This is a genomic window from Actinoplanes sp. NPDC051405, from assembly GCF_055586185.1.
Genome location: NZ_JBVJIR010000013.1, coordinates 221313 through 308447, shown reverse-complemented (window position 1 = coordinate 308447; position 87135 = coordinate 221313). Strand labels below are relative to the sequence as shown.

At 69.0% G+C, this 87135-nt stretch carries 99 protein-coding genes and 4 tRNA genes (1 of these 103 cut by a window edge); 18 read left to right on the top strand and 85 right to left on the bottom strand.

From position 1 onward, the window contains the following. Positions 1 to 129: 129 nt before the first annotated feature. The 54 genes from rpsD to ACZ6S4_RS27480 all read right to left on the bottom strand — a co-directional run bounded on the left by rpsD (position 130) and on the right by ACZ6S4_RS27480 (position 39861). On the bottom strand, positions 130 to 756 hold the full coding sequence (gene rpsD / locus ACZ6S4_RS27745; RefSeq protein ID WP_465477686.1) for a 30S ribosomal protein S4: 627 nt from the start codon (positions 754 to 756) through the stop codon (positions 130 to 132). Between the two features lie 15 nt (positions 757 to 771). Further along, a complete protein-coding gene (gene rpsK, locus ACZ6S4_RS27740; RefSeq protein ID WP_015619020.1) occupies positions 772 to 1179 on the bottom strand; it encodes a 30S ribosomal protein S11 in 408 nt (135 codons plus the stop codon). 17 nt (positions 1180 to 1196) lie between these two features. Then, positions 1197 to 1577, bottom strand: a complete 381-nt coding sequence (rpsM, locus tag ACZ6S4_RS27735; protein ID WP_023358218.1) for a 30S ribosomal protein S13 — start codon at positions 1575 to 1577, stop codon at positions 1197 to 1199. 185 nt (positions 1578 to 1762) lie between these two features. Further along, a complete protein-coding gene (rpmJ, locus tag ACZ6S4_RS27730; RefSeq protein WP_015619018.1) occupies positions 1763 to 1879 on the bottom strand; it encodes a 50S ribosomal protein L36 in 117 nt (38 codons plus the stop codon). Positions 1880 to 1931: 52 nt separating this feature from the next. Then, positions 1932 to 2153, bottom strand: a complete 222-nt coding sequence (gene infA, locus ACZ6S4_RS27725; RefSeq protein ID WP_007073013.1) for a translation initiation factor IF-1 — start codon at positions 2151 to 2153, stop codon at positions 1932 to 1934. Positions 2154 to 2370: 217 nt separating this feature from the next. After that, on the bottom strand, positions 2371 to 2922 hold the full coding sequence (locus ACZ6S4_RS27720) for a DUF1707 SHOCT-like domain-containing protein (protein ID WP_465477697.1): 552 nt from the start codon (positions 2920 to 2922) through the stop codon (positions 2371 to 2373). A 51-nt stretch (positions 2923 to 2973) separates the two neighbouring features. Then, positions 2974 to 3408 (bottom strand): DUF1707 SHOCT-like domain-containing protein, encoded by a 435-nt coding sequence (locus ACZ6S4_RS27715; protein ID WP_465477685.1) that lies wholly within the window; start codon positions 3406 to 3408, stop codon positions 2974 to 2976. Positions 3409 to 3415: 7 nt separating this feature from the next. Then, positions 3416 to 4267: a type I methionyl aminopeptidase gene (gene map / locus ACZ6S4_RS27710; RefSeq protein ID WP_465477684.1), complete on the bottom strand. Its 852-nt coding sequence runs from the start codon at positions 4265 to 4267 to the stop codon at positions 3416 to 3418. A 2-nt stretch (positions 4268 to 4269) separates the two neighbouring features. Further along, positions 4270 to 4923, bottom strand: coding sequence for an adenylate kinase (locus ACZ6S4_RS27705; protein ID WP_125804098.1), 654 nt, complete (start codon positions 4921 to 4923; stop codon positions 4270 to 4272). Between the two features lie 74 nt (positions 4924 to 4997). Further along, on the bottom strand, positions 4998 to 6344 hold the full coding sequence (gene secY / locus ACZ6S4_RS27700) for a preprotein translocase subunit SecY (protein WP_465477683.1): 1347 nt from the start codon (positions 6342 to 6344) through the stop codon (positions 4998 to 5000). Positions 6345 to 6619: 275 nt separating this feature from the next. Continuing rightward, entirely contained in the window at positions 6620 to 7069 is a 450-nt protein-coding gene (gene rplO, locus ACZ6S4_RS27695; protein ID WP_465477682.1) for a 50S ribosomal protein L15, read from the bottom strand. Beyond that, positions 7069 to 7251, bottom strand: a complete 183-nt coding sequence (rpmD, locus tag ACZ6S4_RS27690) for a 50S ribosomal protein L30 (protein ID WP_203776584.1) — start codon at positions 7249 to 7251, stop codon at positions 7069 to 7071. The genes rplO and rpmD overlap by 1 nt, the downstream gene beginning before the upstream one ends. Continuing rightward, positions 7251 to 7871 (bottom strand): 30S ribosomal protein S5, encoded by a 621-nt coding sequence (rpsE, locus tag ACZ6S4_RS27685; RefSeq protein ID WP_125811511.1) that lies wholly within the window; start codon positions 7869 to 7871, stop codon positions 7251 to 7253. Before rpsE ends, rpmD begins: the two co-directional genes overlap by 1 nt. Positions 7872 to 7883: 12 nt before the next feature. Beyond that, complete coding sequence (gene rplR, locus ACZ6S4_RS27680) at positions 7884 to 8279, bottom strand: 50S ribosomal protein L18 (RefSeq protein ID WP_433724864.1); 396 nt, start codon at positions 8277 to 8279, stop codon at positions 7884 to 7886. Next, positions 8276 to 8818 (bottom strand): 50S ribosomal protein L6, encoded by a 543-nt coding sequence (gene rplF / locus ACZ6S4_RS27675; RefSeq protein WP_212987321.1) that lies wholly within the window; start codon positions 8816 to 8818, stop codon positions 8276 to 8278. The genes rplR and rplF overlap by 4 nt, the downstream gene beginning before the upstream one ends. Before the next feature lie 13 nt (positions 8819 to 8831). Continuing rightward, positions 8832 to 9239, bottom strand: a complete 408-nt coding sequence (gene rpsH / locus ACZ6S4_RS27670) for a 30S ribosomal protein S8 (RefSeq protein ID WP_203776587.1) — start codon at positions 9237 to 9239, stop codon at positions 8832 to 8834. A 74-nt stretch (positions 9240 to 9313) separates the two neighbouring features. Then, complete coding sequence (locus ACZ6S4_RS27665; RefSeq protein WP_014440734.1) at positions 9314 to 9499, bottom strand: type Z 30S ribosomal protein S14; 186 nt, start codon at positions 9497 to 9499, stop codon at positions 9314 to 9316. Between the two features lie 2 nt (positions 9500 to 9501). Further along, complete coding sequence (gene rplE / locus ACZ6S4_RS27660) at positions 9502 to 10071, bottom strand: 50S ribosomal protein L5 (RefSeq protein WP_465477681.1); 570 nt, start codon at positions 10069 to 10071, stop codon at positions 9502 to 9504. Continuing rightward, entirely contained in the window at positions 10071 to 10391 is a 321-nt protein-coding gene (gene rplX, locus ACZ6S4_RS27655) for a 50S ribosomal protein L24 (protein WP_465477696.1), read from the bottom strand. Before rplX ends, rplE begins: the two co-directional genes overlap by 1 nt. Next, a complete protein-coding gene (rplN, locus tag ACZ6S4_RS27650; protein ID WP_360551818.1) occupies positions 10388 to 10756 on the bottom strand; it encodes a 50S ribosomal protein L14 in 369 nt (122 codons plus the stop codon). Before rplN ends, rplX begins: the two co-directional genes overlap by 4 nt. A 105-nt stretch (positions 10757 to 10861) precedes the next feature. Further along, entirely contained in the window at positions 10862 to 11137 is a 276-nt protein-coding gene (gene rpsQ / locus ACZ6S4_RS27645; protein ID WP_212987324.1) for a 30S ribosomal protein S17, read from the bottom strand. Then, on the bottom strand, positions 11134 to 11370 hold the full coding sequence (gene rpmC / locus ACZ6S4_RS27640) for a 50S ribosomal protein L29 (protein ID WP_203776590.1): 237 nt from the start codon (positions 11368 to 11370) through the stop codon (positions 11134 to 11136). Before rpmC ends, rpsQ begins: the two co-directional genes overlap by 4 nt. Continuing rightward, positions 11370 to 11795 (bottom strand): 50S ribosomal protein L16, encoded by a 426-nt coding sequence (gene rplP, locus ACZ6S4_RS27635; protein ID WP_465477680.1) that lies wholly within the window; start codon positions 11793 to 11795, stop codon positions 11370 to 11372. Before rplP ends, rpmC begins: the two co-directional genes overlap by 1 nt. Positions 11796 to 11798: 3 nt before the next feature. Then, entirely contained in the window at positions 11799 to 12653 is an 855-nt protein-coding gene (gene rpsC, locus ACZ6S4_RS27630) for a 30S ribosomal protein S3 (protein WP_360813686.1), read from the bottom strand. Next, the gene (gene rplV, locus ACZ6S4_RS27625; RefSeq protein WP_465477679.1) at positions 12653 to 13165 is read right to left on the bottom strand and encodes a 50S ribosomal protein L22; all 513 of its coding nucleotides are present in this window, start codon (positions 13163 to 13165) and stop codon (positions 12653 to 12655) included. Before rplV ends, rpsC begins: the two co-directional genes overlap by 1 nt. 31 nt (positions 13166 to 13196) lie before the next feature. Beyond that, on the bottom strand, positions 13197 to 13478 hold the full coding sequence (rpsS, locus tag ACZ6S4_RS27620; protein WP_020513590.1) for a 30S ribosomal protein S19: 282 nt from the start codon (positions 13476 to 13478) through the stop codon (positions 13197 to 13199). Positions 13479 to 13491: 13 nt separating this feature from the next. Next, complete coding sequence (gene rplB, locus ACZ6S4_RS27615; RefSeq protein ID WP_212987329.1) at positions 13492 to 14331, bottom strand: 50S ribosomal protein L2; 840 nt, start codon at positions 14329 to 14331, stop codon at positions 13492 to 13494. Between the two features lie 14 nt (positions 14332 to 14345). Beyond that, complete coding sequence (rplW, locus tag ACZ6S4_RS27610; protein ID WP_203776595.1) at positions 14346 to 14648, bottom strand: 50S ribosomal protein L23; 303 nt, start codon at positions 14646 to 14648, stop codon at positions 14346 to 14348. Beyond that, positions 14645 to 15295, bottom strand: a complete 651-nt coding sequence (gene rplD, locus ACZ6S4_RS27605) for a 50S ribosomal protein L4 (protein ID WP_465477678.1) — start codon at positions 15293 to 15295, stop codon at positions 14645 to 14647. Before rplD ends, rplW begins: the two co-directional genes overlap by 4 nt. Continuing rightward, the gene (rplC, locus tag ACZ6S4_RS27600) at positions 15292 to 15945 is read right to left on the bottom strand and encodes a 50S ribosomal protein L3 (RefSeq protein ID WP_360551803.1); all 654 of its coding nucleotides are present in this window, start codon (positions 15943 to 15945) and stop codon (positions 15292 to 15294) included. Before rplC ends, rplD begins: the two co-directional genes overlap by 4 nt. An 11-nt stretch (positions 15946 to 15956) precedes the next feature. Next, positions 15957 to 16265, bottom strand: a complete 309-nt coding sequence (gene rpsJ, locus ACZ6S4_RS27595; RefSeq protein ID WP_097322778.1) for a 30S ribosomal protein S10 — start codon at positions 16263 to 16265, stop codon at positions 15957 to 15959. Between the two features lie 369 nt (positions 16266 to 16634). Further along, a complete protein-coding gene (tuf, locus tag ACZ6S4_RS27590) occupies positions 16635 to 17828 on the bottom strand; it encodes an elongation factor Tu (RefSeq protein ID WP_212987332.1) in 1194 nt (397 codons plus the stop codon). A gap of 127 nt (positions 17829 to 17955) precedes the next feature. Further along, positions 17956 to 20052: an elongation factor G gene (gene fusA / locus ACZ6S4_RS27585; protein ID WP_360813680.1), complete on the bottom strand. Its 2097-nt coding sequence runs from the start codon at positions 20050 to 20052 to the stop codon at positions 17956 to 17958. A gap of 90 nt (positions 20053 to 20142) precedes the next feature. Next, on the bottom strand, positions 20143 to 20613 hold the full coding sequence (gene rpsG, locus ACZ6S4_RS27580; RefSeq protein ID WP_125812313.1) for a 30S ribosomal protein S7: 471 nt from the start codon (positions 20611 to 20613) through the stop codon (positions 20143 to 20145). Between the two features lies 1 nt (position 20614). Beyond that, a complete protein-coding gene (gene rpsL, locus ACZ6S4_RS27575) occupies positions 20615 to 20989 on the bottom strand; it encodes a 30S ribosomal protein S12 (protein WP_014440718.1) in 375 nt (124 codons plus the stop codon). Between the two features lie 389 nt (positions 20990 to 21378). Continuing rightward, entirely contained in the window at positions 21379 to 21873 is a 495-nt protein-coding gene (locus ACZ6S4_RS27570) for a hypothetical protein (protein ID WP_465477677.1), read from the bottom strand. Positions 21874 to 21962: 89 nt separating this feature from the next. Beyond that, on the bottom strand, positions 21963 to 22277 hold the full coding sequence (locus tag ACZ6S4_RS27565; protein WP_433731742.1) for a hypothetical protein: 315 nt from the start codon (positions 22275 to 22277) through the stop codon (positions 21963 to 21965). Positions 22278 to 22388: 111 nt separating this feature from the next. Further along, positions 22389 to 26279, bottom strand: a complete 3891-nt coding sequence (locus ACZ6S4_RS27560) for a DNA-directed RNA polymerase subunit beta' (protein ID WP_433724845.1) — start codon at positions 26277 to 26279, stop codon at positions 22389 to 22391. Between the two features lie 108 nt (positions 26280 to 26387). Beyond that, positions 26388 to 29828 (bottom strand): DNA-directed RNA polymerase subunit beta, encoded by a 3441-nt coding sequence (gene rpoB / locus ACZ6S4_RS27555; protein ID WP_465477676.1) that lies wholly within the window; start codon positions 29826 to 29828, stop codon positions 26388 to 26390. 612 nt (positions 29829 to 30440) lie between these two features. Further along, positions 30441 to 30824 carry a 50S ribosomal protein L7/L12 gene (rplL, locus tag ACZ6S4_RS27550; protein WP_465477675.1) on the bottom strand — a complete coding sequence of 128 codons (384 nt, stop codon included), beginning with the start codon at positions 30822 to 30824 and terminating at the stop codon, positions 30441 to 30443. A gap of 54 nt (positions 30825 to 30878) precedes the next feature. Further along, positions 30879 to 31424 (bottom strand): 50S ribosomal protein L10, encoded by a 546-nt coding sequence (rplJ, locus tag ACZ6S4_RS27545; RefSeq protein ID WP_465477674.1) that lies wholly within the window; start codon positions 31422 to 31424, stop codon positions 30879 to 30881. A 274-nt stretch (positions 31425 to 31698) separates the two neighbouring features. Then, the gene (locus ACZ6S4_RS27540; RefSeq protein ID WP_465477673.1) at positions 31699 to 32400 is read right to left on the bottom strand and encodes a hypothetical protein; all 702 of its coding nucleotides are present in this window, start codon (positions 32398 to 32400) and stop codon (positions 31699 to 31701) included. Next, positions 32397 to 33296 (bottom strand): ATP-binding cassette domain-containing protein, encoded by a 900-nt coding sequence (locus ACZ6S4_RS27535; RefSeq protein WP_465477672.1) that lies wholly within the window; start codon positions 33294 to 33296, stop codon positions 32397 to 32399. The genes ACZ6S4_RS27540 and ACZ6S4_RS27535 overlap by 4 nt, the downstream gene beginning before the upstream one ends. Before the next feature lie 67 nt (positions 33297 to 33363). Beyond that, positions 33364 to 34080 (bottom strand): 50S ribosomal protein L1, encoded by a 717-nt coding sequence (gene rplA, locus ACZ6S4_RS27530; protein WP_465477671.1) that lies wholly within the window; start codon positions 34078 to 34080, stop codon positions 33364 to 33366. 70 nt (positions 34081 to 34150) lie between these two features. After that, positions 34151 to 34879, bottom strand: a complete 729-nt coding sequence (nusG, locus tag ACZ6S4_RS27525) for a transcription termination/antitermination protein NusG (RefSeq protein WP_465477670.1) — start codon at positions 34877 to 34879, stop codon at positions 34151 to 34153. Between the two features lie 27 nt (positions 34880 to 34906). After that, entirely contained in the window at positions 34907 to 35269 is a 363-nt protein-coding gene (gene secE / locus ACZ6S4_RS27520) for a preprotein translocase subunit SecE (RefSeq protein ID WP_465477669.1), read from the bottom strand. A gap of 126 nt (positions 35270 to 35395) precedes the next feature. Then, a tRNA-Trp gene (locus ACZ6S4_RS27515) sits at positions 35396 to 35468 on the bottom strand. 97 nt (positions 35469 to 35565) lie between these two features. After that, entirely contained in the window at positions 35566 to 35961 is a 396-nt protein-coding gene (locus tag ACZ6S4_RS27510) for a MaoC family dehydratase (RefSeq protein ID WP_360813664.1), read from the bottom strand. 2 nt (positions 35962 to 35963) lie between these two features. After that, entirely contained in the window at positions 35964 to 36410 is a 447-nt protein-coding gene (locus ACZ6S4_RS27505) for a MaoC family dehydratase N-terminal domain-containing protein (RefSeq protein ID WP_360551777.1), read from the bottom strand. Positions 36411 to 36497: 87 nt separating this feature from the next. Then, positions 36498 to 36665, bottom strand: coding sequence for a 50S ribosomal protein L33 (gene rpmG, locus ACZ6S4_RS27500; RefSeq protein WP_067495822.1), 168 nt, complete (start codon positions 36663 to 36665; stop codon positions 36498 to 36500). A 128-nt stretch (positions 36666 to 36793) separates the two neighbouring features. Beyond that, a tRNA-Met gene (locus ACZ6S4_RS27495) sits at positions 36794 to 36866 on the bottom strand. A 61-nt stretch (positions 36867 to 36927) separates the two neighbouring features. Then, a tRNA-Thr gene (locus ACZ6S4_RS27490) sits at positions 36928 to 37003 on the bottom strand. A 102-nt stretch (positions 37004 to 37105) separates the two neighbouring features. Next, a complete protein-coding gene (locus ACZ6S4_RS27485; protein WP_465477668.1) occupies positions 37106 to 39634 on the bottom strand; it encodes a putative bifunctional diguanylate cyclase/phosphodiesterase in 2529 nt (842 codons plus the stop codon). A 68-nt stretch (positions 39635 to 39702) separates the two neighbouring features. Further along, positions 39703 to 39861 carry a hypothetical protein gene (locus tag ACZ6S4_RS27480; RefSeq protein WP_465477667.1) on the bottom strand — a complete coding sequence of 53 codons (159 nt, stop codon included), beginning with the start codon at positions 39859 to 39861 and terminating at the stop codon, positions 39703 to 39705. A gap of 259 nt (positions 39862 to 40120) precedes the next feature. On the opposite strand from ACZ6S4_RS27480, the gene ACZ6S4_RS27475 reads away from it, so the two are divergent. Continuing rightward, positions 40121 to 40516, top strand: coding sequence for a hypothetical protein (locus tag ACZ6S4_RS27475; protein WP_465477666.1), 396 nt, complete (start codon positions 40121 to 40123; stop codon positions 40514 to 40516). Positions 40517 to 40552: 36 nt separating this feature from the next. Here ACZ6S4_RS27475 and ACZ6S4_RS27470 read toward each other — a convergent pair whose 3' ends face one another. The 3 genes from ACZ6S4_RS27470 to ACZ6S4_RS27460 are packed head-to-tail and all read right to left on the bottom strand — an operon-like array spanning position 40553 to position 42235. Then, the gene (locus ACZ6S4_RS27470; protein ID WP_465477665.1) at positions 40553 to 41368 is read right to left on the bottom strand and encodes a sulfurtransferase; all 816 of its coding nucleotides are present in this window, start codon (positions 41366 to 41368) and stop codon (positions 40553 to 40555) included. A 33-nt stretch (positions 41369 to 41401) separates the two neighbouring features. Next, on the bottom strand, positions 41402 to 41710 hold the full coding sequence (locus ACZ6S4_RS27465) for a hypothetical protein (protein ID WP_465477664.1): 309 nt from the start codon (positions 41708 to 41710) through the stop codon (positions 41402 to 41404). A gap of 30 nt (positions 41711 to 41740) precedes the next feature. Then, positions 41741 to 42235: a YajQ family cyclic di-GMP-binding protein gene (locus ACZ6S4_RS27460; protein ID WP_465477663.1), complete on the bottom strand. Its 495-nt coding sequence runs from the start codon at positions 42233 to 42235 to the stop codon at positions 41741 to 41743. Positions 42236 to 42384: 149 nt separating this feature from the next. Between ACZ6S4_RS27460 and ACZ6S4_RS27455 the strand changes: the two genes are divergently transcribed. From ACZ6S4_RS27455 to ACZ6S4_RS27445, 3 genes are all read left to right on the top strand, one after another. Continuing rightward, positions 42385 to 42465: transfer RNA gene (locus ACZ6S4_RS27455), tRNA-Tyr, on the top strand. Between the two features lie 518 nt (positions 42466 to 42983). Next, complete coding sequence (locus ACZ6S4_RS27450) at positions 42984 to 45398, top strand: P-loop ATPase, Sll1717 family (RefSeq protein WP_465477662.1); 2415 nt, start codon at positions 42984 to 42986, stop codon at positions 45396 to 45398. Further along, on the top strand, positions 45395 to 45958 hold the full coding sequence (locus tag ACZ6S4_RS27445; RefSeq protein ID WP_465477661.1) for a RipA family octameric membrane protein: 564 nt from the start codon (positions 45395 to 45397) through the stop codon (positions 45956 to 45958). The genes ACZ6S4_RS27450 and ACZ6S4_RS27445 overlap by 4 nt, the downstream gene beginning before the upstream one ends. Positions 45959 to 45992: 34 nt before the next feature. Here the strand turns inward: ACZ6S4_RS27445 and ACZ6S4_RS27440 are convergent, their stop codons facing one another. From ACZ6S4_RS27440 to ACZ6S4_RS27430, 3 genes are read right to left on the bottom strand one after another with little or no spacing between them, the layout of a single operon-like run. Further along, positions 45993 to 46754 (bottom strand): phosphotransferase, encoded by a 762-nt coding sequence (locus tag ACZ6S4_RS27440; RefSeq protein WP_465477660.1) that lies wholly within the window; start codon positions 46752 to 46754, stop codon positions 45993 to 45995. A gap of 59 nt (positions 46755 to 46813) precedes the next feature. Next, on the bottom strand, positions 46814 to 47521 hold the full coding sequence (locus tag ACZ6S4_RS27435) for an HAD family hydrolase (protein WP_465477659.1): 708 nt from the start codon (positions 47519 to 47521) through the stop codon (positions 46814 to 46816). Further along, on the bottom strand, positions 47518 to 48384 hold the full coding sequence (locus tag ACZ6S4_RS27430; protein ID WP_465477658.1) for a winged helix-turn-helix domain-containing protein: 867 nt from the start codon (positions 48382 to 48384) through the stop codon (positions 47518 to 47520). The genes ACZ6S4_RS27435 and ACZ6S4_RS27430 overlap by 4 nt, the downstream gene beginning before the upstream one ends. A gap of 250 nt (positions 48385 to 48634) precedes the next feature. Between ACZ6S4_RS27430 and ACZ6S4_RS27425 the strand changes: the two genes are divergently transcribed. The 8 genes from ACZ6S4_RS27425 (at position 48635) to ACZ6S4_RS27390 (ending at position 56912) form a co-directional block, all read left to right on the top strand. Then, complete coding sequence (locus ACZ6S4_RS27425) at positions 48635 to 48904, top strand: hypothetical protein (RefSeq protein ID WP_465477657.1); 270 nt, start codon at positions 48635 to 48637, stop codon at positions 48902 to 48904. A gap of 494 nt (positions 48905 to 49398) precedes the next feature. Beyond that, positions 49399 to 50832, top strand: a complete 1434-nt coding sequence (locus ACZ6S4_RS27420) for an FtsK/SpoIIIE domain-containing protein (RefSeq protein WP_465477656.1) — start codon at positions 49399 to 49401, stop codon at positions 50830 to 50832. A gap of 76 nt (positions 50833 to 50908) precedes the next feature. Continuing rightward, positions 50909 to 51382, top strand: a complete 474-nt coding sequence (locus ACZ6S4_RS27415) for a DUF2637 domain-containing protein (RefSeq protein WP_465477655.1) — start codon at positions 50909 to 50911, stop codon at positions 51380 to 51382. Then, positions 51379 to 53178 carry a replication initiator gene (locus ACZ6S4_RS27410; protein WP_465477654.1) on the top strand — a complete coding sequence of 600 codons (1800 nt, stop codon included), beginning with the start codon at positions 51379 to 51381 and terminating at the stop codon, positions 53176 to 53178. Before ACZ6S4_RS27415 ends, ACZ6S4_RS27410 begins: the two co-directional genes overlap by 4 nt. Further along, positions 53175 to 53357: a helix-turn-helix transcriptional regulator gene (locus ACZ6S4_RS27405; protein WP_465477653.1), complete on the top strand. Its 183-nt coding sequence runs from the start codon at positions 53175 to 53177 to the stop codon at positions 53355 to 53357. Before ACZ6S4_RS27410 ends, ACZ6S4_RS27405 begins: the two co-directional genes overlap by 4 nt. Before the next feature lie 847 nt (positions 53358 to 54204). Further along, a complete protein-coding gene (locus ACZ6S4_RS27400; protein WP_465477652.1) occupies positions 54205 to 54783 on the top strand; it encodes a tyrosine-type recombinase/integrase in 579 nt (192 codons plus the stop codon). A 953-nt stretch (positions 54784 to 55736) separates the two neighbouring features. Continuing rightward, entirely contained in the window at positions 55737 to 56069 is a 333-nt protein-coding gene (locus ACZ6S4_RS27395; protein ID WP_465477651.1) for a hypothetical protein, read from the top strand. A gap of 45 nt (positions 56070 to 56114) precedes the next feature. Further along, the gene (locus ACZ6S4_RS27390; RefSeq protein WP_465477650.1) at positions 56115 to 56912 is read left to right on the top strand and encodes a rhamnogalacturonan acetylesterase; all 798 of its coding nucleotides are present in this window, start codon (positions 56115 to 56117) and stop codon (positions 56910 to 56912) included. A gap of 7 nt (positions 56913 to 56919) precedes the next feature. On the opposite strand, the gene ACZ6S4_RS27385 is transcribed toward ACZ6S4_RS27390, so the two are convergent. Continuing rightward, positions 56920 to 57255 carry a cupin domain-containing protein gene (locus ACZ6S4_RS27385; RefSeq protein ID WP_465477649.1) on the bottom strand — a complete coding sequence of 112 codons (336 nt, stop codon included), beginning with the start codon at positions 57253 to 57255 and terminating at the stop codon, positions 56920 to 56922. Positions 57256 to 57493: 238 nt separating this feature from the next. Here ACZ6S4_RS27385 and ACZ6S4_RS27380 point away from each other — a divergent pair, with 238 nt between their 5' ends. The 3 genes from ACZ6S4_RS27380 to ACZ6S4_RS27370 all read left to right on the top strand — a co-directional run bounded on the left by ACZ6S4_RS27380 (position 57494) and on the right by ACZ6S4_RS27370 (position 59236). After that, positions 57494 to 58225 carry an ATP-binding protein gene (locus tag ACZ6S4_RS27380; RefSeq protein WP_465477648.1) on the top strand — a complete coding sequence of 244 codons (732 nt, stop codon included), beginning with the start codon at positions 57494 to 57496 and terminating at the stop codon, positions 58223 to 58225. After that, positions 58218 to 58811, top strand: coding sequence for an STAS domain-containing protein (locus ACZ6S4_RS27375; protein ID WP_465477647.1), 594 nt, complete (start codon positions 58218 to 58220; stop codon positions 58809 to 58811). Before ACZ6S4_RS27380 ends, ACZ6S4_RS27375 begins: the two co-directional genes overlap by 8 nt. A 74-nt stretch (positions 58812 to 58885) precedes the next feature. Next, complete coding sequence (locus ACZ6S4_RS27370; protein ID WP_465477646.1) at positions 58886 to 59236, top strand: YciI family protein; 351 nt, start codon at positions 58886 to 58888, stop codon at positions 59234 to 59236. Here ACZ6S4_RS27370 and ACZ6S4_RS27365 read toward each other — a convergent pair. The 18 genes from ACZ6S4_RS27365 to ACZ6S4_RS27280 all read right to left on the bottom strand — a co-directional run bounded on the left by ACZ6S4_RS27365 (position 59190) and on the right by ACZ6S4_RS27280 (position 77884). After that, entirely contained in the window at positions 59190 to 60452 is a 1263-nt protein-coding gene (locus tag ACZ6S4_RS27365; protein WP_465477645.1) for an RNA polymerase sigma factor, read from the bottom strand. The genes ACZ6S4_RS27370 and ACZ6S4_RS27365 overlap by 47 nt on opposite strands. A gap of 82 nt (positions 60453 to 60534) precedes the next feature. Beyond that, positions 60535 to 61197, bottom strand: coding sequence for an MOSC domain-containing protein (locus tag ACZ6S4_RS27360; RefSeq protein WP_465477644.1), 663 nt, complete (start codon positions 61195 to 61197; stop codon positions 60535 to 60537). Further along, positions 61194 to 62018, bottom strand: a complete 825-nt coding sequence (locus ACZ6S4_RS27355; protein ID WP_465477643.1) for a GNAT family N-acetyltransferase — start codon at positions 62016 to 62018, stop codon at positions 61194 to 61196. Before ACZ6S4_RS27355 ends, ACZ6S4_RS27360 begins: the two co-directional genes overlap by 4 nt. A gap of 37 nt (positions 62019 to 62055) precedes the next feature. Then, positions 62056 to 63072: an LLM class flavin-dependent oxidoreductase gene (locus ACZ6S4_RS27350; protein ID WP_465477642.1), complete on the bottom strand. Its 1017-nt coding sequence runs from the start codon at positions 63070 to 63072 to the stop codon at positions 62056 to 62058. Then, positions 63069 to 63659, bottom strand: coding sequence for a TetR family transcriptional regulator (locus tag ACZ6S4_RS27345; protein ID WP_465477641.1), 591 nt, complete (start codon positions 63657 to 63659; stop codon positions 63069 to 63071). The genes ACZ6S4_RS27350 and ACZ6S4_RS27345 overlap by 4 nt, the downstream gene beginning before the upstream one ends. A 72-nt stretch (positions 63660 to 63731) precedes the next feature. After that, positions 63732 to 64196 (bottom strand): DUF1707 SHOCT-like domain-containing protein, encoded by a 465-nt coding sequence (locus tag ACZ6S4_RS27340; protein ID WP_465477640.1) that lies wholly within the window; start codon positions 64194 to 64196, stop codon positions 63732 to 63734. 59 nt (positions 64197 to 64255) lie between these two features. After that, positions 64256 to 65587 (bottom strand): MFS transporter, encoded by a 1332-nt coding sequence (locus ACZ6S4_RS27335; RefSeq protein ID WP_465477639.1) that lies wholly within the window; start codon positions 65585 to 65587, stop codon positions 64256 to 64258. A 78-nt stretch (positions 65588 to 65665) separates the two neighbouring features. Continuing rightward, positions 65666 to 66931, bottom strand: coding sequence for an MFS transporter (locus tag ACZ6S4_RS27330; RefSeq protein ID WP_465477638.1), 1266 nt, complete (start codon positions 66929 to 66931; stop codon positions 65666 to 65668). A 131-nt stretch (positions 66932 to 67062) separates the two neighbouring features. Next, positions 67063 to 68001 carry a zinc metalloprotease HtpX gene (htpX, locus tag ACZ6S4_RS27325; RefSeq protein ID WP_465477637.1) on the bottom strand — a complete coding sequence of 313 codons (939 nt, stop codon included), beginning with the start codon at positions 67999 to 68001 and terminating at the stop codon, positions 67063 to 67065. A 67-nt stretch (positions 68002 to 68068) separates the two neighbouring features. Then, positions 68069 to 69577 (bottom strand): NADH-quinone oxidoreductase subunit N, encoded by a 1509-nt coding sequence (locus ACZ6S4_RS27320; RefSeq protein ID WP_465477636.1) that lies wholly within the window; start codon positions 69575 to 69577, stop codon positions 68069 to 68071. Beyond that, positions 69574 to 71091, bottom strand: a complete 1518-nt coding sequence (locus tag ACZ6S4_RS27315; protein ID WP_465477635.1) for a complex I subunit 4 family protein — start codon at positions 71089 to 71091, stop codon at positions 69574 to 69576. Before ACZ6S4_RS27315 ends, ACZ6S4_RS27320 begins: the two co-directional genes overlap by 4 nt. Further along, positions 71088 to 72989 carry an NADH-quinone oxidoreductase subunit 5 family protein gene (locus ACZ6S4_RS27310; RefSeq protein WP_465477634.1) on the bottom strand — a complete coding sequence of 634 codons (1902 nt, stop codon included), beginning with the start codon at positions 72987 to 72989 and terminating at the stop codon, positions 71088 to 71090. Before ACZ6S4_RS27310 ends, ACZ6S4_RS27315 begins: the two co-directional genes overlap by 4 nt. Next, positions 72986 to 73357 (bottom strand): NADH-quinone oxidoreductase subunit NuoK, encoded by a 372-nt coding sequence (gene nuoK, locus ACZ6S4_RS27305; protein ID WP_465477633.1) that lies wholly within the window; start codon positions 73355 to 73357, stop codon positions 72986 to 72988. The genes ACZ6S4_RS27310 and nuoK overlap by 4 nt, the downstream gene beginning before the upstream one ends. After that, on the bottom strand, positions 73357 to 73872 hold the full coding sequence (locus tag ACZ6S4_RS27300; RefSeq protein ID WP_360830215.1) for an NADH-quinone oxidoreductase subunit J family protein: 516 nt from the start codon (positions 73870 to 73872) through the stop codon (positions 73357 to 73359). The genes nuoK and ACZ6S4_RS27300 overlap by 1 nt, the downstream gene beginning before the upstream one ends. Then, the gene (locus ACZ6S4_RS27295) at positions 73869 to 74453 is read right to left on the bottom strand and encodes a NuoI/complex I 23 kDa subunit family protein (RefSeq protein WP_451911217.1); all 585 of its coding nucleotides are present in this window, start codon (positions 74451 to 74453) and stop codon (positions 73869 to 73871) included. Before ACZ6S4_RS27295 ends, ACZ6S4_RS27300 begins: the two co-directional genes overlap by 4 nt. 107 nt (positions 74454 to 74560) lie before the next feature. Then, positions 74561 to 75676 (bottom strand): serine hydrolase domain-containing protein, encoded by a 1116-nt coding sequence (locus ACZ6S4_RS27290; RefSeq protein ID WP_465477632.1) that lies wholly within the window; start codon positions 75674 to 75676, stop codon positions 74561 to 74563. Between the two features lie 109 nt (positions 75677 to 75785). Next, positions 75786 to 76745, bottom strand: a complete 960-nt coding sequence (gene nuoH, locus ACZ6S4_RS27285) for an NADH-quinone oxidoreductase subunit NuoH (protein WP_465477631.1) — start codon at positions 76743 to 76745, stop codon at positions 75786 to 75788. Beyond that, the gene (locus ACZ6S4_RS27280) at positions 76745 to 77884 is read right to left on the bottom strand and encodes an NADH-quinone oxidoreductase subunit C (protein WP_465477630.1); all 1140 of its coding nucleotides are present in this window, start codon (positions 77882 to 77884) and stop codon (positions 76745 to 76747) included. The genes nuoH and ACZ6S4_RS27280 overlap by 1 nt, the downstream gene beginning before the upstream one ends. A gap of 206 nt (positions 77885 to 78090) precedes the next feature. Between ACZ6S4_RS27280 and ACZ6S4_RS27275 the strand changes: the two genes are divergently transcribed. Both ACZ6S4_RS27275 and ACZ6S4_RS27270 read left to right on the top strand, forming a co-directional pair. Then, positions 78091 to 78594: an RNA polymerase sigma factor gene (locus ACZ6S4_RS27275; protein WP_465477695.1), complete on the top strand. Its 504-nt coding sequence runs from the start codon at positions 78091 to 78093 to the stop codon at positions 78592 to 78594. After that, the gene (locus tag ACZ6S4_RS27270) at positions 78587 to 79579 is read left to right on the top strand and encodes a hypothetical protein (RefSeq protein ID WP_465477629.1); all 993 of its coding nucleotides are present in this window, start codon (positions 78587 to 78589) and stop codon (positions 79577 to 79579) included. Before ACZ6S4_RS27275 ends, ACZ6S4_RS27270 begins: the two co-directional genes overlap by 8 nt. A 1-nt stretch (position 79580) precedes the next feature. Here ACZ6S4_RS27270 and ACZ6S4_RS27265 read toward each other — a convergent pair whose 3' ends face one another. The 5 genes from ACZ6S4_RS27265 to ACZ6S4_RS27245 all read right to left on the bottom strand — a co-directional run bounded on the left by ACZ6S4_RS27265 (position 79581) and on the right by ACZ6S4_RS27245 (position 85068). Continuing rightward, positions 79581 to 80882 carry a DUF2252 domain-containing protein gene (locus ACZ6S4_RS27265; RefSeq protein ID WP_465477628.1) on the bottom strand — a complete coding sequence of 434 codons (1302 nt, stop codon included), beginning with the start codon at positions 80880 to 80882 and terminating at the stop codon, positions 79581 to 79583. 27 nt (positions 80883 to 80909) lie between these two features. After that, positions 80910 to 81473, bottom strand: a complete 564-nt coding sequence (locus ACZ6S4_RS27260; protein WP_360826892.1) for an NADH-quinone oxidoreductase subunit B — start codon at positions 81471 to 81473, stop codon at positions 80910 to 80912. Positions 81474 to 81490: 17 nt separating this feature from the next. Then, positions 81491 to 82942 (bottom strand): pyridoxal phosphate-dependent decarboxylase family protein, encoded by a 1452-nt coding sequence (locus tag ACZ6S4_RS27255; RefSeq protein WP_465477627.1) that lies wholly within the window; start codon positions 82940 to 82942, stop codon positions 81491 to 81493. Positions 82943 to 83040: 98 nt separating this feature from the next. Next, the gene (locus tag ACZ6S4_RS27250; protein ID WP_465477626.1) at positions 83041 to 83724 is read right to left on the bottom strand and encodes a ZIP family metal transporter; all 684 of its coding nucleotides are present in this window, start codon (positions 83722 to 83724) and stop codon (positions 83041 to 83043) included. A gap of 36 nt (positions 83725 to 83760) precedes the next feature. Continuing rightward, positions 83761 to 85068, bottom strand: a complete 1308-nt coding sequence (locus ACZ6S4_RS27245) for an MFS transporter (RefSeq protein ID WP_465477625.1) — start codon at positions 85066 to 85068, stop codon at positions 83761 to 83763. 49 nt (positions 85069 to 85117) lie between these two features. On the opposite strand from ACZ6S4_RS27245, the gene ACZ6S4_RS27240 reads away from it, so the two are divergent. Beyond that, on the top strand, positions 85118 to 86536 hold the full coding sequence (locus tag ACZ6S4_RS27240; RefSeq protein WP_465477624.1) for a gamma-glutamyltransferase: 1419 nt from the start codon (positions 85118 to 85120) through the stop codon (positions 86534 to 86536). A gap of 6 nt (positions 86537 to 86542) precedes the next feature. Here the strand turns inward: ACZ6S4_RS27240 and ACZ6S4_RS27235 are convergent, their stop codons facing one another. Then, on the bottom strand, positions 86543 to 87135 hold the 3' portion of the coding sequence (locus ACZ6S4_RS27235) for an NAD-dependent epimerase/dehydratase family protein (RefSeq protein ID WP_465477623.1). It continues 337 nt past the right edge of the window; the window shows 593 of its 930 coding nt (coding positions 338-930); its start codon lies beyond the right edge, outside the window; the stop codon is at positions 86543 to 86545.

Genomic DNA, 87135 nt, shown 5'->3' with positions numbered 1-87135 from the left:
TTCGGAGGGGTGCGGGCGGTGGTGGAGAACCGCTCTTTTCTTTTTTTGTTGGGCGCTCCCACGATATAACCCCTTTCTTGTGGGGGCCCCCCCCCCCCCCCCTCCGGGGGGGTCCCCGGGACCAGAGCGCTACTTGGAGTAGAGCTCGACGATCAGCTGCTCCTGGACCTGGGTGTCGATCACCTGGCGGGCCGGGAGCGAGTGGATCAGGATCTTCATGTCGCTCGGGATCGGCTCCAGCCACGCCGGCACCGGGCGGGAACCCGCCTGGGCCTGCGCGATCACGAACGGCGTCATCTCGCGCGACTTCTCCCGGACCTGCACGATGTCGTGGTCCTTCACCCGGTACGACGGGATGTCGACCTTGACACCGTTGACCAGCAGGTGGCCGTGCTTGACCAGCTGACGGGCCATGTCGCGGGACGCGGCGTAGCCGGCCCGGTAGACGACGTTGTCCAGACGCGACTCGAGGATCTGCAGCAGCACCTCACCGGTCTTGCCGGGCTTGGTGACAGCCTCCTCGTAGTAACCGCGGAACTGCTTCTCGAGCACGCCGTAGGTGCGGCGGGCCTTCTGCTTCTCGCGGTGCTGGAGCAGGTACTCGGTCTCCTTGGTCCGACCGCGGCCGTGCTGGCCGGGCGGGAAGGGACGCGACTCGAACGGGCACTTCGGCCCGTCGCACTTGCTGCCCTTGAGGAACAGCTTCATCTTCTCGCGGCGGCAGCGCTTGCAGTCCGCCCCTGTGTAACGAGCCATGCTTCGATCTCTCCCTTAGACCCGGCGACGCTTAGGCGGACGGCAACCGTTGTGCGGCTGCGGCGTGACGTCGGAGATCTGACCGACCTCGAGGCCCGCGGCCTGCAACGAACGGATGGCGGTCTCCCGGCCGGAACCGGGGCCCTTGACGAACACGTCGACCTTGCGCATGCCGTGCTCCATGGCCCGGCGCGCGGCGGCCTCGGCGGCCAGCTGCGCGGCGAACGGAGTCGACTTGCGGGAGCCCTTGAAGCCCACCTGGCCGGACGAGGCCCAGGAGATCACAGCACCGGTCGGGTCGGTGATCGACACGATGGTGTTGTTGAAGGTGCTCTTGATGTGCGCCTGCCCGTGGGCGACGTTCTTGCGTTCCTTGCGCCGGACCTTCTTGACGGGTGCTCCGGCGCGTGCCTTCGGTGGCATAAGTCAGTGCGCTCCTATTACTTCCGACCGGGCTTCTTCTTGCCAGCGACCGTGCGCTTCGGACCCTTGCGGGTACGAGCGTTGGTCCGCGTCCGCTGTCCGCGGACGGGGAGACCCCGGCGGTGGCGGATGCCGGCGTAGCAGCCGATCTCGACCTTGCGGCGGATGTCGGCGGCGACCTCGCGGCGCAGGTCGCCTTCAACCTTGAAATTGCCCTCGATGTAGTCGCGGAGCTGGACCAGCTCCTCGTCCGTGAGGTCCTTGGCGCGCTTGTTCAGGTCAATGCCGGTCGAGGTGAGCGCCTCCACGGCGCGGGTCCGACCGACCCCGAAGATGTAGGTGAGCGCGATCTCCATCCGCTTCTCGCGGGGAAGATCGACGCCGACGAGTCGAGCCATAAGTGGGCTTACTCCTCAGATGTCTCACGGAGGTCTGTGCCCGGCCCATCCCGCCTGCCCGGGCGGGCCCCGGCCTCCGACCGGGGGTGAAGCCGCGCTTCATCGTGAGACGAATCCGCGGCTGGGACGAGCTTGTTCGGTGGTACGGATCTGGCAGCAGACAGAGCGGAATCAGACTGAGCTGATTAACCCTGGCGCTGCTTGTGGCGCGCGTCGGTCTTGCAGATGACCATGACGCGGCCGTGCCGCCGGATGACCCGGCAGTTGTTGCAGATCCGCTTGACGCTCGGCTTGACCTTCACGGTTGTGCCTTGACTCTCTGTCAGACGGGACTAGGCAAAGCCCCCGCGACCCTTACTTGTAGCGGTAGACGATTCGCCCGCGGGTCAGGTCGTACGGCGAAAGCTCGACGACGACCCTGTCCTCCGGGAGGATGCGGATGTAGTGCTGCCGCATCTTGCCGCTGATATGAGCCAGTACCTTGTGACCATTGGCAAGCTCCACACGGAACATGGCGTTCGGCAGAGGCTCGATCACTCGGCCTTCGATCTCGATGGCTCCGTCTTTCTTTGGCATGTCCTCCGCTACCTGACATCGGGTTCTGGGGCGGGCTCACAACGTTCATCCCGGGTTGAGGGTTCGCACCGGGACCAGCCGCGGCTCCTCCGCCACCGAAGCGCTGGTGGACATGGAAGAGTGGACGCTGCGCGCCAGCTAGCCAGTGTACGCGCGAGGAGCATTGACACCAAACCGAGGTCCCCGTAACCCGGGGTCGGGTGTGTCGGAGGGCCGGTCAGCCCGCCGTTTTGTCGTTCTTCGGACGCTCCTGGAGCGTTTCGTCCGGTCGAATCGGGTCGGCCTCCAGGGCCCGACGCTCCCGTTTGAGCTCCTTCGCCTGGCGCTTGCGAGCCCTCTTCTCCGCCTGTCGGCGCGGCTCACCCGTGGCCAGGCCGGAGACAGTGACGAAGGCCAGCACCGCTCCCCAGGGACCGGCCACCCAGACGGGCCAGAAGTAGATCAGCTCGGCGGAGGCGAGGCTGGCTGTCAGCCACACGACGGTGTTGATGCCCACCACGACGATCCAGCTGGACCACACCGTGAGCAGCCAGTGCCGCCGCAGTTCCGCGTCGGAGGAATTCACCGAGACCGCGGGCCGGCGCTGGGTGGGCACCACCAGGGCGGCGGAGGGCAGATCGCTGAGCAGGGGATGCAGGTCGCCGTACGTCTTGGCCGCGTACGCCTGCTGCAACCGCTCGTCGTACTCGTGCAGATCCAGCCGGCCCTCGTCGAGCGCGGCCTTCAACTGATCCGCCACGGCCTGCCGATCGGCGTCGGCCGCTCTCATCTCGTCCCGGCCCATACCCTCCAGCATGCCAGCAGCGGGCCAGGACCGGCATCAGCGATCGCGCTTGCCCCACCGGCCGAGCACGCCCAGGACCAGCGGGATCAGCATCCAGAGCGGCCAGGGGTAGATGAAGTCACGCGAGGCGATGCAGGAAATGGCCCAGATGACGAAGCAGAGCAGCACGACGCCGCCGTACGAGGCCAGGAACGGCGGACCGCCCGGCTGGGGCACACTGCCCGCCCCGGGCGCCGGCGTGGGCGCAGCGGGCGGCTGATAGGGCTGCACGCGTGACTGCTGGGCCGGGACGGTGCCGGGCAGATCGGTCACCAGGGAATCGAGTTCGCCGAAGGTCTTGGCGGCGTACGTCTGTTGCAACCGCTCGTCGTACTCGTGCAGATCCAACCGACCCTCGTCGAGCGCGGTCTTGAGCTTGTCGGCGATCGCCTGGCGGTCGCTGTCCCCGGCCCGCATCTCGTCCCGGCTCATCGGCCTTTTACTCCGCTACGGAGTCAACCGGCTGGCGGGCGGTGACCAGCTCGCCGAGCCGGGCCCGGCCGCCGTCAGGTGCCGTGGTGACCCAGACGCCGTCGTCGAGCAGGCACATCGTGTGCTCCACGTGCGCGGCCATCGAGCCGTCCCGGGTGACCACGGTCCAGCCGTCGTCGAGCTCCACCGTGCGGGGCGAGCCCATGGTGATCATCGGCTCGATCGCCAGGCACAGGCCGGGCACCAGGCGCGGGCCCTTGCCGGGCTTGCCGTGGTTGAGCACGTGCGGGTCCTGGTGCATCTCGGTGCCGATGCCATGGCCGCCGTAGCCGTCCACGATGCCGTAGCGGCTCGCCTTGCGGACGGCCTTCTCGACGTTGAACGAGATATCGGTCAGCCGGCCCCGGCCGTTGGCGGCACCGCGGGCGGCGGCGGCGATGCCGGCCCACATGGCGTCCTCGGCCACCTGGGCCATGGTCAGCAGCGCCGGGTCGGTCTCACCGACGCCGACGGTGATCGCGGAGTCACCGTGCCAGCCGTGCAGGATGGCGCCGCAGTCGAGCGAGAGCAGGTCGCCCTCCTTGAGCACCTGCTCGGCGGCCGGGATGCCGTGCACGACCTGCTCGTTGACCGAGGCGCAGATCGAGGCGGGGAAGCCGTGGTAGCCCTTGAACGACGGGACCGCGCCGGCGTCCCGGATGACCTTCTCGGCGATCGCGTCCAGGTCGGCGGTGGAGACGCCCGGGGCGACCGCTTCGCGCATCGCCGCCAGGGCGGCGGCGACGACGAGGCCGGCACCGCGCATCAGCTCGATCTGCTCCGGGGTCTTCAGCTGAATGTCCAGCTGCGGACGGCGCATCGTTATCCCCCGTACGACCGCAGGGCGTCGATGGCGCGCACCGTGACGTCCTCGACCGGCCCGGTGGCGTCGATGCCCACCAGCTTGCCCTGGGCGCCGTAGAAGTCGACCAGCGGCGCGGTCTTGTCCGCGTACTCGACGAGGCGGTTGGCGATCGTCTCCGCCTTGTCGTCGTCACGCTGGAACAGCTCGGAGCCACACCGGTCGCAGATGTTCTCCTTGCTGGTCGGGTCGAACTCGACGTGCCAGATCTTGCCGCAACCACGGCAGGTCCGGCGGCCCGAGAGCCGCCGGATCACCTCGTCGTCGTCGACAACCAGCTCCATCACCAGATCGAGCGCGATGCCGAGGTCGGCCAGCAGCTTGTCGAGCGCCGACGCCTGCGGGACGGTCCTCGGGAAACCGTCCAGCAGGAAGCCGTCGCCGGCGTCGGGCTCGGCGAGCCGGTCGCGGACCATGTTGATGGTCACCTCGTCAGGGACGAGATTGCCCGCGTCCATGTAACGCTTCGCCTCGACGCCGAGCGGCGTCCCCTGCGAGACGTTGGCCCGGAAGATGTCACCGGTCGAGATCTTCGGTACGGCGAGATGGGCAGCGATGAACTCAGCCTGGGTCCCCTTGCCGGCCCCCGGGGGGCCCACCAGTACCAGCCGCACCTACATCGCCTCGCTTCGGTGAGAACGAGCCTCGCAAACCACAGACGCAAGAGCCCCCCGGCTCCGCGCCCCCACTACCGGAGGAACCCTTCGTAGTTGCGCTGCATCAGCTGGCTCTCGATCTGCTTGACCGTCTCCAGGCCCACACCCACCATGATCAGCACCGCCGTACCACCGAACGGGAAGTTCTGGTATTGCGCGCTGTTCAGCCAGATGAAGAAGAAGTTCGGCAGGACCGAGATCAAGCCGAGGTAGAGCGCACCCGGCAGGGTGATCCGGCTGAGGATGAAGTCCAGGTAGTCGGCGGTCGGCTTACCGGGCCGGATGCCCGGGACGAAACCACCGTACTTCTTCATGTTCTCCGCGACCTCGGTCGGGTTGAACGTGATCGAGACGTAGAAGTACGTGAAGAAGATGATCAGCAGGAAGTACGTGGTGATGTAGATCCAGTGGCTCGGGTTGGCCAGGTTGTTCTGGATCCACTGCTGATAACCCTTGAGGTTGTTCTGGTCGAAGAACTGCAGGTACAGCTGCGGCAGGTAGAGCAGCGAGGACGCGAAGATCACCGGGACGACACCGGCCTGGTTGACCTTCAGCGGGATGTACGTCGAGGTGCCGCCGTACATGCGCCGGCCGATCATGCGCTTGGCGTACTGCACGGGGATGCGGCGCTGGGCCTGCTCGATGAAGACGACCGCACAGATGACGATCAGCACGAGCGCGATCACCAGGAGGAACTTGGCGACGCCGCTGCTCTCCTTGATCGTCCAGCCCTCGCCGGGAAGGCGGGCGGCGATCGAGGTGAAGATCAGGACGGACATGCCGTTGCCGACGCCGCGGTCGGTGATGAGCTCACCGAGCCACATGACCACGCCCGTGCCGGCCGTCATCGTGACGACGAGCATGACGAGGGTCAGCCAGACCGGGATGCCGGTGTTCTCCGGCACGATCTGGAAGTTCGACTGGTCCTGCGGGCACGCGTTGGCGAAGAGCTGGCCGGAGCGGGCCAGCGCGACGAACGCCGCGGACTGCAGGACCGCGAGGCCCAGGGTGAGGTAACGGGTGTACTGGGTGATCTTGGCCTGGCCGGACTGGCCTTCCTTGCGGAGCTGCTCGAGGCGGGGAATCACCACGGTCAGCAGCTGCAGGATGATCGATGCCGTGATGTACGGCATGATGCCCAGCGCGAAGACGGACAGCTGGAGCAGCGCGCCACCGGAGAAGAGGTTCAGCAGGTTCAACACCCCGCCGCCGGCGTTGGTGCTGTTCACCACGTCCAGACAGTTACGGACGTTGGTGTAGGACACGCCTGGGCTGGGCAGAGTGGCGCCGAGCCGATAGACCGCGATGATCGCTACTGTGAACAGCAACTTCTTGCGCAGGTCAGGCGTCCGGAACGCACTGGAAAAGGCGGAGAGCAACTTCTTCCTCCTGCGCGAGGTGACCGCCAAGTATCCGGCGGATGGGGGGAGGCATCGGTCCGGACGACCGATATCCCTAGCTGGGAACGGACTTTAACAGTCTGACGTGCCTGTTGTGAGGCACGGTCGCCCTATGTGCAACACCCTGGGACGAAGGGCAACCGGACGACCTGCGGAGCGGCGGCTTCCGGCCCGGCGAAATGCCAGGTCAGACGCCACAACGGGGATGCCGCCCGAGCATCTCGCGATGCCCGGGCCAGCATCCCCGGAAAACCTCACAGCTCGGTGACGGAACCGCCGGCGGCTGCGATCTTCTCTTTGGCGGACTCGCTGAAGGCGTGCGCCGAGACCTGCAGCGCCACGCTACCCAGCTCACCCGAGCCGAGAACCTTCACCGGCTGGCCCCGACGGACCGCGCCGGCGTCGGCCAGCTCCAGCGGACCGATCTCGCCACCGTTCGGGAACAGCTCGGCGAGCCGGTCCAGGTTGACAACCTGGAAGACGACCTTGTTGCGCGGGCGGTTGCCCAGGCCCTTGATCTTCGGCAGGCGCATGTGGAGGGGCATCTGCCCGCCCTCGAACGCCGCCGAGACCTGGTAGCGGGCGCCGGTGCCCTTGGTACCGCGGCCCGCGGTCTTGCCCTTGGAGCCCTCGCCACGACCCACGCGGGTCTTGGCCTTCTTGGCACCGGGCGCCGGGCGCAGGTGGTGAACCTTGATCGCCATTACTCGACCTCCTCGACACTGACGAGGTGGCTCACGGCGAAGATCATGCCCCGAATCTCGGGACGGTCTTCCTTGACCACCACATCGTTGATCCGCTTCAGCCCGAGCGACCGCAGGGAGTCCCGCTGGTTCTGCTTACGGCCGATACCGGACCGGAGCTGCGTGACCTTCAAGCGTGCCATCAGCGCACCGCCGCTTCCGCGCGCGACGCCAGCATGGCCGCAGGGGCGACGTCCTCGACCGGGAGGCCACGGCGGGCCGCAACGGCCTCCGGGGACTCCAGGCCCTTCAGGGCCGCCACCGTCGCGTGCACGATGTTGATCGGGTTCGACGAGCCGAGGCTCTTCGAGAGCACGTCGTGGATGCCGGCGCACTCCAGGACGGCGCGCACCGGGCCACCGGCGATGACGCCGGTACCGGCGGACGCCGGCTTGAGGAGCACGACACCGGCGGCGGCCTCACCCAGGATCGGGTGCGGGATCGTCGCGGCGATGCGCGGCACCTTGAAGAAGTGCTTCTTGGCCTCCTCGACGCCCTTGGCGATCGCCGCGGGCACCTCCTTGGCCTTTCCGTAGCCGATGCCGACGGTGCCGTCGCCGTCGCCCACGATCACCAGGGCGGTGAAGCTGAAGCGACGACCACCCTTGACGACCTTGGCGACACGGTTGATCGCTACGACCCGCTCAAGATGCGGGGTCTTCTCGACGGGCGCGTTACCGCGACCGCCCTCACGGCGGTTGTCGCGGCGGCCACCTTCGTTGTTACCGCCGGACCCGCCGCCTCGGCGCTGCTGACCAGGCATAGGTCTTCCCTCCTAGAACTCGAGTCCGGCTTCGCGGGCGGCTGCGGCAAGCGCGGCGATCCGCCCCGCGTACCGGTTACCGCCGCGGTCGAAGACGACCTTGGAAATGCCCGCGGCCTGGGCCCGCTCGGCGAGGAGAGCTCCGACCTTGGCGGCCTGCGAGCTCTTGTCACCCTCTCCGCCCCGCAGGGACGGGTCGAGGGTGGAGGCCGACGCGAGCGTGTGGCCCTTGAGGTCGTCGACGATCTGCGCGGTGATGTTCCGCGTGGACCGGGTGACGACCAGACGGGGGCGCTCGGCGGAGCCGCGGACGTTCTTGCGGACCCGGAAGTGCCGACGTGCCTTGCCGACGGCGCGCTTGTACGACGCACCGCCGCCATTGCGGCGCTTGAGCAGCGTGGCGGTCACTTCTTACCTGCCTTTCCAGCCTTGCGGCGGATGACCTCGCCCTGGTACTTGACGCCCTTGCCCTTGTACGGCTCCGGCGGGCGGATCTTCCGGATGTTCGCAGCGACCTCGCCGACGAGCTGCTTGTCGATACCGGCGACCGTGAACTGCGTCGGCCGCTCCACCGTGAAGGTGATGCCGGCCGGCGGGACCACGTTGACCGGGTGCGAGAAGCCCAGGGCGAACTCGAGGTCCTTGCCCTTGGCGGTCACGCGGTAACCGGTGCCGTTGATCTCCAGCGTCTTCTTGTAGCCCTCGGTGACGCCGACGATCATGTTGGCGACCAGGGTACGCGAGAGGCCGTGCAGCTCCTTGGCCCGACGTTCGTCGTTGGGCCGGTTGACCGCCAGCTCGCCGTTCTCCGCCTTCTCGACGGTGATCGGCTCGGCGACGGTGTGCGACAGCTCGCCCTTGGGGCCCTTGACCTTGACGGTCTGGCCCGTGATGGTGACGTCGACGCCGGCCGGGACCGGGATCGACTTACGTCCGATTCGCGACATGTCTAAGTCTCCGTTACCAAACGAAGGCGAGGATTTCCCCGCCAACGCTCCGCTTGCGGGCCTGCCGGTCGGTCAGCAGCCCCTGGGACGTCGAAACGATCGCGACGCCCAGGCCGCCGAGCACGCGCGGGAGCTCGTCGGACTTGGCGTACACCCGGAGGCCGGGCTTGGACACGCGCTTGATACCAGCGAGGCTGCGCTCGCGGTTCTGGCCGTACTTCAGCTCAACCACCAGGCGCTTGCCGACTTCGCCTTCTGCGGGCTCCTCGGCCGACCAGGAAGCGATGTAGCCCTCTGCCTTGAGGACCTCGGCGATACTCGCCTTGATCTTCGAGAAGGGCATGGTCACCTTGTCGTGGTACGCCTGGTTGGCGTTACGCAGACGCGTGAGCATGTCTGCGATCGGGTCCGTCATCGTCATGGGTATTCGTCAACCTTTCTCGCCGGGGTTCCCAGGGAAGTCCCCAGGCCTACGGCGAAGCGGTATTACAAGGATTACCAGGAAGCCTTCGACACGCCGGGCAGCTCACCGCGGTGGGCCATGTCCCGGACACACACCCGGCACAGACCGAACTTGCGGTAGACCGAGTGCGGACGTCCGCACTTCTGGCAGCGGGTGTACGCCCGTACGGCGAACTTGGGCTTCGCGGCCGCCTTGATGATCAGCGCCTTCTTAGCCATGCTCAGTTCTCCTTGAACGGGAAGCCCAGAAGCTTGAGCAGCTGCCGGCCCTCCTCGTCGGTCGTGGCGGTGGTGACCACCGTGATGTCCATGCCCCGGGTCCGATCGATCCGGTCCTGGTCGATCTCGTGGAACACCGACTGCTCGGTCAGACCGAACGTGTAGTTGCCGTGGCCGTCGAGCTTGCGCCCGTCCAGGCCGCGGAAGTCACGGATACGCGGCAGCGCGATCGACAGCAGCCGGTCCAGGAACTCCCACATCCGGTCGTTGCGCAGGGTGACCTTCGCGCCGATCGGCATGCCCTCACGCAGCTTGAACTGCGCGATGGACTTGGTCGCCCGCCGCACCAGCGGCTTCTGACCGGTGATGGTGGTCAGGTCACGCACGGCGCCGTCGATCAGCTTGGCGTCGCGAGCAGCCTCGCCGACACCCATGTTCACGACGACCTTCACCAGGCCGGGGATCTGCATGGGGTTGCCGTACTTGTACTGCTCCTGAAGCGCGGCAGCGACCTCGCTGCGGTACTTCTGCTTCAGGCGGGGCAGCGTCTTGGTCTCGGTAGCGGCAGTCATCACAGGTCCTTACCGGTGCTACGCGCGATACGAACCTTCTGGCCGTTCTCGTCCCGCCGGAAGCCGACGCGAGTCGGCTTGCCCTCGGAGTCCACGATCTGCACGTTCGAGATGTGGATCGGGGCTTCCTGCGTGACGATGCCGCCGGTCTTGGAACCGCGCTGCGTCGTGCGGATCTTCTCGTGCTTCTTCATACGGTTGACGCCCTCGACCAGGACCTTGTCCTGCCGCGGGAAGGCGGCGATGACCTTGCCCTTGGCGCCCTTGTCCTTGCCGGCGATGACGACGACCGTGTCGCCCTTCTTGATCTTCACGGTCAGAGCACCTCCGGCGCCAGGCTGATGATCTTCATGAACCGCTTGTCGCGCAGCTCGCGGCCGACCGGGCCGAAGATGCGGGTACCGCGGGGGTCGCCACCGTCCTTGATGATGACGGCGGCGTTCTCGTCGAAGCGGATGTACGAGCCGTCGGGACGGCGCCGCTCCTTGGCGGTGCGGACGATGACGGCCTTGACGACGTCACCCTTCTTCACACCGGCACCCGGAATGGCGTCCTTGACCGTGCACACGATGACGTCACCGATGCTCGCGTAACGGCGACCGGAGCCGCCCAGAACGCGGATGCACAGCACTTCCTTGGCACCCGTGTTGTCGGCGACGCGCAGTCGCGACTCCTGCTGGATCACGTCTGTCTCCTATGTCTGCCAGTTCTCCGGCACGGGGACGTACCAGAGCTTGGCGGAACGATGGTCCGCTGGGCCGGCCGGGATGTCCCGGCCGGCCCAGCAAACTCACTTGGCCTTTTCGAGGATCTCCACGACACGCCACCGCTTGGTACGCGACAGCGGACGGGTCTCCATCAGGGTGACCCGGTCACCGACGCCGCACGCGTTCTGCTCGTCGTGCGCCTGGAGCTTGCGGGTGCGCCGTAGGACCTTGCCGTAAAGGGCGTGCTTGACGCGGTCCTCGACCTCGACAATGACGGTCTTGTCCATCTTGTCGCTGACCACCAGACCCTCGCGCACCTTGCGCTGGGTCCGGGGCGCAGCTGCTGCGTTCTCGCTCATGCTGTAGTCACCTCAGTCGGCGCGGCCGAGAGCCCCAGCTCACGCTCACGCATGATCGTGTAGATCTTCGCGATGTCCTTGCGGACGACCTGCAGACGACGGTGGTTGTCGAGCTGACCGGTCGCACCCTGTACGCGGAGGTTGAACAGCTCCGCCTTGGACTCCCGCAGCCGCGAGACCAGCTCCTCTTCGGAGAGCTCTCGCAGCTCGGAAGCCTTAACGCCGGCTGCCATCAGCTGTCACCACCTTCGCGCGTCACGATGCGGCACTTCATCGGAAGCTTGTGGATCGCGCGACGCATCGCTTCGCGCGCGATCGTCTCGTTCGGGAACGACATCTCGAAGAGAATGCGTCCCGGCTTGACGTTCGCCACCCACCACTCCGGCGAGCCCTTGCCGGAACCCATGCGGGTCTCGGCGGGCTTCTTGGTCAGTGCCTGGTCCGGGAAGATCGAGATCCACACCTTGCCGCCACGCTTGATGTGGCGGGTCATGGCGATACGAGCCGACTCGATCTGCCGGTTGGTCACGTACGCCGGCTCCAGGGCCTGGATACCGAACTCACCGAAGACCACCCGGTTGCCGCCCTTGGACGCGCCGTGGCGGTCCGGGTGGTGCGGCTTGCGGAAGCCCTTCGGGGGCTTACGCGGCATCAGCATGTGTCAGCCCTCCTGCTGCGTTTCGGCCGCAGCCGGAGCAACGGCGGTGTCGGTCGTGGGCGCAGCCTCCGCCGGAGCGGGGGTAGCAGCCGCGGCCTGAGCGGCGCGACCGGCCTCGGTGCCACCCGCGGTCGTACCGGACGAGCCGGAACGGCCACGACGCGGACGGTCGGGACGCTCGGCGCGGTCACGGCGCGGACGCGCGGGCGCCTCGGGGGCGACCTCACGTCCGGGCACGAAGTCGCCCTTGTAGATCCAGACCTTCACGCCGATGCGGCCGAAGGTCGTACGGGCCTCGAAGAAGCCGTACTCGATGTTGGCGCGCAGCGTGTGCAGCGGAACGCGACCCTCACGGTAGAACTCCGTGCGGCTCATCTCCGCGCCACCGAGGCGGCCGGAGACCTGCACGCGGATGCCCTTGCAGATCGGGTTCTTCATCGCCGACTGCATCGCCTTGCGCATGGCCCGCCGGAAGCTGACCCGGCTGGACAGCTGCTCAGCGACGCCCTGCGCCACGAGCTGCGCGTCCGACTCGGGGCTCTTCACCTCGAGGATGTTCAGCTGGACCTGCTTGCCGGTGAGCTTCTCGAGCTCGCCGCGGATCCGGTCGGCCTCCGCACCCTTACGGCCGATGACGATGCCCGGCCGGGCGGTGTGGATGTCCACGCGGACCCGGTCGCGGGTGCGCTCGATGTCCACCTTGGAGATGCCGGCGCGCTCGAGGCCCTTGGACATCATGCGGCGGATCTTGACGTCCTCGCCGATGTAGTCCTTGTAGAGCTTGTCCGCGAACCAGCGGCTCTTCCAGTCGGTGGAGATGCCGAGGCGGAACCCGGTGGGGTGAACTTTCTGACCCATTACTCGGCACCCTTCGTGCTGCTCTGAGACGCGGCGTCAGCCGCCTGCGGCTCCGTGCTGCTCTGGGACTCGGCCGGCTGGGCCGCCGGAGCAGCCTTCTTGGCCGGCGCGGCCTTCTTGGCCGTGGCCTTGCGGGCCGGCGTGGTCACCTGAACCGCCTCGACCGCCACGGTGATGTGGCAGGTCCGCTTGCGGATCCGGTACGCCCGGCCCTGCGCCCGCGGCCGGAACCGCTTGAGCGTCGGGCCCTCGTCCACGAAAGCTGCGCTGACCAGGAGCGCGTCCGGGTCGAGCCGTTCGTTGTTCTCTGCGTTCGCAATCGCGCTCGCGAGCACCTTGTAAACCTGCTCACTCGCAGCCTGCGGCGCGAACTGCAGGACCGTGAGAGCCTCCTTCGCGGGCAGACCGCGGACGAGGTTGATCACACGGCGCGCCTTGTTCGGCGAGATGCGCACGTGACGCGCAACTGCCCGAGCGCCCGGAAGTACCGGAGCATCGCTCTTGACTGGCATCGCTGTAACCCCTTTCTGATCCGTGGACTGATTAGCGGCGACGGCTCTTGCGGTCGTCCTTCTCGTGACCCTTGAACGTGCGGGTCAGAGCGAACTCGCCGAGCTTGTGACCGACCATGGCCTCGGTGATGAACACCGGGACGTGCTTGCGCCCGTCGTGCACGGCGATCGTGTGCCCGAGCATGTCGGGAATGATCGTCGAGCGTCGCGACCAGGTCTTGATGACGTTCTTCGAGTTCTTCTCGTTCTGGACTTCCACCTTCTTGAGCAGGTGGTCGTCGACGAACGGGCCCTTCTTCAGGCTGCGAGGCATCTTTTAACTCCCGTTACCCGCGCTTGCGGGTGGCGTAGCGGCGGCGAACGATCATGCGGTCGCTCTCCTGGCCCTTGCGGCGGGTACGGCCCTCCGGCTTACCGGCGGGGTTGACCGGGTGGCGACCACCTGAGGTCTTACCCTCACCACCACCGTGCGGGTGGTCCACCGGGTTCATGGCGACACCACGGACGGTCGGGCGCTTGCCCTTCCATCGCATGCGGCCGGCCTTGCCCCAGTTGATGTTCGACTGCTCGGCGTTGCCGATCTCGCCGACCGTCGCGCGGCAGCGGATGTCGACGCGACGGATCTCACCGGAGGGCATACGCAGCGTGGCGTACACACCCTCACGACCGAGCAGCTGGATGCCCACGCCGGCCGAACGGGCCAGCTTGGCGCCACCGCCGGGACGAAGCTCCACACCGTGGATCGTCGTACCGACCGGGATGTTGCGCAGGGGCAGGTTGTTGCCCGGCTTGATGTCCGCGCCCACGCCGGACTCGACGCGGTCGCCCTGCTTGAGGTCCTTCGGCGCGAGGATGTAGCGCTTCTCGCCGTCGGCGTAGTGCAGCAGTGCGATGCGGGACGTGCGGTTCGGGTCGTACTCGATGTGAGCGACCTTGGCCGGCACGCCGTCCTTGTCGTTGCGCCGGAAGTCGATCAGCCGGTACTGCCGCTTGTGACCGCCGCCCTGGTGCCGCGTGGTGATGCGGCCGTGGACGTTGCGACCACCCTTCTTGGGCAGCGGAACCAGCAGAGACTTCTCCGGCGTCGACCGGGTGATCTCAGCGAAGTCGGCGACGCTGGAGCCGCGACGGCCCGGCGTGGTCGGCTTGTACTTACGGATAGCCATGATTTACAAACCCCTTAGCTGACCGGGCCGCCGAAGGCCTCGATACGGTCACCGTCAGCCAGCTTCACGAGGGCACGCTTGGTCGCCTTGCGCTGACCGAAGCCCGTCCTGGTGCGCTTGCGCTTGCCCTGGCGGTTGATGGTGTTCACCGTCAGCACACGGACATCGAAGATCTGCTGGATCGCGATCTTGATCTCGGTCTTGTTCGCGTCCGGGTGGACCAGGAACGTGTACCAGTTCTGGTCGAGAACGCTGTAGCTCTTCTCGGAGACCACGGGCGCGACGATGATGTCGCGCGGGTCGGCGATCGTGCTCACTTGTCCCCCTCCTCGGCAGCCTCGGCCGGCACGCCCAGGAACTCGTCGAGAGCTTCCTTGGTGAAGACGACCTCGTCGGCGACCAGCACGTCGTAGGTGTTCAGCTGGCCGGCCTCGATGAGGTGCACGGTCGGCTCGTTGCGCAGCGAGATCCAGTTCAGCTCGTCGTAGCTGCTGAGCACGACCAGGACCTTGGTGGACTGGGTCGCCTTGCGCAGCGTCGCGATCGCGGCCTTGGTCGACGGCTTGTCGCCGGCGATGAACGCCTCGATCACGTGGACGCGGCCGTCGCGGGCCCGGTCCGAGAGGGCGCCCCGCAGAGCGGCGGCCTTCATCTTCTTCGGGGTCCGCTGGCTGTAGTCGCGCGGCACGGGGCCGTGCACCACGCCACCACCGGTGAACTGCGGCGCGCGGATCGAGCCCTGACGGGCGCGACCGGTGCCCTTCTGCTTGTACGGCTTCTTGCCGCCACCGGCGACCTCACCGCGCGTCTTGGCCTTGGCCGTGCCCTGACGGGCGGCGGCGAGCTGGGCCACGACGACCTGGTGCATCAGCGGGATGTTCGCCTGCACGTCGAAGATGTCGTCGGGCAGCTCGACCGAGCCGGCCTTCGTGCCCTCGGCGTTGATCACGTCAACCGAGCTCACTTGGCACCACCCTTCTTCTTCGCCGCCGTGCGGACCAGGATCAGCGCGCCCTTGGGTCCGGGCACAGCGCCCTTGACCAGCAGCAGGTTGTTCTCGAGGTCGACTGCCTGCACCGTCAGGTTCTGCACGGTGAAGCGCTTGTTACCCATGCGACCCGCCATCCGGGTGCCCCGGAAGACACGGCCGGGGGTCGCGCAGGCGCCGATCGAACCGGGCGAGCGGTGCTTGCGCTCGACACCGTGGCTGGCCTTGAGGCCGTGGAAGCCGTGCCGCTTCATGACGCCGGCGTAGCCCTTGCCCTTGGTCTTACCGGTGACGTCGATCGGCGTGCCGACCGGGAACGTCTCGACGGTGACCTCCTGGCCGAGCTCGTACTCGGTGGCGTCGGTGGTGCGCAGCTCCACGATGTGGCGCCGCGGCGACACACCCGCCTTCGCGTAGTGGCCGCCCTCCGGCTTGTTGACCTTGCGCGGGTCGATGGCGCCGTACGCCAGCTGAACCGCGGTGTAGCCGTCAGTCTCGGAGGTGCGGACCTGGGTCACGACGCACGGGCCGGCCTGCACCACGGTTACCGGGACGACCTTGTTGTTGTCCCAGACCTGGGTCATGCCGAGCTTGGCGCCCAGGATGCCCTTCACTTGCCTGTCCATTGTCCGGATCCCTACAGCTTGATCTCGATGTCGACGCCAGCCGGCAGGTCGAGGCGCATCAGCGAGTCGACCGTCTTCGGAGTCGGGTCGATGATGTCGATCAGACGCTTGTGCGTGCGCATCTCGAAGTGCTCGCGCGAGTCCTTGTACTTGTGCGGCGAACGGATGACGCAGAAACGGTTGATCTCCGTGGGCAGCGGCACCGGGCCCGCGACCGAAGCTCCGGTGCGCGTGACCGTCTCGACGATCTTGCGTGCCGACGAGTCAACGACCTCGTGGTCATAGGCCTTGAGCCGGATGCGGATCTTCTGTCCCGCCATGGTGGCTTCTGTTTCCTTCTCTCGATGCCGCTACGTGCGAAAGCTGTGGCCCTCGCATGCCCGCAGGACCGTTGGTCCTGCGATGTCCGACCCCCGCGGTCGGGCGTGTCGCGCTCTGGAATCAAGCTCCGCCCCAGGTCTCTGGAGCGATCTTGCCCGCAAGGATTCCCCCGGAGGGAAGCCCTTGATCCGTCGGGATCGGGGATGCCGGCGGCCAGTCAAAACACGCCGGACACCCGGCGAGGGTGGCTGACCGCCCTCTCTCAAGAGCGAGAGCAGCCAACCACCCTGCGCGGACGCAACCTGACTAGTATGCCGTATCGATCGCGGCAATGCTAATCGGGGTCACCATTGAGGCGGAGGCCTCAATCAGACGTTGATCTTCGTGACCGTACCGGCGCCGACGGTGCGGCCACCCTCACGGATCGCGAACTTCAGGCCCTGCTCCATGGCGATCGGCTGGATCAGCTTGACCGACATCGAGGTGGAGTCGCCCGGCATGACCATCTCGGTGCCCTCGGGCAGCGTGACGACGCCGGTGACGTCCGTGGTGCGGAAGTAGAACTGCGGGCGGTAGTTCTGGAAGAACGGCGTGTGCCGGCCGCCCTCCTCCTTCGAGAGGATGTAGACCTGGCCCTCGAACTCCGTGTGCGGAGTGCTGGAGCCCGGCTTCACCACGACCATGCCGCGCTCGACGTCCTCGCGCTTGATACCACGCAGCAGGAGGCCGACGTTCTCACCCGCGCGGGCCTCGTCGAGCAGCTTGCGGAACATCTCGATGCCGGTGCAAACGGTCTTGGTCGACTTCTCGCGGATACCCACGATCTCGACCTCCTCGTTCGGCTTGAGGATGCCGCGCTCGGCCCGGCCGGTGACGACCGTACCGCGACCGGTGATCGTGAAGACGTCCTCGATCGGCATGAGGAACGGCTTGTCGGTGTCGCGCTCGGGCTGCGGGATCGCGGTGTCGACCGCGTTCATCAGCTCGAGCAGCTTGCCGGTCCACTCCGCGTCGCCCTCGAGCGCCTTGAGCGCCGAGACGCGCACGACCGGAAGGTCGTCGCCCGGGAACTCGTAGGTGCTGAGCAGCTCGCGGACCTCGAGCTCGACGAGCTCCAGGAGCTCCTCGTCGTCCACCATGTCGCTCTTGTTCAGGGCGACGACGATGTACGGCACGCCGACCTGGCGGGCCAGGAGCACGTGCTCCTTGGTCTGCGGCATCGGGCCGTCGGTCGCGGCGACCACCAGGATCGCGCCGTCCATCTGGGCGGCACCGGTGATCATGTTCTTGATGTAGTCGGCGTGGCCGGGGCAGTCCACGTGCGCGTAGTGCCGCGACGCGGTCTGGTACTCGACGTGCGCGATCGAGATCGTGATGCCGCGGGCCTTCTCCTCCGGCGCCTTGTCGATCTCGTCGAACGGCGTGTAGGGGTTGAGGTCCGGGTACTCGTCGTGCAGGACCTTCGTGATGGCCGCAGTCAGCGTCGTCTTACCGTGGTCGATGTGACCAATGGTGCCGATGTTGACGTGCGGCTTAGTCCGCTCGAACTTCGCCTTCGCCACTGGTGTCCTCCTGTGGACTGTGTCTTTTCTTCTCGTCCGGCACGCCGATAAGGCGATCAGGACTCTGTCGACTGCTCGTGCACGTGCGGTCCTCGACGGACCGCACGTGCCTCATCAGGCTGGGAGCTTACGCGCCCGTGGCCTTGGCGATGATCTCCTTCGCCACGCTCTGAGGAACCTCGGCGTAGGAGTCGAACTGCATGCTGTAGCTCGCCCGGCCCTGGGTCTTCGACCGGAGGTCGCCGACGTAGCCGAACATCTCCGAGAGCGGCACCAGAGCCTTGATGACGCGAGCGCCGGAACGCTCCTCCATCGACTGGATGATGCCACGGCGGGAGTTGAGGTCACCGATGACGTCACCCATGTTGTCCTCAGGGGTGGTGACCTCAACGGACATCATCGGCTCGAGGAGCGCGGGGTCGGCCTTGCGGGCCGCCTCCTTCATCACGATCGAGCCGGCGATCTTGAATGCCATTTCCGACGAGTCGACCTCGTGGAACTGACCGTCCACCAGGGTCAGCTTGACGCCGACCATCGGGTAGCCGGCGAGGACGCCGTACTGCAGTGAGTCCTGCGCGCCCGCGTCCACCGAAGGGATGTACTCCTTGGGGATACGGCCACCGGACACCGCGTTGACGAACTCGTACGTCGGGCCGTCGGCGGCGAGCTCAAGCGGCTCGACGGTGACGACGACCTTGGCGTACTGGCCCGAGCCACCGGTCTGCTTCTTGTGCACGTACGTGAGCTTCTCCACCTTGCCGCGGATCGTCTCGCGGTACGCCACCTGCGGCTTACCGATGTTCGCCTCGACGTTGAACTCGCGACGCATGCGGTCCACGAGGATGTCGAGGTGCAGCTCGCCCATGCCGGCGATGACGGTCTGCCCGGTCTCCTCGTCGTTGAAGACGCGGAAGGTCGGGTCCTCCTCGGCCAGGCGCTGGATGGCGACACCCAGCTTCTCCTGGTCGGACTTGGTCTTCGGCTCGATGGCGACCTGGATGACCGGCTCCGGGAACGTCATCGACTCCAGGATGACCGGGTGCGCCGGGTCGCTGAGCGTGTCGCCCGTGGTGGTCTGCTTGAGACCCTGCACGGCGATGATGTCGCCGGCCCACGCCGTCGGACGCTCTTCGCGCTTGTTGGCGTGCATCTGGTAGATCTTGCCGATCCGCTCCTTGCGGTCCTTGGTGGAGTTGACCACCTGGGAACCGGACTCGAGCGTGCCGGAGTAGACCCGGACGTACGTCAGCTTGCCGAGGTGCTTGTCCGTCTGGATCTTGAACGCCAGGCCGGAGAACGGCTCGTCGTTCGACGGCTTACGGACGATCGGCGTCTCGCCGTCGGTCGCGGTGCCGTCGATGGCCGGGACGTCCAGCGGCGACGGCAGGAAGTCGACGACGGCGTCGAGCATGGGCTGAACGCCCTTGTTCTTGAACGCCGAACCGCAGAGCACCGGGTTCGCCTTACTGGCGATCGTGGCACGCCGGATGGCGGCCTTGATCTCGTCCTGGGAGACCTCTTCGCCCTCGAGGTACTTCTCCATGACGAAGTCGTCCACGTCGGCGAGCGTCTCGATGAGCTTCTCGCGCCACTCGTTCGCGGAGTCGACCAGGTCGGCCGGGATCTCCTCGATCGCGTAGTCGTCACCCTTCTGGGTCTCCCCGCGCCAGGTGAAGGCCTTCATCGTGATCAGGTCGACGACGCCGATGTGCTCGCTCTCGAGCCCGATCGGGATCTGCAGGACGAGCGGGGTGGCGTTGAGCCGGTCGATCATCATCTGCACGCAGCGGAAGAAGTCGGCACCGGTCCGGTCGAGCTTGTTGACGAAGCACATCCGCGGGACGTGGTACTTGTCCGCCTGCCGCCAGACGTTCTCCGTCTGCGGCTCCACGCCGGCGACACCGTCGTAGACCGCGACGGCACCGTCGAGCACCCGCAGCGACCGCTCGACCTCGACCGTGAAGTCGACGTGGCCGGGCGTGTCGATGATCTGGATCGTGTAGCCCTTCCACTCGCACTTCGTGGCGGCGGAGGTGATGGTGATGCCGCGTTCCTGTTCCTGTTCCATCCAGTCCATGACGGCCGCGCCCTCGTGGACTTCACCGATCTTGTACGTGATACCGGTGTAGAACAGGATCCGCTCGGTCGTCGTGGTCTTACCAGCGTCGATGTGCGCCATGATGCCGATGTTGCGTACCTTGGCGAGCGCGTCTGCGGCAGCCACTTCAATCCCTACTTTTCTTCGTCGTCGTCTCTGCAGGACCGGTACGACTGAACTGCGACGGCCCGGCGGGAACCGGGCCGGCAGCGGGTCTTACCAGCGGTAGTGCGCGAAGGCCTTGTTGGACTCCGCCATCTTGTGGGTGTCCTCGCGCCGCTTCACAGCTGCGCCGAGGCCGTTGCTGGCGTCGAGCAGCTCGTTCTGCAGCCGCTCGATCATGGTCTTCTCGCGGCGGGCCTTGGAGTACTGGACCAGCCAGCGCAGACCGAGGGTGGTCTGGCGCGGGGTGCGCACCTCGACCGGCACCTGGTAGGTCGCGCCACCGACGCGGCGGCTGCGGACCTCGAGGGTCGGCTTGACGTTGTCCATGGCGCGCTTGAGCGTGACCACGGGGTCGGTGCCGCTCTTCTCGCGGCAGCCCTCGAGGGCGCCGTAGACGATGCGCTCGGCGAGCTGACGCTTGCCGCCGACCAGGATCTTGTTCACCAGCTGGGTGACCAGCGGCGAGTTGTAGACCGGGTCCGCTACCAGCGGGTGTTTCGGCGCTGGGCCTTTACGGGGCATGTCAGCTCTTCTCCTTCTTCGCGCCGTAACGGCTGCGGGCCTGCTTGCGGTTGCGGACACCCTGGGTGTCCAGCGAACCGCGGACGATCTTGTAGCGGACGCCCGGGAGGTCCTTCACACGACCGCCACGCACGAGCACGATCGAGTGCTCCTGCAGGTTGTGGCCGACGCCCGGGATGTACGCCGTCACCTCGATCTGGCTGCTGAGCTTCACACGAGCGACCTTGCGCAGCGCAGAGTTCGGCTTCTTGGGGGTAGTGGTGTACACGCGCGTGCACACGCCGCGCCGCTGAGGGCTTCCCTTCAGCGCCGGCGTCTTGGTCTTGCTCGTCTTCGCCTGGCGGCCCTTTCGGACCAGCTGCTGGATCGTGGGCACCGGGTTTCTCCGCTCCCTTCGGCCGCCCTTCAGCGGCCGCACCGTCTTCGTTCTGCCTTGTGCACCGAGAGATCCCGTTTGGATCCCCGGCACCCGCGGTCGGGCGTGTCGTCCGGCTCACGGTCCCGCCGCGCGCTTGACGCACGCTGCGGATGTTCTGTCTTTGTCAGGGCTGTAACCCTGTCGTGCCACTGCCCCGTCGGTTACTACAGACTCGGGCGCACGCACGAGTTGCCCGGGCTAGCCCGGGCACGAGGGGAAAGAGTACCCACCACAGGGACACAGGTCAAAACGAGAACTGTTTCCCCTGATGGACATCTCCAGCTAACAAGTGTACCGGGTGCCTCGGGGTGACGACGCCTCGGTGTCGGATCCGGCGTCACAAGGCCTCACGAGAACTGCAACACCACTACCAACAGCAGTGTCAGCGCGGCAATTCCCAGCCCCGCGGCACCGCAGGAGATCCCCGCGGTGGCCACGCCCCGGCCCACGAAGCGGACCTTGCCGTCCTGCCCGGAGCGCTTGATCTGGCGCCGGGCAGCCAGTCCGACACCCACCGCACCCCCGCCGACCAGCACTCCCAGCAGCGCGAACGCGCCCGCCACCACGGCACCCCAGCCCTCGGACTGGCCGAGCAGACCGAAGCAGAGCACCAGCGTGGAGATCCCGATCGCGCCGATGCCGGCGATGAGCGAGCCGGTGGCCAGGCCGGACGTGATCGGCGCCACCCGCAGCTGAACCAGGGCGAACTCGGTGCCGGCGACCGGCTCGACGCGTTCCGGGGTCCACGCCTCGCTCGGCTTGGGCAGCAGCACCGGCGGAGGCGGGCCGGCCACCGACACCGGCTGTCCGGCCGGTGGCCACGAACCTGGTTGCTGCGTCACCGGACCGTCCCTCTCGCCGCGTACCCCTGGATCTTCGAGCATGTCACCCGAACGTGGTCCGGCGCAGCCCTGGGGCCGCTACCGGGCGCTCAGTCGGTGTTGGAGTCGAAGTCCTGGCCGCCGGCCGTGCCGGCCAGGTGCAGCAGCCCGGCGATCGACGCGACGACCAGCGCGGTCAACGCCAGCACGATCCCGGCCCAGGCCAGCCGCTCCCCGCGGCGGACCCAGGCGGCCCCGAGGAGATAGCCGCCGGCGGCGTAGGCCTGGCGCCGGACCTGCCGGGCCAGGATCAGGGCGACCGTGGCGGGAATCACGCCGCCGACCAGCGCCCCGGTCAGCAACGCCACGACCCCCAGCGCGAAGACCGCTCGGGCCTTGGTCGACGGCGCCGGTTCGGGATCCATCGGGTGCCGGGTGGGTGCGGTCATCGCGGGGTAGCTCACCCGTCCATCTTAGGAACACGAACGGGCGGCCGCGCATGATGCGCGACCGCCCGTGCTGCCGTGGGAAAACCCTTAGCGGTACGACCCGAAGTCGAAGTCGTCCAGCGGCACAGCCTGCCCGCTGGCCGGCCCGAAGCCGTAGTCGGTCTCGGGGTACCCGGTCATCGAGTACACCTTGGCCTTGGCCTCCTCGGTCGGCTCGACCCGGATGTTGCGGTACTTGCTGATGCCCGTACCGGCCGGGATGAGCTTGCCGATGATGACGTTCTCCTTGAGGCCCACCAGCGAGTCGCTGCGCGAGTTGATCGCAGCGTCGGTGAGCACCCGGGTGGTCTCCTGGAAGGAGGCCGCCGAGAGCCAGGAGTCGGTCGCCAGCGAGGCCTTGGTGATACCCATCAGCACCGGACGACCGGCGGCGGGCTCGCCACCCTCGCCCACGAGCCGGCGGTTCTCCGACTCGAAGAGCGCCCGGTCGACCAGCACGCCCGGCAGGAACTCGGTCGCGCCGGAATCGATGACCGTGACCCGCTTGAGCATCTGGCGGATGATGATCTCGATGTGCTTGTCGTGGATGAGCACACCCTGCGAGCGGTAGACCTCCTGGACCTCGCTGGTCAGGTGGACCTGGACCGCCCGCGGGCCCATGATGCGCAGCAGCTCGTGCGGATCGATGGTGCCCTCGGTGAGCTTCTCGCCGACCGCGACGTGGTCGCCGTCGTGGGCCCGCAGCTTGACGCGCTTGGAGATCTTGTCGTACACGATCTCCTCGCTGCCGTCGTCCGGGATCACGATGATCTTCCGCGAACGCTCGCCGTCCTCGATGCGGATGCGGCCGGGGGTGTCGGCGATGGGCGCCTTGCCCTTCGGCACGCGGGCCTCGAAGATCTCCTGCACACGCGGCAGACCCTGGGTGATGTCCTCACCCGCGACACCACCGGTGTGGAAGGTACGCATCGTCAGCTGCGTGCCGGGCTCACCGATGGACTGGGCCGCGATGATGCCGACGGCCTCGCCGATGTCGACCGCCTTGCCGGTCGGCAGCGAACGGCCGTAGCAGGCCGCACACACACCCAGCTTCGACTCACAGGTCAGGACGCTGCGCACCCGGACCGTCTCCACGCCGGCCGCGACCAGCTTGTCGACCATGATCGAGTTGAGGTCGTCGCCACGCGACACCACCCGGTTGCCCTGGGCGTCGTCGATGTCGTCGGCCAGCGTCCGGGCGTGCACGCCGGTCTCGGCGTGCGTGTGCACGGCGAGGGTGCCGTCCGGCTCGCGGTCCGCCACCTGCATCGGGATCGCGCGGTCGGTGCCGCAGTCCTCCTCGCGGATGATGACGTCCTGCGAGACGTCCACCAGACGCCGGGTCAGGTAACCCGAGTCGGCGGTACGCAGCGCGGTGTCGGCCAGACCCTTACGGGCACCGTGCGTGGAGATGAAGTACTCCAGCACGGTCAGACCCTCGCGGTACGACGAGGTGATCGGGCGCGGGATGATCTCGCCCTTGGGGTTGGCCACCAGACCACGGATCGCGGCGATCTGCCGGAGCTGGAGGAGGTTACCGCGGGCGCCGGAGTTGATCATGACCCAGAGCGGGTTCTCCTGCGGCAGCGCCGTCTCCATCTCCTTCGAGATGTCCTTGGTCGCGTTGGTCCAGATGTCGATGAGCTCGCCGCGACGTTCCTCGGCGGTCATCAGGCCACGCTGGTACTGCTTGTCGATGCGGTCGGCCTCACCCTGGTAGCGGGCGATGATCTCCGGCTTGCGCGGCGGGGCGACGACGTCGCCCATACCGATCGTCACACCGGACCAGGTGGCCCAGTGGAAACCGGCCTCCTTGAGCGCGTCCAGGGTCGCCGCCAGGGCGACCTTGGGGAAACGCTCGGCGAGGTCGTTGACGATCGCGGAGAGCTGACCCTTACGGATCTCGTAGTTGACGTAGCGGTAGCCCGGCGGCAGCGTCTCGTTGAAGAGCACCCGTCCCAGGGTGGTCTCCACGGTCAGCTTGTCGCCCGACTCCCAGCCCTCCGGACGCTCCCAGGTGGGGGCGCCGGCGCCGTTGTCGACCTCGAGCACCTCGGGCAGGCGGATCTTCACGAGCGCCTGCAGGTGCAGCTCGCCGTTGTCGAACGCCATCCGTGCCTCGGCGTCCGAGCTGAAAACCCGGCCCTCACCCTTCGCACCCTTGGTGAGGTGCGTCAGGTAGTAGAGCCCGATGACCATGTCCTGGGTGGGCATGGTGACGGGCTTGCCGTCGGCCGGCTTGAGGATGTTGTTCGACGACAGCATCAGGATCCGGGCCTCGGCCTGCGCCTCGGCCGACAGCGGCACGTGCACCGCCATCTGGTCACCGTCGAAGTCGGCGTTGAACGCCGTACAGACGAGCGGGTGGATCTGGATCGCCTTGCCCTCGACCAGCTGCGGCTCGAAGGCCTGGATACCCAGGCGGTGCAGCGTCGGTGCGCGGTTCAGCAGCACCGGGTGCTCGCTGATGACCTCTTCCAGAACGTCCCACACGACCGCGCGCTGCCGCTCGACCATGCGCTTGGCCGACTTGATGTTCTGCGCGTGGTTGAGGTCCACCAGGCGCTTCATCACGAACGGCTTGAACAGCTCCAGCGCCATCTGCTTCGGCAGGCCGCACTGGTGCAGCTTGAGCCGGGGGCCGACGACGATGACGGAACGGCCGGAGTAGTCGACGCGCTTGCCGAGCAGGTTCTGACGGAACCGGCCCTGCTTGCCCTTGAGCATGTCGGACAGCGACTTCAGCGGACGGTTACCCGGGCCGGTGACCGGCCGGCCGCGGCGGCCGTTGTCGAACAGTGCGTCGACGGCCTCCTGCAGCATCCGCTTCTCGTTGTTGACGATGATCTCGGGGGCGCCGAGGTCGATCAGCCGCTTGAGCCGGTTGTTCCGGTTGATCACGCGGCGGTACAGGTCGTTCAGGTCGGACGTGGCGAAGCGGCCACCGTCGAGCTGCACCATCGGGCGCAGGTCCGGCGGGATGACCGGTACGCAGTCCAGCACCATGCCGAGCGGCGAGTTGCGGGTGTTCAGGAACGCCGCAACGACCTTGAGCCGCTTGAGCGCACGGATCTTGCGCTGGCCCTTGCCGCTGCGAATGGTCTCGCGCAGCGACTCGGCCTCGGCGTCGAGGTCCATGTTCTGCAGCAGCGCCTTGATCGCCTCGGCACCCATGCCACCGGTGAAGTACTCACCGAAGCGGTCGCGCAGCTCGCGGTAGAGCAGCTCGTCGGTGACCAGCTGCTTGCTGTCGAGCTTGCGGAAGGTGTCGAGCACCTCGTCCAGGCGGTCGATCTCGCGCTGCGCCTTGTCACGGATCTGGCGCATCTCGCGTTCGCCGGCCTCCTTGACCTTGCGGCGCACGTCCGCCTTGGCCCCCTCGGCCTCCAGCTCGGCCAGGTCCTGCTCGAGCTTGCCGGCGCGCTTCTCGATCTCGGAGTCACGGCTGTTCTCGGACTGCCGCTTCTCGGCGAAGATCTCGTTCTCGACCGTGGACATGTCGCGGTGACGCGCTTCGGCGTCCACGCTCGTGATCACGTACGAGGCGAAGTAGATGATCTTCTCGAGATCCTTGGGCGCCAGGTCGAGCAGGTAGCCCAGCCGGCTCGGCACACCCTTGAAGTACCAGATGTGCGTGACCGACGCGGCCAGCTCGATGTGGCCCATGCGCTCACGACGGACCTTGGACCGGGTCACCTCGACGCCGCAGCGCTCACAGATGATGCCCTTGAACCGGACCCGCTTGTACTTGCCGCAGTAGCACTCCCAGTCCCGCTGAGGGCCGAAGATCTTCTCGCAGAAGAGTCCGTCCTTCTCGGGCTTGAGCGTGCGGTAGTTGATCGTCTCGGGCTTCTTGACCTCGCCATGAGACCACTGCCGGATGTCGTCAGCGGTAGCAAGGCCGATACGCAACTCGTCGAAGAAGTTGACGTCGAGCACTTGGACTATCCCTCGTGTTTCGTTGCTCGGATAAATTCCAGGCCGGCGGGGGCGTCCCCGGCGCTCGGCTCACCTTGCAGTGGGCCGGACCGCCGGGGACGCTCTCCGTCAGATCTCTTCGACGCTGCTGACGCCCTCGTTCGGGCGCCGGGACAGGTCGATGCCGAGTTCTTCCGCGGCCCGGAAGACCTCGTCGTCCGTCTCGCGCATCTCCAGGGCAACACCGTCGCTGGAGAGCACCTCGACGTTCAGGCACAGCGACTGGAGTTCCTTGAGAAGCACCTTGAAGGACTCGGGGATTCCCGGCTCCGGGATGTTCTCGCCCTTGACGATCGCCTCGTAGACCTTCACGCGGCCGAGTACGTCGTCGGACTTGATGGTGAGCAGTTCCTGCAGTGCGTAGGCCGCACCGTAGGCCTGCATCGCCCAGCACTCCATCTCACCGAAGCGCTGGCCACCGAACTGCGCCTTACCACCCAGCGGCTGCTGCGTGATCATCGAGTACGGGCCGGTGGACCGCGCGTGGATCTTGTCGTCGACCAGGTGGTTGAGCTTCAGGATGTAGACGTAGCCGACCGAGATCGGGTCCGGCAGCGGTTCACCGGAACGACCGTCGAAGAGCTGCGCCTTGCCGTCGCCGTTGACCAGCCGCTTACCGTCGCGGTTGACCAGGGTCGACTCCAGCAGGCCCTTGATCTCGTCCTCCTGGGCACCGTCGAAGACCGGGGTCGCCACGTTGCTGTCCTTCGGCGACTCGTGGGCCTCGATAGCACGCAGCTGACGCTTCCAGTCGGCGTCCTCGCCCTCGACCTCCCAGCCCGTCTTGGCGATCCACCCGAGGTGGGTCTCCAGGACCTGGCCGATGTTCATGCGCGAGGGCACACCCAGCGGGTTGAGCACGATGTCGACCGGGGTGCCGTCCTCCAGGAACGGCATGTCCTCGATCGGCAGGATCTTGGAGATGACGCCCTTGTTGCCGTGCCGGCCCGCGAGCTTGTCGCCGTCCTGGATCTTGCGCTTCTGGGCGACGTAGACCCGGACCAGCTCGTTCACGCCGGGGGGCAGCTCGTCGCCGTCCTCCCGCGAGAACGTGCGGACACCGATGACCGTGCCGGTCTCGCCGTGCGGCACCTTCAGCGAGGTGTCCCGGACCTCCCGGGCCTTCTCACCGAAGATCGCGCGCAGCAGCCGCTCCTCCGGGGTCAGCTCGGTCTCACCCTTGGGCGTGACCTTGCCGACCAGGATGTCGCCGGGCACGACCTCGGCACCGATCCGGATGATGCCGCGCTCGTCCAGGTCGGCGAGCATTTCCTCGCTGACGTTGGGGATGTCGCGGGTGATCTCTTCCGGGCCGAGCTTGGTGTCGCGGGCGTCGACCTCGTGCTCCTCGATGTGGATCGAGGTGAGGACGTCCTGCTGCACGAGGCGCTGCGACAGGATGATCGCGTCCTCGTAGTTGTGGCCTTCCCAGCACATGAACGCGACGAGCAGGTTCCGGCCGAGGGCCATCTCCCCTTCGTCGGTGCACGGACCGTCGGCGATGACCTGGCCGGCCTCGACCCGATCGCCTTCGAAGACGACGGGCTTCTGGTTGACGCAGGAGCCGGCGTTGCTGCGACGGAACTTGTGCAGCAGGTAGGTGCGGCGGTGGCCGTCGTCCTGGTGCACCGTCACGTAGTCGGCGCACAGGTCCTCGACCAGACCGCCGACCTCGGCCACGACCACGTCGCCGGCGTCGACCGCGGCACGGTATTCCATGCCCGTGCCGACCAGCGGCGCCTCGGCCTTGACCAGCGGAACGGCCTGACGCTGCATGTTCGCACCCATGAGGGCGCGGTTGGCGTCGTCGTGCTCGAGGAACGGGATCATCGCCGTCGCGACCGAGGTCATCTGCCGCGGCGAGACGTCCATGTAGTCGACCTCGGTGCCGGGCACGTAGTCGACCTCACCGCCCTTACGGCGGACCAGGACGCGATCCTGCGCGAAGGTGCCGTCGGAGGCCAGCGTCGCGTTGGCCTGCGCCTTGACGAAGCGGTCCTCCTCGTCCGCGGTGAGGTAGTCGACCTGGTCGGTGACCCGGCCGTTCTCCACCTTGCGGTACGGGGTCTCGATGAATCCGAACGGGTTGACCCGCGCGAACGTCGAGAGGGCACCGATCAGGCCGATGTTCGGGCCTTCCGGCGTCTCGATCGGGCACATCCGGCCATAGTGGGACGGGTGCACGTCACGGACCTCGAAGCCCGCCCGCTCACGGGACAGACCACCGGGGCCGAGCGCGCTCAGCCGGCGCCGGTGGGTCAGGCCCGCCAGCGGGTTGGTCTGGTCCATGAACTGCGACAGCTGCGACGTGCCGAAGAACTCCTTGATCGCGGCCACCACGGGGCGGATGTTGATCAGGGTCTGCGGCGTGATCGCCTCGACGTCCTGGGTCGTCATGCGCTCGCGGACGACGCGCTCCATCCGGGACAGGCCCACACGGACCTGGTTCTGGATGAGCTCGCCCACGGTGCGCAGGCGCCGGTTGCCGAAGTGGTCGATGTCGTCGGCCTCGTAGCCCTCCTCACCGGCGTGCAGCCGGCAGAGGTAGTCCACGGTCTTGACGATGTCTTCCTCGGTCAGCGTGCCCCGGACGATCGGGACGTCGATCTCGAGCTTCTTGTTGAACTTGTACCGGCCGACCTTGGCGACGTCGTACCTCTTCGGGTTGAAGAAGAGGTTGTCGAGCAGGGTCTGCGCGTTCTCACGCGTCGGGGGCTCGCCGGGACGGAGCTTGCGGTAGATGTCGAGCAGGGCCTCGTCCTGCCCGCCGATGTGGTCCTTCTCGAGCGTCGTCATGAGCAGCTCGGACCAGCCGAACCGCTCCCGGATCTGGTCCGCCGACCAACCGATCGCCTTCAGCAGGACGGTGACGGCCTGCCGGCGCTTACGGTCGATGCGGACACCGACGGTGTCGCGCTTGTCGATGTCGAACTCGAGCCAGGCACCCCGGCTCGGAATGACCTTGACGCTGGAGAGGTCACGGTCGGAGGTCTTGTCCGGCTCCTTCGTGAAGTACACGCCCGGCGAGCGGACGAGCTGACTCACCACGACGCGCTCGGTGCCATTGATGACGAACGTCCCCTTGGGGGTCATCATCGGGAAGTCACCCATGAACACCGTCTGGCTCTTGATCTCACCAGTGGTGTTGTTGGTGAACTCCGCGGTCACGAACAGCGGTGCGCAGTAGGTCAGGTCCTTCTCCTTGCACTCCTCGATAGAGGCCTTGACCTCGTCGAAGCGCGGCGCTGAGAAGGACAGCGACATGGTGCCGGAGAAGTCCTCAATGGGACTGATCTCTTCGAGGATCTCTGCGAGGCCCGAGTGGGCATGTGGATCGTCCGTAGAGCGCGTCTGCCAAGCCTCGTTCCCGACCAACCAGTCGAAGGACTCCGTCTGGAGGGCGAGGAGGTTGGGGACTTCGAGTTGCTCGTCGATCCTGCCGAACGAGATACGGCGGGGAGCGTAAGCGCTCGACGTACGACTGGTCTTCGCAGGGCGGGAAGCTGCCAAGATGCGTCCTTCCGAGGACCGGTGCTGCTGATGCGGCTGAGCTGCTGATGCAACTGTCTGCGTCACTTGTGTGCGTGCACTCCAATGAACCCCCAGGAAATCATCCGGATCGATGTTCCTGCAGGGCTCATGACAGAAGGCAGCGCAAACTAGCAGTGTAGCCGCTCGGCTAACCGCTGTCCAGCCCACACCGGAGGGTGCCTGCGGAACGGTGTCCCCGCTGCCTCTGACCTGCGCCTTCATGGTCAGTGCCTCGTGCGGGGCCGCTCGGAACGCGGCGTCTCTCCCTCGGGTGCCGGTCTGTGAGAACCCGGTCGAAGCGGGTGTACCCACAGGACGGCTGTCGCAAGCGCGGAAACTTGCTGATGTCAGCGTGCCTGTCAGCGGACACACAGTCAAGGGTTCCGTCACGGGTCGGTCCTGCGCCATCGTCCACCGGACGCGGCATAGCGACTTTAGCGTACGAAAAGCGGGGGCTGGCCACATTTGTCCGTCAGCCATCCGACGGCCGGCGAAACCGCCCCTGACCAGGGATTTCATCGTCCGGAAACGGGGCAGGCGAGGACCCTTGCGGGTCCTCGCCTGCGCCGAGGTGAAGCGGTGGAGCTCAGGTCACTTGAGGGTGACCTTGGCGCCCTCGCCCTCGAGCTTGGCCTTGGCGGCCTCGGCCTTCTCCTTGTTGACACCCTCGAGGATCGCCTTGGGGGCGGCCTCGACGGCGTCCTTGGCCTCCTTGAGGCCCAGGCCGGTCAGCTCACGCACGACCTTGATGACCTGGATCTTCTTGCCACCGTCACCCTCGAGGACGACGTCGAACGAGTCCTTCTCGGCCTCGGCCTCGGCCGGGGCAGCAGCGCCACCGGGGGCGGCGACGGCGACCGGCGCGGCCGCGGTGACCTCGAAGACCTCTTCGAACTGCTTCACGAACTCGGACAGCTCGATCAGCGTCATTTCCTTGAACGCGTCAAGCAGCTCGTCGGTGCTGAGCTTCGCCATGTCTGGCAACCTTTCGTTGTTTCTGTGAATGGATCGAACTGCCGCGCGGCCCGATCAGGCCTCGGCGGAACCGTCCTGTGAGCGCTTGTCCTGCAGAGCCGCGGCCAGGCGGGCGACCTGGGCGAGCGGGGCCTGGAACGTGGCCGCCGCCTTGGTCAGGTTGCCCTTCATGGCGCCGGCGAGCTTCGCCAGCAGCACCTCACGGGACTCGAGGTCGGCGATCTTGCTGACCTCTTCGGCCGAGACGGCCTTGCCCTCGAAGACGCCGCCCTTGATGATCAGGACGGGGTGGGCCTTGGCGAAGGCACGAAGGCCCTTGGCCGCCTCGACCGGGTCCCCGCCCACGAAGGCGAGCGCGGTAGGACCGGTGAACAGCGTGTCGAGGCCCTCGATACCCGCGTCGGTCGCCGCCCGCTTGGCGAGCGTGTTCTTCGACACGGAGTACTTGGTGTCGTTGCCCAGCGAGCGCCGCAGCTCGGTGATCTCGGAAACCGTGAGGCCGCGGTACTCGGTCAGCAGGGTGGCCGCGGAGTTACGGAAGTTCTCCGTGAGCTCGGCGACGGCAGAGGCCTTGTCGGCCCGGACCGGCTTGTCCGCCATGTCCCTCCTCTCTCAGTGCTCAGCCGCTGGCCGGAACTTCTCAGCGGGCCCGAGCACGAGAAACGCCCCGGCGCAGGGCGCACGGGGCGGGACATGGACACGTTGCCGCGTCGACATGATCACGAACCGTTCTCCCCTGCGCGGGCCGCCCGAATGCTGCGGGACCTTCGACCGCCACTTCCGTCAAACGACAGGAAGGGCGACGACCAGCGGTCTATGGGTGGAACTTCTCGGCAAACTGTACGCGAGCGCGAGCGCTACCTCCAAATCACCGTCATGAGCGGCTGCGGCGCAGACGCCCGTAACCGCCGAGGGCAACCGCGCACCACAGCGTCGTCCAGCCGGCGAGCAGCCAGAACGTCCCCGCCGCGGGCAGGTGGTCGGCGCTCAGCGCACGCGCCGTCGCCATCACCGGCGGCACGAGCCACGGGGCGACCGAGCCACTCAGGCCGAGCACGACCACCAGCACGGAACCGGTCACCAGCACGGTGAGGCCGTTACGGACCGTCCGGGTCACGGCCCGGCTCGCCAGGGCACCCAGCGCCACGGCAGCGGGCACTGCCAGCAGATGAGCCAGGATGCCGACCGCGATGCCGGCCGCCAGGGACGGCTCGGCGGAACCGGGCTCTGGAGAGCTGATGGCGCGGAACGGCCACCACGGCACCAGCAGGGCCACGACGCAGAACGCCAGGCCCACGATCGTGGCGGCCAGCAGTCCGGCTGCTGCCTCGCGGCGGGCGCCGACAGCGAGACGGGCCAACCGCCGCTGGCCGTCCGGCTCGGCGTCCAGCACGAGTTTGGCCTGCCAGGCCAGCACCGGGAAGAGCATCAGGGCGGAGTAGCCGTAGGCCGGGGCGGCCGGCGACTGGCCGCCGCCGTGGATGACGCCGAGCAGGGCCAGGGCGGCGATCAGCGGGGCGAGGGCACGACCACCGCGCACGAAGGCGGCGAGACGCATGCGGACGAGGGCGATCACCGGATCGCCCTGCCGCCCGCGGCGCCCGCGGCGTCGGCGCCCGCGTCGGCGGGGGCTGCGGCGGCGGGGGCTGCGGCGGGGGCTTCGGCGTCGGCGTCGGCGTCGGCGTCGGTGGCACCAGTGAATGTCTCGGCATCTCGATGCGTCGCTCTGCTGGGCCACGGTCCGCCGGGTGGGCGTACCCCCAGGACACGGTGACCGTCGGCACGCAGCCGGGCCACCGTGTCGTCGGCGTCCGCGCGGCGGACGGCGACCTCGACCACGACCTCGTCGCGGTCACCGGCCGGGTCCTCCGCGTCGACGTGGACGGTGCTGTCGGCCACCGTCCAGCGGATCGCGTCCGGCAGGCCGGCGATCTCGCCGCGGTGGTCGCTGACCAGCACCGCTCCCCCGGCCGCGGTGACCTCACCGACGATGCGCGGGATCAGCGTGCGGGCGACGGCGTCGAGGCCCTCCCACGGTTCGTCCAGCACCAGCAGGCCAGGAGGGACGAGCAGGGCCTGGGCCAGGCCGACCTTCTGCGCCGTGCCCTTGGACAGGTCGGCCAGCCGGGTGTGACGGTGCTCGGCGAGGCCCAGACGCTCGACCCAGTGCTCGACCCGGGCGGTGCCACGCAGCCCGCGCAGGGCCGCCATCCGCGCCAGATATTGCCCCGCGGTGAAGGGCTGGTCGGCCGGGAAACGCTCGGGGACCCAGCCGATGACCGGCGGCCTGTCCTGCACAGCACCTCGGCCCGGGCGCAGCACTCCGGCGGCGAGCTGGAGCAGCGTCGACTTGCCGGCGCCGTTGCGGCCGAGCACGACCACGGTGGAGCCGGGCTCGACAGTGGCGTCCACCGTCCGCAGGGTCCACTCGGCCCGGCGTGCGTACCGGAACCAGACCTGGTCGAATCGCACGCCGGACAGCTTGGCACAAAGAAAGCCCCCGGGATGTTCCCCGGGGGCTTCCTGTGGATAAGGGGTGTCAGGCGTCGGCGTTGTCGCCGCGCAGGTTCTTGACGACGTTCGGGTCGACCGGCACGCCGGGGCCCATGGTGGTGCTGACGGTGACCTTCTTGAGGTACTTGCCCTTGGCCGCGGACGGCTTGGCCCGCAGGACCTCGTCGAGGACCGCACCGTAGTTCTCCACCAGCTGCTCCTCGGAGAACGAGGCCTTGCCGATGATCAGGTGCAGGTTCGAGTGCTTGTCCACCCGGAACGTGATCTTGCCGCCCTTGATGTCCGAGACCGCCTTGGTCACGTCCATGGTGACCGTGCCGGTCTTCGGGTTCGGCATCAGGCCACGGGGGCCGAGGATGCGGGCGATCCGGCCGATCTTGGCCATCTGGTCCGGCGTCGCGATGGCGGCGTCGAAGTCGAGCCAGCCGCCCTGGATGCGGGCGACGAGCTCGTCCGTGCCGACCTCGTCGGCGCCGGCCGCGACGGCCTCCTCGGCCTTGGCACCCTGGGCGAAGACGATCACGCGGGAGACCTTGCCGGTGCCGTGCGGCAGGTTGACCACGCCGCGGACCATCTGGTCGGCCTTACGCGGGTCCACGCCGAGGCGCATCGCGACCTCGACCGTGGCGTCGAACTTGGTGGGGCTGGCACTCTTGGCGATCTTGACAGCCTCGGCCGGCGCGTAGAGCGCGTTGGTGTCGATCTGCTCAGCTGCCTTGCGGTACGCCTTGCTGCGCTGCATGTCTCTCTTACTCCTGTGGTAGATGGCGGGGCGCGCCGTTCGCGCCCCTCCCACGACTTCCGTCTGTGAACTAGATCTTGGCGACCTGGTTGAAGTTGAGCTCCACCGGCGTCTCGCGACCGAAGATGGAGACCAGTACCTTCAACTTCTGCTGGTCGGCATTAATTTCACTGATCGAGGCCGGCAGCGACGCGAAGGCGCCGTCCGTGACGGTGACCGAGTCGCCGACCTCGAAGTCCAGCACGCGGACCTCGGGCTTGGCCTTCTTCTCCTCGGCCTCGACGGCCGGGGCCAGCCACTTGAGCACCTCGTCGAGCGAGAGCGGCGCCGGGCGGTCCACCCGGTCGGTCGCACCCACGAAGCCGGTCACGCCGGGCGTGTTGCGCACGCACGAGTACGACTCGGGGGTGAGATCCATCCGGACCAGGATGTAGCCGGGGAAGACCTTGTTCTGCACCTGGAGGCGCTTGCCGTTCTTGACCTCGACCTCTTCGCGGGTCGGCACCTCGACCTGGAAGATGAACTCCTCCATGTCAAGGCTCGTGATCCGGGTCTCGAGGTTGGTCTTGACCTTGTTCTCGTAACCGGCGTACGAGTGCACCACGTACCAGTCGCCGGGGGCGTAGCGCAGCTTCTGCCGCAGCTCGGCGACCGGGTCGTAGTTCTCGTCCGCGTCCGGGGCTTCCGCCTCGGCGGCTGGCTCTTCGCTGGCGGCCTCGACCGACTCGGCATCGTCCGCCGTCGCGACCGCGGACTGCTCGTCGGCGGCCAGGGCGGTCTCGTCGTCGTACTCAGGCACGCTTGCTCACTTCCGTAACTCTCAGCTTCAGTTGCCGAACGTCGCCAGGATGGCCTTGCCGAACCCGTAATCCAGGAGCGCCACGATGGTGGTCATCACGGTGACGAAGGCGATCACGACGCCCGTATAGGTCAGCAGTTCCTTGCGGGTCGGCCAGATGACCTTACGCAGCTCGCTGACGACCTCGCGGAAGAAACCGCCGATGCGGTTGCCACCGCGCCGGCCCTCACGCCTGGTCGACACGCTGCCGGACTCGGCCTTGTCGCCGCCACGGCTCTCGGACTCGTCGGCTGCCTCGATGGCGTCGTCCTGGACGTCGCTGTCGGTGTAGGCCTCGTCCTCGGGGCGGTCGCCTGCAGCGTCGTCACCGGGTCGCTTCCTCTCGGCCACTTCCGCCCTCTTCCGTCGTCGATGGGATGTCGCATCGGCGCCGTATGCGGCGGTCGGTCAAGCCGGCCGCCCGCCGCCGGGCGAACCGGCCATGGGGCCGGTCCGGTTACTGGGCCGATCGGTGCGCAGGGGTGACAGGACTTGAACCTGCAGCCTGCGGTTTTGGAGACCGCTGCTCTGCCAATTGAGCTACACCCCTTTGTGAGGCATCCTGCCCGTCGCAGCGCGAAAGGCAGGGTTCACTACCCCACGGCGGACCAGTGTACGGGTAGGTCCGCGTGATTCCCAACCCGGGCCTACCTCTTGCGGATGGTGGCCCTCGCGAGCGACAGCACCTTCTCCCCGCCGCAGGTCGCGGTCAGTTCCAGCTTGGTCAGCCCGTCGTCGGTGACCTCCTTGATCACCCCGCTGATCACCACTTCGGTGCCCTCGTCGGTGTCCGGCACCGGCACCGGCCGGCTGAACCGCACGCCGAACTCGACGACCGCGTCGGGCGCACCGGCCCACGCGGTGACCGCGCGGCCGGCGAGAGCCATCGTGTACATCCCGTGGGCGATGACGCCGGGCAGACCCACACTCTTGGCGATCCGGTCGCTCCAGTGGATCGTGTTGAAGTCGCCGGAGGCGCCGCAGTAGCGGACCAGGTCGAGCCGGGTGACCGTGAACGTCTGGGTGGGCAGCGTGTCCGTCATGATCAGTTCTCCCCGCGCTGGACGAGCTTGGACCAGACCGTGACGACGGGCTCGCCGGCCTCCGTGGTGACCTCGGTGCGGGTGGTCAGGAAGTCGTGGCCGCCCCGCGAGGTGATCTCGTCCACCGTGTTCACACAGACGAGGGAGTCGCCGGCCACCACCGGGCGGGTGTAGGCGAACTTCTGGTCGCCGTGCACCACCCGGCTGTAGTCCAGGCCGAGGGCCGGGTCCGCGACGATCTGCCGGCTGGCCGCCATGGTGATCACTACCGGGAAGGTGGGCGGGGCCACCACGTCGGGATAGCCGGCCGCGCGAGCAGCCTCCGGGTCGTGATACTCGGCGTCGGTGGCACCGATCGCGGCGGCGAACTCGCGGATCTTCTCGCGGCCCACGAGGTAGGGCGCGGTGGCCGGCCAGCTGCGGCCGACGAAGGACTGGTCGAGGGGCATGAGGCGAAACTACCTGCCCGTCACTGCCCGGGTAAACAGAAGTGGCGGCGACCCCGGAGGGTCACCGCCACGCCGTCGTACGAAAGATCAGCGGGTCTCGCGGTGCAGGGTGTGCTTGCCGTCCCGGGGGCAGAACTTCTTCAGCTCGATGCGGTCCGGGTCGTTGCGGCGGTTCTTACGGGTGATGTAGTTCCGCTCCTTGCACTCCGTACACGCCAAGGTGATCTTGGGACGGACGTCGGTCGCCTTGGCCACGGCGGGGTGCCTTCCTGCTAACGGGATTCACATACGACATACCAGCGTAGACGCTAGTCACGCGGACATGCAAAACCGGCGGACGGATGCCCGGGTTCGTACGGCATCCGGGACGGGTCCCGGATGAGTAGCGGTGGCCGGACTTGAACCGGCGACACAGCGATTATGAGCCGCTTGCTCTGCCATCTGAGCTACACCGCCGCGCCAGGCTCACGATCGAACGCCCTCACCGATCTTGGCGAGGGCGAAGGACGAACCCGGTTGGAGCCCCCTTACGGAATCGAACCGTAGACCTTCTCCTTACCATGGAGACGCTCTGCCGACTGAGCTAAGGGGGCGCGCGCGATCTCTCGCGTGATGCGCAGACAGAAGCTTACACGGCTGGCCAGCCCAGGTGAAATCGCCTCCCCGGTGTGGCGAAACCGCTGGTCAGCGGCCTGTCATCCGACGGCCCGCAAACGGCGCACCTCGCCGGTCGGCGTCTCCTCCGGCTCGGTCTGGGCGCTGAGCCAGGTGTTCAGCCGCTCCACCGGCAGCGGCCGGCTGAAGAAGTAGCCCTGCCCGATCTCACAGCCCATCTCGGCCAGCAGATCGAAGGTGAGCTCGCTCTCCACGCCCTCGGCGACCACGGTGAGCCCGAACTCGCGGGACAGCCCGACCACCGCCCGGACGATCGCCAGATCCCCGGAGTCCGTCGCCATCCCCTGCACGAAGCTGTCGTCGATCTTCACCTCGTGCACCGGAAGCTGCCGCAGATAGGACAGCGAGGAGGCGCCCGTGCCGAAGTCGTCGACCGAGAGCCGGACACCGAGGTCGCGCAGCCGGTACAGGGTCGGCAGGGCCCGTTCGATCTCGCCGAGCATGCTGGGCTCGGAGATCTCGAAGGTCACCTGCTGCGGCGGCACTCTGTACTGCTTGAGCAGCTCGTGCACCTGGTCGGGGAAGCGCGGGTCCAGCAGGGTGCGCGCGGACAGGTTCACGGCGATGGACAGCGGCCGGCCGGCGTCCGCCCACTCCCGGCAGTGCCGCAGGCCCGCGGTGAGCACCACCTCGGTCAGGCGGTGCAGCTGTCCGGTGTGCTCGGCGACCGCGACGAAGTCCTCCGGGGAGACCTCCCCGTGCGCCGGGTGCTGCCAGCGGGCCAGGCACTCGACCCCGATCAGGTGCCGGTCCTGAATGGTGACCTTCGGCTGGAAGTGCACCTCGAGCTCGCCGGAGTCGAGGGCCCGGCGCAGATCGGCGGCCAGGCCCAGGCGACGCACGGCCCGGGACTCCAGCGCCGGGTGGAAGAGCTGGACGCCGTACGGCAGCGCCTTGGCCGCGTTGGCAGCCAGCTCGGCGCGACGCAGCAGGGCGTCCGGGTCGTCGCCGTGGTCCGGCTGCACGGCCACGCCTGCGGCGGTGTCCACGTCGAGGGTGAGCGTGCCGACGGCCATCGGGCCGCGGAGCTGCTCCCGCATCTCGGTGGCCAGTCGTACGGTCTCCTCGGTGCTCTCCGCCCGCAACGTGACCACGAACTCGTCACCGCCGATCCGCCCGACGAGCGCACCCGCGCCGGCGATCTTGCGCAGCCGTACGGCGACCTCGGTGAGCAGCTTGTCGCCGGCGTCGTGACCCATCGACTCGTTGACGTCACGCAGCCCGTCGACGTCGAAGAGAATGACCGCGACCACCTCACCGGGGGTACGGATCTTGACGGACTCGGTGAGCGCGTCGGTGATCCGCCGGCGGTTCGGCAGCGACGTCAACCGGTCGTGGTACGCGTCGTAGCGCAGCCGCTCGACGAGGCGTGAATTCTCGACCGCGGCGGCGGCGTGCGCGGCGATCGTCTCGACGACCCGTACGTCTGTGGTTGTGAAGTGTTTGAGATCGCCCAGCCGGTTGATCACCTCGAGGGTGCCGATCACCGCCTGCCCGGACCGCAGCGGCACCACGATGCAGTCCTTGAGGCCGGCCTCCTGCAGCGCCGGCAGCAGATCCTGATCGGTGTCCAGCCGGGACCCCACCGCGACACTGCGCCGCTCGGTGGTGGCCCGCCGGGTCAGCTCCGGCGGCGTGCGGCTGATGTCGAGCAGCCCTTGGGCTTCCACCTTGGAGGTCAGCAGGACCTCGGGATGGCGCCCGGATTCCGGAAGGCGGAAAGTCGCGTATTCGGCCTGCATCAGCGCCCGGGCCCGCACCAGCAGCGAGTCGATGAGGCTGACACCCTGGCTGGACTCGACCACCGCGTTGGCCAGCTCGTAGAGCTCGGCGAGGGTGTGGTGCTGGCGCAGGAAGTCCGAGTAGGACCGGTAGGCCAGGCTGAGCACACCGGCGAGCACGAAGAGCAGGAACGCGGACCACCAGGTGGCGTCGAGCGCGACGATGAAGACGAGCCCGATGACGATGCAGACCTCGGCGGCGAGCAGGCCCGGCCACGCGACACGCAGCATCTCGAGACCAGCCTGCATGCCCTGCAAAGTCGTCATGAGAGCGACCATGGCCAGCAGGGTCACCAACGTGGTGACCGTGGCCGCCACCCCGAGCACCAACCAGGTGCCCGGACCAGTGCCGTGGACCTCGGGCAGAACCTCGAGCACGATGCCGCCGGTCGCGACGCCCGCGCCTGCCCGCGCCACGTTGAAGGCGAGTTTGTCGACGCCGGCCCGCAGCCGTAGCTCTTTGATGAGCATGGCGGTCACGGTGACCGCCACTACCAGCACCGCGGGCGCGAAGTAGAACCCGATGACGATCGGGATCTCGATCAACCCGAGTGTGACGCCGTGCCGGCGGATCTGGATGTACCGGGATCCCATGCCGAGCAGCACGAAGAACGGCAGCCCGAGCACGGCCAGCAGCCAGTAGTCGGACCAGTCGTCATGACGGAGGGCGAGCACGACGCTGAAGACGATCGTGATGATGGACAAGGTCCCGGTGATCAACCAGACGTACTCAGCTGATCGCCGCGGTGGGGACTGACGCCCTGCCATCCAACGCCCCTACCGGTCGGTGTGCTCCAGACGTGGTGTGGAGTGATGCGGCCGTGGTCCGGCGCCCATCAGCTCCACTCGAAGTCGAACTGGGCCTCTACCACGGAGATGGGCGCGGCGACGGTGGCGTTGCTGCCCACGGCATTCGTTGCGAGCAACCCACCGAATGACAGACCGAGCGCCACGAACAAGCCGGCGGTGAAGCGGCCGAGCTTCTTTGTGAACATCTATGGCTCCTGTGCTGAAGGTGTCAGTCGGGGTGGGGGTTCCATGATGGTGCCACACGCTGAGTACGTCAGACACCGCCGAACGGCGGGTCGGAACCGCACATCCCGAAATCTTGACTGAACGGCTGAGGTGTTCATGCAGTTAGGGCACACAAAATTGAGACCTTTAGGCCCGATTTATCGCGAGAAGTGAGCGCAATTCGCTTCGGTTTGTCAGGCCAGCTTGACGTCAGGGAAACCTGACGGAAGACTGCGTTTCATGACTACTCCCGACGAACTGGAGCAACAGCACACGCTCTCCACCGCCACAACGCGTTACGACGAGCTGAGGATGCGGGATGCCCTCGCGGCGATGACGGCGGACGCCGACAACCCGCCGCTGTCCCGCGAGGAAGCGCTCGAGTTGCTGGCCCTCAGCGAGGTGGTCATCCGCAAGGCCGGCTATGGGCGGCAGGGGATGGTGCGGTCCGCGCGGGGCAGCGGGGCGTCGTGGAATCAGATCGGGGCGGCGCTCGGCACAAGTAAGCAGGCCGCGTGGGAGGCGCACAACCGGTGGATCGAGGAGCAGGCGCGTCAGCATGAGCTGACCGGGTTCGAGGGGCTGGATCCGGACGAGGCCTCCGACGCCCGTGGGCTGGCCGGGCGCCCGGACTAGGAGCGCGTCCGGTCCCGCCGCTTACGGCCGGCCGGACTAAGCGCGCTCGCCGGTCGCGGCCGGGCGGCCGGTCGCGCTGTACTGCGACCACGAGCCGGGGTAGAGCCGGCCCACGCCGAGGCCCGCGTGCTCCAGGGCGAGCAGGTTGTGGCAGGCGGTCACGCCTGACCCGCAGTAGGAGACGACGTCCGCGTCCTCCCCCACCCCGACGGCGGCGAAGCGCTCGCGGAGCTCGGCGACAGGCAGGAAGCGCCCGTCGGCGTCGAGATTCTCCCGGCACGGCAGATTCCGCGCGCCCGGGATGTGGCCCGGCCGTGGATCGACCGGCTCGGTGTCGCCCCGGAACCGCGCCGCGTCGCGCGCGTCGAGGACCACGGACGATCCCGCGGCCGCGTCGTCGATTCCGGCCAGGCGGTCGGCGGGCCAGGGCCGCGGCGTGAAGACCGCCGGAGGCCGGTCCGGCTCATCACGGACCAGTTCACCCTGGTACGCGGTGAGCCCGCCATCAAGCAGCGCAGCCTCATGCCCGGTGGCTCGCAGCATCCAGACCAGTCGCGCCGCGATGACACCGCCGGCGTCGTCGTACCCGATCACCGTGTCGTCGTCGCCGATGCCCGCCGCGGCCATGCCTGCCGCGAAGATCCCGGGATCCGGCAGCGGATGCCGGCCGTCGGCCGGGGAGGCCGGCCGGGCCAGCCAGCGATCCAGATCGACGAAGACCGCACCCGGCAGGTGCCCGGAATCGTACGCGGCGCGCCCCGACCGGCCGTCCAGATACCAGCGGACGTCAGCGAGGACCACCCGGCCGCCCTGCTCCCGCACCCACGCCTGGTCGACGACCGGATCGATCACGTTGACTCCTTACTTACCTGGGCCGTCCGCGGCCTACTTACTTGGGCCGTCCGCGGAACTGCGCCTGCTTGGCCGGAAACGCACCAGGGCGACGGCGACCAGGGCGACGGCCAGCACGGTCGCGGTGAGTCTCGCGGTGCCGGTGAGCAGGGCCTGCCCCAGCACCATCAGGACCAGGGCCAGGCCGAACAGCAGGTGGTACAGGGCGGCGGCGCGCACGCCGGGGAAATTTCGCGCCGTGCTGGCGGGGGCGCGGCCGGTGACCAGCATCCTGACCCCGAACAGGGCCAGGACGAGCCCGATCACGCCGCCGACCAGCAGCGTCGCCGTACCAAGGTTCATGGCCCTCAGTCTGCGCCGCCGCCGGCGCGCTTACCGGTAGTTCGTGAACTGCAGCGCGACGCCGAAGTCCTCGGCCTTGAGCAGGGCGATGACGGCCTGCAGGTCGTCCCGCTTCTTGCCGGTGACCCGGAGCTGGTCGCCCTGGATCTGCGCCTGCACGCCCTTGGGACCCTCGTCCCGGATCTTCTTGCTGATCGCCTTGGCCTTGTCGGCCTCGATCCCCTCGATGACCTTGCAATCGATCTTGTACGTCTTGCCGGACTGCCGCGGGTCGCCGGCCTCGAGAGACTTCAACGAGATGTTCCGCTTGACCAGCTTCTCCTTGTAGACGTCGAGCGCGGCGACGGCCCGCTCCTCGGTCTCGGAGGTGATGGTGACGCCGTTCTCCCCCGACTTGGCGATGACGGTGCCGGTCCCCCGGAAGTCGAACCGGGTCCCGAGCTCCTTCTCCGCCTGGTGGAAGGCGTTGTCGACCTCCTGGCCGTCGACCTTGCTGACGATGTCGAACGACGGGCTGGCTGCCATGATCAGACTCCTGCTGGTGGGCCACGTATCGATGTCCGCGGAAGGCCGCGAGGGGCCCCCGACATGCCGACCGTACCCGGTTGTGAATCCCGCCGTCGGTATGGCTATCCTGTTCTTCGTCGCTGCGGGGGACCGCGGCGGCATGCCCAGGCGGGTTGCCCGAGCGGCCAATGGGAGCGGACTGTAAATCCGTCGCGAAAGCTACAGAGGTTCGAATCCTCTACCCGCCACAGGCACCGTGAACGGCCCCGTGAGCTGCGGAAACGCGCTCCGGGGCCGTTCTCGTTGAGTCCAGCAAGATCTAGCCGAATCCGGCTCGTCACGAGTGGTTGTGGGCGGATCGTGGGCAGGTCGATCTTGCGTGTCACTCCCCCGATACAGCTTGCTCCGTGCCATCCCGTCCGCCGTCGACCCACACACCGTGGAGCGGGCCTGGCCCAGGGCGCCAAGGTGGAGCGCCCTACCGGACGTACGACCTTGGCGCCCTGGGGTAGGTCTGCTCGGCTTCGCCTGGGTTGACGGTGGTCGGGATGGCACCTCTATCCCAGAGCCCGAAGCGCCCCCGCCGGAGGCATGACCTGGATCCAACGCCGTCCGAGAGCATTGGCCGGTGCGCCGGCCGATGCCGGCCGGAGGCCGCCAACAGGCCGAGCGCGGCCGGCCGCGCCGCGCTTGCGCGACGCCTTGATTCAGAAAAGATCAATTCGGCAGTTGATCAGATGCGGATCAGGGATGTGAGACAACTAAGATGAGCCCTCAGGCGGACGGCGACCTCGAAAGTTGGATTGCGATGCCATCGATCTTCTACGGCTATTCCGCTGATCGTGCCGCACACATCGAGACGATCCGTACGGCTGCCACCATGATCGAACAGCAGACCGGCGCCTCCCCTGTTATATGGCAAGACATGCAAACAGAGGGACGGGTAGTCGTACCGCACTTACTGCAAGCAATACAAGACGCAGATATGTGCGTTTTTGATCTAACCCGGCAGAGCGAAAACGTGTTGTTCGAAGCGGGCTACGCCATTGCTAAGGCGAAGAGGGTCTGGCTCATTATGGACACCACGGTCAAAACTGCTAAGGAACAGTGGCGCGAGTTGGCACTACTGAACCAGATTGGCTACACGAAATATCGCAACAGCGCTGAGCTCGCGGCGAGGTTCATCAGCGTGGACCCACTCAGCTGTGACACAACCGCCTACGACGACCTAATCGAGCCGGTGCTGCCCGAGGATCCAACGCATCAATCCTTGTTATACTGTTCAACGTTTGAACCTTTCGAGGCCTCGAATCGGCTGTCAGGAATGATCTCGGATCGCCAGCGACGCGGGCTAGATGTTCTGGTATCTGACCCGACTGAGTCAGGCCTCGAATCGATCACCTGGTATGCGCCCTCCATCCTGCGCTCCGCTGGGGTATTGGTACACTTCGCGGGACGCGAGCGAAACTTGGCTTCATTGCATAATCGTCGGCACGCACTCGTAGCCGGAATGGCTTGTGGGTTCGATGTCCCTGTTCTTATGCTTTCAGAAGACGATTATCAAGCGCCGTTCGACTACCAAAATCTTCTAAAGGCCTACTCAACTGCAGAAGAATGCCTTGCGAGTGCTCGATCCTGGCTCGATAGCCTCATACTAGAGAAAGCGCATTGGACTGCACCACGAGGAAGCCTGAGAAGCGCGCTCTCCGGGCTTCATTTCGGTGAACACGTTGCCGAAAACGAACTTTCCGAGCTTTCTGACTACTTCATCACCACTTCGGCTTATGAGCAGGTAGTTGCATCAAAAGACACAATATTCGTTGGCCAACGAGGAACCGGAAAAACTGCCAATGCCACGCAGGCATTTGAACAAGTGGCCGCAAATAAGATGAATATGGCGGTACTAATAAAACCGCCTGGATTCGAGTTCCCCGCACTGCTATCCGTAATTGAGAGACTGCCCGCCCTTCAGCATGACTACTTCTTCGACGCCCTATGGCGCTTCGTTATGCAAACCGAGATCGCAGCGTCAATTCTGGGCCGGATAGAAAGTCGCGCCTCTGGCGTGCCTTTGGGTGCCGCCGAGACAGCCTTCATCAATTATGCCGATAGTGCCCCGTTCGACATTCGAGGCGACATGTCAGTCCGTCTTGAGCAGGCGCTCGACCACTTATTAGATACGGTAGATGGCGCCAACTCTTCTGCCGAAAAGAGCCGGAACCTAATCAATGAGGCGTTTCACGCACGTGCACTAGCTGATCTGCGCCATCAGTTAGGACCCGTATTGAAAGACAAGAAGCGCGTAGCTGTCTTCGTAGACAACCTCGACAAGGGCTGGGAGCGCGGCGCCAACTTCAAGCTTCTTGCACGACTTATTCTAGGGCTACTGACAGCACGAGGCCGGCTCGTGAAGGACTTCGAACGACAGGACTATTGGCGAGATCGAATTAAGCTGACGGTAGCCATGTTCCTCCGCAGTGACATTTACGGCTACCTCTCCCGCGAAGCGAGGGAGCCGGACAAGCTGCCAATATCTACAATCTCATGGCGGGACAGCGAGACCTTATTGGCAGTGGTAGAGGCCCGATTCTTAACAAACGAGGTGGGGGCAGGTAAAGTCGGGGAGTTGTGGACAAAGTACTTTTGCGAGAACGTTAAGGGCGTTCCCACGCGTGCGCACATTTCCTCAGTTGTCCTACCTCGTCCGCGGGACGTCGTCTACTTCTGCAATGCCGCCGTCGGGCGCGCAATCGACAGACGGCACGAGCAGGTACAGGCGGACGACTTTCTGTCGGCAGAGGAAACCTACTCACAATACGCATACGAGGCTCTCCTGGTAGAGAATGGCGTGACCATCCCCGAGATGCGCGAGGCGCTATACGAGTTCCTCGGTTCACCGAGCGTAATTGCCGGTTCCGACATCTTCGCCAAGCTTCAAACTTCGGGCCTTGCGGATAGCAGACACACCGAGATTTTGGAGAAGCTTATCTCCGTTTCATTCCTAGGGGTTGAGACTATGTCGGATCAGTTCGAATTCCCTCCTGTGGGCACACAGATGGAAAAGGCTCTAGCCCTTGCATCTCGCCTTTGTTCCGATCGAAGCAAACGGCGATATCAGATTCATCGCGCTTTTCACTCGTTTCTTCTTATTACCAGCACCAAGGAAGTAGTAGACCGGTGAATTCGGCATCAGACCCGGAACTCAACCAAGAGAGGAATCCGGCGGACCTCGAGGTTATTAATTGGCGCTCCAGCATCCAGCCGGAGAAGTACATTAATAACGCTGAGGAAAAGTACCAGACTGCACTGCTGGAGCAGTACAAGTCGTACGTAGAAATGGCAGACCGCTTGAGCGCCAGGCGCAACCTCGCCAACACCTTCTTTCTGACGTTAAACACTGCCGCACTGACCGTAATATCAGCCAACATCGGGCGTGAACCGGTCTCCCCGGCGGCCCTCATCGCCCCTTTCCTGGCCCTGGGAGCCCAATGCGGAGCATGGTTCCTTCTTATGCGCTCGTACCGCTTGCTTTCTTCGGCGAAGTACCGCGTCATCGGCGGCATTGAGAACGCGTTGCCTGCACGTCCTTATGCGGCGGAATGGGAGGTTATCAACACGCAGCGGAAAGGCGGTAAGTACTTTCGCCTTACCTGGATCGAGCAGTGGATTCCTGCCGTCTTTGCAGGTTTATACGCAACGGGATTCTTCGCATATTCGATATGGCGTCTATCAGCTGCCTAAGCCATGGTTACGGCTAACGGCTGTCCAACTATGGTCAAACACGGGCGGCGCTGGCAACAATAATCCATGCCCGCACACGCTCGATGTTGACACTTGCGAGTTCCGCAACACGAGGGACAAGGTTCGAAATTTCTTGGGCCCGAGCCGCTCTAGTGGCGAGTACGGCGACATCGTAGGCGCTCTCTCCTGTCATGCCGCGTGGGTCAATGAGCATCCAACGGTCGGTGCCGCTGGCGATCAGGTTTCCCATCGATACGTCACCATGACACAAGCCCGGCGTGTGATCGCTGGCGAGATCGGCCAGCAGGTTCAGTGCGGTGTCGCGTTCCTCAGCGGGGGCGATGGTGGTGCTTGGTCGCAGGTCGGTGAGCTTGTCGTCGGTGAGCCGGTCGCGGAGCCAGTCCAGGATGGATGGCATGCCGGCGCGGGGCACTGGCTGGTGGCGCATGGCGGCGAGCGGCGCAAACAGAGCGTCCAGCCTGATGACTGTTGGGTCACTCTGGAGGAGGCTCGTGCCGGGCAGCACACGATCAAGCACGGTCCAGGTGCCGTGGTCGGTGGCAAGGGTCTGGTGCACCATGGGTGAGATGCCGAGGTTGGCCAGCGCTACGGCGACGGCGGCTTGGTCGCGTCCGTGGGGATCGGGGCTGCTGCGGAGTACGAGCGGACCGTCTGGGGTGTCGATCGCGACGACGTATCCGTACCGGGCGGGCAGCACGGTGCGGGAGGCGGCCCGGTATTGATCGCAGAGGGCCTGGAACTCGGTCTCGACATGACTCGCCCAGGCGTCTGCCATCTCAGGCCAGCGCTGCCGGACGTTCGCCAGGACATCCGCCGGCACCACGGGAGCCGCAGTCATGTAGATGGGCCGGCGGCAGTCGACTGGAGTGCCTCCGCCAGTGCCTGCATCCTGTCGATGACGGCGTCCGCTCCGGCGGCGGTGAGGCGTTGGTGTTTGGCGGGCTTGTTGGCATAGCCGATCGTCAGCGTGCCGGCGGCTTGGCCGGCTTCAACGTCGGTAACCGAGTCACCGATGAAGAACGCATCGGTCGGCCGAGCGCTCACCGTCGTAAGGCCACGCTCGATAAGAAACGGATGCGGCTTGAGGAGACGCGGGGACATACCGTCGAATCGGGCCGCGACGCCGTCAATGTAGGGGGTCAGCTCGTGGCCGCGTACGTAGGTCTCGATGGCCATGCTGGCGTTGTTGCTGACGATTACAACCCGGCGTCCGGAGTGGTGGGCGGCGCGAAATAGATCCTCGATGCCTGATGTCGGCCTGGCGGTGGCTACGGCGGCGATCTCCGCGTCTCGACAGGTGTCGGCAACCGAGCGGGTCAACACGTCATCGCCGAGCGCGTCGACCTGGCCGAGAATTTGGAGCGGGTCAGCGCTCAACGCCGCGATGCTGAGCGGCAGTTCGCCGCCGAACCGTTCCCGGACAACCTCGCGCAGATCCTCGGCCACGGTGGCGGCGGGGTAGCCGGCGAATACTGAGCAGATCGGGCCGTCGAAGTCGATCAAAAGGCATTGGGCCCGGTCGATCAGTTCGGTGAGGGTCATGGGGTGTACTCGTGGGCGATGCTGGTCCAGACGCTGTCGAACCAGGTGCGGGCCTGGTGGACGAACTGGTCCGCGGCGTCGTCGTCCTCGCCGCTGGTGGCGTAGTGGAACAGCGGGACGTCCTTGCCGAGCACGTCGAAGATCGTCACCGGCTGCTTGTCGACCGAGACGGTGTTGGTGACGACCGGGTAGAAGCCGAAGAAGACTTCGTCGCGGTTGAGGACGTAAAGCTTGGACAGCACGGTCGTGCCGTGGGCACGGACTTCGACGGTGGCGTTGCGGACCAGTCCGAGGGTGCCCAGCTCCCCTACGGATTCGGTGATGGCTTCGGTGTTGCGGCGGGCGATGCGGGCCGCGCGTTCCCGGACGGCGGGGTCGTCGCCTACGGGATCGGCGCGTGACGGGATGACGGAGGGCAGGCTCAGGTCTGGCAGCAGGATCCGGATCGCGACGGACTCCGGGGTGAGGCGGCCGGCGCGGATCTTGTCGAGTGGCTCCTGAATCGCGCCGTGCAGGGTCTCGCTGGAGAATCCCGAGAAGTCGATCGTGACGTGTGGTCGCTCGAACGCGGCCTCGATGTGCGGGCGTAGGCCGACCGGCCGCTCTGTCTGCGCGCGAACGAACGCGCCACTCCCCTGTCGGGTGACGACCAGGCGCTCATCGCGCAGGATGCGCAACGCGGATTTGATGGTCTCGCGGGCTACGCCGTAGCGCTCGGCCAAGTCGTTCTGCGACGGCAGCCGTTCCCCCGGCGCGAACTTGCGGGTGAGGATCGCCGCGCGGAGCACGTTGGCGATCTGCTGGGAGGCCGGGCGGGCGTCGTCCGGCTCCAGGTCATCGAGGCTGCGGGCATCCACGTTCACTCCAGCAGAGTAAAGCCTGGCTAGCCAGGCTAGGAAATGTAGCGCGCTCCTGCTTGCGTAGGTACGCTGACTTCCGTACGGTCGATATGACTAGCCAAGCTAGTCAAATATGGCCTCGCACGACGTTACTCGCTGCACTGCGGTTGATCTTGTCTCGCGAGGACAGCCAGCACCGGGGCGGGCACGGGGCAACGCCAGTCGCGACCCCGCCCGCCTCGGTGCCGTCGATGCCGCTTGCGGAGGTCAGCACATGAGCGAACCGCTTCCCGCGTTCGACGGCAATCCACCGATCGACCCGCCGGCCGAGTGCGTCAGCCCGCTCGTGTGGCGGCTGTCGCGAAGCCTGCTCGCTGACCATCGCCCCGGTCCGGACGGGTGGTGCCTGCTGTGCCCGCCGGCCATCACGTACCCCTGTGTCGCCCGGCAGCTCGCTGACCGCGGCCTGACCTTCGCCATTACTGGCCTCGACCCTGTCACCGATCGCAGCCTGCACCGCGGCAACCGGTGGCACCGATGGTGACCAGCACGGTCCGCCGGCTCCTTGCGAGGCAGACGTGATTAGCCCGTTCGCCATCGCGCCTCGGCTGGCTGTTCCCGCTGGGCAGCTCGTCGGGCGCCTGGTGCGGATACCCGCCGAGCAGTGCCGGTATCGAAAGTCCGGCGCTCAACCCACCACCTGCGAAGGGACGGGGCTGTGATGCCCACAGTAAATGACGCTGCCCGGATCACCACGCGAGACGGCGCCGTCTGGCGCACCTGTGGTGGCTGCGGCCTGCTCGCCGCACTACCGACCGACGCCGACAAGTGTCCCGGCTGCGACCGGCCCACTGCAACAGACGCGCGGCCTACGCCGGACGTCTGGGAGATCGCTCATCGGTACGCCGAGACCGTGGGCCGGATTCAGGCGTGGGTCGACATGGCCCATCGGAGCGACGCGGAGCGTCTCGACAACATTCGCCAGTTCCTTGCTGACCTCGACCGCTTCCACGCCGCGCGGCGGAAGGAGGCCGGGAGATGCCGCTGATCAATGTGATCCGGGGCGAGTCGATCCCGACCGCGCCGTTCACCGTTCGCACGCCGGTGCTGCGGCTGCCCATCTGGCTTCTCGTGATGTGGCAGGCAGTCAAGGCCGTGGCCTGGCTGGTCATGACCTACATGCGGTACTGGTGGGCGACCGGCCCCTCCACGGGCCTGTTGTGGCTCTACGCCGAGTACGGCTGGGTCGGCCCGGCCTCCGCGGTCGGCGGGATCGCGGCTGCGGCGACCGGGTGGGGCTTCGGGCATCGCCCGTCGTTCCTACGCTTCGGCTGGTATCCGGTCCTGGCCCGGTTCCGGCGCTGGACTTACCGGCGGCGTTGGCAGGCCGCGATGGTCACCGCGAAACTTGCCGTGTCCTTCGACCGGCACACGGTGCTGCCGATCCTGAAGCGGGTCCGGTGCCGTCCTGGCGCTGACGTCGTACTCGTTCGGATGGTCACCGGGCAGATCCCGGACGACTTCGGCAAGGTCGCCGAACGCCTCGCGCAAACCTTCGGCGTCCGGCAGGTCAAGGCCATCCCCGGCCCAGCGTTTGGCACAGTGGTGTTGGTCCTGCTCCGCGGCGACCCGCTGACCAAGACCGTCCCGCCGTTCCCGACCACGGCCGTACCGGACTTCACCGCACTGCCGGTGGCTCGGCAGGAAGACGGCGACGTCTACGACCTACGCCTGTTCGGTACTCAGGTCCTCGTCGTCGGGGCGACCGGGTCGGGCAAGGGCTCGGTGATCTGGTCGATCGTGCGGTCCCTGGCCGGCGGCGTCGGTACCGGACTGGTCAAGCTCTGGGGCCTCGACCCCAAGGGCGGTATGGAACTCGGCATCGGGCTGCCGCTGTTCGACCGCTTCGCCAGCGAAGACTTCCCCGCGCTGGCCGCGTTGCTGGAAGACGCGGCAAGAGAGACACAGCGTCGGGCGGTGCGCCTCATGGGCCGTACTCGTCAGCACGTGCCGACGGTGGAAGAACCCCTCATCGTCCTAATCATCGATGAGCTGGCGAACCTCACTGCGTACCTGACCGACCGGCACCTCAAAGACCGCATCAAGGCGGCGCTCGGAATCGTCCTCACGCAGGGTCGCGCAGTCTGCGTACACGTGATCGCCGCTCTTCAAGACCCGCGCAAAGAAGTGCTGCCAGCACGCGGGCTGTTCCCGACTCGGATCGCGCTGCGGCTGTCCGAGTCGAATGAAGTTGATCTGGTCTTGAACGACGGGATGAGGGACCGGGGCGCGCTGTGCGATCGCATCTCGGAGACCACACCGGGTGTCGGCTACGTCGTCCTCGACGGAAACCCCACCCCGATGCGGGTCCGATTCTCCTTCCTCACCGACAACCAGATCCGCGAGATGGCCGCCACCTACAGCCTGCTCCAGGTCATCGACGGTGAAACCGTCGAAGGCGGTGCGGCATGACCGGCACCGCGCGAAGCGAACGGATCGAATCGACGCTGCTGGTGCTGATCCTCACAGTCGTCGCCATCGCGGCCGGGTGGGCGTCGTTCACCACGTGCACGACTGGACCATGCGGCACGTCCCGGCCGGTACACCTGGCGCGTTCGGCTGGGTCAACGCGGTCATCTCCGAACTCGTGCCGGTCGCGGCATTCCTCACCATCCGCCGCCGTCAACGCACCGGAGCACCGATCGGCTACCCGGTAGTCCTCCTGCTGGCCTCGGCGGCCCTGTCACTGGCCGCGCAACTCGCGGTCGCCTCGCCCAGCCCGTCCGGCTGGCTGCTGTCCGCCGTACCGGCGCTGGCGTTCATGGCCCTGGTCAAGCTCGTCTTCGCCACCCCGGCCGACAGAGCGCCAGCGGTTGACGAGCCCACTCCCCTACCGGTCGACACCGAACCGCCAGCCGAACCGGAACCACCGGCGCCCCGGCCGCGGACCACCGCGGCCGTCGTTCCCGTGCCGGCCGGCGCCTTCACCCGCTTGCAGACCTCGGAGGTGAACCACCGTTGATCGCCACCACCCTGCCCATCCTGGCCAAGGAAAACGCGCCCCGGCCGGGGTCGCGGGCCGCACGGCTGGCACTGCCCCGGGCCGTCGACGCGCTCAAGAACCTCGCCATCGACCACGGCGTCTGCATCCGGCCCGTCTCGCTACGCCGCACCGACCTGACCACCGGCGCCACCGAACTGATCGACCTGCCCTGCGGCGCAACCCTCGACGTCAAGTGCCAGCCCTGCGCCAAACGGGCACGGCACTACCGGCAGGTGCAGATCCGCGAGGGCTGGCACCGTACCGATGAACCCCTGCCCACGCCGGCCGCCGCCACCGACGACCAGATCGGACTGATCTTGCTGCGGGCGCACCTCGAGTTCTATCGCGCGCAGGCCGAGCAGGCCGCCGAGTGGGACCAGGTCGCCGAGCTGGACGACGCGATCACGGAGGTGGAAGCGGCCATTGCCGCTGAGGGACTTCGCGGGCGGGTCGCACCGCCGCACGACACTCCCGGCGACGATGACGACCAGGGCGACGCCGACCGAACGCGTCGGGTCCGGTCCACCCGTCGCCGCCAGGACGTACCCGACCTGCCCCGGCAGAAAGTCGAACCCCGCACCGTCGGACGCACCTACGTCGGCCGCGACGGCAGCACCCATCAGCCCTCGATGTGGTTGACCCTGACCCTCGACACCTACGGCCCGGTGCACTCCGTCCCGCAGGGACGTCCGTGCCCGTGCCGGCGGCGGCACACTGACGACGACCCGCTGCTCGGCACCCCGGTCATCCCGAACTCTTACGACTACCGGCGGGCGGCCTGGGACGCCGTGCACTTCCCCCGGCTCCTCGACCGCATGTGGCAGAACCTGCGCCGGGCGGCGGGCTGGAACGTCCAGTACGCGGGCTGCGTCGAGCCGCAACGCCGACTCGCGCCGCACGCGCACTTCGCCATCCGGGGCACAATCTCCCGCGCGCTGCTCGAACAGGTCTCCACCGCCACCTACCACCAGGTCTGGTGGCCGGCCGCCGACCGGCTGAGGTACGCGCCCGACCGGCCGCCGGTCTTCGACGCGGATGCTGAGACGTGGGTCGACCCGGACACCGGGGCTCCGCTGCCCGGCTGGGTGGATGCGCTCGACGCTATCGATGACGACCCGGACGCAGAGCCTGCGCACGTCGTGCGGTTCGGCCCGCAGGTCAAGGCTAAAGGCGTCGACCCCGGCAGCAAGGACGTCGAACGGACCATCGGCTACATCACCAAGTACGTCACCAAAGCCGCCGCGGAATGCCACGACCACACCAGCGACCCACAACGCGACCACGCCGACCGGCTCTGGCGCGAACTCCGCGTCACGCCCTGCTCGGACCGGTGCGCGAACTGGCTGCTGTATGGCGTTCAGCCGAAGAACGCGACCGGCAAGCTCCGGCCCGGCCACTGCAAGGGCCGCGTCCACCAGAAAAGCACGCTCGGCATCGGTGGGCGCCGTGTGTTGGTCTCGCGCAACTGGTCCGGCAAGACCCTGCGTGACCACCGCGCCGACGCACACGCCTGGGTCAAGGCACTGCTCGGCGTGACGGCGGCTGCCGATGACGCACCCCCGGCAGACCACCAGCAGGCCACGCCGTCGCCATTCGCCTGGGAGATGACACGGCCCGGCGACCCGGACCTAACGCCGCTGGAACACCGGCTCCTACGCGCGATCTCCCAACGCATCCAACGTCGCGCCCAGCTCGCCGCAGCGAGAAGACAGAACGGGCCAGATGTTTCGGCAACCGAGAACAAACCGGCGTGCGGCCACGAGGGGGACGGATGAACGAGCTGCTGACGGTTCCGGAAGTCCTTGCAGAGCTGCGCGTATCCCGCTCGACGTGGTTCTACTGGCGGCAGATCGGCAAGGGGCCGCGAACGATCAAGCTACCTAACGGCGAACTGCGGATTCGCCGGTCGGCGCTGCACGAGTGGCTGGGCAAACTCGAAGGGCAGGCGGCGTGAAGAGCTTCGAGTTTCAGGTCTGGGAGATCACAAAGCGGGTGGACCGCAAGGCCAAGCCGTGGCGCGTTCGGTGGGCGGTGGCCGGCAAGCGATTCGAGGACACGTTCCGCACCAAGGCTCTCGCGAACTCGTTCCGCTCAGAGCTGGTCAAGGCTGCGAACGACGGTCAACCGTTCGACACCGAATCAGGTCGGCCATGGGCTGAGGCGCGGGCACATCAGGCCGTCACCTGGTACGTCCACGTTCGGGAGTACATGCAGGGGAAGTGGCCTCGGCTCGCCGCCAAGTCGCGGCGGGGCACCGTGGAGGCGCTGACGCACGTGACCCTCCTGATGACGACAGGCACTCGGCGCGGGCGCCCTGCCGATGCCGTGCTGCGGGAGGCGTTGTACGTCTACGCCCTCAACCCTCGCCGGTGGTCGGAGGAGCCTTCCGAGACGAATGCCGCGGCGCTGGCCTGGCTGGAGCGGGCGTCGTTGCCCGTCACAGAGTTGGACACGGTGGCAACCGTCCGCCGGGTCCTGGACGGCCTTTGCACCAGGATCGACGGCAAACCGGCCGCTGCCAGCACCATCCGGCGCAAGCGCGCGATCTTCTACAACGCGGTGGGCTACGCCGTCGAGCTGGGCCGCCTCGACGGCAACTCGATCGGATCCAGTGGACGGCGCCTGAGGTCGCCTCGGGCGTGGATCGCCGGGTCGTCGCTAATCCGGCCTAGGTCGCCGCGCTGCTCAACGCTCTCCAGTCGCTCGGCAAACGGGCCGATCGGGTTACCGCCTTCTTCGGCTGCCTGTACTACGCCGGAACGCGCCCGTCTGAGGCGGCCGACCTGCGCCGGCCGGACTGCGTGCTGCCCGGTCGCTGCGTCGGCTGCGACACCGAACTACCCGACGTCACAGCTGCGCCGGCTGGCCAGTGCCAACACGAGAAGATCGAGTATGGCTGGGGCCGGATCACTCTCGCCGAGACTGCGCCTCGGTCGGGTACAGCATGGACCGATGACGGCCAGGCGCACGAGCGACGCGGCCTCAAGCACCGGGCACGCAAGGACACCCGGCCGGTTCCGATCCCGCCGCAACTCGTGGCGCTGCTCCACAAACACATCAGGGACTACGACACCGCGCCGGACGGCCGCCTGTTCCGAGGTCTGCACGGCGGGCCGCTCTCCGAGTCGGTCTACGACCGGTGGTGGAAGCTCGCCCGCGTGCAGGCGCTCACCTCAGCCCAGGTCGCCTCGCCTCTGGCCCGGCGGCCGTACGACCTTCGCCACGCCGCCGCGTCCCTGTGGCTCAACGCGGGCGTACCGGCTACCGAGGTTGCACGTCGGCTCGGCCACAGCGTTGCTGTGCTGCTTCGTGTCTACGCCACCTGCATCGACGGCGGCGATGCAGGGATGAACGACCGGATCTACGGGGCGCTCGGTTGATCCCCGTTGGGCCTTCGACGCGGTGGCGTAGCGGCGCCCTGGTGCGACACTGCACCTCGACCATCGACCCAGCCATACCGGTGTTCTACACCACCTCCTCGGAAATCCCCTACACCGTGGGGGTCTTTTGTGGTACCGTTGACGCGCAGCGCTCTGCACGGCTAATCTAGCCGTGCCATCGAGCGCTGTCCAAACCAGCCTTGCTCGATGTTCCGTCGTCTAGCAGTAAGGCTGAAGCCCATGGTCGTCGACCACACCCCTCCCGCCCCGAACAGCCCTAACCAGGCCCTCTGGACTGCGCTCATGGTCGTGCTTGCTTTGGTTGTTGGCATTACTGGCGGAGCCGTGGCGTGGGCCGGAGGAGACAACCCGCAAGCTTCAGTGCTGACCGGTGGCGGAACGTTCGGAGGCGCGCTGCTGCTGTTCTTGGCCGTCTACCGCTCCGCGACACCACCCCCTCCTGAGCGTCATGGGGGTCGGCCGGCCTGCGGGTGTAGTTGACTTGCCCGCCGTGGGCGGACTGTGGGCGGCAGGCTGAAGCAGACGGATACGGGTTGACAAAACGCCAGGTCAACGCCACTGCGAGGGCCACCGTTCGGGACTCCCTGTAAATCCGTCGCGAAAGCTACAGAGGTTCGAATCCTCTACCCGCCACAGGCGAGAAGAACGGCCCCGAGAGCTGCGGAAACGCGCTCCGGGGCCGTTCTCGTCAAGTCGGCGGTGGGAGATGGCGGCCACCATCTCGGCAGAAGCGCTCATTGATACCCGCCCGCCTGACGGGCTCAGCATCGATCTCGCCGGCGACCCGCGGGACGCGGCCGCTGTCGCATCCGAATCGTTCCGAGCTCACATCGAGCGCTGGAACCGTCGCTCGTGAAAGGCATCCCCGCAGCAACTCCGAACGTCTTTTGGGATTCGGGTGGCCTGGTCAACGCGCCCTGGATACTGGCGCTGTGGTGACGTACGTGCGGTCGTATTACGCGGATGAGGATCTTTGGAGTTATGAGGAACTTGACGGTGAGCGGTGGTCGACCCGGCACGTTGAGGTGCGGGGGCGGGACGGCACCGTAGTCGCTGCGGCTTCGTTGGCTGAGGTGATCGCCGCCCGGGAAGCCGGGGGCACCTCTGCGGTCGTTCTCTACGAGCGCCAGTACGGCACCGTTCCCGAGGCGCCGTTTCCGGAAGTCCCCACCGCCGATGAGCCGCCCATGGAACCGGTCTCCGCCGAGGAGTTCGAGGCCCTGTGGCTGCGCGGACGACAGGCGTGCGCCGATCAGTTGAAGTAATGCCACGACGGCCCACCAGCATCCGGTTTGTGATCGTATGACCGCATGGGTGTCCGTCGGAGAACGCTGCTTCGTGCCGCAGCCGCAGGGTGGGTAGGGACCCTCGCCGCGCCGGCTGGGGCCAGCCTCGCAGCGGATGGTCGGGGGCCGCGGACGATCTATGTGGTGGGTGATTCCACAGCCTTGTCGTACGCCGTGACGGAGGTTCCGAGGGCCGGCTGGGGGCAGGCTCTTCCGGTCTTCCTCAACCACAACACCTTCGTCGTCAACGAGGCGGTATCCGCTTCCAGTTCCAAGAGTTTCTCCGCCGCCGGGCGGCTCAACCGGATCCTCGCGGTCCTCCGGCCCCGGGACGTCCTGCTCATTTCCTTCGGGCACGGCGACCAGTCCGAGAATCCCTCCCGGCACACAGATCCGTGGACGACCTTTCAGGACTACCTGCAGCTCTACATCGACGGCGCCCGGGCCACCCGGGCGCTTCCCGTCCTGGTCACCCCAGTTGAGCGGCGGCGCTTCACGAATGACGGCGTCCCGTACCTTTCGCATGGCGAGTATCCCGACGCCATGCGGGCCCTGGCCGCCGCCACCCGTACGCCGCTGATCGACCTCAGTGCGCTCTCCTTTGCCCTGTGGAGTTCGCTCGGGCCGGAGGTCACCAAGGACTACTTTCTGACAGCGGACGACACCCATCTGCAGGCGCGTGGCGCGATCGAGGTTGCCCGGCTTGTCGTGTCGGCCGGATGGATGCTTCCCGGCCGGGACCGGCGGGCGCTCCGGGAACCCAGCATTCCGGAGGATCTGCTGGTCCGGCCTCAGACCCGGCCCGGGCCTGACCCACTCTGACGGGCGGTCAACCAGTGACGGCGCGCGAGCCGTACGCCGGGCCGAAGATCACTAGCAGGGCCAGGTCCTCGGTCACGTTCAGGAAGCGGTGCTCCTCGCCCGCCGGTACGAAGATCACCGCGCCTGGGCTCACCTCGGCCCGGCCGTCCGGGGTGACGATGGTGGCCCGCCCGGCGGTGACCACGTAGATCTCGTCCTCCGTGTGCGGGTTCTGGTCGTCGACTCCCCCGGCCGGGATGCAGTACGTCCCCACCGAAAGGTCCGGCACGGCCAGGTGTTCGACCCAGTCGTTGACGGCCCCTACCGGCGACGTCCACACCCCTGCGCCTTCGATGATCTGCATGGCGGCAGCCTAGGGGGCGTTGAAGAACGGGCCATGCCGTTCGTCATCTCGGTGTACGCAGGATGGCACGCGGTCGAGAGAAATCCGCACCTATCAGGGGATGGGCAGGCCGCACGCCGGGAATATTCTGGTCTGACACTCATCGGCCCTGCTTCGGCACAGAAGACAGACCATGGACACGTCAAATCTGATACGCAACACGGACCAGGTCAGCTGCCTCAATGACCGGGACGAATGCGTGACCACCGTGACGGTCCGCGGACGCTGGGACAACCAGCTGCGGACCAGGATGTCGCGCGTGCTCCGCGCGTGTGTGGCCGAGACACCTCGGATGATCATTGTGGATCTGTCGGAACTTTCCGACGACCAGGGCGAGTCCGCCATGACCTGGCAGACGCTCACGCGGTTCGCCGCCCAGCGGCGCGCTCCCATCGGCCTCGTCGTGTGTTCCTGCCCGCCCCGGGTGGCCGAGCGACTGCAGGCCAGTTCCACCGGAGGTGCCGTGACGACGGCCGAGACGGTGGCCGCGGCACGAGCTGCCGCCGCCGGGTATCTGCAGTGGCCGCATCAGCATCGGATGCCGTTACCGCCGGATCCGGTCGCCGTCTTCCTGGGCGGCCGGACGGTCCACGATCTCTGCAGCAGTTTCGGCCTGCCGGCGCTCGCCCCGACCGCTCGGCTGATCGCGTCCGAGCTGATCAGCAACGCCGTCGACCACGCCCGGACCGATCTGGACGTCGCCCTCTCCGTCCGCGGGGATGTGCTCCACCTGGGCGTGTACGACCGGCATTCCGGGCTCCCCGTGGTCGCCGAGGCCGAACCCTGGCATCCCGACCAGCTCCGGGACCAGCACGGCGCCGGCCTGTGGCTGGTCGACGCCGCCGCCACGGCCTGGGGTGCGCTGCCCTGGCACAGCGGCAAAGTGGTGTGGGCCACCCTCGCCATCGACGGCCGGGCGATCGATGAATGACCGGGCCGGCCCCGCGGCGGGTGCTGATCCCCTGCGCTTCCGGGTGAGCCACGGCGACGATCAGGTCACCGTCGTGCTGTCCGGCGATCTCGACCGGCTGACCGGCCCCACCGTGCTGGATCTCGTGGACCTCGTCATGCAGCGCCCGGTCCGTCGCATCGACATCGACCTGGCCCAGATCGAGTTCCTCGACCTGGGCGGGCTCCGCACGCTGCTGCGCGTGCATCAGCGCGCCGCTGGTGACGGCATCCTGGTGGTCATCCGGAACCCGCGGCACTACGTTCGCTGGCTCCTGGAGACCACCGGCGCCCAAGAGTTGCTGCTGGAGAACCATCCTTCTTCGCGTGGTCCGGCCGGGTCGGCATTGTCCTGGGTCGGTTGGCACACCGAACCCGACGCGTACGCACGTCGTATGCGGGAACGCAGCGGCCGCGCCGACGATCGGGACCGCCTCGCGGACGAACGCGAGAAGATGCTGGACGAACGGCAGCAACGGGTCGCCGACCATCAGCAGTGGGAGGACATCCGGGAAGACCTCGCCGATCAGCGCGAGATGGACCTGGAACGGCGGGAACGCGACGACTGAGTTCGCCGCTGCTGTCGAGGTACGGGCTACGCCGTTCGTCATCTCGGTGTACGCCTACCGAGAGGAGCACCATCATGCGCTACGTCATGATCATCACCGGGGACGAGTCGAACTGGTTCGGGGCGGCCGCCGCTTCCGGCCTGCTCGATGAGGTCAACGCCTGGTGGCAGAAGTGGCACGACGCCGGCAAGGTGGTTCGGGGTGGCGCTGAGCTGCAGCCCTCCAGCACCGCCAAGACCGTCGGTCCCGGCGCCGACGGGCAGCCGACCGTCACCGACGGGCCGTTCCTGGAGCTGAAGGAGGTCGTCGGCGGTTTCATCCACCTGGTCGCCGACGACATCGACGACGCGGTGGCCGTGGCCGCCACCTGGCCCGGGATCACCGCGGCCGGGGACCGGATCGAGGTTCGCCCGATCGTGGAGTAGCCACCAGGGCGTCGAGGCGGCGCGCCAGCAGCTCCCGTTCCGCCGGGTTCGTGGCCAGGGCCAGGGCTCGGCGCGTCGCTTCGATCGCCTCCGGTTCGCGGCCCAGCCGGCTCAGCAGGTCGGCCCGGGTCGCGTGCCAGAGCCGGTAGCCCGCGAGCCGGTCCGCCAGGTCGTCCACCTCGGCCAGCGCGGCCGCCGGACCTTCGACATAGCTCGTGGCGACCGCCCGGCCCAGCAGGACCACCGGCGACGGACGCATGATCCGCAGGTGGTCGTAGAGCTTGCGGAGCGCGACCCAGTCGGTGCGCTCGTAGGACGGGGCCGCCGCATGCTGGGCGGCGATGGCCGCTTCCAACTGGTACGGGCCGGGGCGATCGTGACCGGCCGCACGGGCCAGCCGCCGTACCGCGGTGTGGATCAAGGTTTGATCCCAGCGGGACCGGTCCTGGTGCTCGAGCAGCACCAGCCGCCCCTCGGCGTCGAAGCGGGTGCCGGAGCGGGCCTCGTGGAGTTCGAGCAGCGCGACGAGGCCCGCCACTTCGGGCTCGGCGGGCATCAGAACACTCAGCTGCCGGGCCAGGTCCAGGCCTTCGCGGGCCAGGTCGCGGCGTTCGTGAGCGTCTCGGGACGAGGCCAGGTAGCCCTCGTTGTAGATCAGGTAGACGACGGCGAGTACGGCCGGCAGCCGGGCGGCGTACTCCTGGGGCGGGGGTGGCTCGAAGCGGACGCCGCTGTCCCGCAGCCGGCGTTTCGCGCGGGTCAGGCGTTGCGCCATGGTCGTGGCCGGCAGCAGGAACGCCGCGGCGATCGTCTCCGCGGGCAGGCCGGCCACCGCGTTCAGGGTCAGCGCGAGCTGGGCGGGTTCGGCGAGCGCCGGGTGGCAGCAGGCGAAGATCAGGGCGAGCCGGTCGTCGCCGGTCGGTTCCGGTGGCGGGGTGCTCGCCAGCGCGGCGAGTTTGTCGCGGCCGGTGGCCTCGCGGCGGTGCCGGTCGACGGCCTTGCGCCAGGCGGTGGTGACCAGCCAGCCGGCCGGGTTGTCCGGTACGCCGTCGGCGGGCCAGCGGTTCAGTGCCTCGGCGACCGCCTCCTGGAGGGCCTCCTCGGCCCGGTCGAGGTCGCCGAGCCGGCGGGCCAGCACGCCGAGCATCCCGGCCGCGTCCACCCGCCAGACCTCGTCCAGCGCTGTTCGCGCGTCGTCCACCCGGCCATCGCTCACCGGCCCAGTCTGCCCAGCCCGACCCGGTCCGCCGAGCCCGGCGGATCCGCCGCGACCAGACCAGCGACCTGGATCGGCGAACTCAGAGCTTGAGTTTGCGGCGGATGTCCGCCCGCAGGCCCTCGGGCAGGTCGTCGAGCTCCAGATACTCCCGGAGCCGGCCCGAGTCGTGCATCCAGGCGTGATAACTGTCGCCGATCGTCACGCCGTGCGCGGGTCGGTCCAGGATCCGTACCTCGTCACCGGCCCGGACGTCGCCCGGCCGCACCACCCGCAGGTACGCGCCCGGCCGGCGTTCCGCCGCGAACCGCTTCACCCAGCGGGGCACGCCCATCTTCCACTGGAACGTCGCGCACGGGATGCGCGCGGATGTCGTCTGCAGCACCAGTTCCTCGCCGATGGCCCAGGTCTCGCCGAGGACCGCGCCGTTGACGTCGAGGCCTTCGGTGGTCAGGTTCTCGCCGAAGATGCCGCCCGGCAGGCTGCGGCCGAGTTCCTGCTCCCACCAGTCGTAGTCCTCCCGGGCGTACGCGTAGACCGCCTGGTCGTCGCCGCCGTGGCTGTCGATGTCGAAGATCTGATCGCCGACCAGGCCGCTGTGCAGGCCGGTCCGTTTCGGGCCCGGGGCGCGCACCGGGACCGGGTGGTCGACCGGCTGCTTGTTGATGCCGGTGATGCCGACGTTCTTGGCATCGCTCTTCTCCGGGACGGCCAGGTTGACCTGCAGGACGGTGGCTCTGCTCATGCGGGGAACTCCACGGTGCGGCGGTCCTCGATCGGGGTGTAGCCGAGGCGTTGGTAGAGGGCGTTACTGGTCGGATTGCCCAGATCCGTGAAGAGGACCACGTCGGTGGCTCCGGCGGCCAGCGCGGCCTGGGTGACTGCCACCGTAGCGGCGCCCGCGTAGCCCTGGGCGCGGTGCTCGGGGGGCGTGTAGACCGCCTGCACCCGCACCATGCCGGCCGTCGGCTTGGTGATCCCGGCCATCGAGACCGGGTGGCCGTCGACCTCCCAGAGCAGCAGCCCGCCGTGCGACAGCTTGTCGTCGACGAACTCGGCCGAGTGGTCCGCGTCCTCGCCGAGGGTTTGCTGGAACGCGATCATCCAGTTGATCAGCAGGTCGCGGTCGCGGGCCTCGGCGACCCGGCCCGCGCCGGGAGCCGGCGGGTCGGGTGGGCTCAGGTCGGCGAGCCGGTACAACCGCTGGCGTCCGGTCAGCCGCGGGGTGACACCGGTGAGGCGCTGCCATTCGGTGGCGAACGCCTCCACCACCTTCTCCGGCCCGGCGATACCCGGCAGGTCCGTCCCGGCGAGGCTGACGGCCAGCTCAGCGGCGGCCGCCGGGGGCATCTCGGAGAGCAGAGCACCGCGCGGCGGCGTACGCAAAAAAGCCCCGTCGCCACACCAGCCGAGCACCGCCGCGCCGTCGCCGAAGGCGTGCGGCCCGCGTTCCCGCAGCGTCCCGGTGATCGTCAGCAGCACGGTGTTCTCCACCGGGCGAGCGCGCAGGAACTCCCCCGCCCCGCTCAGGAACTCGTCCACGTTGTTGGTGATGTGCCAGGCCATGCCGTCATCCTCGGCCCCGCCGGAGCCCGGCGCATCCCTAATTCGGCAGGCCCCACGCCTTCGCGATGCGGGCCAGCGAGTCCCGCCGCGTGGCCGGGTCGTAGACCGTGCCGGCCAGGATGAGCTCCTTGGCGGCGGTCCGCTCGACCAGTTCGTCCAGCGCTTGCACGACTTCCTCGGCGGTGCCCGCGTACTGGGTGCCGGGGAGCTGGTCGAGCAGCTGGCGGTCGAGGTCGGACAGCTCGCGGGTGGCGGCCTGCTCGGGCGAGACGATCGGGCCGAGCCGGCCGGTGCGCAGGCTCAGCGCCATGATCCGGCTGGGGCCGGCCAGGAACTGCGCCTCCTCGTGCGTCTCGGCGGCGATCACCGAGGCGCTGACCATCAGGTGCGGCTCGGGGAAGCGCGGCGACGGCTTGAAACCGTCGATGTAGAGCCGGGCGGCGGTGTCCACGTCGGAGCTCATGGCGAAGTGGTACGCGTAACAGAACGGCAGCCCGAGCGCCGCCGCCACCTGGGCGCCGTACGTCGACGAGCCGAGCATCCACACCTCGGGGGAGGTCGCCGGGGCCGGTGTCGCGCGCAGCCGTTCGATCCGCTCGGGGGCGACCCGGTCGTCGCCGAGCAGCGCGAGCACCATGCCGAGGTGGTCGGGGAACTGCTCGACGGTCAGGTGCGGCGACACCCCGCGCAGCGCGGCCGCGGTGGCCTGATCGGTGCCGGGCGCGCGGCCGATGCCGAGGTCGATGCGGTTCGGGTGCAGGGCCTCCAGCAGCGCGAACTGCTCGGCCACCACGAACGGCATGTGGTTGGGCAGCATGACGCCGCCGGAGCCGACCTTGATCCGCCGGGTGTTCGCCGCGAGGTGGGCGATCAGCACGGGCGGTGAGGTGGACGCGACGGCCGGCATGTTGTGGTGCTCGGCGACCCAGAACCGCGAGTAGCCGAGGTCGTCGGCGGCCTGGGCGATCTCGGTGGTCCCGCGCAGGGCGTCGGTGCTGTCGTGACCCTCGCGGACGGTGGCGAGATCGAGCACGGACAGGGGTACGCGACTCATGAGGTGATCCGTTCCGGAAGAGATGGGGTGACGAAGGCGAAGCCGGCGCGGAGCAGCTCGTGCAGGCCGGTGATGCCGGTGTCGGCGTCCCAGTGCGGGCAGGAGGTGTTCAGCACCGTACGGGCGGCGTTGATGGTCAGGTCGAGCCGCAGGTCGTCCAGGTCGGCGTGGCCGGCGGCCCACTCCCGGACCGCGACCCAGAACTGGTCGGCCAGCTCGCGGGAGCAGCCGGCCAGCTCGGGCGAGGCGAGCCGGACGCGGCGCTGCAGCAGCATCCGATCGGCCGCGGCCGTGGTGTAGCCGATCAGGACTTCGCGCAACGACGACCAGAGCGGCTCGCCGGCCGGGCGCTCGGCCAGCAGTGTGGCCCAGAGGGCGGGGTCGTCGGGGTCGGGGTCGAAGACGACCGACTCCTTGCCGGCGAAGTAGTTGAAGAACGTGCGCCGGGAGATACCGGCGGCGGCCACGATGTCGTCGACCGACACGGCGTCGAAGCCGCGCTCGGTCATCAGCCGCAGCGCGGCCGCGTGCACGAGACGCCAGGTCTCGCGTTTCTTACGCTCGCGGACCGGGCTGGCAACGACCATGATCCCGACCGTACGCCGATTGCACTCGGTGCAACTTGCACTCGGTGCATGAACTGCGCCACACCGGCCGGGTCAGCGCCGGCGCTGCTGCCGCCGGATCGCCTGCACGCCGACAGTGGAGGCGCCCAGGGCCGCGCCCGGCACCAGCAGCCAGATGGGCCACGGATAGACGTACCCGTCGACGGTGACCGCGACCAGGAACCAGACCATCAGGTTGACGGCGGCGACCGCGCCCCAGATCGTCCACAGCACGAGCAGCGCCATCGGCAGCTTGCGTTCCGCGCGGCGCACCTCGGCGGCCTTGCGAGCGCTCACCTCGGCCGCGCTCACCCCCGGCCGCGGCAGGTCGGCCACGGGGATCAGCAGCTCGGCGTAGGTGCGGGCGGCGTACGCCTGGCGCACCCGGTCGTCGTACTCGTTCAGCGAGAGACGGCCCTCGTCGAGGGCCGTTTTCAGCTGATCAGCGATCTTGTGCCGGTCGGCGTCGGCCGCCCGCAGCGTCTCGGCATCACGGTGCGGCACGACGTCCTTGGCCATGACAGCAGGTTAGTGGAGCCACACGCCCCGCTCCAGACCCGGCACGGCACGCTGACGGATCAGGGCAGCCGCTGCGGATCACGTTCCAGGGGTGCGGTCGAGCCGTCCACGGGGTCAGCCACCCCGCGGTCGGGCGGCTGCTCGCGCATGGCCGGCAGCAGCCGGGCCACGTCCTGCGCGGCGCGAGACCGCGCGGCGACCATCTCGTCGGCCCGTCCGAGCGCCCCGCCCGGCCGGCCCGCGACCACGGCCGCGGCTAGGGCCAGGCCGCCGGCCAGCGCGAACGCCCACCGCGCGTCCCCCGACCGGTCGACGAGCGTCCCCGCGGCGGCACTGCCGACCGCGCTGGCGGTGACCGCCATGGTGATCACCCAGGTGTAGGCCTCGTTCAGCACCTCGCCCGGGGCGATCCGGCTCACCAGGTTGTTCTCCACGGTCAGCGCGGGTGCCATCGCGACGCCGCCGACGATCAGCAGCACCGCCAGCCACCATGGCCCCGGCGCGGCGACCAGCGCCAGGAAGCCGATCCCGATCGCCGCGAGCAGGACGGCGTACCGGCGGCTCGGTTCCGTGGCCGGACGGCGGGTCCCGAAGTACACGCCGCCGCAGGTACTGCCCAGCGCCCAGACGCCCAGCAGCACCCCGCCGAGGCCCGCGCCACCGCCGTGGGCAGCGGCAAAGGCGGGCACGCCGACGGTGACCGCGCCGAAGCCGGCCCCCAGCAGCCCGGTGCAGAGCAGCAGCGTGCCGAACCCGGGAGTCCGCCGCATCGGGCGACGCGCCACCCGCCGGGGGAACCGCAGCACCGGCACCCGGGCGACCGCCAAGCCGCCGAGCAGCGTGACCGCCGCCGCGACCAGCAGCGCCGGGCCGTAGCCGAGCCGGAGCACGGTCAGCGCGGCCACCAGCAGCGGGCCGATGACGTAGATCAGCTCGAACAGTGACGTCTCGGCCGCCAGTGAGGCCTGCCGCACCCGTGGCCCGACGACGCCTCCGGTCATGGTTGTCCAGGCGCCCCGGATCGCCCCGGTCAGCGGCGGATAGGTGGCCCCCGCGATCGCCGAGACGACCAGCAGCAGCGGCAACGCCGCGTCGGTCAGCAGGGCCAGCGCGGTCAGGACGAGGGCGTGGGCCAGCGCGCAGAGGCGCAACACCGGCGCGGGGCCGATCCGGTCGGCGACGCGTGCGGTCAGCGGGTTGACCACCGCGCCGGCGAGCGCGTAGCAACCCGCGGCGAGGCCACCGGCGGCGTACCGGCCGGTGACCTCCTCGACGAGCAGCAGCAGGGCAAGCGGGGTCATGGCGATGCCGAGCCGCGACACCATCCCGGCCACCAGGAGCGTGGGGGCGTACGGAATCCGCCATACCGTCCGATAACGACCTGTTGCCATCACCGGAACGTAACGGCGCGGAGCGGGAATCCCGTCGTCTATCAGGCTAAAGGGGTGATGACGACAATCCGACAGGCGTCAGTGCGCCGCCGCCATCGCCCGTTCCAGGCGCTCGGCCGCCCGCCGGTCCGCGCGGGCCATGGGTCCGCTCGGCACGGCGGCCACCAGCGCGGCCAGAACCAGCACCGCGGCCGCGAAGACAAAGGCCCACGGCAGCCCGCCCGGCTGGTCCACGATGGCCCCCGCCACCGCGCCACCGGCCGCGCTGCCCGCCACGGACACGGTGACCACCCACGTGTACGCCTCGTTCAGCATGCCGGCCGGGGCGATCCGGCCGACCAGGTTGTTCTCCACGGTCAGGGCCGGGGCGATCGTCGCGCCGCCCACGACCAGGGCGATGCCCAGCGACAGCGGATTGGGCATGGCGGCCAGCACCAGGAAGCTCAGGGCGACCCCGCCGAGCAGCCAGGCGAACTGCCGGGGCAGGGCCATCGCGGGCCGCCGGGTGCCGAACCAGATGCCGCCGATCGCGCTGCCCACGCCCCAGACACCGAGCAGGACACCGCCGAGGCTGTCACCGCCGCCGTGCTGGCCGGCGTACGCGGGCACGATCACGCCGGCGGCGCCGAAGGCCGTACCGAGCGCGGCGACACAGACCAGCAGAGCGCCGAAACCGCCGACCTTCAGCGGGCCGAGGCCCCGGGTGGCGTCCGCGTCCACGTGGCGCACCCAGTGCCGCATGATCGGCAGCGACGCGATCCACAGGGTGCCGGCGAAGGTCGCCACGGCCGAGGTGGCCAGCGCGGTCGCCGGGTCGTGGGTGACCACGAGCAGGGCCGCGACCAGCATCGGGCCCAGCACGAAGACCAGCTCGAACAGGGACGTCTCGGCGGCCATCGCGGCCTCCCGCAGGCCGTGCCGCCCGCTGCCCACCGCGGTCGCGTCGGTCCAGGCCCGGCGGATCGCCGCGGTCAGCGGCGGGTACGTCGCCCCGGCCAGCGCCGACGCCACGAAGATGCCCGGCAGTGCCGCCTCGCCACCCCGGCTGACGAGCAGCAGGCCGACCAGGGCGAGCGGATGCAGCACGGCGGTCGTCCACAGCACCGGTGACGGGCCGATCCGGTCGGCGAGGCGCCCGGCGACCGGGCTGATCGCGGCGCCGGCCAGCGCGTACATGCCGCCGGCCAGGCCCGCGGCGGCGTACCGGCCGGTGGCCTCCTGGACCAGCAGCAGCAGGGCGAGCGGGGTCATGCCGATGCCCAGGCGGGCGAGGATGCCGACGATCAACAGGACCCGGCCGCCCGGCATCTGCCACACGCCAAGGTACTGACGCAGTGCGGTCATCAGGTCCTACCTCCTCGCGGTGAGCGTCGAACGTAACTGTCGGCGGGCACGTAACACACGTGAAATACGTGGGCTGTCACAGACGTCACCCCCGCCTCGGCGCGCGAGACGGGGGTGACGGTGGGACGGGGTCAGCGCTGGAACTGCACCGGCCCGGTGCCGGTGATCGCGGCCAGCTGGTGCAGCCGCTTGATCCGCTCGGCCATCGGCGGGTGCGTCGAGAACAGCGACGCGATGCCGCCGCCGCGCAACGGGTTGGCGATCATCAGGTGCGCCGAGGTGGCGAGCTGACCGTCGGCCGGCAACGGCAGCCGCTGTGCGCCGTACTGGATCTTCTCCAGCGCGCTGGCCAGGGCCAGCGGGTCGCGGGTCAGGGTCGCGCCGGACGCATCGGCCTGGTACTCCCGGTTGCGGCTGATCGCGAGCTGGATCACCGACGCGGCCAGCGGGCCGAGGATCAGCATGAGCAGCAGCGACGCGGGGTTCGGGCCGTCCTCGTCGTCCGAGCCGCCGAACGGCAGGAAGATCGCCAGCTGGGCGACCATGGTGATGATGCCGGCCAGGGCCGCGGCGACGCTGGAGATCAGAATGTCGCGGTTGTAGACGTGGGAGAGCTCGTGACCGATGACGCCACGCAGCTCACGCCGGTCCAGCAGCTGGGTGATGCCGACCGTGACCGCCACGGCGGCGTGCTGCGGGTTGCGGCCGGTCGCGAACGCGTTCGGCTGCATCGCCGGGCTCACGTACAGGCGTGGCATCGGCTGTCCCGCCTCCGTGGCGAGCTCGCGCACGATCTGGTGCAGCGCGGGGAACTCGGCCTCGGAGACCGGGCGGGCCCGCATGGACCGCAGGGCGATCTTGTCGGAGAAGAAGTAGCTGCCGGCGTTGAGCGCCAGCGACAGGACGACGGCGAAAACCAGCCCGCCGCTTCCTCCGAGCCAGTAGCCGACGGCCAGGATCATGGCGGTGAGCAAGCCCAGCAGAGCGGCCGTCTTGAGGCCGTTGTGATGGCTGTGCACGATGGTGCTCCTTCGACGTTGGGGCCGGTAGGCCCACGTCTCATGGAACATCGACAGGGTGTGGATTCATCCAGCTGTAGCTGTGAGTTCGCTGTAGGTGATCATCGATACACCCCGGTCAGCCGAGCAGGGCGTCGAAGATCCACTGTGGTGCGAAGCCGAGGATGACGGTGACCGTGGCAGCCACCGCGACCGCCGCGGCCACCGGGCGGGGCACGGGGACCCGGGGGTGGGTGGCCGCTTGGAGCAGCTCCGGGTCGGCGACCGCGGTCACGGTCAATCCGGTGGCCACCGGCTCGGCGGCGGGGAGGTCGGCGAAGTGGACGCCCACCGGCGCGGGGCGGGTGTAGAGCAGGGCGGCCACGCGGACGTAGTAGGCCAGGGCGATGAGGGCGTTCAGGGCCACGACCGCGGCCAGCCAGCCCCAGCCCGCGTTGATCAGGGCGGCGATCACGGTCACCTTGGCGAACAGACCGGCCAGGCCCGGTGGCAGGCCGGCCAGACCCGCGAGGGCCAGCACGAGCGCCGCACCCAGCCAGGGCTGACGACGGCCCACGCCGCGAAGATCCGCCAGCTCGCCACCGTCGGCGGACGGCCCGCGCACGGCCACCACCACGGCGAAGGCCACGAACTCCAGCACGACGAAGAAGAGCGCGTACGCGATCGCCGCCGGCACGCCCGCCGAGCCCACCGCCAGCGCCGCCAGGATGTAGCCCGCCTGGGCCACCGACGACCAGGCCAGCAGCCGTACCGTCCGGGTCTGGCGCAGGGCGACCAGGTTGCCCACCGTCATGGTCAGCACGGCCAGGACTGCCACCAGCGGCCCGGTGTCCAGCCGCTGCACGACCGCGGCCAGGGCCACCACGCCGCCGAGCTTCGAGGCCGTCGACAGGTACGCCGCCACCGGCACGGGTGCGCCGTCGTAGGTGGCCGGCGCCCAGGCGTGCAGCGGGACCGCCGCCACCTTGAACGCGAAGCCGATCACCAGCAGTGCGGCGCCGACCGCCCCCAGCGGCGCGAGCGGGCCCGGCCCCTCGGTCAGCACGGCCAGATGCAGCACGCCGGTGGACGCGAACAGCAGGGCCGCGCCGAGCAGGGCGATCGCCGTGGAGATCACGCTGACCAGGAAGAACGTGACCGCGGCCGAGGCGCCGGTGGTCGTCACCCGCTCACGGGGAGCGAAGCGGCGCAGGCCCACCAGCACGTACAGCGGCAGGGTCAGCGTCTCCAGTCCGACGATCAGGGTGATCAGGTCGCCCGCGTACGCGATGACCACTCCCCCGGCCATCGAACTGGTCAGCAGGAAGCAGAACTCGCCGGCCGGGGCGATGCCCGCGCGCAGCGCCGGGGCCGACAGCGCGAGCACCCCGATCGTCAGCGCCGCGAACAGCACCGCCACCACCGCCGCCTGCGGGCCGCTCACCCAGGAGCAGTGCTCCGGGCCGCAGAAGGTCGAGGCCGGGCGCAGCCCGAGCGCGACCGCCCCGCCGATCGTGGCGAGCCCGCCGACGATGCCCGCCGGCAGCACGAACCGGCCGAAGGCCAGCTCCAGCACCAGGACGAGCAGCGCGGTGCCGCCCGCCGCGTAGAGCGGCAGCAGGGCGAAGTGGTTCACGGTCTGGGTCATGGCAGGGCTCCGGTCAGGGCGGCCACCGGGTCGGCGGTCGCGGCGAGCACCAGCGCCGGCACCAGCCCGATCGCCAGCGCGAGCAGCACCAGCGGCGACCACGCCAGCCATTCGGGGCGGGTGATGCCCGCGAAGCCGGCCACCGCCGGGCTCGCCGGGCCGTGGGTGACCCGGCGCAGCAGCCGCAGGAAGTACGCCGCGGTCAGGGCACCCCCGATCGCGGCCAGCACGGCCAGCGTGATCCACAGGGGGCCGCCGCGCTCGGTGGCGGCCACCACGGCGAACGCCTCGCCCCAGAAGCCGGCCAGGCCGGGCAGCCCGAGCGAGGCGATCGAAGCGAAGGCGATCAGGCCGGCCAGCCGCGGCGCGGTCTCGCGCAGCCCGCCGAGGTCGGCCAGGGCGCCGGTGTGGGCCCGGTCCTTGATCGCGCCGGCCAGGAAGAACAGCAGGCCGGTGATGACGCCGTGGGCCACGTTGCCGACCAGCGCGGCCTGCAGGCCGGTGGCGGTCAGCGTCGCGATGCCCAGCAGCACGAAACCCATGTGCCCGACGCTGGAGTAGGCGATCAGCCGCTTCAGCTCGGTCTGCCGCAGGCACACCAGCGACCCGACGAGGATCGCGGCAACGGCGAGGATGCCCAGGACCGGGGCGGCCCAGGCCGCGCCGAGCGGTGCCACTCCGACGCCGACGCGGATCAGGCCGTACGTGCCCATCTTCAGCAGTACGCCGGCGAGGATCACGCTGCCGACCGTGGGCGCCTCGGTGTGCGCGTCCGGCAGCCAGGTGTGCAGCGGCCAGAGCGGCGCCTTCACCGCGAACGCGACGGCGAACAGGGCGAACGCCGTGTACTGCACCGTGCGGGACAGGCCGGTGCCGCCGGTCAGGGCCATCAGATCGCCGGTGCCGGCCGCGATCACGACGGTGAAGACGCCCAGCAGGAGCAACAGCGAGCCGAACAGGGTGTAGAGCACGAACTTGCGGGCCGCGCGGCGGCGGTCCGGGCCACCCCAGCCGGCGATGACCGCGTACATCGGCAGGAGGACGACCTCGAAGAAGATGAAGAACAGCACGAGGTCCAGGGCGAGGAACGTGCCGAGGATGCCGACCTCGAGCACCAGCAGCAGCGCCGCCAGCGTCCGGCCGCGCCCGCCGTCGGGCACCTTGGCCACCGTGTACGCGCAGCAGAGCAGCGTCAGCAGCCCGGTCAGCACCACCAGCGGGTACGAGATCCCGTCGACGCCGAGGTGGAAGTCGACCCCGAGCGACGGCACCCACGACGCGGACACGTCGATCCACGGCAGCAGAGCCGGCGGCCCACCCGTGTACGCGAACCAGCCGTAATCCGCATCCGGCACCACGAGCAACGCGGTCAGTACGAACGTGACCGCCGCGAACAGGGCCGCCACGATCCGGGCGCCGCGGTCGTGGCGGGCCGGCAGCAGCGCGACGACCACCGCACCGAGGGCCGGCACCGCCAGCACCGAGACGAGCAGCACCTGCGCGAGCGTGGTCATGAGGCTGCTCCGTAGATCGCCGCGACGACTCCGAGCACGAGCGCGCCGGCGAAGACCGCGACCGCCGCCCGGGGCAGGGCCGCGCGGTGGGCGTTGGCCAGCACGACGCCGAGCCGGGTGGTGGATGAGCCGGTGCCCTCGACGGCCGCGTCGACCACCCGCTCGTCGAGCAGGCGCAGGGCGGTGGCGAGGGCGCGTACCGGGCGTACCACCAGGCGGTCCTGCACGTCGTCGAGCCGGAAGCCCGCGGCGAACAACGGCCGCAACCGGCCCAGGGCCTGCGCCGGATCCACGCCGGGCGCGGTGTGCCACAGCCACCACGAGCTGCCGGCGCCGAGCGCGAGCAGGACCAGCGGCAGCACGATGCTGATCTCCAGGTGCGGGGCCTCGAGCTCCAGCGCGCTGCGGAAGCCGGGCAGGAAGGCGGCCAGCCCGAGCAACGCCGCGGGGATCGCCAGGAGCTGCACCGGCCACAGCATCAGACCGGGCGGATCGTGCGCGGCGCCGGGGCCACGCTCGTAGCGGGCGTCGTCGAAGCCGACGTGCCACTCGTCGGTGCGGGACCGGGCGTGGCCGAAGAAGGTGCGCAGCAGCAGGCGGGTCGCGTACCAGGCGGTGATCGCGACGCCGAGCAGCCCGGCCACCCAGACCACCCAGCCCACCCAGGCCGGGGCCGGGCCCTGGCCGTCGGCCGCGTGCGCCGCCGCGACCAGGACGTTCTCCTTGGACCAGAAGCCGGCCAGGGGTGGCAGCCCGGCCAGGGCGCCGAGCCCGATCACGAACGCCCAGAAGGTGCGGGGCAGATGTGTGCGCAGGCCACCCATCCGCGACATCAGGTTGGTGCCGACCGCGTGGATCACCGCGCCGGCCGCGAGGAACAGCAGCGCCTTGAACGCGGCGTGGGTGAGCAGGTGGAACAGGGCCGCGGCGGGCGAGCCGACGGCCAGGGCGCCGGTCATGTAGCCGATCTGCGAGACCGTGGACCAGGCCAGCACCCGCTTGAGGTCGTCCTGGGCGGTCGCGGCGAGCGCGCCGAGCAGCAGGGTGATCGCCGCCATGACGCCGAGCACCGCCAGCGCGCCCGGCGAGCGGGCGAAGAGCGGGAAGAGGCGGAAGACCACGTACACGCCCGCGGCGACCATCGTGGCCGCGTGGATCAGGGCGGAGATCGGCGTCGGGCCGGCCATCGCGTCCGGCAGCCAGGTGTGCAGCGGGAACTGGGCGCTCTTGCCGGCCACGCCGGCCAGGATGAGCAGCAGCGCCACGGTCAGATGGGCCGGTGAGCTCGCCAGCACGGCGGAGATCTCGAAGCTGCCGGCCGAGACCCCGAGCAGGGCGAGGCCGAGCAGGAAGCCGACGTCGCCGACCCGGGTGACCAGGAACGCCTTGACCGCGGCCCGGGGTGCCTCGGGCAGCCGCCGGTCGTGGCCGATGAGCAGATAAGAGCAGACGCCCATCACCTCCCAGCCGACCAGCAGCATGATCAGGTCATTGGCCGACACGACCAGCAGCATCGCCCCGGTGAAAATGCTGATCTGGGCGGCGTAGGGGGCGTAACGCGGGTCGTCGTGCAGGTAGCCGACCGAGTAGATCTGCACGAAGAGCGCGACCACGGTGACGGCGAGCGCGACGTACAGGGCGGCCGGGCCGAGCGAGACGCCGAAGGTCACCGGCAGGTCGCCGAAGCGCACCGCCTGCACCCCGAACTCGACCGGGTCGTCCGCGACCACCAGCAGGAAGACCGCGTCGGCGAGGGCCAGCGCGGCACCCGCGATGCCGAGCACGGCGGCCCGGCGGCGTCGTGCGCGGCCGCCGTCGCCGGCCGGCAGCAACAGACCGACAAGCCCGGCCAGCACCGGTACGCCGAACAGCGCCGTCCCGAAGACCTCCGCGATCACCGGCTGACCTGCTCGTCGTCGTGGTGCAGGGCGACCTCGTCGACGTGCACCGCCCGGCGCATCCGGTAGTACTGCAGCACGATGGCCAGGCCCACACCCACCTCGGCGGCGGCCAGCACGATCACGAACAGGGCGAACACCCCGCCGGAGTGCCCAGGCCTTCCGTTCGGATACGCCCAGGACTCGATCTGCACGCCGACCAGGGTGGCCCGGACCGCGGCGTCGGCGGTCACGAGGATCAGGTTGACCGCGTTGAGCATCAGCTCGACCGCCATCAGCACCAGGATCGCGTTGCGCCGGCGCAGCACGCCGTAGACGCCGAGCCCGAACAGCAGCGCACCCGTCACGTACGGGATCACGGCATGCATCAGGCTTCATCCCCCTTGCGGGCGCCGATGTCGGGACGCGACAGCACGATCGCACCGACCAGGGCGGCGAGCAACAGGATCGACAGCACCTCGAACGGCAGCACCCACTGGCCGAAGATCTGCGTGCCCATCCGCTCGGCGGTGCCCGGGGCGGGCCGGTCGTAGAGCGTCCAGCGGAACGCGTCGGCCAGCAGCGCCGCCAGGCCCAGCCCGACCCCGCCACCGACGATCAGCGCCGGCCAGGCCGGGCGGTCCAGGTCACGGGAGGGGCCGATCGGCGCGCGGGTCAGCATGACCGCGAACAGCAGCAGCACGACCACCGCGCCGACGTAGACCAGGATCTGCACCCAGGCGACCAGCTCGGCCCCGAGGACCAGGTAGAGCCCGGCGACCGCACCCAGGCTGATCACCAGGTAGAGCCCGGAGCGGACCAGGTGGGTGCTGGTGACGACCGCCGCGCCGGAACCCACCGCCACGGCTCCGAGGGCCAGCAGCAGCACGTCGGCGACCGTCACTTCTCCGGCTCCGGGCGTACGGCGGGACGCGCGGTCTTGGCCGGGGTGGCCGCACCGGGGCCCGCGGCCTTGCGCGCGGCGGTGGCCTCCTCCTTCGACGGCTCACCGAGCACGTCGTGGGCCGGCGGCGGCGGGACGGTCCGCATCCAGTCGCCGAGGCGGTCCTTGTCGTGCAGCAGGTTCAGCACGTCGGTCTCCGCGTACTCGAACTCGGGGGTCCAGTGCAGCGCGTCGAACGGGCAGACCTCGATGCAGATGCCGCAGTACATGCACAGGGAGAAGTCGATGTCGAACTTGTCGAGGACGTTGCGCTGCCGGGCCCGGGCGGCACCGGGAACGACGACCTCTTCCTTGTGCGAGTCGATGTAGATGCACCAGTCCGGGCACTCGCGGGCGCACAGCATGCAGACCGTGCAGTTCTCCTCGAGCAGGGCGATGACCCCGCGGGAGCGCGGCGGCAGCTCGGGCTCGACGTCCGGATACTGCTGCGTGCTGCTGCGCTTGGTCATCGTCTTGAGCGTGACGGCCAGACCGTTGATCAGGCCCTGGCCCGGCGTGTGCCGATCTCCCTGCTCGCTCATAAGGGCATATCCTGCCCGGTCCCACCGGCGTAGGCGAGCACACCCCCGCTTCTGTTGTCCGACGGGTTGCGGCCGGGCGTCCCGAGGGCGCCCGGCCGCACTCGCCCTTAGGCGCAGAGGGCGGTGTCCACGGCCTTCAGCACCTCGTCGGCCGACTCCTCATCGACCGGCATCGAGGTCACGGCCACCGTCGCCGCGCGACCGTCCTCGGTGACGCCGCCGCGGGTCTCGTAACCCGGGATGTCACCGCCGTGGCCCCAGGCCAGACCGCCGCAGCTGAGCGGGTAGCTCACCAGGCCCAGGCCGTACCGGGCGCCGGGCCACATGTCCGCCGGGACGGTCTCGCGCATCTCGTTGAGCTGCGCGGCCGGCAGCAGGCGGCCGGCCAGCAGCGCGCCGAAGAACTTGTTCAGGTCCGCCGGGGTGGCGATCATCTGCCCGGCGGCCCAGCCCCAGGACGGATCGAGGGTGGTGACGTCACGCAGCTTGCCCGCCGCGTCCGGGTGGTAGCCCCGCGGGTGCCGCTCCCGGATGCCCTGCTCGCCGACGGCCGGGAAGTACGTGTGCCGCAGCCCGGCCCGGCGGATCACCCGCTCGGTGAGCACCTCGGCCAGCGGGCGCCCGGTCACCTTCTGGATCAGCAGGCCGGCCACCACGTAGTTGGTGTTGCTGTACGCCCACTTGGCCCCGGGCGCGAAGTCGGCCGGATGCGCCAGCGCGAGATCGAGCAGCTCACGCGGCTCCATGTAGGTGTGCTGCAACGCGAACGAGCCGTCCACGTCGAGGTGGTCCGTGTAGTTGGGCAGACCGCTGGTGTGCTGGAGCAACTGCCGCACGGTGATGTGCCGGCCGTCGATCTTCTCGCCCCGCACCAGGCCCGGCAGGTAGGTGTCGACCGGCGAGTCCAGGGCGACCTTCTTCTCGGCCACGAGCTGCAGGACCGCCACGGCGACGAACGTCTTGGTGTTGCTGCCGATCCGGACCTGGCCGTCGGCCGGGACGCGGGCTCCGGTGCGCAGGTCACCGACCCCGGCGGTGAGATCACGGGTGCGGCCGTCCCGGCCCTTCACCGCGGCCAGCGCCCCCGGGGCGCCGCCGTCCCCGACGAGCTGCTGCAACTGGTGTTGGACCGGGTCACGCGGGGCGGCACTGACCGGCTGGGCGACGCCGGCGATCAGGGCGCCGGTGGTCAGGACGGCTGCTGCGACATGACGCAGGGACATCGGTGAGAGCTCCTCGGCAGGGGTTGCTGGGACCCCTCAAGCCTTTCGGAGACGGCCGGCCGGGACGAGCCGGCCAGCCACCCAACCGGGGGTGGGGTCAGCCCCACCCCTACAGTGCGAGTTTCACCACGGCGGTCAGCACGAGCTGGGCCAGGGCCACCGGGACCAGCACCAGCCAGCACAGCCGCTGCAGCTGGTCCTCGCGCAGCCGCGGATAGCTGACCCGCAGCCAGATGACCACGAAGGACACCGCGAACACCTTCACCAGCGTCCACAGCCAGCCGAAGTGGGCCGGGTCCGGGCCGTGCCAGCCACCCAGGAACAGCACGGTGGTCAGGGCCGCGATCACGACGATGCCGACGTACTCGGCGAGCAGGAAGAACGCGAAACGCAGCCCGGAATACTCGGTCATGTAGCCGAAGACCAGCTCCGAGTCGGCGATCGGCATGTCGAACGGCGGGCGGCGGATCTCGGCCAGTCCGGAGATGAAGAAGACCAGCGCGGCCGGCGCCTGCCAGATCAACCACCACGGGGACCAGGCCTCGACGATGCCGGGCAGGCTCAGCGTGCCCGCGGCCATCGCGACACTCGCGGCCGACAGCACCAGCGGCAGCTCGTAACCGAGCAGCTGGGCCGCGCCGCGCAGGCCGCCGAGCAGGCTGTACTTGTTCGCCGACGCCCACGCCGACATCAGCACGGCGACCACACCGACGCCGAGGACGGCGAGAACGAAGAACAACCCGATGTCCATCGGCTGGGCGACCAGGCCGCCGGGCCCGAGCGGGATGGCCAGCAGGACGATGAGGTACGGGAACAGCGCCACGATCGGCGCCAGCTGGAACACCCGGCGGTCGGCGTCCCGCGGGGTGATGTCCTCCTTCTGCACGAACTTGACACCGTCGGCGACGAGTTGCGCCCAGCCGTGGAAGCCGCCCGCGTACATCGGGCCGAGCCGGCTCTGCATGTGGGCCATGACCTTGTGTTCCATCTGGCCGACGACCAGCGGCACCACCAGGAACGCGGCGACCACGGCGACGACCCGGACTCCCAGATCGAGCCAGAGCGGCATCAGGCGTCCTTCCCGTCGCTGGTCTCCGGCGCGGTGCCCGTCTCCGGCGGCGTGCCGGGGGTCCCGGGCGCCGGGGTGGCGTCCGATGCTGCCTTCGCCGCACTCGCCTGGTCCGCGGCCTCGGCTGCCTCGGCCTGCCCGGCGGCGATCGTCTCGGCCGGGCTGGCCGTGGCGGGATCCACGGTCGGCGGCGCCGCATGTCCGGGCGCTGCCTGCCCGCCGGGTCCGGGCGGTGCCTGCTCGCCGGTCCCGGCCTGGACCGCCTGCGGTTCCGTTGCGGGCTCGGCCGCCTGCGAAGCCGTTTCCGGCTCGGCCGCCGGAGCTGCCCGGCGTTCCGGCCGGGCCGGGCGCTCTCCCGCCGGACGGGCCGGGCGTTCCCCCACTGGGCGGGCCGGACGATCTCCTGCCGGGCGGGCCGGGCGGTCTCCCGCAGGACGGGCGGGGCGCTCTCCGCCGGGGACGGCTCCGCCCGCGCGCATGGGCCGGTCGCCCGGGGCGCGCCGGGCCGGGGTCTCCGGCGGCGGGACCTTGCCCTTCATCGGACCCCATTCGTTCGGATCCGGTACGCCCGGAGGCCGCATCGGGGCCCGCTTGGCCGTGCCCGCCTCCGACTCCCCCGGCTCCTTCGCGCCCGGCCAGGCCTTGGCCACCCGGGACGCCAGCACGAACTCCTTGCGCAGCGGGTTGCCCTCGAAGCCCGGCGGCAGCAACAGCGGCCGCAGATCCGGGTGGCGGGAGAAGCCGATCCCGAACATCTCGTGGGTCTCGCGCTCGTGCCACGCCGCGCCCGGGAACAGGTCGATCACCGATTCGACCACCGGGTTGTCCCGGGTCACCCGGGCGCGCAGCAGCAGCCCGTGCTTGCGGCGGGTGGACCACAGGTGCGCGACGACGGTGAAGCCCTCGTCCAGTTCGTCGACCGCCGACAGCCAGTCGAAGAAGTCGCAGCCCAGCGCGCCGGGGTCACGGGCGGCGCCGACCGCCGTCCACCACAGCGCGGCCGGCACGTCGATCACGGCCCGCTCGTGGCCGGGGCCGCCGCCGGAGACTCCGGCGACGATCGTGCCCTCGGCGGGGGCGTCGTCCGCGTCTGCCGTCAGCAGGGCGATCATCCGCTCGCCGACCTCTTCGGGGGTCATGCCGCACATCCTATGATCCGGCCCGGCCGGGCCCGGGGGCCGCCGCGCGTTCGGGGTGTGTTGCAGGGGGGTTGTCCGGGACAACGACGCGCGCCGATCTGTGGCAGGGTGCGCCGCAACCCATCGCCCCGGTGGCACGTGTAGTGCCCGTGACAGCGCAGGCAATCACCCTGGGCGCCAGATCCCGACCGGAGACGCCAGCAGCCGTGCCCGACGACCCGCCGACCTTCGACGAGGTGTACGCCGTGCACTTCGGGGACCTGACCGTCCAGCTCTACGCCTATTTCGGGGACCGCCAGGAGGCGCAGGACGTCGTCCAGGAGGCCTTCTGCCGGGCCTACAGCCGGTGGAAGACGGTGAGCCGCTACGACGACCCGGTGGCCTGGATCCGGCGGGTGGCCTGGAATCTGGCCGTCAGCCGCTGGCGGCGTTCCCGTACGGCGCTGAACTTCCTGCGCAGGCAGCGGCGCGACGAGGCTCAGCTCGAAGGGCCCGGCCCGGACCGGGTGGCGCTGGTCGCCGCCCTGGCCACCCTGCCGGCCACCCATCGGCGTGCCGTGGTGCTGCGGCACCTGGCCGACCTGAGCGTCGCCGAGATCGCCGACCGGGAGGGTGTCGCGGAGGGCACCGTCAAATCGTGGCTGCACCGGGGCCGCGCCGCGCTCGCCGTAGAGCTGGGCGCCGACTCGACGGAGGTGCACGGTGGCTGAGGATCTCCAGGACCTCTTCGCGGAGTTCCGCGCCGACACCGTGTGGGAGGTCCGTCCGCCCGGCGCGGACCGGGTACGTCGTACCGTGCGACGCCGCCGGACCGCGACCGCCGCCTTCGCCGGTGTCCTGCTGCTGGCGCTCAGCGGCACCGTGGTCCTGCTCGGTTTCCCGTCCCGGCCGACCACACCGGCCAACCGGGACTCGCTGACCCAGGCCGAGCTGGACCGCCTCACCGGCGTGGCGGACCGCGCGGTGACAGCCGGCAATCCGGGGCCGGCCGTGTTCTCCCGCCGGGGACCGGTCGCCGGCATCATGTCCACGACCCAGCAGATCTACCTGGGCGAGATCCACCTGCAGGTCGCCTGCGCGGGCACCGGCTCGGTGACCCTGCTGGTCCGGGGCAGGCCCGGCAGCGAAAGCGGCTCGACCGCACCCGTGGAGGTGGCCCGGACAACCGCCCGGTGCTCGGCCGCGCCGGTGCCCGCGGGCACCACCTTCGTGCTCGGCCAGTTCCTCGACATCACGGTCGAGCTCGTGGACGCCGGGAGCGCGCGCGGCCGGGCCGGCTTCGCCTATCGGGCGACCAGCGACACCGGCGAGCCCGCAGTCCGCAGCGAGACGAACAACCCGAGCGGCGCCCTGCCCCAGGACCCGCCGCCCGGCTCGGGCTGGGGCGGTGGTGGCGAGGTGTCGGACCGGCGGCTCCACGCCGGCTGGCAGCAACTGAACGGCGACTTCCGACTGGCGGTGGCCTGCGCCGGCACCGGCACGTTGCGGGTCCGGCTCCGGCTGGCCCGCAGCGCCGCCGACCCGGACGGCACGGTGCTCGCGACGAAGACCTGGACGGCGGCGTGCCAGTATCCGCCGCGGCGGCAGGACTTCGTCGTCGGTGTCATCCGCAACCGGCAGGTGGATCTGTCACTGGCCTACGAAAGCACGTCACCGGCGCCGGGCGACGTCGCGTACCAGTTCCTGCCCCGGTGATCTACAGGCCGGGGAGGCGGCCGTTGCGGAACAGGTCGACGAAGTCCTGGTGGTCCTCGCGGGCCTGGTCGCCGTACCGGTGGGCGAAGTCGACCAGCAGCCGCAGGAAGCCGGCCTCGTCCTTGTCGACCGCGGCCACGATGGCCTCCTCGGTGGAGAAGTCGACCAGGTCGTGGCTGGACTCGTCGTCGGCCACCGAGTGCATCCGGGCCACCGCGCGGCCCAGGTCGGCGACGACACCGGCCAGGTCCTCGGGCTCGTTGACGTCCGCCCAGTCGAGGTCGGCCGCGTACGGCGACACCTCGGCGACGAGCTGGCCGACCCCCTCGAGCTCGGTGTAGCCCAGCCAGGGATCGGCGTACGCCTGCAGGGCCCGCTGCGACTCGGCCGTCCGGTGCCCCTGGTGCCGGAAGTACGACCGCACCCGCTCGTCGTCGATCCACCGGGCGACCGCCGGCACCTGGGCCTGCTTCATGTAGATGATCACGTCGTTCTCGAGCGCCTGGGTGTGCCCCTCCAGCAGCAGGTTGTACGACGGCAGCCCGGCCGACCCGATGCCGACCCCCTTGCGCAGCTTGATGTCCTTGATCGTGGTGGACACCGCGTTGCCGTGCGAGGGCAGCGTCGGCAGGTAGTCCCGGAAGGCGGCCAGCACCGTGGCGGAGGTGGCCTCGTCGACGTCGTAGACCCCGTCGCCGACGGCGAACCGGCGCTCGTAGTCGTCGATCACGGTCTGGCCGGCGAGCATGTCGACCCGGGTGTTGAGCCGGGCCTGCTGCAGCACCCGGCGCAGCACCCCGTCGGAGTTGTCCAGGGTGATCGAGCCGATCGCGTCGTCCCCGCCGGCGGCCAGGGCCCGCAACTCGGTCAGGTAGCCCCCGGCGAACGCGCCGACGAGGTCGCTGATGACCCGGTCGGACAGAGCCTTGCTGTAGCCGATCAGGGCGAGGCTGGCGGCGAAGCGCTTGAGGTCCCAGATGAACGGGCCGACGTACGCCTCGTCGAAGTCGTTGACGTTGAAGACCAGCTGGCCGGACGAGTTCATGTAGGTGCCGAAGTTCTCCGCGTGCAGGTCGCCGTGGATCCAGACCCGGCTGGTCCGCTCGTCCAGGAACGCGTCGTCGCGGTACGCACCTGTCTGGTCGGCGTAGAACAGCGAGGCGCTGCCCCGGTAGAACGCGAACGGCGACGCGGCCATCTTGCGGAACTTGCGCCGGAAGGCAGCCGGGTCCAGCGCCATCAGGTCGCCGAACTCCCTGGTCAATACGTCGATGATGAAGTCCGCCCGGGACTGCTCGCTCATGATGGGCAGACTAGCTGTCTCGCACCATCAGACGGGGCGCTTGACCGACGGCGCCGTCAGCGAGCCGGCGTCCCGGGGTCGCGCCGGGGGCGGGCCCGGAACCAGCGGGTCGGGCCGTGACACCCCGCCGGGGCCGGACTGCTCGGCCGCGATCTGCTCCTGCAGGCGCAGGATGCCGTGCAGCAGCGCCTCCGGCCGCGGCGGGCAGCCGGGCACGTAGACGTCGACGGGGATGAGCTGGTCGACGCCCTTGGTCACCGAGTACGAGTCCCAGTACGGCCCGCCGCAGTTGGAGCAGGAGCCGAACGAGATCACGTACTTGGGCTCGGGCATCTGGTCGTACAGCCGGCGGATCGCGGGGGCCATCTTGTCGGTGACCGTGCCCGAGACCACCATCAGGTCGGCCTGGCGCGGGCCGTGCGCGAACGGAATCACGCCGAGCCGCATGAAGTCGTGCCGGCCCATGCTGGTCGCGATGAACTCGATCGCGCAGCAGGCCAGGCCGAAGTTGAAGACCCACAGCGAGTAGCGGCGACCCCAGTTCAGCACGAACTTGATGGGATCCCCGAGGACTCCTGGCAAGGCGGACACAGTCGTCAACCTACCCCTCACCAAGCAGGACGCTGGAGTTGGCTCAGGAAGCCGGCCAGCAGCGCCTCGCGCAGGGCGGGCGGAGCCACGTTCAGCAGCGAGTTGACCGCGGCCATGCTCTTGCCGACGTCCTCGCCCAGCCCGAGGCCGGCCGCCAGCCCCTCGATCAGCTCCGGCGTCACCATCTGCGGGGTCAGCGCGCCGGCCGCCTCGAGCAACGCGGGCGGCAGCTCAATCGGGCCACGGCCGCGGGTCGCGGCCACCGCGGCGGCGAGGTCGGGCCCGAACTCGGCGGCGGTCCCGGCGACCGCGGCGGTCACCGTGAGGTGGATGGTCGCGGGCAGCTCCGCGTACGCGAGCTGAGGCTGGGTGTGCCAGCCCCGCGCGGCCAACTCGTCGGCGAGCACGAACAGGTCGACGTCGGGCTCGGCGGCCAGGCAAACGACGCTGGTCTCGGGCGGGGCGAACAGGCGTACGCCGGCGGTGGCCTCGACCGCGGCCGCGAGCACGGCGACCGCGTCCCGGGTGTGGCCGGCCAGCCGCAGGTAACCGTCGTCGCCGAGGTGCCGCAGCGTGGCCAGGGCCGCCGCGATCGGACCGCCGGACCGGGTGGACGAAATGACCGGGTTGACCATCGTGTATCCGGGCCAGTCCGCGTACGCGAAGAACTGCGGCAGCCGCAGCGCCGCGTCCCGGTGCAGCAGCACGGAAACGCCCTTCGGCGCGTACGCGTATTTGTGCAGGTCGACCGAGATGCTGGTGACGCCGGGCACGGCGAAGTCGAAGGCCGGCAGGTCCGCGCCGAGCCGCCGCAGGTAGGGCAGCACCCAGCCACCGAAGCACGCGTCGACGTGGAACCGCACACCCCGCTCGGCGGCCAGGGCGGCCAGCTCGGTGATCGGGTCGACGACACCGTGCGCGTAGCTCGGCGCCGAGGCCGCGACCAGCACCGTCTCCGAACCGATCGCCGCGGCCGTGGCGGCGGGTTCGGCGCGCAGGTCCGCGCCGACCGGCACGACATCGAGAGCAACCCGCAGGTAGTGCGCCGCCTTGGCGAACGCGGCGTGCGCGGTGGACGGGACCACCAGCCGCGGCCGCTCGATCTCCGGGTGCGCGTCCCGGGCCGCCTTCACCGCCAGGATCAGCGACTCGGTGCCGCCGCTGGTGACGCTGCCGACCACCTCCGGCGCGTCCGTGCCGGGGCCGCCGCCGAGCAGCCTCCCGGCCGCGGCGACCAGCGCGTTCTCCATCGCCAGCAGCGACGGGAAGGCGGTCGGGTCCAGGCCGTTGACGTGCGCGGAGATCGCGTACGCGGCCCGGGCCAGCTCATCGAGCCCGGCGACGGCTGGGTCGTAGACATAGGCGAACAGCCGCCCGCCGTGCGTGGGCAGGTCGGCCGCCCGCAACTCACGCAACTCGGCAAGCACCTGCTCACCCGGAACACCGGTGCCCGGCAACGCCTCGATCATGGCCTCAAACTAGACGGTCGCGAGGACGAACGAGAGCACGAAACCCGCGGTGGTGCTGAGGGCGACGAGCGGCCCGCCCTTCTCGTACGCCTCGGGCATCAGCGTGTCCGCCAGCGACGCGAGGACCGCACCGGCGGCGAAGGCCAGCGGCAGGGAGATGGTCTCGGGGACGCGGTGGACAGGGGTCCCGCTCCGAGGACCACCGCCAGGGTCAGCACCGCGGCACAGGCGAGCCAGGTGCCGAGGATGAACCGCTGGGAGCGTCCCTGCTCGCGCATGGACGCGCTGCCGACCAGCGCCTCCGGGAAGTTCGACACGAAGATCGCGGCCAGCAGGGCCAGTCCGCCGGTGCCCTCACCCAGCGACACCCCGAGGGCGACGTTCTCCGGCACCCCGTCGAGGGTGACGGCGCCGAGCAGAGCCAGCCCGGCGGCTCCCGAGGTCGACGCGGTTGACGGCGCCCGGTCCTGGGCAGCTGCGTCCGGGTCGAGCTTCTCGCTGCCGCGGGACTCCTCGTGTCTGCCCTGTGCCAGCCGGTCCAGCCCGGCACTGAGCGTGGTGAAGACGATCGAGCCACCGATCAGGCCGAGGGCGGCCCGCCAGATGCCGCCGTGCTCGTAGGCGTCCTCGAACAGCTCGAACGCCAGCGCGGTGATCAGCGCTCCGGACGCGAAGGCGAGCATCGCTGCCAGCACCGCCTTCGGCAGTTGGACCCGGGCTCCGAGCACCGCACCGATCACGAGCGCACTGGAGGCGATGACGCCGAAGATGAGTGCGTCCATGCCCGGGAGATACCCCGGTCGGCCGCCTCATCAACGTCAGTCCTCGTAGCGGCGTAGCAGGGCAACCGCCGCCCCGACCAGTAGGGCCGGGACCACAGTGAAGCCCAGCAGGACGCCGAGGCGGGCCGTCGGGTCCTGGGCCGCCGCCTCGCCGGTCGACGACGACGCGTAGCCGAAGAGCTGCAGGACCAGCGCGTAGATGCCCGGGCCCAGAGCCAGACCCAGGGTTTCCCCGGCGGTCCACAACCCGGTGAACACGCCGGCCTGGCGGCGCCCGGTGCGGACGGTGTCGCGCTCGATCAGGTCGGGCAGCATCGCCAGGGCGAAGACCTGCTGGCCGGCGTACCCGCAGCCGATCAAGGCCACGACCAGGTAGATCACCACCGCGGGCAGGGTGGGTGAGGCCAGCAGGATCAGGGCGCCGGCCGCGAAGAGCAGGGAGGCGGCGATCAGGCCGCGGAGCTTTCCGTGGCGGGCGCCGACCCGGGTCCACAGCGGCATGACCAGCAGCGCCGGGCCGACGAAGGCGGCGAAGAGGAAGGTCGCGCCGGACTTCTGGCCGATGACGTGGTCGGCGAAGTACTGCACGCCGGCGAGCATCGTGCCGATGCCGGCCGCCTGGATCACGTAGCAGAGCAGCAGGGAGCGGAACGACGCGTTGGCCGCCGCGATCCGTAACTGGGCGCGCAGGCTCGGCTCCTGGTCGGCTGCGCTGCGGGACTCTGCTGTGCGCGTACCGAAAAAGGCACCCAGGGTGCCCACGACGATGAGCGCGCCGACGAACGCGCCGGACCATCGGTGGCCGGTCAGGCCACCGCCGCCCAGGTCGACGACCAGCGGGGCGAGCGCGCCGGAGACCAGGATGGCCAGGGCCAGGACCGCGACCCGCCAGGTCATCAGGCGGGTGCGCTCGGCCCGGCCGGAGGTCAGCTCGGCCGGCATCGCGACGTAGGGCACCTGGAAGAACGCGAACGCGGTGGCCGCGGCCAGGAAGGCGACCGCGACGTAGGCACCCGCCGCGGCGCCGGCGGCGAACGGCCCGGCGAAGATGGCCGCGAACAGCACGCCCAGCGCCAGGCCGGCGCCGAGCAGAAAGCCGCGCCGGTCCCCGCTGCGGTCGGAGATCCGGCCCGCGACCGGGTTCACCAGCACGTCCCAGGCCTTCGGCAGCAGCACCAGCAGTCCCGCGACGCCGGCCGCGACGCCGAGCGTGTCGGTCAGATAGGGCAGCAGGAGCAAACCGGGCACTGTCCCGAAAGGTCCGGTCACCAGTGAGCCCAGCGAATATCCGGCGACGACGCGGCGGGAGAGCCGTACGTCGTGCGAGGGACCGGCGACCGTCATGGACGCGGATGGTAACCATCGGTGGGCCGCTGCGCCTACGCTTCGCCGAATGGAGATTTCCGCACCGCCGTCCCGGGTCGCCGCCGGGGTCGCGGCGAGCCATCCCGCGACGGCCGAGGCCGGCCTGCGGGTGCTGCGCGCCGGAGGTACGGCCGCCGATGCCGCCGTCGCCGCCGTGCTCGCCACCTGTGTCGCCGAGACGGTCTACACCGGGCTGGGCGGGGGTGGTTTCGCCACCTACTTCGACGCCGCCACCGGCTCGGTCACCTGCCTGGACTTCTTCGTCTCGGTGCCGGGCACGGACGGCGACCGGGTGGCCGGGCCGATGATCGCGGTCGACGTGTTCTTCGGCGGGGTGCCGCAGGTGTACTCGATCGGCGGGGCCAGCGTGGCCGTGCCGGGTGTGCCGGTCGGGTGCGGCGAGGTGCACCGGCGCTGGGGCCGGCTGCCCTGGGCGGAGCTGGTCGCACCGGCCTTGGAGCTGGCCCGCGCCGGGGTCCCGCTGCCGGCCGCGCACTCCCGGACCCTCGAATCCTGCGCCCCGGCGCTGGCCCACGGTGAGGGTGCGGCCATCTACGCACCGCAGGGCAAGCTGCTGCAAGGCGGTGACCTGCTCTTCCACCCCGGGCTGGCCACGGCCATGGCGGCGCTCGCGGCCGAGGGGCCCGCGCTGTTCCACACCGGTTCCTACGCGCCGCTGCTGGTCGAGACGGTCCGCGCGGCCGGCGGAGCGCTCGGCCCGCGTGACCTGGCCGACTACCGGGTGCTGGAGACCCCGGTCGACCGGGCCACGCTCGCCGGGCACCAGGTCCGGGCCCGGCACGATCTCAACCGGACCGTCGACACCATCGCGGCTCTGCCCCGGGACCTGGCCGTGCTGCCGCGGCCGGCCCGCACGGTGGCGGTGGCCGCGGCCCTGCGTGACCGGGGCCGGCAGAAGATCGGCGACACCACCAACGTCTCGGTGGTCGACCGCGACGGCAACGCCTGCGTGATCACCACGACGATGGGGCTGGGCGCCGCGGTGTGGCTGCCCGGGCTGGGCGTCAACCTCAACTCCATGCTCGGCGAGGGTGAGCTGATCACCGAGGACCTCGGGCCCGGCGTACGGATGTCGTCCAACATGTGCCCGCTGGTGGTCATCGACGACGAGGGTGCGCTGGCGGTCGCGGCCGGCTCGGCGGGTGCCTCGCGGATCCGTACGGCGCTGGTCGACACGCTGCTCGGGGTGCTGGTCGACGGGGTGGACATGCCCACCGCGATCGCCCGGCCGCGGTTCCACGTCGTGGACGACACGGTCCACGCCGAGCCGGGCTACCCGCGCGACGAACTCGCCGCGCTGGCCGGGGCGGGCTGGCAGATCACCGAGTGGCCGGAGCTGAACCACTACTTCGGCGGCGTCACGGCGGTGGGCGTCGGCGGTGCGGCCGGCGACCCCCGCCGCGACGGCGTCGGGTTGCTGCTCTGACCGGCGTCACATCGTGCGGGCCAGGGTCGCCTGCGCGTCCGCGGCGACCTCGGCCAGCGACACGTCCAGGTCGGTGGCGGTGAGGCCGAACGTGCGCTCGGTCAGCGTGCTGTCCATGATGAACGGCGCGTAGAACTGGTAGTCCATCTCGGCCAGCTCGCGGGCCATCGGCACCGCCAGGCCCGCGGTGCGCATCACGAAGCGGGGCAGCTGCCGGATCGCGACGGGCTTGGTGCCGGTCAGCGTGAAGTAGCGGTCGGCCAGGGCCCGGACGCTGATCGCCGGGACGGACGGCACGTGCCACGCCCGGCCGAACGCCCGGTCGTCGGCGGCCAGCGCGACCAGGGCCCGGGCCATGTCGCCGGTGTAGGTGAAGGTGTGCGGCGCGTCGACGTCGCCCGGCATCCACGCCGTCCGGCCCTTGGCGATCGCCGGCAGCAGCACCTGGGAGAAGATCGACGCTGCGCCGGCCCCGATGTAGTCGGACCCGCGGACCTCGACCGTGCGCACCCCGCCGGCCAGGGCGTCCCGCCACATCTTGATCCGCACCCGGCCCTTGCGGCCGGTCGCGGCGAGCGGGCTGTCCTCGGTCATCCGGC

Bases quoted from the DNA above. Each gene is read 5' to 3' on its own strand.
- rpsD (WP_465477686.1), bottom strand. From the start codon at position 756: ATGGCTCGTTACACAGGGGCGGACTGCAAGCGCTGCCGCCGCGAGAAG.
- rpsK (WP_015619020.1), bottom strand. From the start codon at position 1,179: ATGCCACCGAAGGCACGCGCCGGAGCACCCGTCAAGAAGGTCCGGCGC.
- rpsM (WP_023358218.1), bottom strand. From the start codon at position 1,577: ATGGCTCGACTCGTCGGCGTCGATCTTCCCCGCGAGAAGCGGATGGAG.
- infA (WP_007073013.1), bottom strand. From the start codon at position 2,153: ATGCCAAAGAAAGACGGAGCCATCGAGATCGAAGGCCGAGTGATCGAG.
- ACZ6S4_RS27720 (WP_465477697.1), bottom strand. From the start codon at position 2,922: ATGAGAGCGGCCGACGCCGATCGGCAGGCCGTGGCGGATCAGTTGAAG.
- ACZ6S4_RS27715 (WP_465477685.1), bottom strand. From the start codon at position 3,408: ATGAGCCGGGACGAGATGCGGGCCGGGGACAGCGACCGCCAGGCGATC.
- map (WP_465477684.1), bottom strand. From the start codon at position 4,267: ATGCGCCGTCCGCAGCTGGACATTCAGCTGAAGACCCCGGAGCAGATC.
- rplO (WP_465477682.1), bottom strand. From the start codon at position 7,069: ATGGCGATCAAGGTTCACCACCTGCGCCCGGCGCCCGGTGCCAAGAAG.
- rpmD (WP_203776584.1), bottom strand. From the start codon at position 7,251: ATGGCACGCTTGAAGGTCACGCAGCTCCGGTCCGGTATCGGCCGTAAG.
- rpsE (WP_125811511.1), bottom strand. From the start codon at position 7,871: ATGCCTGGTCAGCAGCGCCGAGGCGGCGGGTCCGGCGGTAACAACGAA.
- rplF (WP_212987321.1), bottom strand. From the start codon at position 8,818: ATGTCGCGAATCGGACGTAAGTCGATCCCGGTCCCGGCCGGCGTCGAC.
- rpsH (WP_203776587.1), bottom strand. From the start codon at position 9,239: ATGACGATGACGGACCCGATCGCAGACATGCTCACGCGTCTGCGTAAC.
- ACZ6S4_RS27665 (WP_014440734.1), bottom strand. From the start codon at position 9,499: ATGGCTAAGAAGGCGCTGATCATCAAGGCGGCCGCGAAGCCCAAGTTC.
- rplE (WP_465477681.1), bottom strand. From the start codon at position 10,071: ATGACTGCCGCTACCGAGACCAAGACGCTGCCCCGCCTGAAGCAGAAG.
- rpsQ (WP_212987324.1), bottom strand. From the start codon at position 11,137: ATGAGCGAGAACGCAGCAGCTGCGCCCCGGACCCAGCGCAAGGTGCGC.
- rpmC (WP_203776590.1), bottom strand. From the start codon at position 11,370: ATGGCAGCCGGCGTTAAGGCTTCCGAGCTGCGAGAGCTCTCCGAAGAG.
- rplP (WP_465477680.1), bottom strand. From the start codon at position 11,795: ATGCTGATGCCGCGTAAGCCCCCGAAGGGCTTCCGCAAGCCGCACCAC.
- rpsC (WP_360813686.1), bottom strand. From the start codon at position 12,653: ATGGGTCAGAAAGTTCACCCCACCGGGTTCCGCCTCGGCATCTCCACC.
- rplV (WP_465477679.1), bottom strand. From the start codon at position 13,165: ATGCCAGTCAAGAGCGATGCTCCGGTACTTCCGGGCGCTCGGGCAGTT.
- rpsS (WP_020513590.1), bottom strand. From the start codon at position 13,478: ATGCCTCGCAGCCTGAAGAAGGGCCCGTTCGTCGACGACCACCTGCTC.
- rplB (WP_212987329.1), bottom strand. From the start codon at position 14,331: ATGGCTATCCGTAAGTACAAGCCGACCACGCCGGGCCGTCGCGGCTCC.
- rplC (WP_360551803.1), bottom strand. From the start codon at position 15,945: ATGGACAGGCAAGTGAAGGGCATCCTGGGCGCCAAGCTCGGCATGACC.
- rpsJ (WP_097322778.1), bottom strand. From the start codon at position 16,265: ATGGCGGGACAGAAGATCCGCATCCGGCTCAAGGCCTATGACCACGAG.
- rpsG (WP_125812313.1), bottom strand. From the start codon at position 20,613: ATGCCCCGTAAAGGCCCAGCGCCGAAACACCCGCTGGTAGCGGACCCG.
- ACZ6S4_RS27565 (WP_433731742.1), bottom strand. From the start codon at position 22,277: ATGGATCCCGAACCGGCGCCGTCGACCAAGGCCCGAGCGGTCTTCGCG.
- rplL (WP_465477675.1), bottom strand. From the start codon at position 30,824: ATGGCGAAGCTCAGCACCGACGAGCTGCTTGACGCGTTCAAGGAAATG.
- rplJ (WP_465477674.1), bottom strand. From the start codon at position 31,424: ATGGCGGACAAGCCGGTCCGGGCCGACAAGGCCTCTGCCGTCGCCGAG.
- rplA (WP_465477671.1), bottom strand. From the start codon at position 34,080: ATGCAGCGCAGCAAGGCGTACCGCAAGGCAGCTGAGCAGATCGACACC.
- ACZ6S4_RS27510 (WP_360813664.1), bottom strand. From the start codon at position 35,961: ATGACGGACACGCTGCCCACCCAGACGTTCACGGTCACCCGGCTCGAC.
- ACZ6S4_RS27505 (WP_360551777.1), bottom strand. From the start codon at position 36,410: ATGCCCCTCGACCAGTCCTTCGTCGGCCGCAGCTGGCCGGCCACCGCG.
- ACZ6S4_RS27485 (WP_465477668.1), bottom strand. From the start codon at position 39,634: ATGGCAGGGCGTCAGTCCCCACCGCGGCGATCAGCTGAGTACGTCTGG.
- ACZ6S4_RS27480 (WP_465477667.1), bottom strand. From the start codon at position 39,861: ATGTTCACAAAGAAGCTCGGCCGCTTCACCGCCGGCTTGTTCGTGGCG.
- ACZ6S4_RS27475 (WP_465477666.1), top strand. From the start codon at position 40,121: ATGACTACTCCCGACGAACTGGAGCAACAGCACACGCTCTCCACCGCC.
- ACZ6S4_RS27465 (WP_465477664.1), bottom strand. From the start codon at position 41,710: ATGAACCTTGGTACGGCGACGCTGCTGGTCGGCGGCGTGATCGGGCTC.
- ACZ6S4_RS27460 (WP_465477663.1), bottom strand. From the start codon at position 42,235: ATGGCAGCCAGCCCGTCGTTCGACATCGTCAGCAAGGTCGACGGCCAG.
- ACZ6S4_RS27450 (WP_465477662.1), top strand. From the start codon at position 42,984: ATGAGCCCTCAGGCGGACGGCGACCTCGAAAGTTGGATTGCGATGCCA.
- ACZ6S4_RS27440 (WP_465477660.1), bottom strand. From the start codon at position 46,754: ATGGCAGACGCCTGGGCGAGTCATGTCGAGACCGAGTTCCAGGCCCTC.
- ACZ6S4_RS27435 (WP_465477659.1), bottom strand. From the start codon at position 47,521: ATGACCCTCACCGAACTGATCGACCGGGCCCAATGCCTTTTGATCGAC.
- ACZ6S4_RS27425 (WP_465477657.1), top strand. From the start codon at position 48,635: ATGAGCGAACCGCTTCCCGCGTTCGACGGCAATCCACCGATCGACCCG.
- ACZ6S4_RS27420 (WP_465477656.1), top strand. From the start codon at position 49,399: ATGCCGCTGATCAATGTGATCCGGGGCGAGTCGATCCCGACCGCGCCG.
- ACZ6S4_RS27405 (WP_465477653.1), top strand. From the start codon at position 53,175: ATGAACGAGCTGCTGACGGTTCCGGAAGTCCTTGCAGAGCTGCGCGTA.
- ACZ6S4_RS27390 (WP_465477650.1), top strand. From the start codon at position 56,115: ATGGGTGTCCGTCGGAGAACGCTGCTTCGTGCCGCAGCCGCAGGGTGG.
- ACZ6S4_RS27385 (WP_465477649.1), bottom strand. From the start codon at position 57,255: ATGCAGATCATCGAAGGCGCAGGGGTGTGGACGTCGCCGGTAGGGGCC.
- ACZ6S4_RS27375 (WP_465477647.1), top strand. From the start codon at position 58,218: ATGAATGACCGGGCCGGCCCCGCGGCGGGTGCTGATCCCCTGCGCTTC.
- ACZ6S4_RS27370 (WP_465477646.1), top strand. From the start codon at position 58,886: ATGCGCTACGTCATGATCATCACCGGGGACGAGTCGAACTGGTTCGGG.
- ACZ6S4_RS27360 (WP_465477644.1), bottom strand. From the start codon at position 61,197: ATGAGCAGAGCCACCGTCCTGCAGGTCAACCTGGCCGTCCCGGAGAAG.
- ACZ6S4_RS27355 (WP_465477643.1), bottom strand. From the start codon at position 62,018: ATGGCCTGGCACATCACCAACAACGTGGACGAGTTCCTGAGCGGGGCG.
- ACZ6S4_RS27350 (WP_465477642.1), bottom strand. From the start codon at position 63,072: ATGAGTCGCGTACCCCTGTCCGTGCTCGATCTCGCCACCGTCCGCGAG.
- ACZ6S4_RS27345 (WP_465477641.1), bottom strand. From the start codon at position 63,659: ATGGTCGTTGCCAGCCCGGTCCGCGAGCGTAAGAAACGCGAGACCTGG.
- ACZ6S4_RS27340 (WP_465477640.1), bottom strand. From the start codon at position 64,196: ATGGCCAAGGACGTCGTGCCGCACCGTGATGCCGAGACGCTGCGGGCG.
- ACZ6S4_RS27335 (WP_465477639.1), bottom strand. From the start codon at position 65,587: ATGGCAACAGGTCGTTATCGGACGGTATGGCGGATTCCGTACGCCCCC.
- ACZ6S4_RS27330 (WP_465477638.1), bottom strand. From the start codon at position 66,931: ATGACCGCACTGCGTCAGTACCTTGGCGTGTGGCAGATGCCGGGCGGC.
- htpX (WP_465477637.1), bottom strand. From the start codon at position 68,001: ATGTTCCATGAGACGTGGGCCTACCGGCCCCAACGTCGAAGGAGCACC.
- ACZ6S4_RS27320 (WP_465477636.1), bottom strand. From the start codon at position 69,577: ATGACCCAGACCGTGAACCACTTCGCCCTGCTGCCGCTCTACGCGGCG.
- ACZ6S4_RS27315 (WP_465477635.1), bottom strand. From the start codon at position 71,091: ATGACCACGCTCGCGCAGGTGCTGCTCGTCTCGGTGCTGGCGGTGCCG.
- nuoK (WP_465477633.1), bottom strand. From the start codon at position 73,357: ATGCATGCCGTGATCCCGTACGTGACGGGTGCGCTGCTGTTCGGGCTC.
- ACZ6S4_RS27295 (WP_451911217.1), bottom strand. From the start codon at position 74,453: ATGAGCGAGCAGGGAGATCGGCACACGCCGGGCCAGGGCCTGATCAAC.
- ACZ6S4_RS27290 (WP_465477632.1), bottom strand. From the start codon at position 75,676: ATGTCCCTGCGTCATGTCGCAGCAGCCGTCCTGACCACCGGCGCCCTG.
- nuoH (WP_465477631.1), bottom strand. From the start codon at position 76,745: ATGCCGCTCTGGCTCGATCTGGGAGTCCGGGTCGTCGCCGTGGTCGCC.
- ACZ6S4_RS27280 (WP_465477630.1), bottom strand. From the start codon at position 77,884: ATGACCCCCGAAGAGGTCGGCGAGCGGATGATCGCCCTGCTGACGGCA.
- ACZ6S4_RS27265 (WP_465477628.1), bottom strand. From the start codon at position 80,882: ATGAGCGAGCAGTCCCGGGCGGACTTCATCATCGACGTATTGACCAGG.
- ACZ6S4_RS27255 (WP_465477627.1), bottom strand. From the start codon at position 82,942: ATGATCGAGGCGTTGCCGGGCACCGGTGTTCCGGGTGAGCAGGTGCTT.
- ACZ6S4_RS27250 (WP_465477626.1), bottom strand. From the start codon at position 83,724: ATGGACGCACTCATCTTCGGCGTCATCGCCTCCAGTGCGCTCGTGATC.
- ACZ6S4_RS27245 (WP_465477625.1), bottom strand. From the start codon at position 85,068: ATGACGGTCGCCGGTCCCTCGCACGACGTACGGCTCTCCCGCCGCGTC.
- ACZ6S4_RS27240 (WP_465477624.1), top strand. From the start codon at position 85,118: ATGGAGATTTCCGCACCGCCGTCCCGGGTCGCCGCCGGGGTCGCGGCG.